This window comes from Micromonospora sp. WMMA1996 (genome assembly GCF_002573675.1).
Taxonomy (GTDB): Bacteria; Actinomycetota; Actinomycetes; order Mycobacteriales; family Micromonosporaceae; genus Micromonospora; species Micromonospora sediminicola.
Genome location: NZ_PDHU01000003.1, coordinates 564178 through 677144, shown reverse-complemented (window position 1 = coordinate 677144; position 112967 = coordinate 564178). Strand labels below are relative to the sequence as shown.

Below are 112967 nucleotides of genomic sequence, written 5' to 3'. Positions count from 1 at the left end.
TGACCGAGCGGGTCGGCGCGGACCGGGTGGTCGAGATGGCCGAGCGGCTGGGCATCGTGTTCCGCGCCCCCGAGGACGCACGGATGGCCCGCGACGGGGCGAAGAACTGGGGGCCGTTCACGCTCGGCGTCTCCGCCACCACGCCGCTGGACCTGGCCAACGCGTACGCCACCGTGGCCGCCGAGGGCACCTGGTGCCGGCCCACCCCGGTCACCTCCATCACCGACCCGTCCGGCCGTAAGGTGGCCGCCGGGGACACCGACTGCCGGCAGGTGCTGGACACCGAGGTGGCCCGCGCGGCCGCCGACGCCAGCCGCTGCCCGGTCGGCGACCAGTCGATGTATCGCAAGTGCGACGGCGGCACGGCCGAGGAACTGGCCCCCGGCCTGCGCCGCCCGCTCGCCGGCAAGACCGGCAGTTCGGAGCGGAACGCCACCGAGACGGTCGTCGCGTTCACCCCGCAGCTCTCCGTGGCGACCATCGCCGCCAACCCGGACGACCCCCGGGACGCGGTCGGCGGCGGCGTGCAGAAGCGGCAGATCGCCGCCGTCGGCCGCATCCTCGCCTGGGCCCTGCGCGACCAGCCGGTCGAGGACTTCGTCCCTCCGGGCCAGCCCGTCGCGTTCGAACACACCAGCCCCCGCACCGGCAACTGACCCGACCCGACCTCGTTGATCTTGCAGTTGCTGCCCGGGCGAAAGCGGCACAAGCCGCGAAACGCGGGCCGCAACTGCAAGATCGCGGGGGTGGGGTTACGGGGGGGTCTGTTCGGCGCCTTGGGCTATGTTGCGGGCCATGCCGCCGAAGACGACGGCGTGGAACGGGGCGACCGAGGCCCAGTAGAGGTGGCCGGGGAGGCCGTGCGGGAGGAAGACCGCACGCTGGACGTAGCGGCTGCGGCCTTCGCCGGTCGACTCGGCGCGCATCTCCAGCCACGCCCGGCCGGGCAGTCGCATCTCGGCCCGCAGCCGCAGCAGCTCACCCGGGACGATCTCCTCGACCCGCCAGAAGTCGAGCGCCTCGCCGACCTGGAGGCGGTGCGGGTCGCGCCGTCCCCGGCGCAGCCCGACGCCGCCGACCAGCCGGTCCAGCCAGCCCCGCACCGACCAGGCCAGCGGGAACGAGTACCAGCCGTGCTCGCCGCCGACGCCCTCGATGACCCGCCACAGCGCCGCCGGCGGCGCGTCCACGGCCCGCTCCCGCAGGTCGGTGTAGGTCGTGCCGCCGGACCAGTGCGGGTCCGAGGGCAGCGGCTCGGCCGGCGCGTCCGGCCCACTCGCGTTCGACCAGCGCGTCTCCACCTGCGCGTCGCGCACCTTCGCCAGCGCCAGCGCGACCGCCTGGTCGAAGCCGGTCAACCCCTCCGGCGGGTCCGGCACGTAGCGGGCGATGTCGTGCTCGTGCGCCACCGCCTCGTGGACCAGGCTCTCCACCAGCGGCCGGGCGATCGCGTTCGGCACCGGCGTGATCAGGCCGACCCAGTGCGAGGAGAGCGACGGGGTGAGCGGCCGCACCGGCAGGATGAGCCGGCGTCGCAGCCCGGCCACCCGGGCGTAGCGCTGCATCATCTGCGCGAACGTCAGCACGTCCGGGCCGCCGATGTCGAAGCCCCGGTTCACGTCCGGCGGCAGGGAGGCGCAGCCGACCAGGTAGCGCAGCACGTCCCGGACCGCGATCGGCTGGATCCGGTTGCGCACCCAGCGCGGGGTGACCATCGCCGGCAGCCGCTCGGTCAGGTGGCGCAGCATCTCGAACGAGGCCGAGCCGGACCCGATGATCACCGCCGCGCGCAGCACCACGGTGGGCACGCCGCTGTCCAGCAGGATCCGGCCGACCTCCGCCCGGGACCGCAGGTGCGCCGAGGGCAGCCCCTCCCGTTCCGCCGGCTCCGGCCCGCCGAGGTAGACGATCCGCCGTACGCCGGCGGCGCGCGCCGCCTCGGCGAAGTTCGTCGCCGCCTCCCGGTCGGCCGCCTCGAAGCCGCGCTGGCCCAGCGAGTGGACCAGGTAGTACGCGACGTCCACGCCCTCGAACGCGGCCGGCAGCGTCTCCGGCCGGCTCAGGTCGCCCTCGGCGATCTCCGCCTCGGCCGCCCAGGGCACGTCGCGCAGCCGCCCCGCCTTGCGGGCCAGGCAGCGCACGGTGTGCCCCTCGGCCAGCAGCCGGGGCGCCAGGCGCCCGCCGATGTAGCCGGTCGCACCGGTGACGAGGCATCTCACGGCATCCAGTGTGCGGCTCCGTAGACTCCTTCGCTGTGGAGAACGCGAGGGACACCTTCTGGGGACCGGACTTCCAGCAGCTCAGCGCCGTCGACCCGGAGATCGCCGAGGTGGTGTTGGGTGAGCTGGACCGGCTGCGTGGCGGCCTGCAACTGATCGCCAGCGAGAACCTCACCTCGCCGGCGGTGCTGGCCGCGCTCGGCTCCACGCTCACCAACAAGTACGCCGAGGGCTACCCCGGCCGGCGCTACTACGGCGGCTGCGCCGAGGTGGACCGCGCCGAGGAGCTCGCCGTCTCCCGGGCGAAGGAGCTGTTCGGCGCCGAGCACGCCAACGTCCAGCCGCACTCCGGGGCGAGCGCCAACCTGGCCGCGTACGCCGCCCTGGTGCAGCCGGGCGACACGGTGCTCGCCATGGACCTGCCGCACGGCGGTCACCTGACCCACGGCAGCCGGGTGAACTTCTCCGGCAAGTGGTTCCACCCGGTCGGCTACCCGGTGCGGCCGGACACCGAGACCATCGACTACGACGAGGTGCGCGACCTGGCCCGGGCGCACCGGCCGAAGCTGATCATCTGCGGCGCGACCGCGTACCCCCGCCTGATCGACTTCGCCCGCTTCCGCGAGATCGCCGACGAGGTCGACGCGTACCTGATGGTGGACGCCGCCCACTTCATCGGCCTGGTGGCCGGCGGCGCGGTCCCGTCGCCGGTGCCGCACGCCGACGTGGTCACCGCGACCACCCACAAGGTGCTGCGCGGCCCGCGCGGCGGCATGATCCTGTGCCGGGAGTCGCTGGCCGCCCGGATCGACAAGGCGGTCTTCCCGTTCACCCAGGGCGGCCCGCTGATGCACGCGGTCGCCGCCAAGGCGGTCGCGCTGCGCGAGGCCGCGCAGCCGGAGTTCCGCACGTACGCCGCCCAGGTGGTCGGCAACGCCCGCGCGCTGGCCGACGGGCTGGCCGCCGAGGGCCTGCGCCCGGTCTCCGGCGGTACCGACACCCACCTGGCCCTGCTCGACCTGCGCGAGGCCGGCGTGACCGGCGCCCAGGCCGAGGCGCGCTGCGACGCCGCCGGCGTCACGCTCAACAAGAACGCGATCCCGTACGACCCGCAGCCGCCGATGGTCGCCTCCGGCATCCGGGTGGGCACCCCGAGCGTCACCACGCAGGGCATGCGCGAGGGGGAGATGCGGCGGATAGCGGCGTTGGTCGGCCGGGCGGTGCGGACCGATCCGGAGGCGCCCGGTGGCGCCGACGAGCTGGCCCGGATCGCCGCCGACGTGACCGAGCTGGTCACCGCGTTCCCGGCGTACCCCCGTGGCTGAGCCGGGGACGCGCGCGGCGGAGGCGGTCGCGGACCGGGGCTGGCGACTGCGTCATCTGCCCGTGCTGCTGGCCGCGGTGGCGGTCGTGGCCGCGGTGGCGGCGGTGGCCGGCGGGGTGTGGCGCGGCGCGGACGGCGCGCTCGGCGCGGCGGCCGGGGTGGCCGTCACGGCGGCCAGTTACACGCTGACGACGGTCGTGCTGGCCTGGGCGGACGCCCGGGACCCGCAGCTCGTGCTGCCGTTCGGGCTGGGCCTCTACGTGGCCAAGATGACCGCGCTGGGCGGGGTGATGGTGCTCGTCGCCTCGACCGGCTGGCCCGGGCTGATCCCGTTCTGCGTCGGCGTCGCGGCGGGTGTCGTGGTCTGGACCGGAGTGCACATCTGGTGGTTGGCCACCGTCCACGCGCGACGGCACGCGCGCTGACTCGTCCCACCCTTCGGGCGACGCGCCGGTGTGTCCGCGATCGGTCATTCTCTCAGTGGCGGGGGAGGAGTACGGTGCCTCCAGACGACTTCGCCCGCCCGTGTCCCACACAACCAGGTTGTGCGGGGGGTGAGGCACAACCTCTTCTGCTCGACTGATATCGTTCGCCCCGTCATGGCCGGTGACCAGAAACCCCCCAACACTGGCGGCCCGGGCGACGTTCCGTCCGGTGCCGGTCAGGGTTGGACCGCGCTCTCATACCTCATCGGAGGCATGCTCGTCTGGGGTTTCATCGGCTGGTTGGTCGACCGTTGGCTCGATACCGGCGGCATCGCCACCGGCATCGGGGTCGTGCTCGGCATGGCCGGGGGCATCATCCTGGTCGTCCGCCGGCTGGGCACGCCTACATAGGAAGGGACGCGGTGTTCGGACAGGCGAACGTCCTGGCTCAGGGCCAGGCGGAATTCCCACCGAGCGTGGGGGACTTCTACCTGCCCAGCATCCTGCCCTGGGGTGCGGAGAACTCGTACTGGTTCACCAAGATCACGGCGATGGTGTGGGTCGCCGTCGGTATCTTGATCATCTTCTTCCTGGTCAGCTACCGGAACCCGCAGCTGGTTCCCACCAAGAAGCAGTGGTTCGCCGAATCCATCTACGGCTTCGTGCGCAACAACATCGCGGTGGACATGATCGGGCACGCGGGGGTGCGGTTCGCGCCGTACTTCACCACGCTCTTCTGCTTCATCCTGCTGACGAACTTCTTCGCGATCGTGCCGTTCTTCCAGATCTCGCCGAACTCGCACATCGCCTTCCCGGCCTTCCTCGCCGTGATCAGCTACGTGATGTTCAACTACGTCGGCATCCGGCACCACGGCTTCGTGAAGTACTTCAAGAACTCTCTGGTTCCGCCGGCGCCCTGGTTCATCCTGCCGCTGCTGATCCCGATCGAGCTCTTCTCGACCTTCATCGTCCGGCCGTTCTCGCTGGCCGTCCGTCTCTTCGCGAACATGTTCGCCGGCCACATGCTCCTGCTGGTCTTCACGCTCGGCGGGTTCGCCATGATCAGCGCCAACGCCTGGCTGGCGCCGGTCTCGGTGCTGTCCTGGACGATGACGATCGCGCTGACCTTCCTCGAGTTCCTGGTGATCTGTCTGCAGGCGTACGTCTTCACGGTGCTGACCGCCAGCTACGTGCAGGGCGCCCTCGCCGACGAGCACTGATCCGATCTTCCGCACCAACCGTTGTCGTCCCGCGTGAGAGTCACGCGTGATAACCAGGAGGAACCAACCAATGGACATCTACGCCGCGGTAGAGGGCAGCACCGCCGCCATCGGCTACGGTCTCGCGGCCATCGGCCCGGGCATCGGCGTGGGCCTGGTCTTCTCGGCCTACATCCAGTCGACCGCCCGTCAGCCGGAGTCGTCCCGGATGACCCTGCCGTACGTCTGGATCGGCTTCGCCGTCATCGAGGCCCTGGCGCTGCTGGGCATCGCGTTCGGCTTCATCTGGCAGGGCCAGCTCTAATCCAGCCCCCCTTCGACCGGGAGGTCTTCCATGTTCTTCCTCGCCGCTGAGGGTGGTGAGACGACCCACAACCCGATCATCCCTGTCTGGGAGGAGATCGTGGTCGGCGGGATCGCCTTCATCGTGCTCTGCTTCGTGCTGATGAAGTTCGTCTTCCCGCGCATGGAGCAGACGTTCCAGGCCCGGGTCGACGCGATCGAGGGTGGCATCAAGCGCGCCGAGGCCGCCCAGGCCGAGGCCAACCAGCTGCTCGAGCAGTACCGGGCGCAGCTCGCGGAGGCGCGTACCGACGCCGCCAAGATCCGTGACGACGCGCGGGCCGACGCCGAGGGCATCCGTCAGGACATCCTCGCCAAGGCGCGTGAGGAGTCCGACCGGGTCATCGCGGCCGGCAAGGAGCAGCTCGCCGCCGAGCGGGCCACCATCGTGCGCGAGCTGCGCACCGAGGTCGGCACCATCGCGGTGGACCTGGCCAGCAAGATCGTCGGTGAGTCGCTGGCCGACGAGGCGCGTCGCAAGGGCACCGTCGACCGGTTCCTGAGCGGTCTCGAGAGCACGGGGGCCCGCTGATGCAGGCCGCCAGCCGGGAGTCGTACTCCGCCGGGGCCGAGCGCCTCGACGCGTACGTCCGCGGCGCGGAGCCGTCGGCGGTGGCCTCCACCGCCGACGACATCCTCTCCGTCGCCGCTCTGCTGCGGCGCGAGCCGCGGCTGCGCCGGGCGCTGTCCGACCCGGCCCGTCCGGGCGCGGACCGTGCCGGGCTGCTCGGCGACATGCTGCGCGGCCGGATCGGCGCGGAGGCGCTCGACCTGGTCGCCGCGCTGGTCTCCGGTCGTTGGTCGGCCCCGTCCGAGCTGCTCGACGGCGTCGAGCGGCTCGGCGTGGAGGCGCTCCTGGCGAGCGCCGACTCCGCCGGCGAGCTGGGCGAGGTCGAGGACGAGCTGTTCCGCTTCGGGCAGGTCGTCTCCGGCTCCACCGAGCTGTCCAACGCGCTCTCCGACCCGATGGCCCCGGCCGAGCGGCGGGCCGGCCTGACCGGCCAGCTGCTCGACGGCAAGGCCCGCCCGGTCACCGTCCGCCTCGTCGAGGCCGCGCTCGCCGGCTTCGGGGGACGCTCCTTCATCGGGGCGCTCACCCGGCTGGTCGAGCTGGCCGCCGACCGGCGGGACCGGCAGGTCGCGTACGTGACCGTGGCGGCCCCGCTGACCGACGAGGAGGAGCGACGCCTCGGTGCCCGCCTCTCCGAGATGTACGGTCGGGAGGTGTCCGTCAAGCAGACGGTCGACCCCGACGTGCTCGGCGGGGTGCGCGTACGGGTCGGCTCCGACCTGTACGACGGCACCGTCCTGCGCCGCCTCAACGAGACCCGCAACGCGCTCGCGAAGCGCTGACCAGCGTCTTAGCAGCCCTGATTCGACGCCATCGGACCGGTCGGTACTAGGTATCCCGGGCCCCTGAACTTTAAGGAAGCAGAGGATGGCCGAGCTGACCATCTCGACGGAGGAGATCCGCGGCGCCCTGGAGCGCTACGTCTCCTCCTACACGGCCGACGTCTCCCGTGAGGAGGTCGGCACCGTCGCCGACGCCGGCGACGGCATCGCCCACGTCGAGGGTCTGCCCTCGACCATGACCAACGAGCTCCTGGAGTTCGAGGACGGCACGCTCGGCGTGGCCCTGAACCTCGACGTCCGGGAGATCGGTGTCGTCGTCCTCGGTGACTTCGGCGGGATCGAAGAGGGCCAGCGCGTCAAGCGCACCGGCCGGGTGCTCTCCGTGCCGGTCGGTGACGCGTTCCTCGGCCGCGTGGTCAACGCGCTCGGCGAGCCGATCGACGCCCTCGGCGACATCGCCAACGAGGGCTACCGCGAGCTGGAGCTGCAGGCCCCGAACGTGATGGCCCGGCAGTCCGTCTTCGAGCCGCTGCAGACCGGCATCAAGGCCATCGACGCGATGACCCCGGTCGGCCGTGGCCAGCGTCAGCTGATCATCGGTGACCGGAAGACCGGCAAGACCACGGTCGCGCTGGACGCCATCCTGAACCAGCGGGACAACTGGCGCTCGGGCGACCCGACGAAGCAGGTCCGCTGCATCTACGTCGCGATCGGCCAGAAGGCCTCCACCATCGCCTCCATCAAGGGGACGCTGGAGGAGGCCGGCGCGATGGAATACACCACCATCGTCGCCTCCCCGGCCTCCGACCCGGCCGGCTTCAAGTACCTCGCGCCCTACACCGGCTCGTCCATCGGACAGCACTGGATGTACGGCGGCAAGCACGTCCTGATCGTCTTCGACGACCTGAGCAAGCAGGCCGAGGCGTACCGGGCCGTGTCGCTGCTGCTGCGCCGCCCGCCGGGCCGCGAGGCCTACCCGGGTGACGTCTTCTACCTGCACTCCCGCCTGCTGGAGCGTTGCGCCAAGCTCTCCGACGAGCTGGGTGGCGGCTCGATGACCGGCCTGCCGATCATCGAAACCAAGGCGAACGACATCTCGGCGTTCATCCCGACCAACGTCATCTCGATCACCGACGGTCAGATCTTCCTCGAGACCGACCTGTTCAACCAGGGCGTCCGGCCGGCCATCAACGTCGGTACCTCGGTCTCCCGGGTCGGCGGCGCCGCGCAGGTGAAGCCGATGAAGAAGGTCGCCGGCTCGCTGCGGCTGAACCTGGCCCAGTTCCGTGAGCTGGAGGCGTTCGCCGCCTTCGCCTCCGACCTGGACCGCGCCTCGCAGAACCAGCTCGCCCGTGGTTCCCGCCTGGTCGAGTTGCTCAAGCAGCCGAACTACTCGCCGTACCCGGTCAACGAGCAGGTCGTCTCCGTCTGGGCCGGCACCGAGGGCAAGCTGGACGACGTCCCGGTCGGCGAGGTCCGCCGCTTCGAGTCGGAGTTCCTCCAGTACCTCCGGCACAAGCACGAGGGCGTGCTGGCCGCGATCGCGGACAACAAGTGGGGCGACGACATCATCGCTTCGCTGGACTCGGCCATCAGCGAGTTCAAGCAGGTCTTCCTGGGCAAGGAGGACGAGGTCCGGGTCAACGACGCGCCGGCGCAGCCGCTGGAGGGCGAGCAGACCCGCGAGACGGTCACCCGCTTCCGCGACGGCAGCACCGACCGCCCGGCCGAGAGCTGATCCGATGGCCGCCCAGGTACGCGTTCTCCGGCAGCGGATCCGTTCCGCCAAGGGGATGAAGAAGATCACCAAGGCGATGGAGCTCGTCGCGACGAGCCGCATCGCCAAGGCCCAGGCCAAGGTGGCGGCCTCGCTGCCGTACGCCGAGGCGATCACCGGCGTGCTGACGGCGCTGGCCTCGAACGCGCGGATCGACCACCCGCTGCTCACCCCGCGCGAGCGGGTGCGGCGGGCGGGCGTCCTGCTGGTCACGTCCGACCGGGGTCTGGCCGGCGGGTACAGCTCGAACGCGATCCGGACCGCCGAGTCGCTGATCGCCCGCCTCCGCGCCGACGGCAAGGAGCCGGTGCTCTACGTCATCGGTCGCAAGGGGGTGGCGTTCTACCGGTTCCGCAACCGGGAGATCGCCGCCAGCTGGACCGGTTTCTCGGAGCAGCCGTCGTTCGAGGACGCCCGCGAGGTCGGTGAGACGCTGATCAAGGCGTTCACCGCCGGCGCGGACGACACCGACGGCGACGCGGGCGCGGACGGGATCCTCGGGGTCGACGAGCTGCACATCGTCTACACCGAGTTCAAGTCCCTGATGACCCAGAACCCGGTGACCCGGATCGTCGGCCCGATGCAGGTCGAGGACCGCCCGCGGTCCGAGGGCCTGCTGCCGGCGTACGAGTTCGAGCCGGAGCCGGAGTCGCTGCTCGACGCCCTGCTGCCGAAGTACATCAACACGCGGATCTACGCGGCGTTGCTGGAGTCGGCGGCGAGCGAGTCGGCCGCCCGTCGGCGGGCGATGAAGAGCGCCACGGACAACGCCGAAGAGATGATCGAGAAGTACACGCGCGAGATGAACTCGGCCCGTCAGGCCGGGATCACCCAGGAGATCAGTGAGATCGTCGGCGGCGCGAACGCGCTGGCCGCGTCGGGAAGTGAAGTGTGATGACTGTATCCGCAGTTGAGACCAAGACGGCCACGGGTCGCGTGGTCCGGGTCATCGGCCCGGTCGTCGACGCCGAGTTCCCGCGTGACGCCATGCCGGAGCTGTTCAACGCCCTGCACGTCGACGTGACGCTCTCCGGTGGTGAGAAGACGCTGACCCTGGAGGTCGCCCAGCACCTGGGTGACAACCTGGTCCGCGCCATCTCGATGCAGCCGACCGACGGACTGGTTCGCGGCACCGACGTGCGGGACACCGGCGCCCCGATCAGCGTGCCGGTCGGCGACGCGGTCAAGGGCCACGTGTTCAACGCGATCGGCGAGTGCCTCAACCTCACCGAGGGCGAGACGATCAACGCCGACGACCGGTGGGGCATCCACCGCAAGGCCCCGGCCTTCGCGGACCTGGAGCCGAAGACCGAGATGCTGGAGACCGGCATCAAGGTCATCGACCTGCTCGCCCCGTACGTCAAGGGCGGCAAGATCGGCCTGTTCGGCGGCGCCGGCGTGGGCAAGACGGTGCTCATCCAGGAGATGATCACCCGGGTGGCCCGGAACTTCGGTGGTACCTCGGTCTTCGCCGGCGTGGGTGAGCGCACCCGCGAGGGCAACGACCTCATCGCCGAGATGACCGAGTCCGGCGTCATCGACAAGACCGCGCTGGTCTACGGCCAGATGGACGAGCCGCCGGGCACCCGGCTGCGGGTCGCGCTCTCCGCGCTCACCATGGCGGAGTACTTCCGTGACGTGAAGAAGCAGGAGGTGCTGCTCTTCATCGACAACATCTTCCGCTTCACCCAGGCCGGTTCCGAGGTCTCCACGCTGCTCGGCCGCATGCCGAGCGCCGTGGGTTACCAGCCGACCCTGGCCGACGAGATGGGCGAGCTCCAGGAGCGGATCACCTCCGTCCGGGGCCAGGCCATCACCTCGATGCAGGCGATCTACGTGCCCGCCGACGACTACACCGACCCGGCGCCGGCCACCACGTTCGCCCACCTCGACGCGACCACCAACCTGGAGCGGTCGATCTCCGACAAGGGCATCTACCCGGCCGTGGACCCGCTGGCGTCCTCGTCCCGGATCCTCGCCCCGGAGTTCGTCGGCGAGGAGCACTTCGCGGTCGCCACCGAGGTGAAGCGGATCCTGCAGCGCTACAAGGACCTGCAGGACATCATCGCCATCCTCGGCATCGAGGAGCTCTCCGAGGAGGACAAGCTCACCGTCGGCCGCGCCCGCCGGATCGAGCGGTTCCTCTCGCAGAACACCTACGCCGCCGAGCAGTTCACCGGCGTACCCGGCTCGACGGTTCCGATCGCGGAGACCATCGACGCCTTCCGCCGGATCAGCGAGGGGGAGTTCGACCACTTCCCGGAGCAGGCGTTCTTCATGTGCGGCGGCCTGGAGGACCTCAAGGCCAAGGCCAAGGAGCTGATGGGTGAGGAGGGCTGAGAGCCCGATCACATCCACGAAGGCCGCCCCGACGATTGTCGGGGCGGCCTTCGCCTGTTCAGGGCGCCTCTCTACCAGATGCCCGGTTCACCGGCAAGCGGTTCGCCGACGCGCGCGGTACCGTTCCTGACACGACTTCACATCCCGACCGTCGATCTCTGCAACGAAACGGACCCCCGCGCCCGTCTCCTCTTCGTGGCGCGACGATTGGAGATGCTCGTGGGTAAGGGCGACACGGATCGCGGCAAGCGGTCCATGTGGCGTGGCGTGCCCCGGTGGGCCCGCGTCAGCACCATCCTCGGCATCGTCATGATGGTGCTCAGCGGCTCGGTGCTGGTGGGCTACCACGCCCTGGTCGCCCGCTACGAGGGCTCGGTCGGCAAGGGCGACCTCTTCGGCGACCAGGCGGCCGGCGCGACGGAGAAGAAGAGCGACATCAAGGGGCCGCTCAACATCCTCCTGGTCGGCGTGGACCCCCGGACCGCGACAGCCCGCCCGCTCTCCGACTCGATCATGATCCTGCACGTACCGGCCGGCATGGACCGCGGCTACCTCTTCTCGCTCCCGCGCGACCTGCGGGTGGAGATCCCGGCCTTCCCCAAGGCCGACTACGCCGGCGGCACCGACCGGATCAACGCCGCCATGTCCCACGGCAGCAACGTGCCGGGCAAGAACCCGAGCGCGGCGCAGGGCTTCGAACTGCTCGCGAAGACCGTCCAGCAGGTCACCGGCATCAAGCGCTTCGACGCCGGCGCCATCATCAACTTCAGCGGGTTCAAGAAGATCGTCGACGCCATGGGCGGCGTCGACATGTACATCGAGCGGGACGTCAAATCCGAGCACCTCAAGCCGGACGGCTCGGCCCGCCAGCTCAAGCCCGGCGGCGGGGGCTACCTCGGCCCGCAGGCCCGGTACGAGAAGGGCAACGCCCACCTGAACGGCTGGCAGGCCCTGGACTACGTGCGGCAGCGCTACCCGAAGAACGGTGTGCCGGACGCGGACTACGGCCGGCAGCGGCACCAGCAGCAGTTCGTCAAGGCGATGGTGAGCCAGGCGTTCAGCGCCGACGTGGTGGCCAACCCGATCAAGCTGGACCGGGTGCTGCGCGCGGCCGGGCAGTCGCTGATCTTCAACGGCCGGGGCAACAGCGTGGTCGACTTCGGTGTGGCGCTGAAGGGCATCCGCCCCGACGCGATCGAGACGATCAAGCTGCCGGGCGGCCCGATCGGCAGCGGCAGCGCCTACCGCGGTGAGCAACTGCTGCCCCCGGCCGACGACTTCTTCGCGGCCCTGCGGGCCGAGCAGTTGGACGCGTTCCTGCTGGAGCACCCCGACTTCAAGCAGAAGACCAAGTAGCCTGAGCGGGTGCGGGGCCGTCGTGGCCCGGCTCTCACCACCCGCGTTGGGTGGGCGGCGGAGGCGCGACTAGACTTTCGGCAATCCGCCGCCGCAGCAAGGAGACAGCGTGGCACAGCAGCTTCACGTCGAGCTCGTAGCCGTCGAGGAGAAGGTCTGGACCGGCGAGGCCGAGATGGTCGTCGCCCGGACGACCGAGGGTGAGCTTGGTGTGCTGCCGGGGCACGCGCCCCTGCTCGGCCAGCTCGCGGAGCCCAGCCAGGTGCGCATCAAGCAGGCCGGTGGCCAGCAGGTCGCGTACGACGTCGCCGGCGGCTTCCTGTCGGTGACCGGCGAGGGCGTGACCGTCCTGGCCGAGAGCGCCACCCCGGCCACCCCGGCCCGCTGAGCCGACCCGCCGATGGAGATCGTCGAAGGGATCGGAATCGGCGTCGCGGTCGTCGTCGTCGCGCTTCTGGTTCTCTTCGTCCGGCGGGCTCTGTTCACCCGTAGCGGGGGCATCATCCGGCTGAGCGTCCGGGTCACCACGGTGCTCGACGGTCGTGGATGGTCCCCCGGCTTCGGTCGCTTCGTCGGCGACGAACTCCGCTGGTACCGCATGTTCAGCTTCGCGCTCCGCCCGAAGCGGGTGCTCTCCCGCAAGGGGCTCGCGGTGGAGCGGCGCCGGTTGCCCGAAGGGCAGGAGCGCTTCTCCATGCCGTCCGACTGGGTGATCCTCCGCTGTACCAGTCACCACGCTCCGGTCGAGATCGCCATGGCGCGCTCCACGGTCACCGGATTCCTCTCCTGGCTCGAGGCCGCCCCTCCGGGGGCGGTCTCGCCGCGTCTGGCCTCCCAGGACTGGCCCGCCGCCTGACCCTGGCCACCGTCCGAGCGGTCCGAGCGACTCCACCGCGGCGAGGTGGCGGCATCACCACCGACCGGACACGACCGCCTCCCCGTCGTGGCGCTCCGCCTCCGCACGCGGGCGCCGCTTCCGTCCCGGCAGGCACGGCTTCCGTCCCGGTCTCGGCACCGAGCGAGTCATCGCGAGATCTTGGAAGCTGAGCGCCCTCCTGAGGGCCCTTACCTTCCAAGATCTCGCCCTGTCGCCACGCGCCCGCGTCTCACCCCCGCCCCCGCCCTCCCTCCTCGACCGACTGGTTGATCAAGGAGTGTGCGTAGTGCCTCCGGGCGATCGTCGACACAAACTCCTTGATCGACGTGCCGTGGGGGTGGTGGGTGGAACGTGGCGGGGGTCGGGAGGCACCCGTGTTGATCCACTCGCGGGGTTGGCTTGCGCCGGGGGGAACGGTGTGGGTGTCTGCGGGGGCGGGACACCCCATGGCGTTCCACCCAACCCGTGGGGCTGCCGGCGTTGGACGGAACGCCGTGGGTGTCTCCACGGCCGGGACACACACCCACAGCGCTCCACCGATGGGGCTGGCGGGCGCTGGGTGGAACGCCATGGGTGTCTCCGCGGCCGGGATGCACCCATGGCGTTCCACTGACGGGGTTGGCGGCCGCTGGGTGGAACGTCATGGGTGTCTCGGCGGCCGGGATGCACCCATGGGGTTCCACTGGTCGGGTTGGCGGCCGCTGGGTGGATCGTCATGGGTGTCTCCGCGGCCGGGATGCCCCCATGGTGTTCCACTGGCCGGGTTGGCGGGCGCTGGGTGGAACGTCACGGGTGTCTGCGGGTGTCTGCGGGTGTCCGGATGCACCCGTGGGCTTTCACCCGGGCGCGTGGGGTGCGGGTGGTTGTCCGGTTCGGTGGTGGTGGGCGGCACCCCGGGCGCGGAATCGGCGGCGGGTCGGCGGCGTTGTAGACGGGTGAACGACCGAGCAGGCGAACACCCCCGAGCCGCCCCCGCCCCCGGGGAATGACGGCAGGCCGCCGGTCGTTACACATCATCCCGGCGCCGCGTGCAGGCCCCCCGCCCCGCGAGCCAGCCGGACATCCCCGGCCCCCGTGAGCCGGCCCCCAGCCCTCACGAGCCAGCCGGATCCCCCTTCAAGACTTCTCGCGCGCCTGACGGTGCCCACACCCCCCCGGTGTGTTGACCCCCGAATGGAGCCCCCTCATGAACACGATCCTGCGCAAGAGCATTCTCGGTATCGCTGGTCTGGCCTTCACCGGTGGCGTGTTCGCCGGTCCGGTCGCCGCCCACGCCGACACCCCCGCCCACGCCGCCGCCAAGCCCGTCGCGGTCGCGTCCGTGCAGGGCGAGCAGTCCCGCATCGACCTGAACGACGAGCAGCTGGCCAACGCGAAGGCGATCATCGCCGCGACGAAGAAGGCCGGTCTGCCCGAGCGGGCCGCGGTCATCTCGATCGCCACCGCCCTGCAGGAGTCGAAGCTGGAAAACCTCGGCCACCTCGGCGACCGCAACGACCACGACTCGCTGGGCCTGTTCCAGCAGCGCCCCTCCTCCGGTTGGGGCACGCCGGAGCAGATCACCGACCCCGAGTACTCCACCCTGGCCTTCCTCAAGGGCCTGAAGCAGGTCGACGGCTGGGACAAGATGCCCCTGACCGAGGCCGCCCAGACCGTGCAGGTGTCGGCTTACCCGGATGCCTACGCGCAGTGGGAGAAGCAGGCCACCGACATCGTGGCCGAGCACTGGACCAAGTAAGACCGAAGGCCGGCACCCCGAACCCGGGGTGCCGGCCTTTCGCACGTCAGCGCGCCACGGGTCGGCGGCAGTGGTAGACCAGGGCCGGTGGCAGGTTCGACCAGACCGTCCGGCCGACGGTCACCTCCTCGAAGGCCCCGGTCAGCAGTCGCCGGAAGCGACGGGCCGGCCGGGTCGCGAGCGCGTGCCGGTAGGCGAACGTGGTGAACGCGCCGCTCGGCCGGAGCGTCCGCAGCACCGCGTCGAGGACGGCGAGTTGACGCCCCGCGCCGAACGCCGCCCACGGTAGCCCGCTGACCACCACGTCGGCGGCGGGCAGGTGCCGGTCGGACAGCACCCGGTCGAGGGTGGCGGCGTCCGCGCGGATGACCCGTACGGCCGGGTGACGTCGGGAGAGCGCGGCGGCGAAGCTGGGGTTCAGCTCGACCGCCAGGTGCTGGCCGCGTCCGGCCAGCCGCTGCTGGATGGTGCGGGTGAAGGCGCCGGTGCCGGGGCCGAGTTCGACCACCAGCGGCTGTCCGGTGCGGGGGACGGCGGCGGTGATGTCCCGGGCCAGCGCCGATCCGCTGGGCAGCACCGCGCCGGTGGCGAGCGGGTGCCGGGCGAACTGGCCGAGGAAGGCGGGGGCGTCGCTGATCACGGTCACCGACGCTAGGCGGGCGTACGCGGTCCGGGTCTCGTGCGGTGGGCCGGCACACCGGCCAGTCGGAGGAGGGGCACCGGCCGGTGGAAGGGCCGACCTGCCCTTCCCGCTCCGTATCGTGGCCGCATGAGGGGCGGGCGGTGGACCGGGTGGCCCGAGCTGCTGCTCGGGCTCGGCACGGCCGCCCTGGGTCTGATCAGCACCCGGATCGTGATACCCGGCATCCCGCGCGAGGCGTGGGCCGGCGTCTTCGCGGTGCTCGCCGGGCTCATCCTGATCGGGGTACGCCGCTGGCCGTGGCCGGTGCTGCTCGCCACGTCGGCGCTGCTGCTCGTCGCCGACACGGTGACGGTGACCGGTGCGGACACCGCCCAGTTCGCCGCCTCGGTGGCGTTGGGCTACGTCGCGTACCGCTCGGGATGGCCGGGCACCGCCGTCGCGTACGGGCTCTTCGTGGCGGTGACGCTGGTCAACGTGATCGACCCGGGGAACGCGGAGGTGCTCCGTGGTGGTGTCGGCGTGCTCCGGGTGCTGATGCTGGCCGGGTTCGCCGCCGCGCCGGTGGCGTTCGGCCGCTATCTGCGCGGGGTACGGCAGGCGGCGGAGGCGGCCGAGGAGCGGGCCCGGGAGGCCGAGGAGCGGCGGGCGACCGAGGCGCGGATGGTCCGGCTGACCGAGCGGACGGCCATCGCCCGCGATCTGCACGACATCGTCGCCCACCACGTCGCGGCGATCGCGCTGCGGGCCGGGTCGGCGCGGTACGCCGTGCAGCACACCGGCCGGCCGGAGGAGGCGGTGACGGCGCTCGGCGAGTTGCGCGACACCGCCGGGCAGGTGCTGGACGAGTTGCGGGAACTGCTGGAGGTGCTCCGCGACCCGGACGCGGTGGAACCGGCGGAGTCGCAGGTCGAGCCGGTCCAGGTGATCCGCGACGCGGCCCGGCGGGTACGCGAGGCCGGCCTGGCGGTGCAGGTGCGGATGCCGGAGGTGCTGCACCGGGTGCCGTTGGTGGTCGGGACGACCGCGGCCCGGGTCGTGCAGGAGGCGTTGACCAACAGCCTGAAGCACGCCGGGCCGGGCGCGGTCGTCTCGGTCGACGTCCGGGTGACCGATGGGGCGCTCCTCCTGGAGGTGCTGGACAGCGGCCCGGCGCGCCCGCGTACCCGGCTGCCCGTGTCGGGCCACGGCCTGCGCGGCATGCGCGAGCGGGTCGGCCTGCTCGGTGGGACGCTCGTCGCGGGCGGCACCGACGGCGGCGGCTGGCGGCTACGGGTCCGACTGCCGATCAGGGAGAACGAATGATCAGAGTGCTGGTGGTCGACGACCAGGCCCTCGTCCGCGCCGGCGTGGGCCTGGTGCTGCGGACGGCCGGCGGCTTCGAGGTGGTCGGCGAGGCGGGGGACGGGCACGAGGCGGTCCGGCTCGCCGAGCGGCTGCGGCCGGACGTCATCCTGATGGACCTGCGGATGCCCCGGCTCGACGGCATCGAGGCGACGCGACGGATCCTGCGGCAGCAGCCGGCGGCCCGGGTGCTGGTGCTGACCACGTTCGCCGACGACGCGAACGTCTACGGTGCGCTCGGCGCCGGGGCGCAGGGCTACCTGGTGAAGGACGGCGCCCCCGAGGATCTGGTCGACGCGGTGCGGCGGGCGGCATCCGGTGAGCCGCTGCTCGCCGCGCCGGTGTTGGCCCGGGTGCTGCGCCGGGCGCTCGCCGCGCACGACCGCGACCGCGCCCCGGACCCGGCCGCCGCCGGGCTCGGCCTGCTCACCACCCGGGAGCGGGAGGTGCTGGCGCTGGTCGGCGCGGGGCTGTCCAACGCCGAGATCGGGGCGCGGCTGCACCTGGGGGTGACCACGGTGAAGACCCACGTCTCGGCCGCGATGGAGAAGCTGGAGCTGCGCAACCGGGTCCAGGCCGCGGTGGTGGCGCACCGGCTCGGCCTGGTCGACGACGGCTTCAACCCGGTGCCGGATCCGGGTGGACCCTAGGGCGACGACCGGCCACCCGGAGGACCCGGCCCGGCCGTGGGCAGGACGTCGTCGCCCGTCCCGGGCGCGACGCTGGGAGGCATGACCTTCCTGGATTCCCTGGTGGACCGGCTCGACGCGCTGCCGCCGGGCCTCCTGCTGCTGGTCGCGGCGGCGGTGCTCGCCGGCGAGGTGGGGCTGCTGGCCGGTGTGGTGCTGCCGGCCGCGACCACCATGCTGACGGTCGGGTTGCTGGCCCGCGCCGGTCGCGTCGACCTGGGCGTCGCGCTGGCGGTGACCACCGCCGCCGCGTTCGCCGGGGACCAGCTCGGCTATCTGGAGGGGCGGCTGCTCGGCCCGAGGCTGCGGCGCGGACCGCTGGGCCGTCGGGTGGGGGAGGAGCGGTGGCGGCGCGCCGAGGCGCTGGTCGCCGCCAAGGGTGGGAGCGCCGTGCTGCTCGGCCGTTGGACCGCGTTCGTCCGGACGCTGGTGCCCCGGGTGGCGGGGGCCGCCGGCCTGCCGTACCGCCGGTTCGTGCTCGCCGACGGCCTGGCGGTGGTCGTCTGGGTGCCCGGCACGGTGCTCGTCGGTTGGACGGCCGGCGGCCTGCCGGCCGGTGTGCCGGCCGCCGCCGGGGTGGCGGTGGTCGCGGCGGTCGCGCTCGCGCTGGGGCTCCGGCACCTGCGGGTACGCCGGCGGCGCGCCGTCCGTCGTGCCTGCTCCGGGCCGGTCCGTGGCCGGCGCGGCGCCACCCGCCTCCGGCCGGGCTCGCGGCGGCCGGGGGCCGGTCGCACCGCGCCCGTCCGCCGGGGCGCGATCGACCGGTGCTGAGGCCGGGCGGGGGCGCGGGTCCGTGTCGCCCGCGCCCGCCCCCGGATCAGCTCGTCTCGCCGACCAACTCGACCTCGTAGCCCTGACCGTCGGTCAGGTAGGCGGCATAGTTCTCCGGACCGCCCGCGTGCGGGTGCCGGTCCGGGAAGAGCAGCGTCCAGCCGTGCTCGGGCGCGCCGGCGACCAGGCGGTCGACGGCCGCCGGCGGGCCGGCGTGGAAGGCCAGGTGGTTGAGGCCCGGCGCGAGCCGGTCGTGGGTCCGGCCGGTGAGCGCCGGGGACTCCTCCAGCACCAGGTAGGTGGGCCCGTGCCGCCAGGAGCGGCCGACCGGCCAGTTCTGGTACGGGGTCCAGCCCAGCTCGTCGAGAAGCCAGCCCCACGAACGACTGGCCGCCTCCAGGTCGGGTACCCAGACCTCCACGTGGTGCAGGCCGCCGACGGTCAGCGCTTCCCGCCCGGCACCCATAGCACGTCTCCGTCCGGATTCGCCGTTCTTGACAGGATAAAGAGCAGATCGGAGAGCCGGTTGAGATACTTTGCCGGGAGGGGGCTGGTCCGATCGGGGTCGTGTGCGACCAGCGCCCATGCCGCACGCTCGGCGCGCCGGGCGGTCGTCCGTGCCACGTGCAGCAGTGCCGCGCCCGCGGTGCCGCCGGGGAGGATGAAGGAGTCGAGCTTGCTCAGGCGCGCGTTGTACTCGTCGCACCAGCCTTCGAGGCGCTCGACGTACTCCTCGGTGACCCGCAGCGGCGGGTACTTCGGGTCCGGCTCCACCGGCGTGGCCAGGTCCGCGCCGACGTCGAACATGTCGTTCTGCACGGACTCCAGCATCGCCCGCAGCTCGTCCGGGAGCTGCCCCAGGGCGAGCGCGACGCCGATCGAGGCGTTGCACTCGTCCACGTCGGCGTACGCGGCGATCCGCGGATCGGTCTTCGGCACCTGCTCGTTGTTGCTCAGCCTGGTCATGCCGGCGTCGCCGGCCTTGGTGTAGATGCGCGTGAGGTGGACGGCCATGACGCACAGCCTACGGATACCGGACCTGACGATCCCGGTGCGCCCGGACCGGTCGACCGCGGTGGGGCCGGGTGACGCCGGCGACCCGGCGATCAGCGACGTCGACGTCATCCGGGTACGGGGGGACGCCCGGCTGGCCGGCACCGTGCACGTGGTGGGCGCGAAGAACTCGGCGTTGAAGCTGATGGCCGCCGCGCTGCTCGCGCCCGGCCGCAGCGTGATCACCAACGTGCCCCGGATCACCGACATCGCGATCATGGGCGAGGTGCTGCGCCGGCTCGGCTGCGGCGTACGCTTCGGCCCGGACGACCCGGTCGACCCGATGGTGGCCCGCGGCGGTGTGGAACGGTCCCGCTCGGTCGTCATCGACGTGCCGGAGCGACCCGGCGCGGAGGCCGACTACGACCTGGTCCGCCGGCTGCGCGCGTCGATCTGCGTGCTCGGCCCGCTGCTCGCCCGGCGGGGCTACGTCCGGGTGGCCCACCCCGGCGGCGACGCCATCGGCTCGCGCGGCCTGGACATGCACATCGCCGGCCTGGCCCGGATGGGCGCGGAGATCTCCGGCGAGCACGGCTTCGTCATCGCCGAGGCCCCGGACGGCCTGCACGGCGCGGACATCGTGCTGGACTTCCCGAGCGTGGGCGCCACCGAGAACCTGGTGATGGCGGCGGTGCTGGCCCGGGGCGGCACGACGATCGACAACGCGGCCCGGGAGCCGGAGATCGTCGACATCTGCACCATGCTCAACCGGATGGGCGCGCGGATCTCCGGCGCCGGCAGCTCGACGCTGCACATCGTCGGCGTACCCGAGCTGCGTCCGGTCCGGCACGCCACGGTGGGGGACCGGATCGTCGCCGGCACCTGGGCGTTCGCGGCCGCGATGACCCGGGGGGACGTCACCGTGACCGGCGTCGACCCGGCCTACCTGGAGGTCGCGCTGGACAAGCTGGTCACGGCCGGCGGCCTCGTGGAGACCCGGGGCGACGGCTTCCGGGTACGGATGGACGACCGCCCCAGGGCGGTCGACGTGGTCACGCTGCCGTACCCGGGCTTCGCCACCGACCTGCTGCCGATGGCGATCGGCCTGGCCGCGGTCAGCGACGGCGGCTCGCTGATCACCGAGAACATCTTCGACGGCCGGTTCATGTTCGCCAACGAGATGATGCGGCTCGGCGCGGAGATCCGGACCGACGGGCACCACGCCCTGGTCTGCGGCCGGGAGCGGCTCTCCGGCGCCCCGGTACGCGCCACCGACATCCGGGCCGGCGCCGGCCTGATCATCGCCGGGCTGTGCGCCGACGGGACGACCGAGGTCTCGCACGTGCACCACGTGGACCGGGGCTACCCGGACTTCGTGGCGGATCTGCGGGCGCTCGGCGTCGAGGTGGAGCGCGGCACCGCGCCGGAGGAACCCGACCTGGCCATCTGACGGCCCTTATCCCTCGTTAAGTAGGGTTCTGGAGGACATTCCAGAACACGGCGAGGGAGAAGCAGATGGCGGGTCGACTCGCGGTCGTCGGTGCCGGGCTGATGGGCTCGGGCATCGCCCAGGTGGCGGCGCAGGCGGGCTGGCAGGTGACGCTGCGCGACGTGGACGACGCGGCCACGAAGCGGGGCGTCGACGGCATCCGGAAGTCGCTGACGAAGTTCGCCGAGAAGGGCAGGATCGAGGCGTCCGACGTCGAGGCGACGCTGGGCCGGATCACCCCGACCACCGAGCTGGAGGCGGCGGCCGACGCGGACATCGTGGTCGAGGCGGTCTTCGAGAAGATCGAGATCAAGCACGAGGTGTTCCGCGCGCTGGACAAGATCTGCAAGGCGGACGCGGTGCTGGCCACCAACACCTCGGCCATCCCGGTCACCCAGATCGCCACCGCCACCGAGCGCCCGGAGTCGGTGGTGGGCACCCACTTCTTCTCGCCGGTGCCGATGATGAAGCTCTGTGAGCTGGTCCGGGGCTACAAGACCAGCGACGCGACCATGGACACCGCCCGGTCGTTCGCCGAGGAGATCGGCAAGACCGTGGTGGTGGTCAACCGGGACATCGCCGGCTTCGTCACCACCCGCCTGATCTGCGCGCTGGCGATGGAGGCGGTCAAGCTGGTCGAGTCCGGCGTGATCTCCGCCGAGGACCTGGACACCGCCTGCAAGCTGGGCTTCGGGCACGCGATGGGCCCGCTGGCCACCGTCGACCTGACCGGTGTGGACGTGCTCCTGAACGCCACCCGCAACATCTACACGGACACCGCGGACGAGAAGTTCTTCCCGCCGGAGCTGCTCCAGCGCATGGCCACCGCCGGCGACCTGGGCCGCAAGACCGGCCAGGGCTTCTACTCGTACTGACCGGCTGGTCCCGCCCCCGGCCCGTGCGGCCGGGGGCGGTTCACGTCCGCGGCCGGTTCACGTCCGCGGCCGGTTCACGGCCGGGGCGGGCTGAGCGCGGCGCCGATCAGCGCGAACGCGTCCGGGAGGACGGTGCCCCAGTAGCCGAAGTTGTGCCGCCCGTCGGCCCAGGCGGCGCGTACCGGCTTCTCGGGCAGCGCCCGGGCCAGCGCGCGGACGTCGGGGAGGAAGTTGTCCTGCCGGCCGCACCAGAGCCCGACCGGGGTGCCGCGCAGCTTGTCGACGCCGGTGAAGACCGCGTCGCCGGGGCGCACCGCCGGGGAGAAGGCCGCCGCCATCCTCAGCCAGCCCGGGTACGTCTCGGCCAGCAGCAGCGCCCCGAAGCCTCCCATCGACCAGCCCCAGACGGCCGTCCGGCTGATGTCGAAGCCGCGCCGGGCGCACCAGGCCGGCACCTCCTCGCGCACCATCCGTCGCGGGTCGTCGTCGCCGGCGGGACGCCAGGAGAGCCGGCCGCCGGTCGCTCCGGCGAGCGCGAACGGCGGGGCGCCGCGCCGCACCGCGTCGGTGAGGAAGCGGGCCAGCCCGAACCGGCCGTAGTCGCGCGGGGTGGCCGAGGCGCCGTGCAGGACCAGGCAGACGGGCAGGCCGCGGCCGTCGCCGTACCCCTCGGGCACGGCGGTCCAGAAGTCCACCTCGCGCCCGCGGGCGCCGGAGGCGATCCGGATCAGCCGCTCGTCCCCGGCCGGGGCGTCCGGCACTGTGGGTTCCGGTCCGGGCCGGGGAGTGGAGAGCTGCCGGGCGGCCAGGCCGCCGACCAGGCCGGCGCCGGCGATCCCTCCGGCGGCGGTCAGCAGTGTCCGCCGGCTCAGCGTGCGTGCCATGCCGGGCAGTGTGCCACCTCGGGCGAGGCGAGTGCGGTCGTGTGCGTGGTTAAGAAGGGGCCCCTCCTCTACCGCAGGCGTTAAGAAGGGGCCCTTCCTTACACCTCAGCCGTCGCGGCGGGTGGTCCACCGGAAGGTGCTCAGGCAGAGCACCAGGCCGATCACGCACCAGGCTGCCAGCACCAGCGCCACCTTGCCCAGCTCGAACGACCCGCCCGGCTCCTGGCCGCCGAAGCTGTCCGGGAGGAAGACCGACCGCAGCCCCTGGCACATCCACTTGAGCGGGAAGATCGCGGCGACCTGCTGCATCCAGGTGGGCAGGCTGGTGAAGACGAAGAACACGCCCGAGATGAACTGGAGGACCAGCGCGACCGGGGTGACCACCGCGGAGCCGCTGCGGGCGGTGCGGGCCAGCGACGAGATGGCGATGCCGCAGAGCGTGCAGGCGGTGACGCCGAGGACGGCGACCCAGCCGAAGGTGAGCCACTTGGCGGCGGTCTGCGGCAGGTCCAGGTCGAACAGTGCGACCGAGACGGCGAGCAGGAGCGCGGTCTCGGCGATGCCGATGACCACCACCATGAGCACCTTGCCGGCGAACCAGACCCACTTCGGCATCGGCGTGCCCCGGTAGCGCTTGAGCACGCCCCGGTCCCGCTCGATCGGGATCCAGATGCCGAGGTTCTGGAAACTGACGGTCATCAGGCCGGTCGCGATCATGCCGGTGATGAAGTACTGCGTGTAGCTGACGCCCGGGGCGATCTCGTCGCTGAAGATCGCCGCGAAGATCAGGATCATGATGATCGGGAAGCCCATCGTGAACACGACGGACTCCCGGCTGCGCAGGAACTGGGTGATCTCCAGCCGGCCCTGGCGCAGCGCCAGCGTGCCCGCGCCGAGCCGCCGGGCCGGTGCCGCGGCGACCGGGGCCGTCGGCTTCGTCGTGGTGGTCATGAGTGTCCGATCATCCGCAGGTAGACGTCTTCCAGGGTCGGCCGGGTCACGGTCAGGCCGGGCACCTCGCCGCCGAAGCGCGCGGCCAGCTCGGCCACCAGCGCCGTCGGCGTCGCGGTCTCCGCCGAGCCCGGCGTTCCCTCGGGCGTACGCCAGGAGACGGTCGCCAGCGACTCCTGCCGGTTGCCCAGCGCGTTCGGCGGCGCGACCTCGATCACCCGCCCGGCGGCGATCACGCCGACCCGGTCGGCGAGGGCCTCGGCCTCGTCCAGGTAGTGGGTGGTGAGCACGATCGTGGTGCCGGCGGCGGAGAGGTCCCGGATCAGCTCCCAGAACTCGCGCCGGGCCTCCGGGTCGAACCCGGTGGTCGGCTCGTCGAGGAAGAGCAGCTCGGGCCGGCCGATGATGCCCAGCGCCACGTCGAGGCGGCGCTTCTGCCCGCCGGAGAGCGTGTGCGTACGCGCCCTGGCCTTGGCACCCAGCCCCACCCGCTCGACCACCTTGTCCGGGTCGTCGGCGTCGGGGTAGAACCCGGAGAAGTGCCGGACCACCTCGCCGACGGTCAGCTCGTCGAACTCGCCGGTGCCCTGGAGCACGATGCCCACCCGGGAACGCCAGCCGGCGTCGGGCCTGGCCGGGTCGACGCCGAGCACCCGCACCTCGCCGGCGTCGCGGTGCCGGTAGCCCTCCAGGATCTCCACCGTGGTGGTCTTGCCCGCGCCGTTCGGGCCGAGCAGGGCGAACACCTCGCCCCGGTGGACGTCCAGGTCCACCCCCGCCACCGCGACGTTGTCGCCGTACGTCTTGCGCAGTCCCCGTACGGAGATCGCGAGCTCGTCTTCCATGACGTCCAGTGTGCGACTGCCGCGTGCCCGGCCGCGGGCCGGGGTGTGGTGGTGTCGCCCATCTGTCGCCGTCCGTGCCCGTCGGTCCGCTCCATGGACCTGTGTGGTTTTCCACAGCCCGTTTTACTGAACGGTAACTTAAACTCCGGCCATGGATGACGCGACGCCGGGACGCCTGCCGGAGCGGGACCGCCCGTGGGTGATGCGCACGTACGCCGGGCACTCCTCCGCCGCGGCCTCCAACGCGCTCTACCGCCGCAACCTGGCCAAGGGGCAGACCGGGCTCTCGGTCGCGTTCGACCTGCCCACCCAGACCGGGTACGACCCCGACCACGAGCTGGCCGCCGGCGAGGTGGGCCGGGTCGGCGTGCCGGTGGCGCACCTCGGCGACATGCGCGCGCTCGTCGACGGCATTCCGCTGGCCGACATGAACACCTCGATGACCATCAACGCGCCGGCCATGTGGATGCTCGCGCTCTACGGCACCGCCGCCGCCGAGCAGGGCGCCGACCTGCGCCGCTGCGCCGGCACCACGCAGAACGACATCATCAAGGAGTACCTGTCCCGGGGGACGTACATCTTCCCGCCGGCCGCGTCGCTGCGGCTGACCGCCGACGTCGTCGCGTACACGCTGCGGGAGATGCCGCGGTGGAACCCGGTCAACATCTGCTCGTACCACCTCCAGGAGGCCGGCGCGACGCCGGTGCAGGAGGTCGGTTTCGCGCTCGCCACCGCCGTCGCCGTGCTGGACACCGTGCGCGACTCCGGCCAGGTGCCGGCCGAGCGGATGGGCGACGTGGTCCAGCGGATCTCGTTCTTCGTCAACGCCGGCGTGCGCTTCGTCGAGGAGATCGCCAAGATGCGCGCGTTCGGCGCGCTCTGGGACGAGATCACCCGGGACCGCTACGGCGTGACCGAGGCGAAGCAGCGCCGGTTCCGCTACGGCGTGCAGGTCAACTCGCTGGGCCTGACCGAGGCGCAGCCGGAGAACAACATCCAGCGGATCGTGCTGGAGATGCTCGGCGTGACCTTCTCCCGGGACGCGCGGGCCCGGGCGGTGCAGCTGCCCGCCTGGAACGAGGCGCTCGGCCTGCCCCGTCCCTGGGACCAGCAGTGGTCGCTGCGCATGCAGCAGGTGCTGGCGTACGAGTCGGACCTGCTGGAGTACCCGGACCTGTTCGAGGGCTCGCACGTGATGACCGCGCTGGTCGACGACATCGTGACCGGCGCGCGGGTCGAGCTGGAGAAGGTGCTGGAGATGGGCGGCGTGGTGACCGCCGTCGAGTCCGGCTATCTCAAGAGCGCGCTGGTCGCCTCGCTGGCCGACCGGCGTCGGCGGATGGAGTCCGGCGCGGACGTGGTGGTCGGCGTCAACCGGTTCACCGAGACCGAGCCGTCCCCGCTGACCGCAGCCGGCGCCGAGGCGGTCGAGCAGGTCGACCCGGCGGTCGAGGCGGCCGCCGCGGACGGCGTACGCCAGTGGCGGGCCGGCCGGGACGCGGCGGCCGTGGACGCCGCGCTGGACCGGCTGCGGGCGGACGCCGCGACCACCACGAACCTGATGGACGCGACGCTGGCGTGCGTGCGGGCCGGGGTGACCACCGGCGAGTGGGCGGGCGCGCTGCGGCAGGTCTTCGGCGAGTACCGGGCACCGACCGGGCTCTCCGGCGCGGCCGGGGTCGGCGGCGACGCCGGGCTCGCGTCGGTCCGCGAGCGGGTCGCCGCCACGGCCCGGGAGCTGGGCAGCGGCCGGCTGCGGCTGCTGGTCGGCAAGCCGGGGCTGGACGGGCACTCCAACGGCGCCGAGCAGATCGCGGTACGCGCCCGCGACGCCGGCTTCGAGGTGGTCTACCAGGGCATCCGGCTGACCGCCGGGCAGATCGTGGCCGCCGCCGTGGAGGAGGACGTCGACCTGGTCGGTCTCTCCGTGCTCTCCGGCTCGCACCTGGCGGCCGTGCCGGCCGTGCTGGACGGGCTGCGCGCGGCCGGGCGGGGCGACCTGCCGGTGGTGGTGGGCGGCATCATCCCGGCCGGTGACGCCGACGCGCTGCGGGCCGCCGGCGTGGCCCGCGTGTTCACGCCGAAGGACTTCGCGCTCACCGGCATCATCGACCAGCTGGTCACCGTCATCCGCGAGGCCAACGGGTTGAGCTGACGCGGGAGGCGCAAAAGCCTAAAATCGGGGCAAGACACCCACGGAAGGGCGGGAATGATGACCGCGTCGATGGAGATGCCCCGGGTCCAGGAGTGCGCCGTCCGGTCCTGCGCCTACAACCACACGAATGACTGCCACGCGTTCGCCATCACGATCGGCAGCAGCGACCACGCCCACTGCCACACCTTCGTGGAGCTGCCGGTGCGCGGCGGCATCGACCAGTTGGTCGCCCAGGTCGGCGCCTGCTCACGCTCCGACTGCCAGCACAACTCCGACCTGGAGTGCCACGCCCCGGCCATCACGGTGGGCCCGGACATGGACATGGCCGACTGCATGACCTACCGGAGTCGCTGACCGGCCCAGCCGGCTAGACGCGGAAGCCGGCCGCGCGCGCGGCGGCGCGTTCCCGGCGTCGGTGCCGCCGGCGGCGGACCAGCCAGACCGCGAACACCACCAGGCCGACCGCGAACACCAGCACCAGCACCGGCAGCAGGATCGCCACCACCGACATGACCACGCTCGTCGCGTCCTCGGCGGTGCTGGCCACCGGCGCGCCGAAGCCGGCCGTGGTCGCGTTGACCACCGGCCGGGCGGCGGCCTTGAGCAGGTGCACCCCGAGCGCGATCAGCACGCCGACCACCACCGGCACCCACTGGTGGGTGGAGAAGAACGTGTCCGGGTCGCTGACCGTGACCGTCTCCGAGCCGGAACCGGCGCCGAAGGCCAGGCCGCCCGCGGTCGGCCGGACCACCGTCTGCACCATGTCGTTGACGTGGTCGACCACCGGCACCTTGTCGGCCACCACCTCGACCGCGAGCAGCACGGCGAGGATCGCCAGCACCCAGCCGTTGCCGAGCCACTGCCAACCGCTGGGCAGCTCGATCAGGTCGGTGTAGCGGGCCAGCAGGCCCATCAGCATCAGCGGGATGTACGCGTTCAGACCCGCCGAGGCGGCGAGTCCGGAACCGGTGAGGACTTCGAGCACGATCTCAATATGGCACCGGTGCGCCAGTGGCGCTCGTCGGCGGCGGCCGGGGGCTCCGCTACCCTCGTCGGGTGCGGTTGGTCATTGCGAAGTGCTCGGTGGACTATGTCGGACGGCTCTCGGCCCACCTGCCGCCGGCCACCCGGTTGCTCATGGTGAAGGCGGACGGCTCGGTGTCGATCCACGCGGACGACCGGGCGTACAAGCCGTTGAACTGGATGAGCCCGCCGTGCCGCCTGGAGGAGGCGCCCGGCGTGTGGCGGGTGGTCAACAAGGCCGGCGAGGAGCTGCGGATCACCCTGGAGGAGATCTTCCAGGACACCTCGTACGAGCTGGGGGTCGACCCCGGCCTGCGCAAGGACGGCGTCGAGGCGCACCTGCAGGAGCTGCTCGCCGCCAACCCGGAGACGCTGGGGGAGGGCTTCACGCTGGTCCGCCGGGAGTACATGACCGCGATCGGCCCGGTCGACCTGCTCTGCCGGGACGCGAACGCCCGCGCGGTGGCGGTCGAGGTGAAGCGGCGCGGCGAGATCGACGGGGTGGAACAGCTCACCCGCTACCTGGAGCTGATGAACCGCGACCCGCTGCTCGCGCCGGTGACCGGCGTGTTCGCCGCGCAGGAGATCAAGCCGCAGGCCCGGGTGCTCGCCACCGACCGGGGCATCCGGTGCGTGGTGGTCGACTACGACAAGCTGCGCGGCATCGAGCGCGACGAGCTGACGCTGTTCTGAGGCTCAGCGCCCCCGGCCGTACATCAGCTTGGCGACCTTGACCAGGCGGGCGACGTCGGCCGGGGTGCGCTCGAACGTCATGGCCGGCAGCAGCGAGCGGGCCCGGCGGCGGGTGACCGCCTTGGGGCGGCCGAACTCGCGCAGCCCGTCCTCGCCGTGGATCCGGCCGAAGCCGGACTCGCCGGTGCCGCCGAACGGCAGCGTGGACATGCCGGCGAAGGTCAGCGCCGAGTTGACCGAGGCCATCCCGGAGCGCAGCCGCCGCGCCACGGCCACCGCCCGCGCCCGGCCGAAGACCGAACCCCCGAGGCCGTACGGGAGGGCGTTCGCGCGCTCCACGGCCTCGTCGACGTCGCGGACCCGGTTGACGGTGAGCGTCGGGCCGAACGTCTCCTCGCGGACGGCCGCCGAGTCCTCCGGCACGTCGACCAGCACGGTCGGGTGCACGTACGGCGGCTGGACCGCCTCCGGGCCACCGAGCACCGCACGACCACCCCGGGCGACCGCGTCGTCGATGTGGCGGCGGATGACGTCGATCTGGGACGGCATGGTGATCGGGCCGAGGTCGGTGCCGTCCGCGCCCACGGTGAGCCGGCCGGCCCTCGTCACCACCTTGTCGACGAACGCGTCGAAGACCTGGTCGACCGCGTAGACCCGTTCGATGCCGATGCAGGTCTGGCCGGCGTTGGTGAGCCCGCCCCAGACGGCGGCCTCGGCCGCGGCGTCCAGGTCGGCGTCGGCGTCCACGATCATCGCGTCCTTGCCGCCGGCCTCCAGGAGCACCGGGGTGAGCGTCTCGGCACAGGCGGCCATCACCTTCTTCGCGGTGGCGGTCGAGCCGGTGAAGGCCAGCTTCGCCACCCCGGAGCGGCACAGCGCCGCGCCGACGTCGCCGAGCCCGTGCACCGCCTGGAACACCGGCTGCTCCGGCACCACCTCGGCGAAGCGGTCGACCAGCCACTGGCCCACGGCCGGGGTGTACTCGCTGGGCTTGAACACCACCGCGTTGCCGGCGGCCAGCGCGTACGCGGCGGAGCCGATCGGGGTGAAGACCGGATAGTTCCACGGGCCGATCACGCCGACCACGCCGTAGGGCTGGTATTCCAGGTGACCGGTGAACTCGGCCAGGATCAGCCGGGAGCGGACCCGCCGGGGGCCGAGCACCCGGCGGGCGTTGCGGGCCGCCCAGTCGATGTGCTCCAACGCGGTGAGGATCTCCACCACGGCGTCGCCGACCGGCTTGCCGCCCTCGGTGTGCATCAGCTCGGCCAGCTCCTCGATCCGCCGGGCGAGCACGCCGCGCCAGCGCTGGAGCCGGTCCCGCCGGCCGGCGAAGCCGAGCCCGGCCCACCAGTCGGCCGCCGGGCGGGCCCGGTCGACGGCGGCGCGCACGTCCGCCTCGGTCGCCACCGGGAGTCGCCCGGCCTCCGCGCCGGTCGCCGGGCTCGTCGACACCAGTCGACCGGCCTCGATGAGCGGGGTTCCGGGGACATGCACAGCGGTCATGGCCGCAGTCTAGACCCGAACATTACTCACCGGTAGGTGTCACGGACCCCGTACGCTGCCCGGACCGGCCCGCGTCGCATCGACGCCGGTGCCGCCCGATCGCGCCGCGGCCGACTGCCCGAACGGCGAACGGGAGATGGCCGGCCGGGGTCACGGGGGTGACCGCGCGGTGGTGGGAGCCACTACGGTGAGGTGGCAGGCTGACGCCGCGGGGCGATGTGGGGTGGAGGTCGACGGTCCATGGAGGATCATCCGGAGCTGATGCCGCTGCTGACGGTGTCCGGTGGGGCGATGCGCGGGCTCAGTTTCCGGGTCGGACGGGGTGTCCAGGTGATCGGTCGGGCGCCGAGCGCCGACATCGTGCTCGCCGACCCCCACCTGAGCCGGCGGCACGCCACCGTCCAGGCCACCACCGACGGGGTGCTGCTCACCGACCTCGGCTCGACCAACGGCACCTGGCTCAACGACCGGCGGATCAGCGGAAGCGTGCCGCTCGCCGACGGCGACGTGGTCCGCCTCGGCCGCACCGACCTGCGCCTCTACGACCCGGGCGTGGCCCGCACCGACCCGGTCGGGATGAGCTTCGGCGCGCCGCGGCGCGACCAGCGCCCGACCCTGCCGCTGCCGGTCCCGGCGCCGCGCCAGCCGATCGAGTCGCGCGAGGCGCTGCCGATCGACGCCCGCTGACCGCCCGCGCCGCCCCCGGCGGCGACAGGCCCGGGCCGACCGGTGTGGAGGTCGGCCACATGGCTGCGGGCAGGCTGATGTGCCAGCATGCGCTGATGCGGAGCGCACGGCACACGGTCCAGGCCAACGGCATCACCCAGGCGGTCCGGGTGGCCGGCCCGCCGGACGGCGTGCCGGTGCTGCTGGTGCACGGCAACGTCTCCTCCTCCGCGTTCTGGGAGCCACTGCTGCCCCGGCTGCCGGAGACGCTCCGGGTGGTCGCCCCCGACCTGCGCGGCTACGGCGAGACCGACACCGCGCCGGTCGACGCCACCCGGGGCCTCGGCGACTTCGCCGACGACGTGGCCGCCCTGCTGGACGCGCCCGGGCTGTTCGCGCCCGGGGCCCGGCCGGTGGTGGTCGGGCACTCGCTCGGCGGCGGCGTGGCGATGCGGCTGCTGGTCGACCACCCGGAACGGGTGGCCGGGCTGCTGCTGGAGGCGCCGGTCTCCCCGTACGGCTTCGGCGGCACCCGGGACCTCGACGGCACCCCCACCACGCCCGACTTCGCCGGCACCGGCGCGGGCGGCGCGAACCCCGACTTCGTGGCCCGGCTCGCCGCCGGCGACCGGGGCGCGGACGGCCCGACCAGCCCGCGCAACGTGCTGCGCGCCGCGTACGTGGCCGACCCGGCGTCGCTCGGCGACGACGAGGACCTGCTGCTGGAGAGCATGCTCACCACCGCCACCGGGGACGACAACTACCCGGGCACCGCGGTCGCCTCGGCCCACTGGCCGGGGACCGCCGCCGGGCGGCGCGGCGTGCTCAACACGCTGGCCCCGGCCCACTTCCGGCTCGCCGACGAGTTGGTCGCCGTGCCGGTCAAGCCGCCGGTGACCTGGGTACGCGGCGACGCCGACGTGATCGTCTCGGACACCTCGCTGTTCGACCTGGCCTACCTCGGTCAGCTCGGCATGGTGCCCGGCTGGCCCGGCGCCGAGCAGTGCCCGCCGCAGCCGATGCTCGGGCAGACCCGGGCGGTGCTGGAGCGGTACGTGGCGGCCGGCGGGACGTGCCGGGAGGTGGCGTTGCCCGGCTGCGGGCACAGCCCGCACCTGGAGCGGCCGGCCGAGTTCGTGGCCGAGCTGCTGGCGCTCGCCGGGGTGGCCGCGCCCGCCTGAGGCGCGGTGCGTGAAATATCCCACGGCGTCTCGACAACGCAGCGTCACGTGGCAGACTCCGGCGCATAACCTTAGCGGCCGTTCATGTCGGCAACGGCGGAGTCAACCAAGGGGAGGCCGGTCGTGGCGCGCGAGTTCACCAGGGTGGGTGTGGTGGGTCTGGGCACCATGGGTGCCGGCATCGTCGAGGTGTTCGCCCGCAACGGCCTCGACGTGACCGCCGTGGAGATCTCCGACGCCGCGCTGGAGCGGGGTCGGGTGACGCTGACCGGCTCCACCGACCGGGCCGTCGCCAAGGGCAAGCTGGCCGAGGCCGACCGGGACGCCCTGATGGCGCGGGTCGACTTCCGGGTCGGGCTGGACGCGCTGCACGACGTGGACCTGGTGATCGAGGCGGTGCCCGAGCACCTGGACCTCAAGCAGCGGATCTTCGCCGAGCTGGACCGGGTGTGCAAGCCGGAGGCCATCCTGGCCACCAACACGTCGTCGCTGAGCGTCACCGAGATCTCCGTCGCCACGACCCGGCCCAACCAGGTCATCGGCATCCACTTCTTCAACCCGGCCCCGGTGATGAAGCTGGTCGAGGTGGTTCGCACGGTGGTCACCTCGGCCGACGTGGTGGCCGACGTGGAGGCGCTCTGTGAGCGGCTCGGCAAGGTCGACGTGACGATCAGCGACCGGGCCGGCTTCATCGCCAACGCGCTGCTGTTCGGCTACCTGAACCACGCGGTCGGCATGTTCGAGGCCCGCTACGCCACCCGCGAGGACATCGACGCCGCCATGAAGCTCGGCTGCGGTCTGCCGATGGGGCCGCTGGCGCTGATGGACCTGATCGGCCTGGACACCGCGTACGAGATCCTCGACACGATGTACCGGCGCGGCGGCCGGGACCGTCGGCACGCCCCGGCCCCGCTGCTCAAGCAGATGGTCACCGCCGGGCTGCTCGGTCGGAAGTCCGGCCGCGGCTTCTACACCTACGAGCGGCCGGGCTCGCCGAGGGTGGTCGCCGACGAGCACACGCCGCCGGCCGGCGACGCCGCGCTCGCCGACGGCGCCCGGGTGGTCGCCAAGGTCGGCGTGGTCGGCTCCGGGACCATGGCCACCGGCATCATCGAGGTCTTCGCGAAGGCGGGCTACGAGGTCATCTCGGTGACCCGGGGCGCGGAGAAGTCGGCCAAGGTCTGCGAGGCGGTCAAGACCTCGCTCAACAAGGGCGTGGTTCGGGGCAAGCTCAGCGAGACCGACCGGGACGCCGCGCTGGGCCGGATCACCTGGTCCGCCACGCTGGAGCACCTCGCCGACGTCGACCTGGTGGTCGAGGCCGTGGTCGAGGAGCTGAGCGTCAAGAAGGCGCTGTTCGCCAGCCTCGACGAGATCTGCAAGCCGGGCGTCGTGCTCGCCACCACCACCTCGTCGCTGCCGGTGATCGACGTGGCGATGGCCACCCAGCGGCCGGCCGACGTGGTCGGCCTGCACTTCTTCAACCCGGCGCCGATCATGCCGCTGGTGGAGATCGTGCAGACCATCCGCACCTCCACCGAGACGTCGGCCACCGCGCGCGCGGTCTGCGCGAAGTTGGGCAAGACCGGCGTGGTCTGCGGCGACCGCTCCGGCTTCATCGTCAACGCGTTGCTCTTCCCGTACCTGAACGACGCGGTGAAGATGCTGGAGGCCAGCTACTCCACCGCGGACGACATCGACTACGCGATGAAGCTGGGCTGCGGCTACCCGATGGGCCCGTTCGAGCTGCTCGACGTGGTCGGCCTGGACGTCTCGCTGGCCATCCAGCGGGAGCTGTACCTGGAGCTGCGTGAGCCCGGATTCGCCCCGGCGCCGCTGCTGGAGCACCTGGTCACCGCCGGCTACCTGGGCCGCAAGAGCGGCCGGGGCTTCCGCGACCACACCCGGCGCTGAGCCGGGTCAACAACCGGCGCCGGTGACGGCGTCATGAGGGTGTGACCTTCGAGGAGTACGTCGGCAGTCGCGGCCCGGCCCTGTTGCGCCTGGCCCGGCTGCTGACCGGCGACGCGCACCGCGCCGAGGACCTGACCCAGGACGTGCTGGCCCGCGCGTACGTGCACTGGCGGCGGATCGCCCGCGCCGACCGGCCCGACGTGTACGTGCGCCGGATGCTGGTCAACGCCCACAACTCCTGGTGGCGCCGGCGGGTCAACCGGGAGCTGGCGGTGGACACCTTCGCCGAGCGGCCCGAGCGGGGCGACCTCGACGGCGAGGCGGCCGACCGGGACGCGATGTGGCGACTGATCCGCGCCCTGCCCGACCGCCAGCGCGCCGTGCTGGTGCTGCGCTACTACGAGGACCTGGACGACGCGACGATCGCCCAGATCCTCGACTGCTCGCCGGTCACCGTCCGCACCCACGCGATGCGGGCGCTCGCCCACCTCCGGGAGCGCTGCGGCGTCCCGACGACCAAGGGGAGCCGGCAGTGACCGACCTCGACCAGCGGATCACCTCGGCGCTGCGGGAGCGCGCCGAGGGGGAGATCGACACCGGCCGCCTGCTGCGGGACGCCCGCACGCTCGGCCGACGCCGGCAGGTGCGCCGCCGGCTCGCCACCGGGACCGCGCTCGCCCTGGTCGGCGTGCTCGGCCTCGCCGGCGCGGTACGGACGGACGCCGGCGGGCTGGCCGGACGGATGCCCTGGGCCGCCACGACACCGACGGCGGTCGCGCCGGTCCCGCCGAGGGCCGACGCGGAGCCGGGTGCCGCCTGGCACCCCGACCTGGTCGGCGGCGACCCACGTGTGCTGCACCTGGGGCTGGACACCCGCCGGGCCCGCTACCTGGGATGGGCGGTCTACACCGCGAACCGGACCGAGTCGATCCGGTACCGCGTCGGCGACGGGCGACCGGTGCTGGTCGAGGTGAGCCCGGACCGCCGGGCGGTGAACGAACTTCTGCTCAACGGCCTCCCCGGCGCCGAGGGCGCGATCCCGGTGACCTTCGACGGCAGGGTCCGCGAGTTCCGTGTCGGAGGCGGCGGCGTGGTCCGGGCCTGGCAGCCGGTCCCCGGCCTGTACGCCCGGGCGAGCATGCTCGGCGGCGACCGGAGTGCCCTGACCGAGGCGGTGGGCGCCATCCGCTGGAACGAGGCACGCCGGTGCGACGCGCCGTTGCGGCTGGGCGCCGTGCCGCCGGACGCCCAGGTGGCCACCTGCGCGGTCGACGTCGACGCCTTCCCGGGTGGCCTCACCGTCGAGCTGACCATCGTCCGGTCGCCGACGGCGACGATGAGTGTGCAACTGGTGCACGGGGCGCAGATCGCCCAGGACGTCACCAGCGGCAACCGGACGGTGGACGGGCGCCCCGCCCGCCTCTCCGCGGACGGGCACCAGCTCGAACTGCTCGGCATACCGAAGGCGCACCTGACCGCCACGTTCGGCTGGCTGTGGCCGAACGAGCCGCCCGCGGGACAGGTCGACTTCACCGAGGCCGAGGCCACGAGCGTGCTCGCCGGGACCCGGGTGGCGCCGGACCTGACCGATCCGGAGACCTGGGACTGAGCCCTGCCGGCCGGGCCGCCCGACCCGGGCCGGTCCGGCCGGCGGCCCGTACGCTTGGTGACCGTGAGCCCCCGTCGCAACCGCCCCCGTCGGGACGAGACCACCGGCCTGGACGCCGAGCGCGCGCGCCACGGCGTGCCGACCGTGCAGCAGTGGCGCGACGGCGACTGGCAGGTGCGCGCGATCAGCGGTGGGGCGTCCGTCAAGACGTACCGCTGTCCCGGCTGTGACCAGGAGATCCGCCCGGGCGTGGCGCACCTGGTGGCCTGGCCGGCCGACGACCGGGGTGACCTCACCGACCGCCGGCACTGGCACAGCGGCTGCTGGCGGGCCCGGGACCGGCGCGGTCCCAACCTCCAGCGTGGCCGCGGCGCCCCCCGCTACGGCTGAGCGATCTGGATCACCAGGTTCCCGCCCCGGCGGGCGGCGGGGCCGGTGGCGCGGGAGACTGGCACGGTGAGCACTCCGATTCGCGCGTCGTCGATCCTGCCCGGCCGCCGGGAGGACGTCGAGCTGCACACCGCCGACGGCCTCACGCTGGTCGGCGAGCTGGCCCGGCCGCTGGAGCGCGAGCCGGTCGCCACCCTGGTCTGCCTGCACCCGCTGCCCACCCACGGCGGAATGATGGACAGCCACGTGTTCCGCAAGGCGGCCTGGCGGCTGCCCGCGCTGGCCGACCTGGCCGTGCTCCGGTTCAACACCCGGGGCACCAGCAGCGTCCGCGGCACCAGCGAGGGGGCGTTCGACGGCGCCGTCGGCGAGCGGTTCGACGTGGCCGCCGCGATCGAGTACGCCGAGTTCCACGAACTGCCGAACATCTGGCTGGTCGGCTGGTCGTTCGGCACCGACCTGGCGCTCAAGTACGGCTGCGACCCGGCGGTGACCGGCGCGATCCTGCTCTCCCCGCCGCTGCGCTTCTCCGCACCGGAGGACCTCGCGGCGTGGGCCGAGTCCGGCCGGCCGCTCACCGCGGTGGTGCCGGAGTTCGACGACTACCTGCGCCCGGAGGAGGCGCGGCAGCGCTTCGCCGCGATCCCGCAGGCCGAGGTCGTCGGCGTGGACGGCGCCAAGCACCTCTGGGTCGGTGACGCGGAGAGGGTGCTCGACGAGATCGTCCGGCGGGTCGCCCCCGACGTGCCCCTGCCGCTGCCGACCACCTGGGACGGGCCGATGGAGACCGGCGACGTCAGCGCGTACGCGGACCGCACCGTGGCCGCCTTCGCCGACACCCCGGTCCCCGGGCCGGCCCAGCGGCGCGCGGAGTAACGGCTCAGCGGGCGTCCTGCCGGGGCAGCACCACCTCGCGCAGGATCAGCTGCAACGCGGCCACCGTGGGAATCGCGATGAGCGCGCCCACCACGCCCAGCAGCGACACCCCGAGCAGCGCGGCGAGCAGGGCGGCCACCTCGTTCACCGACACCGCCCGGCGCATGATCTTCGGATAGATCAGGTAGTTCTCCACCTGCTGGTAGACCAGGAAGAACACCAGGCAGGCGATGCCCACCGGCAGGTTGGTGGCGAGCCCGACCAGGGTCACCACCACCGCGCCGAGGGTCGCCCCGATCTGCGGGATCAGGTCGGTCACGGCGACTACCACGGCCAGCGCGAACGGGTACGGCAGACCGACCACCAGCGCGAACACGAACGTGCTCGCTCCGGCCAGCACCGCGATGGCCAACGCGCCGACCATGTACGCCCCGACCCGGGTCAGGATCTCGTCGCCGATCAACCGGACCCGCTCCCGGCGCGAGCGCGGCACCAGCGCGTACCCGAGGTCGCGCAGCCGGTCGAAGTAGGCCAGAAAGTAGATCGTCAGCACCAGCACGGTCAGCACGCGGAAGATCGTGCCGAAGATCAGCTGCGCGCCGCCCAGCACGCCGCCGAGCGCCCGGCCGATCGTGCCGGCGTCCGCCGCCGACCGGACCCGCTCCATCACGTCGTAGCGGACCACGAGGTCGTTGACGGTGGGATTGCGGCGCAGGTCCTCGACATAGCCGGGAAGCTGCTGCACGAACTGCCCGGACTGGGTCACCACCGGCGGCACCAGCGCCAGCAGCCCGCCGATGATCAGCAGCAGGACGGTCAGCGTCACCACCGCCACGGCCAGCCCGTGCGGCAGCCCCCACCGACGCAGCCGCACCACCGCCGGGTGCAGGCCGACCGCGAGGAAGAGCGCGATCACCACCAGCACCAGGATGCCGGCCGCGTTGCGCACGCCCAGGAAGACCGCGTACGCCAGCAGCACCCCGAGCGCCCCGGTGAACCCGACCAGGAAGCTGCTGCGCCGCAGCGGCCGGCCGGGAACGCCGAACCGCCCGCTCGGCTCGAACTCGCCCGCTTCGACGAGCACGTCGGTGTCGCCCGCTTCCGTTGCGGTGTCCGCGGCTCGGCTCGGCCGACCCCGGTTGACCGGGCCCGTGCGGTGCCCGGGCTGGCCGGCGTCAGGCACGGTCTCGGTGCTGCCGTCCTCGGGGCGGCCGATGTCGTTCTGGACCGGCCCGCTGTCGTCCCCGGTTGGGGTGGTGTCGTTCTGGTCCGGGGTGGCCGATCCCTCCTGCGACACCCGTGCCTCCCGGCTCCCGCTGCTCCGGCCGACACGCGGAGCGACCTCCTGGCAAGCCGCGCTACGGACGCCGCGACCCCTGCCCGCAGGTTAGCCGCCACCGCCCGGGCGGACCATCCTTCCGAGGCTTCCCGCCGCATCGAGGCAGACCCCTGTTGCCGATTCGAGACGGTGGGAACGCTATGGGTGTGTCACAGCCGCCCCCTCGCCGGACACCGGCGCCCGTCCGCCCCGGGCACGTCAGTTTCGAGCGACATACCGCTGAGTCATAAATATGACCCGGCGGTATATCGCCTTCGACGGGTGCCATGGGCCGACGGCGTCACCATCCGTCACGCACGGACGACGCAGGTTGGCGACTGACCTGAGGCGGTGGCGGGCGGAACGTGGTAGGTGCCGACGTGGTGCGCACGGGAGACGGGGATGCCGCCATCGGGGCGACCGACCTGGTGTGGATCTTGCCGGGTCGGAGCGCGAGCGGGGGCTCGGGGAGGTCGAGCGACGGCGGGTCCGGCGAGCGGCCGAACCCGCCAGAACGCGGGTCGGGTCAGTCCTTGTCGACGGTGACGGTGCTCGGCTTGGCGCTGCGCTCGTCGGTGGTGGGCTTCGTCGGGCGCTTGCCGTTCTCCCCGGTGCTGGTGATCTTCGTCGGGGTGGCGCCGCGGCCGCCCTCGCCCGGCACGGCGGCCACGGTGGGCTCGCCGTCGACGCCAGCGCCGCCGGGGGAGTCCATCGTGGTCACCGGCTCGGCGACCGGCTTGGTCTTCCCCGCCTCAGCCGGCTCACCTGCCGACGTCACCGGCGCGGACCCGTTGACCGGAGCTGGGCCGGCCCCCTTGCCCACCGCCGGCGCGCCACTGCCCACCGGCGTGCCGTCACCCGCCGGGCGGCCGGTGTCGCCGCCCGCGGCGGCCGCGAGGTCGCCCGGGTCGACCGGGGTGGCGGCTATGCCGGCCGAGTCGGCGTCGCGCCGCAGCTCGGTGAGCCGGTGCTGCAGGTCGTCGGACTCCTGCCGCGACTTCCACGTCTCGGTGCGCAGGTCGGCCAGCTCCTGCTGCGCCTTGGCGATCTCCAGCATCACCTGGGCGAGCTGCTGCCGGCCCGCGGCCACCTCCTGCTGGGTGGCGGCCAGGTGCTGCTGGGTGGTGGCGAGGTGCTGCTGGGTCGTGGCCGCGTACTCCTCGAACTGCCGCCGCGAGGCCGCGACGTGCTCGTCGGCCTTGCGGCGCTGGGCGGTGGCGTCCGCCTCGGCCCGGCGCAGCAGCTCGGCGGCCTCCAGCTCGGCCTGCTGCCGCATGCCGAGCGCGTCTTCCTCGGCGGCCTGCCGGACGCTCGCGGCGGTCCGTTCGATCTCGTCGCGCCGGGTGGCGTACGCCTTCTCCAGCTCCTCGTGCCGCTTGGTGTGCTGGTTGTCCAGCTCGTCGCGGCGCTTGGCGAACTCCTGCTCGGCGGTGGCCCGGCGCTGGGCCAGCTCCTTCTCCGCCTTCTCCCGCCGCTCGGCGACCTCCTTCTCCACCCCGGCCCGCCAGGCGCCCAGCTCCTGCTGGGTCTGCGCGCGGGCCTGCTGCACGTACGCCTCGGTCTCGGTGCGCATGCGCTGCACGTACGCCTCGACCTCGGAGCGGTTGCGCTTGCCCGCCTCGACGGCCTCGGTGGTCAGCCGATTGGCCTCGGTCCGGGCGCGGCCGCGGGTGACCTTGGCGGCCTCCTCCGCGTCGTCCACGATCTTCTTGGCCTCGGCCAGCGCCTTGGCGTGGGTGGCCCGCCCGGCCTCGGCGGCGGCATCGGTGAGCCGCTTGGCCTCCTGCTGGCCCTTGGCGTGCACCTCCTTGGCCGCCTCGCGGAGCTGGTTGGCCTCCTGCTGGGCCTTGGCCAGCGCCTCCTTGGCCGACTCGCGCAGCCGGGCGGCCTCCTGCTGGGCCCGGGAGTGGATCTCCTTGGCGGTGTCCCGCAGCTGGGTGGCCTCCTGCTGGGCCTTGGCCAGCGCGTCCTGGGCGGTCCGGCGCAGCTTCTCGGCCTCGTCCCGGGCGGCCGTGCGCAGCCGGTCCGACTCGTCCTTGGCGGTGGTCCGCAGCTTCGCCGACTCGTCCTTGGCTGCCTTCAGCGTGGCCTCGGCCTCGGCCTTACGGGCGGCGGTGTGCCGCTCCTCCTCGGCCCGGCGGGCGGCGAGCGCGATCTCGAAGTCCTTGAGCGCCTGGGCGGCCTGCTCCCGGGCCTCCTCGACGATGTGCTCGGCGGCGGCCCGGCGGGCCTCGATCTCCTCGTTGGCGGCGGCGAGGATGTCGTCGGCCTGCTCCTCGGCCATGGTGAGGATCTGCTCGACCCGCGGACCGAGGTGGCGGAACGAGGCCCGGTCCACCACACCTATCTGCTTGCGCACCTGGGCGAGGTCGCGTTGCAGCACCTCGACCTGGCCGGCCAGCTTGTGGATCTGGGTGTACGCCTGTTCCCGCTCGGTGGTCAGCGCCGCGATCTCGTGTTCCGCGCGGGCGACGTAGCGGTCGACCTGTCGTTTCTCGTATCCCCGCAGCGCGGACTCGAAGCTGGGCTCCGTGGTCACGTCCCCGCCGAGCGCGAACAGTTCCTCGCCGTGCGACATGCCCCCATCCTCACACGCATCCGGCTCTGCTGGGGCGATACGGACGCCCCTTCTGGGACCTACTTCACCCTCGTGGCGAAACGGGCCGGACAGCATGACGGCGCGGGGCGGCACCGGTCACCCGGTGTCACCCCGCGCCGTGGCTCATGCCCCGTCAGCGGGTGGTCGATCAGCTGGCCGACTCGGCCGTCACCTTCTGCCCGGAGGCGTCGGCCTTCGGCGCCTCGGCCTTGTTGGCGCCGCCGGCCGGCACGCCCGGCACGATGCCGGCCAGGCCGGAGAGCATCTGCCCGAGCTGCGAGGTGACCGCGTCCTTCTGGCGGGTGAGGTCCTCGACCTCGCGGCGGGCGGCCTGCGTGGTCAGCTCGGCCTCGGTGCGGGCCTCGTTGAGCACGCGCTGCGCCTCGGCGCGCGCCTCGTTGAGCGTCTTGTCGGCCAGCGCCTTGGCCTTGTCGACCGTGTCGTTGGCGGTGCGCTCGGACTCGACCCGGCGGGCCTCGGCCCGCTGCTCGATCTCCTTCGCCCGCTCCTGGGCGGCGCGGGCCCGCTGCTCGGCCTCGTTCACCAGCTTCTGGGTCTGCGCGACCTGGGCGGCGTGCCGGTCCGACTCCTGGCGCTCGGCCTTCTCGCGCCGCTCGGCGAGCTGGAGCTCCAGGGCCTGGAGGTCCTTGTCGCGCTTGTCGCGCGCGTCGGTGAGCAGCTTGGTCGCCTCGGCCCGCTTCTCCTCGGCCTCCCGCGCGGCCTTGGCCCGCTGCTGGGTGATCTCCCGCTCGGCGGTCGCGCGCAGGGTGGCGACCTCGCGCTCGACGGTCGACTTCAGCTCGGCCACCTCGTGCGCGGTGACCGTACGCAGCTGCTTGGTCTCCCGGTCGGCGTCGGCGCGAAGGGTGTCCGCCTCGCGGCGGGCCTGCACGCGCACCTCGGCGGCCTCCCGCTCGGCGGCGGTGCGCACGCTGCCGGCCTCGCGCTCGGCGGTGGCCTTCATGGCGGCCGCCTCGGCGCGGGCCTTGTCGGTGATCTCCCGTGCCTCGAGGCGGGCGGCGGAGAGGATGCCCTCCGACTCGCGCTTGGCCTCGTTGCGGTGGTCGTTGGCCTGCTCCTCGGCCAACCGGAGGATCTGCTCGACGCGAGTGCCCAGGCCGCTGAGCGTCGGCCGGCTGTTCTCCTCGAGCTGCTTGTTGGTCTCGGTCAGCTTCTGCTCGAGCGCGCCCTGGCGCTGCTCGGCCTGGCGGAGGCGGCGCTGCGCGTCGTTCATCCGCTGCTCGGCCTCGGCGCGGGCCTGCTCGGACTGGCTCAGTGCGGCGCTCAGCCGGCCGATGAAGTCGTCGACCTGGTTGGTGTTGTAACCGCGCAGGCCAACGGTGAAATCGGGCTGTGAGTTCGCGTTATCGAAGAACGCAAGAGGGGAGGACTGCTGCTGGGGCATTGGGACATACTCGCAGACGCCCCAGGGTGGTTCGCAAGAGTGGTCGGCAGCTTTCGCGTCCTGTTTACATGGTCAACTCCGCCCGGCGGCGGGACCGGACCAACCGGCGATCTTGGCAGGTCCCGGGCGGGTCGGACCGGGCCCGGACCGGGGCGTGAAAAGGGCCGCGGGGCGGTGCCCGCGGCCCTTTGTCATCACGACAGTCGAATGGTGTCCCGGTCGTCCGGAAAGGCAATCCGGGACAACCGTACGGTCAGTGCCCGCGGAACCGGTTGATCGCGCTTTCGTGGCGGGACCGCAGCTCGGTGTCGCGGACGCCGAGCCCGTCGGTGGGGGCCAGGCAGCGCACGCCGACCTTGCCCTGGTGCGCGTTGCGGTGCACCTCGTACGCGGCCTGGCCGGTCTGCTCCAACGCGTAGGTCTTCGACACGGTCGGGTGCACCTTGCCGAGCGCGACCAGGCGGTTGGCCTGCCACGCCTCGTGGTAGTTGGCGAAGTGGCTGCCGACGATGCGCTTGAGGTGCATCCAGAGGTAGCGGTTGTCGTACTGGTGCAGGAAGCCGCTGGTGGACGCGCAGGTGACGATCGTGCCGCCCTTCTTGGCGACGTAGACGCTGGCGCCGAACGTCTCCCGGCCCGGGTGCTCGAAGACGATGTCCGGGTCCTCGCCGCCGGTCAGCTCGCGGATGCGCTCGCCGAAGCGACGCCACTCGTCCTGGTCCTGGGTCTCCTCGTCCTTCCAGAACCGGAAGCCCTCGGCGCTGCGGTCGATGACCAGCTCGGCGCCCATCTTCCGGCACAGCTCGGCCTTCTCCGGCGAGGAGACCACGCAGACCGGGATCGCGCCGCCGTTGAGCGCCATCTGGGTGGCGTAGCCGCCGAGGCCGCCGGAGGCGCCCCAGATCAGCACCACGTCACCCTGCTTCATGTTCGCGCCGTGGTGCGAGACGAGCTGCCGGTAGGCGGTGGAGTTGACCAGCCCGGGGCTGGCCGCCTCCTCCCAGCTCAGGTGGCGCGGCTTCGGCATCAGCTGGTTGGCCTTGACCACGCACAGCTCGGCCAGGCCGCCGAAGTTGGTCTCGAAGCCCCAGATCCGCTGCTGCGGGTCGAGCATCGTGTCGTCGTGGCCGGCGGCGTCCTCCAGCTCGACCGACAGGCAGTGCGCGACCACCTCGTCGCCGGCCTTCCACCGGGTCACCCCGGGCCCGGTGCGCAGCACCACGCCGGCCGCGTCCGACCCGACCACGTGGTACGGCAGGTCGTGGCGGCGGGTCAGCTCGGAGAGCCGGCCGTAGCGCTGGAGGAACTTGAAGGTGGGCAGCGGCTCGAAGATGCTGGTCCACACGGTGTTGTAGTTGATCGCGCTGGCCATCACCGCGACCAGCGCCTCGCCCGGGCCCAGCTCGGGGGTGGGCACCTCCTGGACGTGCAAGGCCTTGCGCGGGTCCTTGTCGCGGGTGGCCATGCCGTCGAACATCCGGGTGTCCTCGGCGCGGACCACCACGCCCCGGTAGCTCTCCGGCACCGGCAGGCCGGCGAGGCCGGCAAGGTCCCGCTCCGGCTGCGCCGAGCCCTCCGCCGCCATGATCGCTTCGAGGATGTCCTGCACGGTGACCTCCCGTTCGTCCGCACCCACACCGGGGGCAGGGGTGCTGCCATCGTCGGCGCCGGTGCGACGGGACCGCCATGTCGGCAATCGACACATCCGGCACCGGTCGCGTTCCTGTGGGGCCGGACGTTACTGAACGGTAGCTAGGGCGGGAACCCCTCTGTGAAAAACTGCATCGACCGATGCGTGGAGGTGTCCGTGGGAAGGTTCAACCGCGCAGGGCCGCGCGTGTTCCCACGTGTTAGGACGCAAGGAAGGGCCCCTTGTTAACAGACGTCTGTTAACAAGGGGCCCTTCCTTGCGTCTCAGGCGGGCTGGACCAGTTCGATCAGCACGCCGCCGGCGTCCTTCGGGTGCACGAAGTTGACCCGCGAGTTCGACGTGCCCCGCCGCGGGGCCTCGTAGAGCAGCCGGACGCCGCGCTCACGCAGCGCCGCGCAGGCCGCGTCGATGTCCGCCACCGTGTACGCGACCTGCTGGATGCCCGGCCCGCGCTTGTCCAGGAACTTGCCGATCGTGGTGTCCGGCGAGAGCGGGGCGAGCAGTTGCACCATGCCGCCGGAGGCGTCCGGCCCGACCGCCAGCATCGCCTCGCGTACGCCCTGCTCGGTGTTCGTCTCGGTGTGCACGCAGCGCATCCCGAACGTGCGCTGGTAGAAGTCGATCGCGGCGTCCAGGTCGGCCACGGCGATCCCGACGTGGTCGATGCGGCGCAGGCCGATGTCTGTGACAAACTCGGCAGCGGGCTCGACGGGGGAGTTCTCAGCCATGACGCTAGTCTGACCGAACAATCGTTAAGGCGTACAGGTCGGCACCCCCTCGGAGGCAGGCATGGCTTCGGTGATCGTCAGCGGCGCGCGAACCCCGATGGGGCGCCTGCTGGGCAACCTCAAGGACCTCCCCGCGACCAGACTCGGTGGCATCGCGATCAAGGCCGCGCTGGAGCGCGCCGGCGTGGCGCCCGAGCAGGTGCAATACGTGATCATGGGGCAGGTGCTCCAGGCCGGCGCCGGTCAGATCCCGGCCCGGCAGGCGGCCGTCGAGGCCGGCATCCCGATGTCCACCCCCGCGCTGACCATCAACAAGGTCTGCCTCTCCGGGCTGGACGCGATCGCACTGGCCGACCAGCTCATCCGGGCCGGTGAGTTCGACGTCGTGGTGGCCGGCGGCATGGAGTCCATGACCAACGCCCCGCACCTGCTGCTCGGGCAGCGCTCCGGCTACAAGTACGGCGACGTGACGGTCAAGGACCACATGGCCCTGGACGGCCTCACCGACGCCTGGGACTGCTGCTCGATGGGTGAGTCCACCGAGCGGCACGGCGCGAAGCACGGCATCAGCCGGGAGGAGCAGGACGCCTTCTCGGCGGCCAGCCACCAGCGCGCCGCCGCCGCGCAGAAGAACGGCCACTTCGCCGACGAGATCACCCCCGTGATCATCCCGCAGCGCAAGGGTGACCCGCTGGTGATCAGCGAGGACGAGGGCATCCGGCCGGACACCACCGCCGAGTCGCTGGGCAAGCTGCGTCCCGCCTTCACCAAGGACGGGACCATCACCGCCGGCAGCTCCTCGCCGATCTCCGACGGCGCCGCCGCGGTGGTCGTGATGAGCAAGGCCAAGGCCAAGGAGCTGGGGCTCACCTGGCTGGCCGAGATCGGCGCGCACGGCAACGTTGCCGGGCCGGACAACTCCCTGCACTCGCAGCCGTCCAACGCCATCAACCACGCCCTGAAGAAGGGCGGCCTGAGCATCGACGACCTCGACCTGATCGAGATCAACGAGGCGTTCGCGGCGGTCGGCATCCAGTCCACCCGTGACCTGGGGATCGACGCGGACAGGGTGAACGTCAACGGCGGCGCGATCGCGCTCGGCCACCCGATCGGCATGTCCGGCGCCCGCCTCGTCCTCACGCTCGCGATGGAGCTGAAGCGGCGCGGCGGCGGCACCGGCGCGGCCGCGCTCTGCGGCGGTGGCGGGCAGGGCGACGCGCTGATCATCCACGTGCCGACGGGTGGCGAGACCCAGGCGTGAGCGACGTGAACAGCCGGGCCTCCGGTCCGGTGCGCCGCAGCCGGGACGTACCCCTGCTGGTGGAACGGGCCCGCGCGGGTGACCCCCGCGCGGTGGCCCGGCTGATCACCCTGGTCGAGTCCGGCGACGAGGTGCTGCCGCAGGTCGCGGCCGCGTTGGCGCCGTACGCCGGGCAGGCCCAGGTGGTCGGTCTCACCGGCTCGCCCGGGGTGGGCAAGTCGACCACCACCAACGAGCTGGTGCGGGCGCTGCGGGCGCGCGGTCACCGGGTCGGGGTGCTGGCCATCGACCCGTCCAGCCCGTTCACCGGCGGGGCGATCCTCGGCGACCGGGTGCGGATGCAGGACCACGCCACCGACCCCGGCGTCTACATCCGCTCGATGTCCAGCCGGGGCCACCTGGGCGGGCTCTCCGCGGCCACACCCCAGGCGGTACGGGTGCTGGAGGGCGCCGGCTGCGACGTGGTGCTGGTCGAGACGGTCGGGGTCGGGCAGGCCGAGGTGGAGGTGGCCTCGCTGGCCGACACCACGCTGGTGCTGCTCGCCCCGGGCATGGGTGACGCGATCCAGGCGGTCAAGGCCGGCATCCTGGAGATCGCCGACGTCTTCGTGGTCAACAAGGCCGACCGGGACGGCGCCGACGCCACCGTCCGCGACATCCAGGGCATGATCGCGCTGGGTGAGCGCGGCCCGGGGGAGTGGCGCCCGCAGGTGGTACGCGCGATTGCCGCCCGGGCCGAGGGCATCGACGACATCGCCGCCGCGATCGACAAGCACCGCGACTGGCTGGAGCGGCACGGCGAGCTGCGCCGCCGGCGGGAGGCGCGGGCCGCCGCCGAGATCGAGGCGATCGCGCTGGGCGCGCTCCGCGCCCGGATCGGTTCACTGCGCGACGGTACGCAACTGCCGACGCTCGCGGCGAAGGTGGCCGAGGGCGCGATCGACCCGTACGCGGCGGCCGACGACCTGCTGACCCAGCTCGCCACCTGACGCGCCGGCCGTCCGGCGACCCGGCGTTCCTGGCCCGGTGGCTGGACGGACGGCCAGGGATTGACCGGGGTCGAGGTCGGGTATCGCTGTCGACACCGATCGACGGGGGTGACGGCGTGCAACCGGGCGCGACATCCGCGACACCCGGTGACCGGGCGGCGCGATGGCGGGGCGACGGGGTCGGTCCCCGCTGGTCGCTGCCGCGTGCCGTGGCGCTGGCGTTCGTGGCGTTCCTCGTGGCGTGCGCGCTCTGGATCGTGGTGCAGGCGGCCGGCGACCGTGACGGGTACGGGATCCTGCTGGGCGGCTGCGGAGCCGTCCTCCTCGCGCACCTGCTGGGCTTCCTCGTCGTGGCGTGGTTGCCCCGCCGGCGCTCGCCGCGGCAGGTCACGTCGGTGCGGACGCCGGACGGTCTGCTCGGGGTTCGGTTCGCGTACTCCCGCTGGGCCTACTACTGGCTGACCGCGTTGCTGCTGCTCAGCATCCTGAGCGGTGGCTCGATGGTCCTTCTCCTGGCGGCCACGGGCGGGAGCGTCGACCGGCTGGTGGCGGCCGGCGTCGGTGCGCTGTTGCTGCTGACCGGTTGGTTCCTGGTCACCGTGCTGCGGCTGGGCGTGGGCGCGGTGACCATCTCGCCCGGCGGGATCACCCACCGTGGCCTGGTCCACCTGCACGTCGTCCCGTGGCACGCCGTGCGCGAGGTGGCGGCCGGCGTGCGGGCGGGCAGCGCGGCCGTGGTGGTCGAGGCCGACCCGTCGCCGGACACCGTGGTCCGCCACTACACCGGATGGTTCGGCACGGGCGACGGGCGGGAGGTGCCCCGACTGGTGGTCCGCACCGTCTGGCTGGCCACCGATCCGGTCGCGGTGCTGGACGCGCTGGCGTTCTTCCACCAACACCCGCGGGCGCGCGACGAGCTGGCCGACTCGCGGGGGCTCCGACGGATCACCGAGGGGCGGACCCGGCCGCCGGGCCGGGAGGGGCATTCCCACAGTGGAGCGCACTAGTACGCTCGCAGCGCCCCGTCGCGCGGGTGGGGCGGGGACGAATCCGGTGGGAGAACATGGCTGACGAGGCGACCCAGGAGCTGTCGATGCTGCCGAACGCGACCGTGGGCGGGACGACGCACGTCTCCGACGAGGTGGTGGAGAAGATCGCGGTGGCCGCCGCGAAGTCGGTGCCCGGCGTGGCCGAGCTGGGCGGCGACGTGGCCCGGTTCTTCAACTCCGTGCTCGACCGGATCGGGCTGGACCAGGTCGGCGACGCCCGGCGCGGCTGCTCGGCGCACGTGACGAACGGCGCGGCGGTGGTCAACCTGGTCATCGTGATCGACGGCGGCCGGCCGGTGCCCGAGGTGACCGAGGCGGTCCGCGCGGCCGTGACCTCGGCCGTCGAGGCGTACGGGCTGCGGGTCGACGAGATCAACATCAAGGTCGACGACGTGGCGCTGGGTGGCCCGGTGGCACCCTCCGCCTGACGTCGGGTTACCGGCCGGTACGCACATCCTTAGCGATCGTTCAGGACGGCGTTCTACACTCGGTCTTCACGAGGACTCGAGGAGGAGCTCCGCGCATGGACGCTGACGAGATCGCCGCCGGCCGGGCCCGCTGGCAGGCCCGCTACGACGCCGCCCGCAAGCGCGACGCGGACTTCACCACGCTGTCCGGGCTGCCCGTGGAGCCGGTCTACGGCCCGCCCGAGGGCACCGCCTACCCGGGCTTCGAGCGGATCGGCTGGCCGGGCGAGTTCCCGTACACCCGGGGTCTGCATCCGACCGGTTACCGCGGGCGGACCTGGACCATCCGGCAGTTCGCCGGGTTCGGCAACGCCCGGCAGACCAACGAGCGCTACAAGATGATCCTCGGCGCCGGTGGCGGCGGGCTCTCCGTGGCCTTCGACATGCCGACGCTGATGGGCCGCGACTCGGACGACCCGCAGTCGCTCGGCGAGGTCGGCCACTGCGGCGTCGCGGTCGACACGGCCGCCGACATGGAGGTGCTCTTCGACGGCATCGACCTGGCCGCCGTGACCACCTCGATGACCATCTCCGGCCCGGCCGTGCCGGTCTTCTGCATGTACCTCGTCGCCGCCGAGCGGCAGGGCGCCGACCTGTCCACGCTGGACGGGACGCTCCAGACGGACATCTTCAAGGAGTACATCGCGCAGAAGGAGTGGCTCTTCGACCCCGAGCCGCACCTGCGCCTGATCGGCGACCTGATGGAGTACTGCGCCCGGGAGATCCCGCGCTACAAGCCGCTGTCGGTGTCCGGCTACCACATCCGTGAGGCCGGCTCGACCGCCGCGCAGGAGCTGGCGTACACCCTGGCCGACGGCTTCGGCTACGTCGAACTGGGCCTCTCGCGCGGGCTGGACGTCAACGTGTTCGCCCCCGGTCTGAGCTTCTTCTTCGACTCCCACGTGGACTTCTTCGAGGAGATCGCCAAGTTCCGGGCCGCCCGCCGGATCTGGGCCCGGTGGCTGCGCGACGTCTACGGCGCGACCAGCGAGAAGGCGCTCTGGCTGCGGTTCCACACGCAGACCGCCGGGGTGTCGCTGACCGCCCAGCAGCCGGTCAACAACGTGGTCCGGACCGCCGTGGAGGCGCTCGCCGCGGTGCTCGGCGGCACCAACTCGCTGCACACCAACGCGCTGGACGAGACGCTCGCCCTGCCCACCGACGAGTCGGCCGAGATCGCCCTGCGGACCCAGCAGGTGCTGATGGAGGAGACCGGGGTGGTCAACGTGGCCGACCCGCTCGGCGGCTCCTGGTACGTCGAGGCGCTCACCGACCGGATCGAGGCCGAGGCGGAGGAGATCTTCGCCCGGATCCGTCAGCTCGGCGGCGAGGGCCCGCACACCATCGGCCCGATGACCTCCGGCATCCTGCGGGGCATCGAGGACGGCTGGTTCACCGGGCACATCGCCGAGTCGGCGTTCGTCTACCAGCAGGCGCTGGAGAAGGGTGACAAGAAGATCGTCGGCGTCAACTGCCACACCGGCACGGTCGCCAAGGACCTGGAGATCCTGCGTATCTCGCACGAGGTGGAGCTGGAGCAGCGCCGGGTGCTCGCCGAGCGCAAGTCGGCCCGCGACGAGGCGGCGGTCACCGCCGCCGTCCGCCGGATGGTGGAGGTCTCCCGGACCGGGGAGAACATGATCCCGGCGATGCTGGACGCGGTCCGCGCCGAGGCCACCCTGGGCGAGATCTGCGACGCGCTGCGCGCCGAGTGGGGCGTCTACCGCGAGCCCGCCCGCTTCTAGTGCAAGGAGGGGCCCCTTCTTAACAGACGTCTGTTAAGAAGGGGCCCCTCCTTGCACCTCTGAGCAGGGGTGAGAGTCGCAACGTCGCCGTTGCGGGTGAGCGGCGTTCCGTGTGACACGTGCGAGACTAGACAACCATGAGCGACCCACGGATCACCTCGTCGATCTTCACCCGCGGCGCGGTCGACCTCAGCGCGCTGCGCACCCCCGCACCGGCCGACACCCCCTCCGCCACACCGTCACCGGGCGGTCCGCCCGCCGGGCTGCCGGGCAGCCCCGCCGGCACGGCCGCCGTGATCGACGTGACCGAGGCGAACATCCAGTCCGAGGTGCTCGAACGCTCGCTCTCCACACCGGTCGTGGTCTTCTTCGGCGCCGCCGGCTACCCGGAGAGCGACCAGTTCGCCCCGGTGCTGGAGCGGCTGGCCGCCGAGGGCGGGGGAGCGTGGCTCCTGGCCCGGGTCGACGTGCAGCAGCAGCCGCGGCTCGCGCAGATGTTCCAGCTCCAGACGTTGCCGACCACGTACGCCATCGTCGGCGGTCGCCCGGTCGACGCCTTCCCCGGCGTGGTGCCCGAGTCCCAGCTGCGCCAGTGGCTCCAGGCCGTGCTCAAGGCCGCCGGGGTCACCGTGGCCGAGCCCGAGGACCCGCGGCTCGACGCGGCCGACGACGCGCTCATGAGCGGTGACCTCGACGCCGCCGAGGCGGCGTACCGGAAGATCCTGGCCGAGTCCCCGGCGGACGCGGCGGCGGAGGCGGGCCTGGCGCAGGTCGGTCTGGCCCGCCGGGTGGCCGGCGCGGACCCGCAGGGCGCGCTCGACGCGGCCGCCGCCGCCCCCGACGACGTGGCGGCGCAGCTGCTGGCCGCGGACATCGAGGTGCTCAGCGGCCTGGCCGACCAGGCCTACCAGCGGCTGGTCGGCCTGGTCCGCCGGACCGCCGGCGACGAGCGGGACACGGTACGCCAGCACCTGCTCAGCCTGTTCACGATCGCCGGCCCGGACGATCCCGCCGTGGCCTCCGCCCGACGCGCCCTGGCCAGCGCGCTGTTCTGAGTTCGTCGCACACGTGCGGGCCGGCGCACCGCCGGCCCGCCCGACCACCGAGGACGGGAGCCCATGATGCGCCGGATCGCCGTCCTCGACGCGCCGACCAACCTCGGCCTGCGGCCGCCCACGCCCAGCTCCGTCCCGGGCTGCGGCAAGGCCCCCGGGGCGTTGCGCGACCACGGTCTGCTCGCCCGGTTGCGGGCCCGCGACGCCGGCTGCCTGACCCCGCCCCGCTACGACCCCGGCGACTGGCGGCCCGGCGACGGCGTCTGCCACGCGCCGGAGATCTCCGGATACTCCGTGGCGCTGGCCGACCGGATCGGCGCGATCATCGACCGCGGCGAGTTCCCGCTGGTGCTCGGCGGGGACTGCTCGGTGCTGCTCGGCTCGGCGCTGGCCATGCACCGGCTCGGTGAGGCGGTCGGCGGACGGATCGGGCTGGTCTTCGTCGACGGCCACTCCGACTTCCGGCACCCCGGCAACGCCTCGTACGTGGGCGCCGCCGCCGGGGAGGACCTGGCGCTGGTCACCGGGCGGGGGCAGCCCGACCTGGCGGCCATCGAGGGGCGACGCCCCTACTTCCGCGACATCGACGTGGTGGTGCTCGGCATCCGCGCGCAGGACGAGTACCGCCTCGACCTCCAGGCCGCCGGCATCACCACCCGTCCGGTGCCGGCGCTGCGCGCCGAGGGCGCGGCCCGGACCGCCCAGTGGGCGCACGAGCAGCTCGTCGACTGCGCCGGCTACTGGGTGCACATCGACGTGGACGTGCTCGACCCGGCCGTGATGCCGGCCGTGGACGCGCCCGACCCCGGCGGCATCGCCTTCGCCGAGCTGGAGATCCTGCTCGCCGGGCTGGTCGACACCCCGCACTGCCTCGGCGTCGAGCTGACCGTCTTCGACCCCGACTACGACCAGGACGGCGCGTACGCGGCGGAGATCGTGAACACGGTGGTGGCCGGGCTCGCCCCGGTGGTGGCCCCGGGCGCGGTACCGCCCCGGCTGCTGCCGGCCACCCCGCCGGCGCCGGCGCCCCGGGCGGGCAACGGCCGGCCGGAACGGGACCGGCTGTCCGCCCCCGTTGCCGTACCGGCCCCCGCCGTGGCCGTGGAGCCGATCGGCCCGGTTCCCACCGCCGACGGCCGCGGGCCGGACGACGTCGACGGCCGTCCGCCGGGCGAGCCCGTCGGTGACGACCGGTTGGGGCCGGGCCGCCTCCGGCGTCCGCCCGTCGAGGACGACGAACCGGCCGTGGACCGGCCGGGCATCGACGTCACCTGAGGACGCCGGCGCGCTGCTCAGCGGGCGAGGCCGCGCAGGAAGCGCTCGGCGATCGGCACCGCGCTCGTCGTGCTCGACCCGCCCTGCTCGACGAAGACGGCGAACGCCACGTCGCCCTGCCAGCCGACGAACCACGCGTGGGTGTGCGCCGGGTTGTTGTCGTACTCGGCGGTGCCGGTCTTGCCGTGCACCGGCTCGCCGGGCACCTTCGCCAGCGCCGTGCCGGTGCCGGACGTGACCACGCCGCGCATCATCGTCTTCAGCGCCGCGACGGACTCCGGCTTGAGCGCCGGTCCGGCCGGTGCGGGCTTCGCCGGCGCCGGGTCCAGCAGCAGCTTCGGCTGCTCCCAGCGGCCCCGCGCCACCGCCGCGGTGGCGCCGGCCATCGCCAGCGGACTCACCACGGTGGTGCCCTGGCCGATCGCGGCGGCGGCCTGCTCGGTGGGCCCACCGTTCGCGGAGACCTTGCCGGTGAACACGTCCGCGCCGAGGTCCCAGCCGGCCTCCAGACCGAGCGTACGGCCCGCCTGCGCGAGTCCGTCCGGGCCGAGCTTAGGCGCGAGCGCGGTGAAGGCGGTGTTGCAGGACTTGGCGAAGTCGGTGGCGAAGGGCACCGGGCCCAGCTCGAAGTTGTCGGAGTTCTTGAAGATCCGGCCGTCGACCTCGGAGGTCTTCGGGCAGTCCACCGTCGTCTGCGGGGTCACCGCGCCCCGGTCGAGCAGGCCGAGCGCGCTGACCATCTTGAACGTCGAGCCGGGCGGCACCTGGGCGGTGAAGGCGAGGTTCTCGCCGGCCGCGCCGGGCCCGTTCGCGGCGGCCAGCACGGCGCCGTCGCTGATCCGCACGGCGACCAGCGCCGAGCGCCGGGTCTGGCCGCGCAACGCGGCGTCGGCGGCGTTCTGGGTGGCCACGTCGAGCGTGGTCCTCACCGGCTGCCCGGCCTTCGGGTCGCTGCGGAACAGTTCGGCGCCGGTCGGTTCGGTGGCACCCTCCGGGGTGAGCCGCTCGGTGATCACGGTGATCCCGGGGACGCCGCGCAGGCGCTCGTCGTACCGGCCCTGCAGGCCGCCGTGGCCGACCAGGTCGCCGCGGGCGTACCGGTCGGGGTGGGCCTGGAGGTCGTCGGCCTGGGCCGGGTCGACCGAGCCGAGCAGCGCCCGGGCGAACTCGCGGGTCGGGGCGAGCATCAACTTGTCGGTGGGGAACCGGGTGCCGGGCAGCTCGTAGATCCGGGGCTTGATCTGCCGGTAGGCCTCCTCGCGGAGGGTCACCACCTCGACCTGCGCGTCCCGGTCCGCCTCCTTGAGGCGTCTGGGCAGGTCGCTCAGGTCGACCGGCGGGGTGAGCGCGGGCCGCACCGCCTTGAACGCGGCGTCCAGCCGGCGCACCAGGCCCGGCACGTCGGTGACCTCGCCGGGGGCGATCTGCACCCGGACCACCGGGCGCGGTGTGACGATCGGCTGGCCGGCGGCGTCCAGCACGCCGGCCCGCTGCGCCGCCTCCCGGCGCAGGGCGAGGCGGTCGCCCTCCTCCAGCTTCTCGTGCACCACGGCCGGCTCCCAGATCACCTGCCACCGGTCGTCGCCGCCGCGCTTGAGGCGCAGCGGGTTGTCGTAGGACCAGCGGACGCCACCGGGCAGCGGCCAGGTCAGCCGGACCCGGGCGGTCGCGATGTCGCCCTTGGTGGTGATCTCGCCGGTGCGCTCCAGGGCCGGTGGGTCGGCGGCCAGCTCGCCGGAGAGCGTCTTGAGTCGTTTCGTCACCTCGGCGGCCGGCACCCGCGCGCCGGTCGGCTCGACGAAGCCGACCGGTTGCAGGTCGCCGGAGCGCCAGCCGGTCAGGAACGCGTCGACGGCCTGCTCCGGCCCGTCCTCGCCGGAGCAGGCGGTCACCGCCCCGGCCGCCATCAGGACGGCGGCCGCCGTCGCGACCAGGCGGTGACGGGTGTGACGGCGGGGGCGGACGGGGTACGACACGGGCATGAAGCGGTCCCTCCGGTGCTCAACTGCCCTGCACGCTAGTACGACCCGCGGCTCCCCACCGTCCCGCCGCCTCGTCCGCCGGGGTGACACGCGGCGCTTGGCAGTGTGATGAACATCGCCAGTCGGGGTACTCCGCGACCGGCCGACCACGAACCCGCAACGGGTGAAAGGACAGAGTCCCGATCCGGACGTCCGGCCGGTGGTCCGCCGACGAAGGCACACAGCGGCAGGGCCTAGGCTGGGCGGCAGAGTGACCCACAACGCGGTGGGTCGAGGGGAGTGGCACCGATGGACCGGCGTCCGGCGATCAAACCGGGACCCGACCTCCGGCAGGCTGACACCAGCCGGGACGATGACAGCTTCGATTCGGCGACCGACGGGGACGGTTACGGCCGTCTCGACACAGGAGTGACCGGGATGACCGGTTCCAGCATCGACACCCTCTACGACCTGGGTCTGCCCGCGCAGGCGCTGGCCGACGAGTCCGAGGACGCCGAGCTGGACGAGCCCGTACCCAACGCGGAGCGCCTGGTCGCCCAGGCGGTGGCGCTGGCCGGCGACGACCACGACGCGGCCACCCTGGTGGACCGGTTCTGGCGGTTCGCGCCGGACGAGGAGTTGATCGGCTTCACCGCCGAGGAGATGTTGGAGGCGGCCCGGGCCCACCGGGACCTGGCCCAGCAGCGGGTGCCGGGCGAGCTGAAGCTGCGCATCCACGAGCCGGACGCCGAGCAGCACCACACGGTCGTCGAGATCGTCACCGACGACATGCCGTTCCTGGTCGACTCGGTCACCGCGCTGCTGAACTCCCGTCACCTCGACGTGCACCTGCTGGTGCACCCGCTGGTCGTGGTCCGGCGCGAGCCGCTGGGTCGGCTCACCGAGGTCTCCGCCGACGTGGAGCCGGACGACGCGATCGCCGGTGACCTGGTCGAGAGCTGGATGCGGATCGAGATCGACCCGGTGCGCGACCCGGCCGAGCGGGAGGCGCTGCGCCGCGAGTTGCAGCGGGTGCTGACCGACGTGCGGGAGGCCGTCGAGGACTGGCCCAAGATGCGGCAGCGGGCGCTGGCGCTCGCCGACGAGCTGGCCGCCGCCCGGACGTCGGACAACCGGCCGCCGGTGCCGGAGAAGGACATCACCGACTCGGTGGAGCTGCTGCGGTGGCTCGCCCACGACCACTTCACGTTCCTCGGCTACCGGGAGTACCGGCTGGTCGACACCGACGGGACGGGCGGCGGCGGGCAGGCCCTCGAAGCCGTCCTCGGCACCGGGCTGGGCATCCTGCGCTCGGACTCGCCGGAGGCCCGGTCGCTCAACTCGATGACGCCCGAGGCGCACGAGAAGGTGCTGGAGAAGCGCCTGCTCATCATCACCAAGGCCAACTCGCGGGCCACCGTGCACCGGTCGGCCTACCTGGACTACATCGGCTTCAAGATCTTCAACGAGGCCGGCGAGGTGGTCGGGGAGCGTCGGTTCCTCGGCCTGTTCTCCACCGCCGCGTACCGGACCAGCGTGCAGGAACTGCCGGTGGTGCGCCGCAAGGTCGCCGAGGTGCTGGACCGCTCGGGCCTGAGCCTGCGCAGCCACTCCGGCAAGGACCTGCTCCAGATCCTGGAGACCTACCCGCGCGACGAGCTGTTCCAGATCAAGACCGACGACCTCTACCACGCGGTGATCGGCGTGCTGCGGATGGCCGGCCGCCGGCAGCTGCGGGTCTTCCTGCGCCGCGACGCGTACGGGCGGTTCATCTCCTGCCTGATCTACCTGCCGCGGGACCGGTTCACCACGCAGAACCGGTTGCGCATGCAGGACATCCTGCTGCGCGAGCTGAACGGCGTCGGCGTCGACTACACCACCCGGGTGACCGAGTCGATGCTGGCCCGGGTGCACTTCATCGTCCGCACCGACCCGAACAACCCGCCCGGCGAGATCGACGCCGACCTGCTGGCCGAGGAGCTGGCGGACGCCACCCGGCTCTGGGACGACGACTACCGGCTGGTGCTGGAGCGCAAGCTCGGCGACGAGCAGGCCAAGCACCTGTTCAGCCGGTACGCCGACGCGTTCCCGGAGGGCTACAAGGACGGGCACACGCCGTACGAGGCGATGAAGGACCTGGCCAAGCTGGAGCTGCTGGAGGAGCCCGGCCAGCTGGAGATGCACCTGTTCCGCAAGCAGCTGGCGCCCCGCCCGTACGCCGCCGGTCGCGCCGCCGAGGCCGACGAGGCCATGGACGTGCGGTTCAAGGTCTACCGGTACGGCGAGCCGATGATGCTCTCCGCCGTGCTGCCGGTGCTGCACTCGCTCGGCGTGAAGGTGGTCGACGAGCACCCGTACGAGGTGGAGCGCGTCGACGGCCGGATCTGGCTCTACGACTTCGGTCTGGAGCTGCCCGAGCGGCACCAGGACCTGGCCGAGGTGCGGCCGCACGTGGAGAACGCGTTCGCCGCCGCGTGGCGGGGTGAGGCCGAGGTGGACGGCTTCAACGAGCTGGTGCTGCGGGCCGGGCTCACCTGGCGGCAGGTGGTCGTGCTGCGGGCGTACGCGAAGTACCTGCGGCAGGCCGGCACCGTGTTCTCCCAGGAGTACATGGAGCAGACGTTCATCGCGTACCCGCGGATCGCCGGGCTGCTGGTGGAGCTGTTCGAGACCCGGTTCGCGCCCGGCGCGACCACGCTGGACGAGCGCCGGCAGCGCAGCGGCGAGCTGGTCGAGGCGATCGGCGAGGCGCTGGACGAGGTGGCCAGCCTGGACCAGGACCGGATCCTGCGCGCCTACCTGACGCTGATGCAGGCCACGCTGCGCACCAGCTTCTACCAGAAGCCGGTGGGCGGGCGGCCGAAGGCGTACGTGGCGTTCAAGCTGGACCCGCAGGCGATCCCGGATCTGCCGGCGCCGCGACCCAAGTTCGAGATCTTCGTCTACTCGCCCCGGTTCGAGGGCGTGCACCTGCGGTTCGGGCCGGTGGCCCGGGGCGGCCTGCGCTGGTCCGACCGGCGCGAGGACTTCCGCACCGAGGTGCTCGGCCTGGTCAAGGCGCAGATGGTCAAGAACGCGGTGATCGTGCCGGTGGGCGCCAAGGGCGGCTTCGTGCTCAAGCAGAAGCCGGGCGACCGGGACGAGGCGGTGGTCTGCTACAAGGAGTTCATCTCCGCGCTGCTCGACGTCACGGACAACATCGTCAGCGGCGAGATCGTGCCGCCGGTCGACGTGGTCCGGCACGACGGCGACGACCCCTACCTCGTGGTGGCGGCGGACAAGGGCACGGCCACGTTCTCCGACATCGCCAACGAGATCTCCACCGCGCACAACTTCTGGCTGGGCGACGCGTTCGCCTCCGGCGGCTCCGCCGGCTACGACCACAAGAAGATGGGCATCACCGCCCGGGGCGCCTGGGAGTCGGTGAAGCGGCACTTCCGCGAGCTGGGCCACGACACCCAGACCCAGGACTTCACCGTGGTCGGCGTCGGCGACATGTCCGGCGACGTGTTCGGCAACGGCATGCTGCTGTCGAAGCACATCCGGCTGCTCGCCGCCTTCGACCACCGGCACATCTTCCTGGACCCGGACCCGGACGCGGCCCGCTCCTGGGACGAGCGCAAGCGGTTGTTCGACCTGCCCCGGTCGTCGTGGGAGGACTACGACGCCGAGCTGATCTCGGCCGGCGGCGGCATCTACCCGCGTACCGCGAAGTCGGTGCCGATCACGCCGCAGGTGCGCGCGGTGCTCGGCCTCGACGACGACGTCACGCAGCTCAGCCCGCAGGAGCTGATGAAGGCGATCGTCACCGCGCCGGTGGACCTGTTCTGGAACGGCGGCATCGGCACCTACGTGAAGGCGTCGACGCAGACCAACGCCGAGGTCGGGGACAAGTCCAACGACGCCATCCGGGTGGACGGCCGTGCCCTGCGCTGCCGGGTGGTCGGCGAGGGCGGCAACCTGGGCTTCACCCAGCAGGGCCGGATCGAGTACGCCTCCGGCGGTGGCCGCATCTACACCGACTTCATCGACAACGCGGCCGGGGTCGACTGCTCCGACCACGAGGTGAACATCAAGATCCTGCTCAACACCGCGGTCGCCGACGGTGAGCTGGACCGGCCGGAGCGCGACGAGCTGCTGGCCCAGATGACCGACGAGGTCGCCGAGCTGGTGCTGCGGGACAACTACGACCAGGCCCGGGCCGTCAACAACGCCCAGGCGCAGGCCGCCTCGCTGCTCCCGGTGCACCGACGCATGATCAACGAGCTGGAGCGCTCCGGCGCGCTGGACCGGGCGTTGGAGGCGCTGCCGCCGGACGAGGAGCTGGCGGTCCGCGCCGAGAACGGGCTGACCGCGCCGGAGTTCGCGGTGCTGCTCGCGTACGTGAAGATCGTGCTGGAGCGCGAGATCGTCGGCGAGGGACTGGCGGACGAGGAGTGGACGACCGACGTCCTGGTCAACTACTTCCCGACCCCGCTGCGGCAGCGCTTCGCCGACCGGATGGGCCGGCACCGGCTGCGTCGGGACATCGTCACCACGGTCCTGGTCAACGAGGCGATCAACCGGGGCGGCATCTCGTTCGTCTTCCGGGTGGTCGAGGAGACGGCGGCCTCCGCGGCCGACGTGCTGCGGGCGTACGTGGTGGTCCGCGAGGTGTTCGGGCTGGGCGAGCTGTGGAACGCGGTCGAGGCGTTGGACAACAAGGTCTCGCCCGAGTTGCAGACCGCCGTCTACCTGGACACCCGGCGGCTGCTCGACCGCGCGGTGCGCTGGCTGGTGACCAACCGGCGCTCGCCGATCGACGTGCCGGCGGAGATCGCCCGGTTGCGCGACGGGGTGACCCGGCTCCTGCCGGACCTGGAGCACCTGTTCTGGGGCACCGAGCGGGAGGCGATCGCGGCGCACATCGAGTCGCTGGTCGGCAAGGGGCTGCCGCGTGACCTGGCCGAGCAGGCGACCCGCCTGATGTACAGCTTCGGCCTGCTCGACATCGTCGAGACCGCGCAGACGACCGGGCGGGACGTGAGCGAGGTGGCCTCGGTCTACTTCGTGCTCAGCGACCGGTTCCGGGTGGACGCCCTGCTGTCGAAGATCTCCCTGCTGCCCCGGGAGGACCGGTGGCAGACCCTGGCCCGGATGGCGCTGCGCTACGACCTGTACGCCGCGCTGGCCGCGCTCACCGCGGAGGTGCTCGGGTCCACCCCGGACAGCCTCCCGCCGGCGGAACGGGTGCAGGAGTGGGAGCAGGCGAACGCGACCTCGATCCACCGGGCCCACCGGGCGATGGGGGAGTTCGACGAGTCCCGCGCCGACCTGTCCGCGCTGTCCGTGCTGCTGCGTCAGATCCGTACCCTGGTCCGGACCTCGGCGGCGGCCTGACCGCTTCCGTCCGCGCGTGGCCCGGTGGTCGGGGAACCGACCGCCGGGCCACGGCCGTTCGCGCTACGCGGTCATCCGGGCGTAGACGACGATGTTGTTCAGGTAGCTGCCGGCGGTCCGGTCGAACACCCCGCCGCAGGTGACCACCCGCAGGCCGGGCACGTCGGACGGGCCGTAGACCTGCTCCGCCGGGAACGCGGTCTTCGGGTACGACCGGACCTCGTCCACGGTGAACGTGGCGGTCGAGCCGTCCTGCCGGACGACGGCGATGGCGTCGCCCGGCACCAGCGCGCCCAGGTTGAAGAAGACCGCCGGGCCGAGCTGGGCGGAGTCGACGTGCCCGACGACCACGGCGTTGCCGACCTCGCCGGGACTGGCGCCGGGTGAGTACCAGCCGGCCTTCATCGCCTGGTCCAACGGAGGCACCTGGACTGTGCCGTCCGGGTTGGTGCCGAGCGTCATGATCTCGGCCCGCACCCCGATCCGGGGGATCGAGATGGTGGTCGGCGCCGACCGGGGCAGCGCGACCGGCGCGGCGACCGGCGCGGCCGGTGAACCCGGAACGGCCGGTGTGCCGGAGACGGCCGGTGCCGGCGGGGTGGCGGCCGCCGGGGTGGGGGAGCCGACGGCGGCGTCGGGCGGCGTGACCGGCACGTCGGGGGAGGACGTCTCCTCCGCTGTCGGGTCGAGGTCGGCGTCGGGGACCGGGTCGGTGGCGACCGGCCCGGCCTGCGCGATCGGTTGCGGCGGGGTGGGAGGCGGGACGGTCCGCACGGACGCGCCGATCAGCCCGGCGCCCACCATGGCGAGCAGGACGACGACGGCCGCGCCGGCGGCACGCCACGGTCTCCCGTGACGGCCGCCGGCCCGGGTCGTCGTCCGATCAGACGAGGCCACCGGCCCGCCGCCGGCGCAGCAGCACCAGGCCGCCCAGCGCCGCGGCGCCGATCATGCCCGCGCCACCGGTGGCGAGACCGCGGTCCACGCCGGTGGTGGCCATCCCGCCGTCACCGCCGTCGACGCCACCGCGGGGCAGGACCACCAGCTCACCCTCGCCGCAGGAGCCCCTGAGCTCGTAGCGGCCCGGGCGGGCGTGCTCGGAGACGGTGGCCTCGCCGTAGTAGACGAAGTCCTTCCCGTGCTCCCAGCCGGCCTCGTCGTCCCCGCGGCCGTACTCGTCCCCGCCACGGCCGTACTCGCCGCCGGACTGCCAGTCCTTGCCGTGCTCGTCCTTGGCGTAGTCGTCCTTGCCGTGGTCGTCCTTGCCGTCCTGCCAGGCGCCGTGCTCGTCCTTGGCGTCCCGGCCGTGGCCGTCCTTGCCGTCCTTGCCGTGCTCGTCCATCGCCCAGTCGGCGGCGTCCCGGCCCGGCTGTTCCTTCTCCCAGCCCGGTTCGGCGTCCTGGCCGTACTCCTCGTGGCCCTGCCAGTCGGCCTGGTCGCCGTGGTCGGCGGCCACTCCGCCGCCCATGCCACCGGGCTGGCCGCCCGGCTGCGGCACGTCGGCCGGCGGCTGCGGCATGCCGTTGCCACCCGGGCCGTGCTCGTCCTTGCCCTGGTCGCCCTTGCCCTGCTCGCCCTTGCCGTGGTCGTCCTTGCCCTGCTCGCCCTTGCCGTGGTCGTCCTTGCCCTCGGGGCCCTTGCCGTGGTCGTCGCGACCGTGCCCGTCCTTGCCGTCGGGGCCCTGGTCGGCGTCCCAGCCCCCGTCGGACCAGTCGCCGCCCTTGTCGGACCAGTCACCACCCTTGTCCGACCAGTCGCCGTGCTCGCCGTCACGGGCCGGGTGGAGGTCGACCTTGCCGGTCACCTTCGACCAGACGGAGGCGTGCTCCTGGGGCTCGGAGCAGATCTCGAGCAGTTCGACGGTGTCACCCGCCTTGACCACGTGCGGCTTGGCGATGACCTTCCCCTCGTCGTGTCCGCCCGCGTAGGCCATCCCCGGGGTGAACACGAGAAGGCCCGCGCCGCCCAGAGCGGCACCCGCGACGACCTTCCCGAGCATCTTCTTAGCCATGACCAGCGTCACTCCATCCCTGTTCGTCCTGAGCCCGACGTCAGTCGAGCTACCGCCGACGTTAGACCTTTTCGCGACTTATTCGGGGAAAGATTCGTTTTTAGGAGTTTGCCGATGATGTACCGATGCTGGTGCTAAGCCGCCTGAGGTCCGATGTGCGTGCGTCCGGGCCCGCCCCGCCCTGCTGCCCCGTTCGCGCTGCTTCTCCAACCACCCCCTGCGTCCTGCTCGCTGGGACGGTCGTTCCGCATTGCGGACAAGCTGGAGATCTTGGTACGGCGAAGCCCCCCTGGGGGCCGTTTCGTACCAGGATCTCGCCGCGCGGGCCGCGCGAGCCGCGCGGGCCGCGCGAGCCCGCGTAGGGCATGCCGGGAGATAGGGTCGGAGAGGCGTATCGAGGCATTGCCATGGAAGCGCTCCCATGCAAGAATCGCTGCACGCGGTTCGGGGAGCCACACCGCGAGCTGAGGCGTCGAGGGCAACCGGTCTCACCGGGCGACGTCGGGCTCCCATCGGCCGGTCCTGCGGACCGGTCGGCACCACCACCACCTCACGCCCGTCCGGGTCGGGCGTCCCCCGAAGAAACCCGTGGCGCGCACGGCCGTTCCCGCAGGACGACCGCCGCCGCCATTCCGCCGGGCCGTACGCGGATCCGGTCTCGCCCAAGGAGATCAGTGGCATGAATCTGTGGAGAAGGCTGTCCGGCCGGAGCCGGACGCTCGCGCTCACCGGCGCCGGCGTCCTCGTGGCCGGCGGGCTGGTGACCCTCCCGGTCACCGCGGCTCAGGCCGCGACCCAGTGCAGCGTGGACTACACCACCAACGACTGGAGCGGTGGCTTCACCGCCAACGTGGTCATCAAGAACCTCGGTGACCCGCTGAGCTCGTGGACCCTCGGCTTCACCTTCCCGAACAGCTCGCAGCGCGTGCAGCAGGGCTGGTCGGCGAAGTGGTCGCAGACCGGTCAGAACGTGACCGCGCAGAACGAGTCCTACAACGGCTCGCTGGCCACCGGCGCCAGCACCAACATCGGGTTCAACGGCGCGTGGAGCGGCAGCAACCCGAAGCCGACCCAGTTCACCCTGAACGGCACGGTCTGCAACGGCGGCACGCCGCCCACCACGACCCCGCCGACCACCACCCCGCCGACGACGACGCCGCCCACCACGACGCCGCCGACCACCACCCCGCCCACCACGACCCCGCCGACCACGACCCCGCCGGGGCAGAAGGTCGACAACCCGTACGCCGGGGTGAAGGGGTACGTGAACCCGGAGTGGAAGGCCAAGGCCGAGTCGGTCGCCGGTGGCAACCGGGTGTCGAACAACCCGACCGCGGTCTGGCTCGACCGGATCGCCGCCATCAACGGCACCACCGGCAGCAGCTCCAACGGCGCGATGGGGGTCCGTGACCACCTGGACGCCGCGCTCGCCCAGGGCGCCGGCTACATCCAGTTCGTCATCTACAACCTGCCCGGCCGGGACTGCTCCGCGCTGGCCTCCAACGGCGAGCTGGGCCCGGACGAGCTGCCGCGCTACAAGTCCGAGTACATCGACCCGATCGCCGCGATCCAGGGCGACGCGAAGTACAAGAACCTGCGCATCGTCAACATCATCGAGATCGACTCGCTGCCCAACCTGGTGACCAACACCTCGGGCAACCCGGGCGGCACCGCGATGTGCGACACGGTCAAGGCCAACGGCGCCTACGTCAACGGCGTCGGCTACGCGCTGGCGAAGCTCGGCGCGATCGGCAACGTCTACAACTACATCGACGCCGCGCACCACGGCTGGATCGGCTGGGACAGCAACTTCGGCCCGGTCGCCGACCAGCTCAAGGCCGCCGCCGTCGCGTCCGGCAGCACGGTGCGCAACGTGCACGGCTTCATCGTCAACACCGCCAACTACTCGGCGCTCAAGGAGCCGTACGTCAAGGTCACCGACTCGGTGAACGGCCAGACCGTGCGGCAGTCCAAGTGGATCGACTGGAACCAGTACGTCGACGAGCTGTCGTTCGCCCAGGCGTTCCGGCAGAAGCTGGTCTCGGTCGGCTTCGACAGCACCATCGGCATGCTGATCGACACCTCCCGCAACGGCTGGGGCGGCTCCGCCCGGCCCACCGGTGCCGGCCCGCTGACCAGCGTGGACGCGTACGTCGACGGGGGTCGGGTCGACCGCCGCTACCACACCGGCAACTGGTGCAACCAGGCCGGCGCGGGCCTCGGCGAGCGGCCGAAGGCCAACCCGGAGCCGGGCATCGACGCCTACGTGTGGGTGAAGCCGCCGGGTGAGTCGGACGGCTCCAGCAAGGAGATCCCGAACAACGAGGGCAAGGGCTTCGACCGGATGTGCGACCCGACGTACACCGGTAACGCCCGCAACGGGAACAACCTCTCCGGCGCCCTGCCGGACGCGCCGATCTCCGGCGCGTGGTTCCCGGCCCAGTTCGCGCAGCTGATGCAGAACGCCTACCCGGCGCTCTGAGTCACCGCCGGACCACCCGCGGCGGCGGGAGTGAGGCACCGCCGCGCGGGTTCCCCGGGCCCCTGGTCGACGCCCACGTCGGCCAGGGGCCCCCGGCCGTCCGGGGTCAGGGGACCGTACGCTCGATCGCCGCCCGGCCCAGCTCGGCCAGGTCCTGGCGGGCCCGTTCCAGGTTCTCCGGGGTCATGTCCTGACCCCGGGCCCGCACCAGGTCCTCCGGTTCCCACGGCTGCTCCGCGCCGGTGCGGATGTTGTCCCCGCCGGCGCCCGTGCCGGTGCCGGTCGCACCGGTGCCGGCCGCGTAGGGGTCGCCGATGATGTCCGGCGCGCCGGTGTCGGCCACCGCGCCGTCCGGCTCGGTGAAGGTCGGGTTGTCCGGGTCGGTGCCGCCGGTACGCAGCTGCGGCACCGTGCTGTCGTCGTCCACCGCCGCCGCCACCTCGGGGGTCTCCTCCAGCGGCCGCTCGCCACCGCGGTCACGATCGGTCATGCTGCTGCCCTCCTGTCCCACTGCGTGATCCCCGGCGTACCCCGTGCGGGCCCGGCCATGCCGACCGGGCGCGACAGCCCGCCGGATCAGGACTCGTCCGGCCCGGGCTCCGGCGCCTCGGTCGGGCTCAGTCGCTGCCACAGCAGCATGAGCAGCCCGAAGACCAGCATCACCGCGCCGGCCCACAGGTTGATCCGGACGCCCTGCGCCTTGTCGATCTCGGCCGAGGAGTCGAAGAGTCCCATCAGCCCGACGATCAGGCCGTACACGACGAACAGCCCGCCGATCACCCGGCGGATGTCGAACAGCCGGGCCGCCGCCGAACGCGCCTCCCGGGCGTCCTCGGTCTCGTCCACCAGCGGGTCGTGGGCCTCGCCGCCCTGGTAGTGGCGGTCCTCGTTGTCTGCCATGGCGTGGGTCCCTTCCTCAGAAGACCGGGATGTAGAAGAGGGCGGCCAGGATCACGGCGACGACGCCGAGCAGCACCGGCGAGCGGTACCAGGCCGCGTCGCCGGCCAGCGAGTCGTCGGCCAGCGTGGTGTCGCTGCGGCCGTACACCAGCCCGGTCAGCTCGCTGTCGGTCTTCGGCCGGGTCAGCGGCGTGACGATCGCGGCCACCACCGCGACGGTCACGAAGGCCAGGCCCGCGCCCCAGAAGCTCTCCTCCAGGTCCGAGTTGAAGCTGATCACGCCGGTCTTGTAGAGCACGTAGGTGGCGATCGCCACCACCGTGCCGGACAGCAGCGACCAGAAGCCGGCCAGCGCGCTCATCCGCCGCCAGAACATGCCGATGATGAACGTGCCGAAGAGCGGGGCGTTGAAGACCGAGAAGAGCGCCTGGATGTAGTTCATGATGTTGCTGAAGCCGGCCGCGATGAACGCGGTGCCGATGCCGACCACCACGGCCACGACCGTGGCGATCCGGCCCACCTTCACGTAGTACCCGTCCGGCCGGTCCCGCCGGAAGTACGCCTGCCAGATGTCGTACGTGAAGACGGTGTTGAAGCCGCTGACGTTGGCCGCCATGCCGGCCATGAACGAGGCCACCAGGCCGGTGACCGCGATGCCGAGCACGCCGTTGGGCAGCAGATCACGCATGAGCAGCGGGATGGCGTTGTTGTAGACCAGGTCGCCCTGGTCGGCGCCGAGCCCCTTGACCGTGATCAGGGCGATCAGGCCGGGGATCACGGTGACCACCGGGATCAGCAGCTTCGGGTACGCCGCGATGATCGGGGTCCGCCGGGCGGCGCTCATGTTGCGTGCCGACAGCGCGCGCTGCACCTCGGCGAAGTTGGTGGTCCAGTAGCCGAAGGAGAGCACGAAACCGAGGCCGAAGACGATGCCCAGCCAGTGCGCGCCGAGGGGATTGTCGGTGCTGCCGGTGCCCTGCCAGGCGTGCAGGCCGGCCTCGCCGAGCTTGGACTCCCGTACCGCGTCCATCAGCCCGTTCACGCCGCCGACCTTGACCAGGCCGATCACCGTGATCGGCACCAGGCCGGCGATGATCACGAAGAACTGGAGCACCTCGTTGTAGATCGCGCCGGAGAGGCCGCCGACCGTGATGTACGCCAGCACGATCACCGCGCCGACCACGATCGCGACCCAGAGCGGCCAGCCCAGCAGCGCCTGCATGATCAGCGCCAACGCGTAGAGGTTCACGCCCGCGATCAGCACCTGGGCGACCGCGAAGCTGATCGCGTTGAGCAGGTGGGTCGGGCGGTTGAAGCGCAGCCGCAGGTACTCCGGGACGCTGCGGACCTTCGAGCCGTAGTAGAAGGGCATCATCACGATGCCGAGGAAGACCATCGCCGGCACGGCGCCGATCCAGTAGTAGTGGACCGTCATGATGCCGTACTGGGCGCCGTTGGCGGCCATGCCGATGATCTCCAGCGCGCCCAGGTTCGCCGAGACGAACGCCAGGCCGGTGACCCAGGCGGGCAACGACCGCCCGGAGAGGAAGAAGTCCACGCTGGTCTTGATGGCGCGGCGGGCGGCGAAGCCGACACCCAGCACCGTGACGAAGTAGAGCGCCAGGATCAGGTAGTCCAGGGCGTTCATGTTCAACCGTAGGCCGCTACCCATGCCTGTAGCTCCCCTCGTGTGGGTGCGTGCTGCGCCCGCAGGTACCCCGATTGCGCAATTTCATGCCTCCTGCGTGGTCCGCCGGGCACGACGGAGCCCCGGCCGTCGGCGGCCGGGGCTCCGGGGCAGGTCGGGCGCCTCAGCGGCCCAGCACGCGGTCCAGGAAGTCGCGGTAGCCGCGCACGGCCACCCGGAGCTGCTCGGTGTCGGTCGAGCCGGACTCCTGCCAGGCGCCGAGCCGGGTGCGCTGCTCCCGCAACGCCGTGGCCAGCGCCTCGATCGCCTCCTCGACCAACGACTCGGCCTCGCCGACCGCGGCGCGCGGGTCGTCCACGAAGCGCAGCTGGACATCGCGCCAGCGGTCCCGGAAGCCCTGCGCGGCCTCCGGGGCGAACAGCGTCGCCGCGTCCGCCGGCACCGCGCCCGGGGTGGGCCGGTCCGCGCCGGCCAGCGCCGTGCCCGAGCCGGCCGCGCCGACCGCCGCCGCGCCCGCCGCCGCCGTGGCGGTGTCCGGGTCGACGGTGTGGTGCCGGCCGCCGTCCGCGTCCGCGGGCACCGGCTCGCTGTCCGGATCGACCAGACCGGGCTCGGCGCTGCCGTACCCGACCGCGCCGTCCGCCGGCGCGCCGTCCCGGACCACCGCGTCGGTGGACCTGTCGTCACGGACCGCGTCGGCGCCCGGGCCGGCGTCGGAGTGCTCCGCCTCCCAGCGGTCCCGGTCGTGCAGCCGGTCCCCGGCGGTCGGGTCGGCCCGCTCGTCGTCCAGCGGCTCGGTGCGGCCGGGCGCGCCGTCACCCGGAACGGCGGTGTCCTCGTCGCGCGCGTCCCGCTCGTCCTGCGGCCGGCCGCTCGCCAGCGCCGACGCGGCCACCGCGTCGCCCACCGTGGCCGCCCCGAACGTGGTCGGCAGCGGCGCCGGCTCGTGGAACTCCGGCCGGCCGTCGTCGTCGCGCGTGGTGTCGGTGTCGTCCGTCCGGTCGGCCGCGTCCCGCAGCTCCCCGGCGTCGTACCCGCGGGTCTCGTCGAGGTCCGCGTCCCGCCGGTCGGTCACGGCCGGGTCGTCGAAGGTGCCCCGGTCGTCCAGCGCGTCCTCGGGCACGTCGGCCCGGTCCGCGCGGTCGGCCCCCGGCCGGTCGGCGTCGGTGTGGTCACCCGGCGGGGGGACCGGCACCGGCGCGGACCGTACGGCCTCGGGGTGGTCCTGTGTGACCTGCTGCTCTTCCTGGCGCATGGCGGCGGCCTCCTCAGCGGCTCGTGGCGTCGTGCTCGTGGTCGGGGTGGCGCTGCTCCGGCGGCTGCTGGCCGACCGGGTCCTCGCCGAGCAGGTCGGCGAAGAGGGCCCGGTAGTGCACCAGCGCCTGCCGGAGGTCCTCGGTGCCGGCCTCGCCGCGCTCGTTGCGCTGCCGGATCTCGTGGGCGTCGCGGTAGTGGGTCAGGGTGCGGGCGTGCTCGACGGAGAGGTGGGCGATCTGGTCCGAGAAGTCCCCGGTGGGGTATCCGCGCTCGGCGATCAGGTGGCCGACCAGTTCGTCGGCGTCGCCGACGGTCTCCGCCGGCGAGTCGACGAAGCGCACCTGGATCTCCTCCCAGGCGGCGGCGTACCGGGCCCGGGACTCCGGGCTCAGCGGGGTCAGCTCCAGCTCGGCGTGCCGGCGCTCGCGCTCGCGCAGCTCACGCTCGGCGGCGCCCCGGCTGTCCTGCTCGGCGACGACCCGGTCGTACTCCGGGCCGAAGCGCTGCTTGAGGGCCCGCCGGCGGTTGGCGACCACGGCGAGCGCGACCAGCGCGGCGATGACGGCGACGACGATGACTATGACGACTACCTGGGTGGGCGACATGGCTCCTCCTTCGCCCGCAGGTATTCCCTCCTGCGGGTGATCGCCAATCCCGTTCCGGAGCACTTTCCGCCGCGGTCCGTGGGAGCCGGCGGCTCGGCGACGCCCTAACGGCGCGCGGCCGGAGTCCATCGGTGTCCGGCGTGACCGTTCCGGACCGTAGTGAGCGGCGAGACGGCCGGTAGTGCATCCGTCCGGGATTACGTATCCTGCCCAAGGCGTCCGGGTCGGGGCCCGGCGTCGTGGCCGGCGATCTGGCGGCCGCTGCCGGCGCCACCCAGCGACACCTTCCCGGGCGAGGTCTGATTGAACACCCGCGACTGGCCGATCCGCGCCAAGCTGACCGCGCTGGTCATCGGCCCGGTGACCGGGCTGCTGGCGCTGTGGATCTTCGCCACCACGCTCACCTTCGGCCCCGCCCTCGACCTGCTCGCCGCGCGTACCCTCCTCTACGACCTCGGCCGCCCGGGCGAGACCGTGGTCGCCGAGCTGCAACGGGAACGGCGGCTCTCGGTGGTCCAGCTCGCCGGTGACGCCGCCCTGCCGGAGCTGGGCGAGCAGCGGGAGCGCACCGACCGGGCAGTGGCCGAGCTGCGCCGCCGGATCGACGGCGAGGACCTGCGCGACGCGGCCGACGACCAGCTCGACGCCCGGCTCGACCAGCTGGGCTCGGCGCTGGAGGCGCTGCCCGCGGGGCGGGCCTTCATCGACGACCGGAAGGTGGACCGGGCCGGCGCGGTCGGCCTCTACAGCGGGATGGTCGGTTCCGCCTTCCAGGCGTTCTCCGCCATGGCCGCGCTGCCCGACGTGCAGCTCAACCGGGAGGCGTCGGCGCTCACCGCGCTGGGCCGCTCCCGCGAGCTGCTGGGCCAGGCCGACGCGCTGCTCGCCGGCGCGGTCACGGCCGGCCGGTACGCCGAGGGCGAGCACGAGCAGCTCGTGCGCACCGTCGAGAACCAGCGCTTCCTGGCCGAGAACGCGGTCGCCGACCTGCCGCCCGACGAGCGCACCGGCTACCAGCGGCTGACCGAGGGCCCGGGCTTCCTCCGGCTGCGCGCCCTGCAGGACACCCTGATCCGCTCCGCCGAGCTGCCCGCCCGGTTCGACGTCCGGGCCTGGGAGAGCAGCCACACCGAGGTCTGGCAGGGACTGCGGGACTTCGAGCTGCGCGGCGCGGACAGCCTGGCCGAACGGTCGGTGCCGATGGCCGTGCGCATCCTGGTCCAGCTCGCCGCCGCCGGGGTGCTGGGCCTGGTGGCCGTCGTGGTCTGCGTCCTGGTGGTGCTGCGGGTCGGTCGGTCGCTGGCGCACCGGCTGACCGGCGTGCGGGGCGCCGCGACCGACATGGCCGAGCGGCGGCTGCCCGACGTGGTCGCCCGACTGCGCCGGGGCGAGGAGGTCGACGTCGACCGGGAGGCCCCCGAACTCGACCACGGCGGCGACGAGATCGGCCAGGTGGCGCGCGCCTTCAACGAGGTGCGGCGGACCGCGGTGCGGGCCGCGGTGGACGAGGTCACCCTGCGCCGCGGGTTCAACGAGGTCATCCTCAACCTGGCCCGCCGCAGCCAGGGCCTGGTGCACCGGCAGTTGGCGCTGCTGGACCGGCTGGAGCGCCGCACCGAGGACCCGGACGAGCTGGCCGGGCTGTTCCAGGTCGACCACCTGGCCACCCGGCTGCGCCGGCACGCCGAGGACCTGGTCATCCTCGCCGGCGCCGCGCCGGGGCGCGGCTGGCGCCGCCCGGTCGCCGCGGTGGACGTGATGCGCGGGGCGATCTCCGAGGTCGAGGCGTACGACCGGGTCGACGTGGGCGAGGTGCAGTCCGCCGGGGTCCTCGGCCGGGCCGTCGGTGACGTGATCCACCTGCTCGCTGAGCTGATCGAGAACGCCACCGCGTTCTCCCCGCCGGGCACCCGGGTGGACGTCACCGGCCGGACCGTCCCGGGCGGTTACGCCATCGACATCACCGACCGGGGCCTGGGCATGTCACCCCCGGCACTGGCGGCGGCCAACCGCAAGCTGGCCGCGCCACCGGAGTTCGACCCGGCCGACAGCGCCCGGCTGGGCCTGTTCGTGGTGGCCCGGCTGGCCGCCCGGCACGGGGTCCGGGTGGAGCTGCGACCGGCCGGGCCGGCCGGCACGACCGCCTCGGTGCTCGTCCCCTCCGATCTGATCACCGACGAGCCGCCGGTCGGCGCGGACGCCACGCCGGCCGGGCCGGAGCGGCGGCGGATGGCGAAGGTGACCCGGCTGACCACGGTCCCGCGGGGGCGGCCGGGCCGGCCGAACCGGGACCGCTCCGAGCCGACCGTGGTGCCGTTGCCGACGGCCCGCGCGTCGACCGTGGAACCGCCGGCCGACGGTGACGGGCTGCCCCGCCGGGTGCGTCGGCGCGGGCCGACGGCGCGTCCCCGGGCGGCCGTCACCGACGTGCCGGCCCACCGGACGCCGGAGGAGGCCCGGCGGGCCATGTCCGCGTTGCAGGCGGGCACCGCCCGGGGGCGTCGGGACGGCTCCCGCACCGTCGGCGGCCCGTCCGCCGCCCGGCTGCGGGACGCCTCCGCCGCCGAGCCGGCCGAGACCGGTACGCCGTCCACCGCGCCGGAGCCGGCGACGGAGCCCTCTTCGCCGGCGCCGGACCATCGAACCGCGACTGAGAGGGACGCCTAGTGGTGCACACGACGCGGCAGAACGCCGATCTCGACTGGCTGCTCGACGACCTGGTGGAACGGGTCCCCGCCGCCCGCCAGGCGGTGGTCCTCTCCGCGGACGGGCTCCTGCTCGGCGCCTCCGCCGACCAGGACCGTGCCGACGCGGAGCACCTCTGCGCGCTGGCGTCCGGCTTCTCCGGCCTGGCCAAGGGGGCCACCCGGCACCTGGGCGGCGGCGCGGTCCGCCAGACGGTGGTGGAGATGGAGTCGGCGTACCTGTTCGTCACGGCCGCCGGGCAGGGCGCCTGCCTCGCCGTGGCCAGCGACGCCGACGCCGACATCGGCCTGGTGGCGTACGAGATGGCGATGCTGGTGATCCGCGTCGGGGAGAATCTGGCCGCACCGGCCCGGGCCGTGGGGGAGCCGACCGATGCGCGCTGAGTCCCCGGGCCCCCAGCACGAGTGGCTGGACGCCGACGCGGGCCCGGTGGTCCGCCCGTACACGCTCACCGGTGGGCGGGTGCGCCCCCCGGTCGACGGCTTCGACCTGCTGGCCTTCGTGCTGACCACGCCGGCGGCCGAGCCGGCCGGCGCGCCCGGTCTGCAGCCGGAGCACCGCCGCCTGGTCGAGCTGGCCCGGCGGCCGAAGGCCGTCGCCGACCTCGCCGCCGACCTGGACCTCGCCGTCGGCGTGGTCCGGGTGCTGCTCGGCGACCTCCTCGCCCACGGGTTCGTCGCGGTGCACCGTCCCCCGGCCACCGCGTACCTGCCCGACGACAACATCCTCAAGGCGGTGGTCAGTGGACTCCGTGCGCTTTGACCGGGAGCCGGCCGCGTCGCGGTTGCCGCTGGCCCTGAAGATCCTCATCGCCGGCGGTTTCGGCGCCGGCAAGACGACGCTGGTCAGCGCGTTGAGCGAGGTGCGGCCGCTGCAGACCGAGGAGGTGCTGACCGGGGCGGGTCTCGGCACCGACGACGTCTCCGGGGTGGAGCAGAAGTCGACCACCACCGTGGCCATGGACTTCGGCCGGATCACCATCAACGACGACCTCCAGGTCTATCTGTTCGGCACCCCGGGCCAGGACCGGTTCTGGTTCCTCTGGGACGAGCTGGCCTTCGGGGCGCTGGGCGCGGTGGTGCTCGCCGACACCCGCCGGCTGGCCGACTGCTTTCCCTCGATCGACTACTTCGAGCAGCGGGGCGTCCCCTTCGTGGTGGGGGTGAACTGCTTCGAGGGCTCCCGGCGGTTCGGGCTGGAGGCGGTGCGGGACGCCCTGGACCTCGATCCGGACGTTCCGCTGGTGCTCTGCGACGCCCGGGACCGGCAGTCCGGCAAGCTGGTGCTGATCTCGCTGGTCGAGCACGTCGCGCGGCAGCGCGGCGAGCCGGTGCCGGTGGGCTGAGCGCCGCCCCGTCCTGGATCCGGTCCGCGAATCACGAGTGACCGGGCGGTTCTCCGGGAAGCCTCTGGTGGGATCGCGGCAGGATCGGCGGAAGGTGGGAGCGGTGACCGGCACGGGCGAGGTCGTCCACATCGGCGGCTACACGGCGGAGGCGGGGGGACGGGCGGAGGGGATCGTCGCGGCGCGGCGGGACCCGGCGACCGGGGCGCTGACCCCGCTCGGCACGGCGGCGGTCACCCCGTCGCCGTCGTTCCTCGTCCGGCATCCGGGGCTTCCGGTGCTCTACGCGGTCAACGAGTTGTCCGAGGGGCGGCTGAGCGCCTTCCGGGTGGCGCCGGACGGCGACCTCGCGCCGCTGGGCGTCCTTCCGACCGGCGGTGCCGAGCCGTGCCACCTCGCGGTGGCGCCGAACGGCCGGCACGTGTTCGTGGCCAACTACGGCGGCGGCAGTGTGGCGGTGTTCCCGGTGGACGCCGAGGGCGTGCCGGGGGAGCGCACCGACCTGGTCCGGCACGAGGGGCACGGCGCCGACCCGGAGCGGCAGGAGAAGGCCCACTGCCACATGGTCTCGCCCGACCCGGGGGGTGGGCCCCTGCTCGCCGTCGACCTGGGCACCGACTCGGTCTACCGGTACGACCTCGACGTCGCCTCCGGGCGGCTGGTGCCCCGGGCGCCCCGGCTGCGGACGCCGGCCGGCACCGGCCCCCGGCACCTGGCCCGGCACCCGGACGGCCGGCGGGCCTGGCTGGTCGGTGAGCTGGACGCCACGGTGACCGCGTACGACCTGACGGCGGAGGGGTTGCACCAGCGGGTCCGGGTCGACGCCAGCGGCCGGACCGGGCACGTGCAGCCCTCGGAGGTGGCCGTCGGACCGGACGGTCGCTTCCTCTACGTGGGCAACCGCGGTGTGGGCACGGTCTCCGTCTTCGCGCTGGACGGCGCCGCGCCGGAGCTGGTGGCCGAGGTCGACACCGGCGGTGGGTGGCCCCGGCACTTCGCGCTGGCCGGGGAGCACCTCTACGTCGCCGACGAGCGGGCCGACCTGATCGGGGTCTTCCGGGTGGACCCGGGCAGCGGCGTGCCGGAGCGGGTCGGCGAGCCGGTTCCGGTGGCGAGTCCGACGTGCGTGCTGGTGTGACGGGGCGGTGACGGACAGCACTGTCCGGAGTGGACCGGAATCACCTGGGATCACTGGCTCGTGACTCAGTGTATCGATTAGGTGATCAACTGTTTCTCCTGCGTAACTTTCGTCCGAACGGTTGTGGCAGTAACCCCACGAGATACGCAAGATGGTCACCGTGTCTGGCCGCCATCGCATGCGTACTAACCTTCGTGGGGCAGGTGCCGCCGCGGCGGCGACCGCTCTCGTCGCCGTCGTAGCCGGTTCCTGGTTCGGATACCAGCAGCTGGCCGGCCCGAACTGCTCGGGTCGGATCGAGCTGTCGGTGTCGGCCGCCCCGGAGATCGCCCCGGCGGTGCGCGGCGCCGCCGACGACTGGGTCGCCAACGGCGCCCGGGTCGGTGACACCTGCATCGCCGTCAACGTCACCTCGGCCGAGCCGGTCGACGTGGCCGCCGCCGTGGCGAGCAAGCACGGAGCCACCCTGGCCGGCGTCGGGCAGGCCAGTGGCACCGCGGTGACGCCCGACGTCTGGGTGCCCGACTCCTCCACCTGGCTGGTCCGGCTCAAGGCCGGCGGGGCCAGCGCCTTCGCCCCGGGCAACGGCGCCTCGATCGCGCGCAGCCCGGTGGTGGTCGCGCTGCCCGAGCCGGTGGCCTCGCGGATCGGCTGGCCGGACAAGGACCTCCGCTGGTCCGACCTGCTCAAGCAGGTGACGTCCAGCAAGCCGCTGCGGGCCGGGATCGTCGAGCCGACGCAGGACGCGGCCGGCCTGTCCGGCCTGCTGTCGCTGACCGCCGCCGCCAGCTCCACCGGTGAGGCCGGTTCCCCGCAGGCCCAGGAGGCCATGGTCGGGGCGCTGCGGGCGCTGGCCACCAACCGGTCCTCGCTGCGGCAGGACCTCCTCGCGCGGTTCCCGCGCTCGTCCGACCCCACGGCCATCGCCAACGGGCTGGGCGCGGCGGCGCTGTCCGAAGAGGACGTGATCGCCTACAACAACACCAAGCCGCCGCTCAAGCTGGCCGCGCTCTACCTCGATCCGCCGCCGATCTCGCTGGACTACCCGTTCGCGGTGCTGCCGGGGATCGAGCCGAGCAAGGCGTCGGCCGCGCGGGTGCTCTACGAGGCGCTGCGCTCCGGCGACTTCAAGGACCGGCTCGCGGCCCAGTCGCTGCGCGCGCCGGACGGCAACTGGGGTCGCGGTTTCCAGGCGCCGACGGGCGCGCCGAGCCCGGCCAACGGTGGGGAGAAGCAGGTTCCGCCGTCCGGTCAGGGCGGCGCGGCCGAGCTGGACCCGGTCGCCATCGCGACGGCGACCACCACGTGGTCGGTCGCCACCCAGTCCGGTCGGATGCTCTGCGTCGTGGACGTCTCCGGCTCGATGAAGAAGCCGGTGGCCACGGCGAACGGCGCCAGCCGGGAGCAGGTCACGGTGGCGGCCGCGAGTCAGGGCCTGGGGCTGTTCGACGACTCCTGGTCGATCGGCCTGTGGACGTTCTCCACCAACCTGCGGGGCACGCAGGACTGGAACGAGCTGGTCGGGATCGGCCCGCTGTCGGGCAACCGGGGCACGCTGCAGCGCGGTCTGGCCTCCATCCGCCCCTCCAGCGGCGACACCGGCCTGTACGACACGATGCTCGCGGCCTACCAGAAGGTCCAGCAGGACTGGGAGCCCGGCAAGGTCAACTCGATCGTGCTCTTCACCGACGGCCAGAACGAGGACGACAACGGCATCTCGCAGAAGGACCTGCTCGACAAGCTGAAGAAGCTGCGGGACGACGAGCAGCCGGTGCAGGTGATCATCATCGGCATCGGCACCGACGTGAACCGCAAGGAGCTGAAGTCGATCACGGACGTCACCGGCGGCGGCGCGTTCGTGACCACCGACCCGAGCAAGATCGGCGAGATCTTCCTGCAGGCGATCGCGTTGCGGCCGCCCGCTCCGCGTTGACTCGACACTCAGCGATAACCTTCCGCCGTACCGGATTTCCGGTACGGCGGAAGGCTTCCCGGGTCAAGCACGGGAAAGTGAACTGACGGTAATGTGTCCGAATCAATCGGTAACCATAATTGTCTTGGCATGATGACCGGGTGCCCCGACCGCAGGCTCCCTCCGGAGCCGGGCGGGGGCGGGGCGGTCCTGAGCAGAGTGGGGAGGACCCGTGACCTCGGCGACGCTGTTGACCCCCGCCAGGACGTCGCGACCCGGTGGTGACCGCCCCGGTGCGACGACGCGAGCCGCGGAGCGGGCCTACATCCGGGTCCTGGTGGTGCTCGACACCGCCGTGCTCGCCGTGGCCATCCTGGTGGGTTACCTGGCCCGGTTCGGTGACGAGCAGCCGACCGGCTCGGAGATCCCCTACGTGGTGGTCGCCCCGGTGCTCCTGCTGGTCTGGCTGGTCTCGCTCAAGGCCATGCGCTGCTACGACGACCAGGTGCTCGGCTACGGCGCGGACGAGTACCGACGGGTCAGCGCGGCGAGCCTGCGGCTCGCCGGCGGCATCGCCATCGCCGGCTACATCGCCGACGTCGGCGTGTCCCGCGGCTTCCTGGCGATCTCCTTCGCGGTCGGCACGCTCGGGCTGGAGGCGGCCCGGTTCGCGGCCCGCAAGCGGCTGCACAAGGCCCGCTACCGGGGCGGCGGCTGGTCGCGCAAGGTGCTCGTGGTCGGCGACACCGCACACGTGCTGGAGTTGGTGCACACGCTGCGCCGGGAGCCGTACGCCGGCTACCAGGTGGTCGGCGCCTGCATTCCGGACGCCCTGCTCGCGCCGGTGCCGCAGCGGCTGGGCGACGTGCCGGTGGTCGGGTCGTTCCGGGGCATCCCGGAGGCGGCCACCGCGATCGGCGCGGACACCGTGGCGGTCACCGCCTCCGGCGAGCTGACCGCCACCCGGTTGCGCCGCCTCGGCTGGCAGCTGGAGGGCACCGGGGTGGACCTGGTGGTGGCCCCGGCGCTGACCGACGTGGCCGGCCCCCGCATCCACACCCGCCCGGTGGCCGGCCTCCCGCTGATCCACGTCGAGGCGCCCGAGTTCCGCGGCGCCCGCAAGCTGGTCAAGGGCTTCGTCGACCGGTCGATCTCGCTGATCGCCCTGCTCCTGCTCTCGCCGCTGCTGGCGGTGATCGCGCTGGCGATCAAGGTCGACAGCCGGGGCCCGGTGCTGTTCCGCCAGACCCGGGTCGGCCAGGGCGGCGAGGAGTTCGGCGTCTTCAAGTTCCGCACCATGGTGGTCAACGCCGACGCCCTGCTCGCCGAGCTGGCCGCGCGCAACGAGACCGACGGCCTGATGTTCAAGATGCGCGACGACCCGCGGGTCACCCGGATGGGCCGGCTGCTGCGCAAGTGGTCGCTGGACGAACTGCCCCAGCTCGCCAACGTCCTGCTCGGCCAGATGAGCCTGGTCGGCCCGCGCCCGCCGCTGCCCTCCGAGGTGGCCCGCTACGACGGCGACGTGGCCCGCCGGCTGCTGGTCAAGCCCGGCATGACCGGCCTCTGGCAGGTCAGCGGCCGGTCCGACCTGAGCTGGGAGGACGGCATCCGGCTCGACCTCTACTACGTGGAGAACTGGTCGCTCGCGGCCGACCTGACCATCCTCTGGAAGACGTTCGGCGCGGTGCTCAACAGCCGCGGCGCGTACTGAGGCGGACCGTCAGGGCTGCGGGCCCAGCCAGTCCAGGCAGACCACCACCGCGTCGTCGACCAGGTCGCCGGCCACGAACGCGCGCAGGTCGCCGATCAGCGACCGGACGGCGTCCAGCGCCTCCATCGGTCCGGTGCGGCGCAGGAACCGGTCCAGCGCCGCCTCGCCGTACCGGACCTGCTCGGCGGTCGCGTCGATCACCCCGTCGCTGACCACGAAGAGCCGGTCGCCGCGCTCCAGCTGGAACCGCTGCTCCCGGTAGTCGGTGGCCTCGAACATGCCGAGCGGGAACTGCTTGTCCAGCACCTGCTCGGCCACCACGCCGTCGCGCAGCCGGATCAGGCGGGGCGAGCCGGCGTCGACCGCGGTCAGCGCGCCGGTGGCCAGGTCCAGCTCCAGCAGGAGCACGGAGAGGTGCTGCGCACCCCGATGCTGCGCGAAGATCGCCTGGTCGGCCAGGGCGGCCTGGTCGGCGAGGGAGATACCGGCCCGGCGGGCGTTGCGCAGCGCGTACGTGGCCAGCGAGGTGAGCAGCGCCGCCGCCACGCCCTCGCCGAAGCCGTTGAGTACCGCGAGCCACAGCCGGTGGCCGTCGTCGGACCAGTCGAAACTGTCCCCGCGCACCGCGTACGCCGGCTCCAGCTGCCCGGCGAGGCTGAACGAGGGCCGGATCCGGCTGCGCCCGGGCAGCAGCTCCCACTGCATCTCGGCGGCCAGGGTGAGCCGTCGGCTGCGGCGGGCGCCCAGGTAGATGTCGGTGGTCGAGGTGACGGCGGCCAGCTCGTGCCCGACCACGGTGGCGATGGTGTCCAGCTGCCGGAGGGCGTCCGGGTCGTCGGGCGCCGGTGAGATCCGCAGCACGCCCCGGCGCTCACCCCGCATCCCCACCGGGAACCACCCGGTCCCGTCGACGACCACCGGCTCCTGGTGGTCGAAGGCGCGCCAGGCCGGGTGACCGGGGCCGGTGATCGGCTCTCCGCCGCCCAACGGCAGCAGTTCGGCGAGCCGGTAGTCGACCTGGTAGAGCTCGGTGCGGGTGATTCCGTACCGGCGGGCCAGCTCGTCGGCGAGCCGGTCCACGATGAGATCTGTCGGCGCATCCGTCACGATCTGGCGCGCGCGAACCTCCGCTCCGCTCATCTTTGCTCCTTTGCACAGGTCGCCGGGCTGGTCCGGGGAGTAGTCTCGGGCCCACCATGACCGAAGAGCGCGGTCCCCGGGGACCTGAAGCGAGTATGTCCGCCGCCCTGGACGAGGCGGCGGGCACCCTGCTGGCCGTCTGGGAGGCGGCGCGGGAGCGCACCACCAGCCGGCTCTCCGGAGCCCAGCTCCGCGCGGTCATGGTCATCGAGCAGTATGACGGGATCAACCTCCGCCGGCTCGCCACCCTGACCGACATGCTGCTCTCCTCCGCCAGCCGACTCTGTGACCGATTGGTGGCGGCCGGAATGCTGGAGCGCGAGCCGGGCCGCTACGACCGCCGGGAGATCTCGCTGCACCTCACCCCGGCGGCCCGACGGCTCCTCGCCGAGCTGCGCACCGACCGGCGACACCGGCTGGCGCGGATCCTGGCCGGGATGAGCGTTGACGGCCGGGCGGCCCTCCTGCGCGGGATGCGCGAGTTCGACGAGGTCGGCCGGCGCGGTGAGGCCACCGTGGCCGAGGGCTGGCCGGTCCTGCAACCCTCCGGGGAGCGCATCGGGGACCCGTTGGCCGAGCCGACGCCCCCGGCGCCGGCCGCCGAACCCACCCCGCCCCACCCGGCCGGCGAACCGCACCCGCCCGGTGAACCCCCGGTGGCCCGCACCGCCTGACCCGGCCCGGCCGACCACCGGGACGGCGCCCTCAGGCGAGGGCGACCGCGGCCCGGGCCGTACGCAGCCGCTCGACCACCCGGGGATGCTCGGTCAGAGCCCGTTCCAGGGCGGCGAGGACGTCGTCGAGCACCCCCCGCCCGCCCCGGGCGGTGAGCGCCTCCCCCTGCCACCGGACGAAGTCCAGCAACAGCTGGTCGTCGTCCACCCGGACGGCCGCGACCAGCGCGTCCACCAGGTGCGCGAGGCCCGAGGCGACGTCCTCGGCGGTTTCCTCCGGCGGATCGACCACGCTCAGCGCGAGCCGGACCAGATCGCGCCTGCGGTGCAGCACCGCCACGTACGCGTCGTCCGGCGGGGGCGGCGGGGAGCCGGTGTGCGCGCCGGCCGACAGCGGCCCGGACAGCAGCCGGACCGCGTCCCGGGCGCTGGCGCCCCAGGCCGCCGCGCCGATCGCCGTCGCCCACCGGCCCTCCGGACCGAAGCCGGGACCGCCGGCCAGCACCGGCACCCCGGCCGTCCGGCTCGCCTCCACCATCCGCGCCGCCCGGACCAGCCGGTTGGGCTGCACACAGCTCAGCAGCACCGCGTCCGGCCCGGTCTGGTGCAGGTAGGAAACCAGGTGCCGGGCCGGCACGCTGGCGCCCAGGAAGGTGACCCGCCACCCGGCCGCCCGGACCACCTCGCTGACGATCCGCGCGGCCAGCGCGTGCCACTCGCCCTCGACGCAGGCCACCACCACGTGCCCGTGGCGTGACGGGCCGACGGCCGCGCCCAGCGCGTCGACCACCAGTTCGCTGACGTGGGTCGCGGCGTGCTCCTGGGCGACGCTCCAGGAACCGGTGAGCCACCGCCGGCCGATCTCCCGCTGGGCGACCGCGACCAGGTCGACCAGGACGTCCGCGACCGAGCAGCCCTCGGCCAGCAGGCCCTGGGCGAGCGCCACCGCGCCGGCCCGGTCGGCCCGCTCCAGGTGGTCGAGGTACGCGGCGAGCGACTCCGGCCCGATCCGGCAATCCGAACTCACGCGGCGGCCACGGCCAGCATGGCGATGTCGTCGTGCGGCTGCCCGTCGAGCCACTCGTCGACGAGCTGGAGGACCCGGTCGACCAGGGCCGCCGGCGGCAGCCCGGCGCCGGAGGCCAGCGCCTGGCGCAGCCGGGCCTCGCCGAACATGGCCAACTCGGTGGGGCCGCCCCGGGCCTCGGTCACCCCGTCGGTGTACGTCAGGAGCAGGTCGCCCGGGGCCAGCCGGATCTCCGCCTCGACGAACCGCGCGTCGGTCAGCGCCCCCACCGGCATGCCGCCGACGGGGACCGCCTCGATCCCGCCGCCGGCCCGGACGACCAACGGCGCCGGATGCCCGCCGCCGGCCACCCGGACCAGCAGCCCGCCGTCCGGCTCCCGGGTCAGCGTGCCCAACAGGAGCGTGGTGAACTGGGCCCGGCGGGCCGCGCCCGGCGCGTCCAGCAGGGCCCGGTTGAGCAGCTCCATCAGCTCCCGGGGCCGCTGTTCGACCAGGCGCAGCGTCTGCAACGACTGGCGGACCCGGCCGGTCAGCACGGCCGCGCCGACGCCCTTGCCGCAGACGTCGCCGAGCGCGAACAGGCCACCCGCCGGGGTGGGGAACAGGTCGTAGAAGTCGCCGCCGATGCGCAGGCTGTCCCCGGCCGCCCGGTAACCGCCGGCCAGTGCCGTCCCGGCCAGTCGGGGCAGCTCCGGCGGAAGCAGGCTGCTCTGCAGCACGCGGGCCAGGTGGGCCTGCTCGCCGTAGAGTTCGGCGGCGGCCAGCGCGGCGCCCGCCCGGGCGGCGAACTCCCGGGCCAGCGAGATCTCCCGCTGGTCGAAGCCGGGCCGCTCGCGGCGCCGGGCCAGGACGAGCGCGCCGGCCGGACCGCCGGCGCTGGGCATCGGGCTGATCAGCACGGTGCCCGGCCGTCCGAAGCCCGCCGGCAGCACCTCGGCCAGGTCGGCCAGCTCCGCGTCCAGCCAGGGGCTGGGCTCGGTGAGGTCACCCTCCAGCGCCTCGACCAGCCCGGGGACCGACTCCACCGTCCGCCAGCCGGCCACGCCGGTGACCGGGCCGGGGTCGCCGGTCGCGTACCGGATCCAGTGCGGCTCGTCCTCGGCGGGGGGCGGCGGACGGTGCACCACCACGGCGACGTCGGCCAGGTAGGGCACCGGCAGGTCGACGGCGGCGCGTAGCGTCTGGTCACGGTGCAGGGAGAGCCCGAGGCGGCTGCCGGCCTGGGCGAGAAAGGCGGTCCGGGACCGCTCGGTGAGCAGCGCGTCGGTGCGCGCCTGCTCCTCGGTGACGTCCCGCACATACCAGGCGCGGCGTTCCCCGGCGAGCCCGCGTCGCACGCCCCGTAGCCGCCGGCCGTGGTGCTCGGTCTCGAACGATTCGGCGCCGTCGCGGGTCGCCTCGGCCAGCCCGGGCACCGCGCAGCCGGCCAGGTCCACGCCCGGCGTCAGCTCGGGGAGGAGTTCCGCCGCCATGGCGTTGACCAGGGTCACCTCGCCGGCGGCGTCGACGGTCACGACGGCCTCGGCCAGCCCGTCCAGCAGTTCCCGGGCGAGCTGGTCGTCGGCCGGCAGCGCGGCGCCGACCCCGGCCACCCGCCGGGGTCGCTTCCTCCGGGCGTGTCCACCGCCGCTGACCGGCCCGGCGACACCGCCCCGGCGCGCGGCGGTCACCGCCGGTGGCCGGGCGCTTCGGTCGGTCGACCCGTGCGCATGCTGTCGGTGCACCCCTCACTCGCCGGACAGGTTGCCTTGCGGCAAGCGTACCCAGCGGGCACGACGAATGCTTGTCGAGGACGGCCCCGGTCAGCTGCCCCGGGCCAGCCAGCCGACAGGTCGGTCGACGATCCGGCGGACCACCGAGGTGGCTCCGCCGACCGCGGCGGACTGGGCGCCGAGCACCGCGGGTCGCACCGTGACCGGGGACCAGGCGGCCGTGAGCACCCGACGGGAGACCTCCGCCGCCACCGGGGGACGCAGCCAGGGGGAGAGCGGGGCGTATCCGCCCCCGAGCACCACGGTGTCCAGGTCCAGCAGGTTCACCACGCCCGCCACCGCCACCCCGAGGGCGGTGCCGGCGTCGGCCAGGGCGGCCAGCGTGGCCGCGTCACCGGCCTCGGCCAGGTCGGCGAGGCGGGTGGCGGCGGTGTCCGCCGGCAGTTCGGCGCCGGGCAGCCCGGCGGCGGCCAGGATCGCCTCCTGGCCGGCGTACCGCTCCAGGCAGCCCCGGCCACCGCAGCGGCAGGGCCGCCCCTGAGGCTGCACCGGGAAGTGACCGATCTCTCCGCTCCAGCCGCGCGCCCCCCGGTAGAGCGCCCCGTCCAGCACGATGCCGGCGCCGATGCCGATCTCACCGGTGACGTGCAGGAAGCTGCGCGGGCCGGCGGGGCCGGCGTACAGCTCGCCGAGCGCGGCGAGGTTGGCCTCGTTGTCGACCACCAGCGGCGGGACGCCGTCGACCGGCTCGGCGAGGGGCTGCCCGGCGAGCAGCGCCGGCACGTCCACGTCCCGCCAGCCCAGGTTCGGCGCCAGCCGGACCAGGCCGCCGTCGCCCACCAGACCCGGCACGGCGAGCGCCGCGCCGGCCAGGGTCAACCCGTCGCGTACGGCGGCGGCACGCGCCTCGGCGGCCAGCGCGGCCAGCCGGGCGAGCGCGTCGGCGGGGGAGACCGGGCGCAGGTCGGCGCGGCGGACCAGGTGGTGCCGGACCGTGCCGGTCAGGTCGACCACGCAGGCCGCCAGGTAGTCGACGTTCACCTCCAGGCCCAGGCCGGCCGGGCCGTCGGCGGCGAGCACCAGGCCCCGGGCCGGCCGGCCGGCACCGGTGCGCGGGGGTGGCTCGGCCTCGGCGACCAGCCGTCCGGCGATCAGGTCGTCGACGACGGCGGAGACGGTGGCCCGGGTCAGCCCGGTCCCGGCGGCGAGGCCGGCCCGCGAGGGCGGTCGGTCGGCGGCGGCGATCCGCCGGAGCACCACCGCGAGATTCAGCTCACGCAGACTGCCCTGCCGGACCGCTCCGGCGGTGCTGGCGCTGGTCACCACTTGACACTGCCACATCCCCGCCATTTAATTCAACCGCTGAACAAATCGCGGACGCCACCACCACCCGGAGGTTCCCATGGCACCCCGTCCCACCCCCGCGGACAAGTTCTCCTTCGGCCTCTGGACCGTGGGCTGGCCCGCCCGCGACCCGTTCGGCGACGCCACCCGGCCCGAGCTGGACGCCGTCGAGGCCGTGCACAAGCTCGCCGAGCTCGGCGCGTACGGGATCACGTTCCACGACGACGACCTGGTCCCGTTCGGCGCGGACGCGGCCACCCGCGACGCCCGTCTGAGCCGGTTCCGCAAGGCGCTCGACGAGACCGGCCTGGTCGTGCCGATGGTCACCACCAACCTGTTCAACCACCCGGTGTTCAAGGACGGCGGCTTCACCAGCAACGACCGCGACGTGCGCCGCTACGCGCTGCGCAAGGTGCTGCGCAACGTCGACCTCGCCGCCGAGCTGGGCGCGAAGACGTTCGTCATGTGGGGCGGCCGGGAAGGCGCCGAGTACGACGTGGCCAAGGACGTCCAGGCCGCGCTCGAGCGCTACCGGGAGGCCGTCGACCTGCTCTGCCAGTACGTCGTCGACAACGGCTACGACCTGCGCTTCGCGCTGGAGCCCAAGCCGAACGAGCCGCGGGGCGACATCCTGCTCCCCACCGTCGGCCACGCGCTCGGCTTCATCTCCACCCTGGCCCGCCCGGAGATGGTCGGGCTCAACCCGGAGGTCGGCCACGAGCAGATGGCCGGGCTCAACTTCGCGCACGGCATCGCCCAGGCGCTCTGGCAGGGCAAGCTGTTCCACATCGACCTCAACGGCCAGCGCGGCATCAAGTACGACCAGGACCTGGTCTTCGGCCACGGCGACCTGCTCAACGCGTTCGCCCTGGTCGACCTGCTGGAGCACGGCGGCCCGAACGGCGGCCCGGCCTACGACGGCCCGCGCCACTTCGACTACAAGCCCTCCCGCACCGAGGACATGACCGGCGTGTGGGCCTCCGCCGAGGCGAACATGCGGACCTACCTCCTCCTCAAGGAGCGGGCCGCGGCGTTCCGCGCCGACCCGGAGGTGGCCGAGGCGCTCGCCGCCGCCCGGGTGGCCGAGCTGGCCACCCCGACGCTGAACCCGGGTGAGGGCTACGCCGAACTGCTCGCCGACCGGACCGCGTTCGAGGAGTTCGACCCGGAGGCCGCCGGTGCCAAGGGCTTCGGCTTCGTCCGGCTCAACCAGCTCGCCGTCGAGCACGTGCTCGGCGCGCGCTGAGGCGGGCCGCCATGCCGCTCGTCGCGGGGGTCGACTCGTCGACCCAGTCCTGCAAGGTGGTGGTCCGGGACGCGGAGACCGGGGCGCTGGTCCGGCAGGGCCGGGCGCCCCACCCGGCCGGCACCGAGGTCGACCCCGCCGCCTGGTGGGACGCCCTGCGGGCGGCCGTCGCCGAGGCCGGCGGCCTGGCCGACGTGGCGGCCGTCTCGGTCGGCGGCCAGCAGCACGGCATGGTCTGCCTGGACGAGGCGGGCGAGGTGGTCCGCCCGGCGCTGCTGTGGAACGACACCCGCTCCGCCGACGCCGCCCGGGACCTCGTCGAGGAGGCCGGCGGCGGGGAGACCGGCCGCCGGTTCTGGGCCGAGGCCACCGGCGCGGTGCCGGTGGCCAGCTTCACCGCCACCAAGCTGCGCTGGCTGGCCCGGCACGAGCCGGCGAACGCCGACCGGGTGGCCGCGGTCTGCCTGCCGCACGACTGGCTCACCTGGCGGCTGGCCGGCGCTGCCGGCCTGGACGCGCTGCGCACCGACCGGGGCGACGCCAGCGGCACCGGCTACTGGTCGCCGCGCACCGGCGAATACCGGCTCGACCTGTTGGAGCAGGCCTTCGGCCGGCGCCCGCGGGTCCCGGTCGTGCTCGGTCCGGCCGAGGCTGCCGGACAGCTCGACCCGGCGGCGCTCGGCGACGGGCCGACCGCCGCCGGTCCGGTCGGCGGCGCAGGGTCCGGCGCCGCCGGCCGGGTCCTCCTCGGGCCGGGCACCGGGGACAACGCGGCGGCGGCGCTCGGCGTCGGCGCCGACCCGGGCGACGTGGTCGTCTCGATCGGCACCTCCGGCACGGTCTTCGCGGTGGCCGACGCGCCGGCCGCCGACGCCGCCGGCGCGGTGGCCGGGTTCGCCGACGCCACCGGGCGATTCCTGCCGCTGGTCTGCACGTTGAACGCGGCCCGGGTGCTCGACGCCGCCGCGACGCTGCTCGGCGTCGACCTCGACACGCTCGGCGAGTTGGCGCTGGCCGCCCCGCCGGGCGCGGACGGCCTGGTCCTGGTGCCGTACCTGGAGGGGGAACGGACGCCGGACCGCCCGCACGCCACCGGTGAACTGCGCGGCCTGACGCTGGGCACGTCGACCCCGGCGCACCTGGCCCGGGCCGCCGTCGAGGGCATGCTCTGCGGGCTCGCCGACGGCCTCGACGCGCTGCTCGCCCAGGGCGCCCGCGCCGACCGGATCATCCTGGTCGGCGGTGGCGCCCGGTCCGCCGCGGTCCGCGCGATCGCGCCGCAGGTCTTCGGCCGCCCGGTGGTGGTCCCACCGCCCGGTGAGTACGTGGCCGACGGCGCGGCCCGCCAGGCCGCGTGGGTCGCGCTCGGCGGCGACGCCCCGCCGGCCTGGTCGATCGGCGACACCGAGGAGTACACGGCCGAGCCGGTGCCCGCCATCCGCGAGCGCTACGCCCGCGCCCGGGGGTAAGGAAGGGCCCCTTCTTAACGCCTCCGGTAGAGGAGGGGCCCCTTCTTAACACGCGCGTCAGGCCGGGGGCGGTGTCCCGGATCCGGCCCGCACCTGGTTGGCTGCCCTGCATGAGTTCCACCAGGATCTCCCGGCGCGGGAACGCGGCGCACCGGTACTACAGCGTTGTCGTCTTCGTGGTGCTCGCCTCGCTGGACAACGTGGCGATCGGCCTCGTGCCGCCGCTGTACGGGCCGATCTCCGAGGCGTTCGACGTACCCCAGCGGATGCTCGGCCTGGTCACCGCGGTCAGCTTCCTGGTCAGCGCGGTGGCCGCGGTGGGCTGGGCGTACGTCGGCGACCGGAGCAACCGCAAGCCGTTGCTGATGGTCGGCACGCTGGTCTGGGCGGCCGGCACCGGCGGCAGCGCGCTGGCCGGGCAGTACCCGACGTTCCTGGCCGCCCAGCTCGTCGCCGCGGTCGGGCTGGGCGCGGTCGGCTCGGTCGGCTTCTCCGTGGTCACCGACCTGATCTCGCCGCGCCGCCGCGGCCTGGTGATGAGCTTCTGGGGCCTGTCCCAGGGCGTCGGCACGCTGGCCGGCACGCTCACCGGCGGCCTGCTCGGCGCGACCGACTGGCGGCGGCCGTTCCTGCTGCTGACCGTCGTCGGCCTGGCCGCCACCGCGGCGTACCTGTTCACCTACGACATCCGGCGCGGGCAGAGCGAGCCGGAACTGGCCGAGGCGCTCGACGCCGGCGGCGAGTATGACTACCGGATCAGCCGCGCCGACCTGCCCCGGATCCTGGCCCGGCGGACCAACCGGTGGCTGATCCTGCAGGGGCTGACCGCCCAGGCCGCGTTCGGCTCGCTGGTCTGGCTTCCGGTGCTGTTCAGCCAGCGCGCCGAGGCGCAGGGCTACTCGCCGGCCACGGCGGTGGTGGTGGGCAGCGTCTTCGCCACCCTGTTCCAGCTCGGCGGCGCGCTGTCGATCGTGGGCGGGTTGGTCGGCGACGCGCTGCAACGGCGTACGCCGAGCGGCCGGGCCCTGGTCGCGGCCGTGGGCATCCTCGCGGCCGTGCCGTTCTACCTGGTGCTGTTCTTCGTGCCGATCGAGATCGACGTGCCCGACGGCGGCGGCTCCGGCGCGGTGGTGGCGGCGGTGCTGTCCAGTGTGCTGACCGAGCCGACGGTCGGGCTGAGCCTGCTCACCGCCGTGGTGGCGCTGGCGCTCACCTCGGCCAACTCGCCCAACTGGTTCGCGCTGATCGCCGACGTCAACCCGCCCGAGCACCGGGGCACGGTCTACAGCCTGGGCAACCTGGTCAACGGCGTGGGACGGGCGGCCGGCAACGGGGTGGTCGGGCTGGTGTTCGGCGGGCTGCGGCTGGTGTTCCCGCCGCCGCTGAACTACGCCGTCGGGCTGGCCGCGTTCCAGCTCTTCTTCATCCCCACCGGGATCATGTACTGGCTGGCCGCCCGCACCTCGCCCCGGGACATCGCGCAGGTCAACGCGCTCCTGCACACCCGTGCCGACCGCCTGGAAGGAAGGGCCCCTTCTTAACGGGTGAGTGTTAAGAAGGGGCCCTTCCTATACCGGAGGCGTTAACAGGGGGCCCTTCCTTACACCCACCACACGGTGACGTCGGTGGGGACCGCGTCGCCGTCCAGCGGGGCGCTGGACACCAGCACCGAGGCGCCGGCCGGCAGCGGCACCGCTGTCGCGCCGAAGTTGGTCAGCACGGTGAGGTCACCGTTGGTGAACGTCAGCACCTCGTCGCCGGAGGACAGGAACCGCAGCGGGCCCCGCGCCAGCGCGTGCTCGCGGCGCAACCGCAGCGCCGTGCGGTACAGCTCGTACGTCGAGCCGGGCACCCCGCGCTGCCGGTCCAGCGCGTACTCGGCCCACATCGGCGGCTGGGGCAGCCAGCTCGCGTCCGTCGGCCCGAAGCCGTACGACGGGGCGTCGGCCTCCCACGGGATCGGCACCCGGCAGCCGTCGCGGCCGCGCTGGGTGTGCCCGCTGCGGGCCCAGGTGGGGTCCTGCCGGGCCTCGTCGGGCAGCGTGGTGTGCTCCGGCAGCCCCAGCTCCTCGCCCTGGTAGAGGTAGGCCGAGCCGGGCAGCGCGAGCATGAGCAGGCTGGCCGCCCGGGCCCGGCGCAGGCCGAGCGCCACGTCGGGCTGCGGGTCGTCGACGCCGATGCCGTTCATCCGGCCGCCGGCGGTGGTCAGCCCGAGCCGGGAGGCGTGCCGGACCACGTCGTGGTTGGACAGCACCCACGTGGTCGGCGCGCCCACCGAGTCGGTGGCCTCCAGGGAGCGGGTGATCACCGCGTACTGGGCCGGGGCGGTCCAGGCGGCCATCAGGTACTCGAAGTTGAACGCCTGGTGCATCTCGTCCGGCCGGACGTAACGGGCCAGCCGCTCGGCCGGCTCCACCCACGCCTCGGCGACCAGGACCCGCTCCCCGGCGTACGAGTCGAGCAGCCGCCGCCACTCCCGGTAGATCTCGTGCACGCCGTCCTGGTCCCACATCGGCGGCCGGGGCTTGTCCACCTCGCTGCCGGAGAGGATCTCCTGCGGTTCCTGCCAGTCGGCCAGGTCGGCCTGCTTGATCAGGCCGTGCGCGACGTCCACCCGGAACCCGTCCACGCCCCGGTCGAGCCAGAAGCGCAGGACGCCGAGGAACTCCTCGCGCACCTCCGGGTTGTCCCAGTTGAGGTCGGGCTGGCCGGGGTCGAACAGGTGCAGGTACCACTGCCCGTCCGGCAGCCGGGTCCAGGCCGGTCCGCCGAACACGCTCTCCCAGTCGTTCGGGGCCTCGGCGCCGTCCGGGCCCTTGCCGTCCCGGATGACGTAGCGCTGCCGCTCCGGGCTGCCCGGCGCCGCCGCCACCGCGGCGGTGAACCAGCGGTGCGCGGAGGAGGTGTGGTTGGGCACCAGGTCGACGATCACCCGCAGGCCGCGTGCCTTCGCCTCGGTGATCAGCTTGTCAGCGTCGGCGAGCGTGCCGAAGAGCGGGTCGACGTCCCGGTAGTCGGCCACGTCGTAGCCGGCGTCGGCCTGCGGGGACGGATAGAACGGGGACAGCCAGAGCGCGTCGACGCCCAGCTCGGCGAGGTGGTCGAGGCGGGCCGTGATGCCCGGCAGGTCGCCGATGCCGTCGCCGTCGGAGTCGGCGAACGAGCGCGGGTAGACCTGGTAGATGACCGCCTCGGTCCACCAGCCGGTGGCCGGGCTCTGCTGCGTCGCGTCGGTGTTCAGCGCCTTCTCCCTGTCGTGCGTGCGGGGCGAACGGGTCCGTTCAGTGTGCCCGGGGCGGCGCGGTCGAGTCCCGCACCACCAGGCGAGTGGGGAGGATCACCGACGACGGCGTCCCGGTGTCGGTGTCGGCGTCGCGCGGGGCCGGCACCAGACCGGCGTACGGCTCGGCGACCCGGGCGCCCAGCGGGTCGAGCAGGATGCGCGCGGCGAGCAGCCCCTGCTCGGCGGCGGGCTGGGCGATCGTACTCAGCCCGAGCACCCCGGCCAGGTCGTGGTCGTCGATGCCGATCACGCTGACGTCCTGCGGGACCCGGAGTCCGGCGTCGCGCAGCGCGGTGACCGCGCCCATCGCCATCTCGTCGCAGGCGGCGAAGATGGCGGTCGGCGGTTCGCCCCGGGCGAGCAGCTCGGCGGTGGCCCGGGTGCCGCCGTCGATGGTGAACCGGGACTCGACGTCGAGGCTCGGGTCGGGGCGGATGCCGGCCCCGCGCAGCGCCTCCTGGTAGCCGCGCCGCCGGTCGAGGTGGGTGGTGAAGGCCAGCTCGTCGTCGGGGTCGCCGGAGATGTGCGCGATCCGGGTGTGGCCGAGGTCGAGCAGGTGGCGGGTGGCGGTCCGGGCGGCGGCCACGTCGTCGATGCGGACGCAGGGCCAGCCGGGCACACCGCTGCCGGAGCTGATCGTCACCCCGGGCAGGTCCAGCTTGGTCAGCGCGTGCACGTCGGCCGCGCGCAGCGGGGTGGCAACCAGCATGATCGCGTCCACCCGCTTGTGCAGGCCGGCCGGGCGGAGCACCCGCTGGCGGGTCTGCTCCCGGCCGCCGAGGTTGTAGAGCAGCAGGTCGTAGCCGTTCTGCTGGAGGTAGTCCTCGACCGCCTCGACCACGGTGCCGAAGAACCAGCGGGTGATCCGGGGGACCACCACCGCGACGGTGCCGGTCCGGCCGCCGGCCAGTCGGGAGGCGCTCGGCGAGACCGCGTACTGGAGCTGCTCGGCGGCGGCGAGCACCCGGCGGCGGGTGGCGGCGGAGACCGTCGGCAGCCCGCGCAGCGCCCGGGAGACGGTGGCCGTGGAGACCCCGGCCAGGCGGGCGACGTCGTCAATCTTGGTCATCGTGGCTCCCCGCTGCGACCCGTGTCCCACCGCCGCCGGCAGGCCGGCGGCGGTGGGACGACGGATCAACCCTTGACGCTGCCGGCGAGCAGGCCCCGCACGAAGTAGCGCTGGAGGGACAGGAACACCAGCAGCGGTACGACGATCGAGACGAACGCGCCGGCGGTGAGCCGTTGCCACTCGTTGCCCCGCGTGCCGGCCAGCTCGGCGAGCCGGACCGTCAGCGGGGCGGTCTCGTCGCCGCCGCCGGCGAAGATCAGCGCGACCAGCAGGTCGTTCCAGACCCAGAGGAACTGGAAGATGCCGATCGCCGCGAGCGCGGGCGTGATCAGCGGCAGCACGATGGTGCGGAAGATCTTCGGGTGGGTGGCGCCGTCGACCCGGGCCGCCTCCATCAGGTCGCCGGGGAGCTGCGAGATGAAGTTGTGCAGCAGGTAGACGGCGAACGGGAGCGCGAAGCAGGTGTGTGCGAACCACACCTGCGCGAACTTCTGCTCGTCGACCAGGTCCCACGCGGGGAGGATCTGGACCCCGCCGAGGGTGACGCCGGTGGAGAAGAACCTCAGCAGCGGCACGAGGGCCATCTGCAGCGGCACGATCTGCAGCGCGAAGATCCCGATGTAGAGCCAGTCCCGGCCCTTGAAGTTGATCCAGGCCAGCGCGTACGCGGCCAGCGAGGCGAACGCGATCGGGAAGAGCACCGACGGGATGGTGATCGCCAGTGAGTTGATGAAGTAGCTGGCGAGCTGCCCCGACGAGCCGGTGCTGAACAGCACGTCCTGGTAGTTCTGCAGGGTGAACTGCGGGTCGCGGAAGAACGTCCACCAGCCGGTGGTCTTGATCTGGTCCTCCGGCCGGAACGAGGAGATGAACAGGCCGAAGGTCGGGATCGTCCAGAGCAGCGCGAGCACGATCGAGACCAGCGTGGCGGTGCGGCTGTTGAGCCGCTTGCGGACCCGGGCGGCCCGGGTGAGCGGCGCCGGGGGTTGGACGCCGGCTCCGACGGTGGGCGTGGCGGTGGTCATCTCAGCCCTCCCGCTGCTTGCGCAGGTTGCGGATCTGGTAGATCACGAGCGGCAGGACCAGGACGAACAGGAAGACCGCGAGCGCCGAGCCCTGCCCGTTCTCGCCGTACCGGAACGCCTGGTTGTACATCTCGGTCGCGATCACGTTGGTGTCGTAGTTGCCGTTGGTGGCGGTCCGGACGATGTCGAAGACCTTGAGCGTGGCGATGGAGATCGTCACCACCACCACGATCAGCGCCGGCCGGATGCTCGGCATGGTGATCCGCCAGAACATCTGCCAGGCGGTGGTGCCGTCCAGCCGGGCCGCCTCGATGATGTCCGCCGGGATGGCCTTGATGGCCGCGGAGAGCACCACCATGGCGAAGCCGGCCTGGATCCACACCATAATCACGATCAGCAGGAGCGTGTTCAGCGGCGAGTCGAGCAGCCACTGCTTCGGCTCGCCGCCGAGGCTGACCACGATCTGGTTGAGCAGGCCGATCTGCTCCTGCCCGTCGCCCCGGAAGGCGTAGATGAACCGCCAGATGATGGCGGCGCCGACGAACGAGATCGCCATCGGCAGGAAGATCAGCGACTTGGCCGCCGACTCGAACCGGGCCTTGTCCACCAGGACGGCGTAGACCAGGCCGAACGCGCTGGCCACCAGCGGGACCAGCAGCACCCAGACCAGGGTGTTGAGCAGGACCCGGAAGATCGAGTCCTCGGAGAACATCCAGCCGTAGTTGTCCAGCCCCACCCAGTCGGTGCTGCGCGCGTCCATGAAGGAGAGCAGCGTGGTGCGGATGGCCGGCACCACCAGACCGATGGTCAGGAACAGCAGCGTCGGCAGCAGGAAGAAGAACGCGAACAGGCCCTCACGCTGCTTGCGCCGGCGCGGCGGCGGACCGCCGGCCGTCACGGCCGCGACCAGCTGCGCCTCCCGGCGCCGGGCGAACCAGGCCGGCACCACGTCGAGGAGCAGGAGCAGGCCGCCCACCACCGCGACGAAAGCGATCAGCCCGTACATCAGCATGAGGAACTTCGGCTGTTCCGCCGCGAAGTCGAACTCCATCAACCCTCCCTCAAGGGTTCGGATGCTTCGAGGGTGGCCCGGTCCGCGTCGCGGACCGGGCCACCCTCTCAGATCACTTCCAGCTGCCCTCGATGTCGTTCAGGACGCTCGTGGTGTCCTTGCCGTTGATCCAGGCGACCATGCCCTTCCAGAAGGTGCCCGCGCCGACCGCTGCCGGCATCAGGTCCGAGCCGTCGAAGCGGAAGACGGTCTTGGAGTCCTGCAGGATGCCCACGGAGAGCTTGTCCACCGGGTTCGGGACGTTGTTGAGGTCCAGCTTCTTGTTCGCGGACACCCAGTCACCGATCTTGGCCCGGCTGTTGGCGTACTCGCCGGAGGCCAGGTAGGTCTGCACCGCCTGGACCTCGGGACGGTCGGCGAAGGCCGCGACGAACTCGCCGCCACCCAGCACCGGCTTGCCCTTGGCCGGGTCGATCGCCGGGAAGTAGAACGCGAAGACGTCGCCGTCCTCGGCCACCTTGGTGCCCTGCGGCCACTGGTTGGCGTAGAAGGACGCCTGGCGGTGCAGCGCGCACTTGCCGGAGGTGATCGGCGTGCCGGCCTCCTGGAACGCGGTGGTGGCGATGCTCTTCACGCCGCCGAAGCCGCCGTTGACGTACTTCTCGTTCTTCAGGATGGTGCCGGCCTGGTTGACGGCCGTGGCGACCTGCGGGTCGTTGAACGGGATGCCGTGGGTGGTCCACTGGTCGTAGACCTCGGGGCCCGCGGTACGCAGCAGGACGTCCTCGATCCAGTCGGTGGCCGGCCAGCCGGTGGCGTCACCGGACTCGATGCCGGCGCACCACGGCTTGGTGCCGCTCGCCGCGATCTTGTCGCTGAGGTCGATCAGCTCCTGCCAGGTGGTCGGGACCGACCAGCCCTTCTCCTTGAAGGTCTTCGGCGAGTACCACACGAAGGACTTCACGTTGGAGCCCAGCGGGGCGCCGTAGAACTGGCCGTTGACGGTGCTGTACTTCAGCCAGTCGGGGGAGTAGTTCTGCTCGGCCATGGCCTTGGTGTCGGCGCCGGCCGGCTTGAGCTTGCCCGAGTCGACGAAGCGCTTCAGCAGACCCGGCTGCGGGATGAAGGCGATGTCGGGGGCGTTGCCGCCGTCCACCCGGACGGGGAGCTGAGCCTCGAACTCGCCCGAGCCCTCGTGGTCGATCTCGATGCCGGTGCAGTCCTCGAACTGCTTCCAGGACTGGTCCAGCCGGTCGGCCTCGATGTCACGGATCGAGGAGTAGATCGTGACCTTCTTGCCGTCGTTGCCCTGGTACTTCTCGTATGCCGCGCACTCGGGCGAGCTCGCGTTGTCGCTCTTCTTGTCGTTGCCGGTGCCGCAGGCGGCGACGCCGAGCGCCAGCCCCAGCACGCCGGTGACCGCGAGAGCCTGGCGTGATCTGGCAAACGCCATGCCGATCTCCTTCCTTGCCGGCGCGTGGGGGGAAATCGAACCCGCGCCGGTCCGATGGTCGTCCCCACATGTAAGCGCTTGCATCCCGCCCGGTCCACCCCCTGCCGGACACGGCCCGGTAACAATCCCGAAACCCTCGCCAGCGGCCGTGGGTGCGCTCCCACGAATCTTCCGTTCGATGGAACTTTCTGTCACGCTGTCCGCATCGGATTGAAGACTTTCAACATAGGAGGCAGTGGATGCGTAAGCGGTGGCTCAGTCTCGCGTCCGGGGTGGCGGTCCTGGCGGCGGCGGTCCTGGTCCCGGCGGCGCCCGCCCTGGCCGCGCCGACCTTCAAGGTCCCGTTCCCGTGCAATCAGTCCTGGTCCGGCCAGACGCGGACCAACCACAGTCCGGCGAACGCGATCGACTTCAACCGCACCGACGACCTCGGCGACCCGGTGGTGGCCAGCGCGCCCGGCACGGTCGACGTGGTGACGAACCTCGGCGACACGAGCTACGGCAAGTACGTCCGGATCAACCACGGCGGTGGCTGGACGACCTACTACGCGCACCTGAACGCCTTCAACGTCTCGGTCGGGCAGACCGTCGGATACGGCCGGGTGATCGGGTACGTCGGCACCACCGGCGGGTCCACCGGCCCGCACCTGCACTACGAGCAGCGCTCGAGCGGCAGCGCCGTAAAGATCAAGTTCAACGGCGCCCAGGCCCTCTACTGGGGCACGAAGACCTACACCAGCGACAACGGCTGCGCCGGGGCGGACACCGGTGCGGGCACGGTCAACACCGCGGGCGCCGCGCTGACGGTCCGGTCCGGTCCGGGCACCGGCTACAGCGCGGTCGGCACGGTGGCCGACGGCGCCGGGGTGACGATCTACTGCCAGACCAGCGGCACCAGCGTCACCGGCACCTACGGCACCAGCTCGATCTGGGACCGGATCGGCTCCGGGCGGTTCATCTCCGACGCCTACGTCTACACCGGCTACGACGGCTACATCCCCGGCGTGCCCCGCTGCTGACCCCGGCGGGCGCGGGGACGACCGGTCCCCGCGCCCGCACCGGTCAGGAGTTCAGCCGCCAGATGGCGAAGTTGAGCGCGGCGGCGAACGTGACCCAGGCCCAGTAGGGCAGCATCAGCAGCGTCGCGGGCCGGGAGACGCGCCGGAACAGCGCCACGGTCACGCCGATGGCCAGCCACATCACCACGATCTCGGCGAAGGCCAGCCCGTACCGGCCGGCGCCGAAGAACAGCGGCGTCCAGATCGCGTTGAGCACGAGCTGCGCGACCCAGGCCCCGAGCGCGGGGCCGAACCCGACCCGGCGCCAGACCAGCCAGCCGGCGATCGCGATCAACGCGTACAGCACCGTCCAGACCGGGCCGAACAGCCAGGAGGGCGGCGCCCAGGCGGGCTGCTCCAGGCTCTGGTATTCCGCGGAGGTGCCCCGGACGCCCAGCCCGCCGATGGCGGCGGCGGCGAACGTGGCGGCGCCGAAGCCGAGCAGGGCCCACCACTTCCGGACCCCGGCGGTACGCCGACCCGCGCTCTGCGTTGTCTCCATGGTCGAGATGTTTCCGCTCGACGGGGGTCACAAACGCCCGGCCGGGGCCGGACGTGGAAACGCCGGGATCGCCGGGTCCGGACGCTCCGGTCTGGGAGGACAGAGCGCCGGACCCGACGACCCCGGCGGGTCAGGGGTGAAGGAAGGGTTCGCTAATTGAAGATGCTGACGCCACCCGGGCCGACCAGCAGGCCGACGACGATGAGGACGATGCCCCAGAGGATCTGCCGGCGGAACAGCGCGAGAATTCCGGCGACCACGAGTACGACTGCGAGAATCCAGAGAATCAGCTCCATGGCGGCTGGATACCCGGCTCGCCGATCCCGGAAACCTCCCGGTCAGTCGACCTGGTCGCCCAGGTGGAACACGCTGTAGGCCTGCTTGATCACGGGGTGCGCGACGTTGCGGACGCGGACCCCGCCCGGCGTGGTTCCACGCTCGGTGCCGTGGTGGGCGTGGCCGTGCAACGCCAGCGCGGTCGGCGCCGAGTCGATCGCCTGCCCGAGCTGGTAACAGCCCAGGAACGGGTAGATCTCCAGCGGCTCGCCGGCCAGCGTGTCCGGCACGGGGGAGTAGTGGGTGAGCGCGACCAGCGAGTCGCACTCCAGCGACAGCAGCGCGGCGGCCAGCGCGTCGGCGCTCTCCCGGGTGGTCCGCACGAAGGCCTTCATCTCCGGCTCGCCGAAGTCGCTGGCGCACCGCCCGGCGAACCCGCCGCCGAACCCCTTGACCCCGGCCACCCCGAGCCGCCCGCCGGCGCACTCCAGCACGGTGCCGGTGCCCTCCAGCACGGTGATCCCCGCGTCCTCCAGCACCTTGACCACCTGCGGCACCTGGTCGCACTGGTGGTCGTGGTTGCCGAGCACGGTGATCACCGGTACGCCGAGGTCGCCGAACTCCCGCGCCACGCACCGGGCCTCGGCCTCGGTGCCGTGGCGGGTCAGGTCGCCGGCGAGCAGCAGCACGTCGGCGCAGTCGGGCAGCTCCTCCAACGCGGGACGGAACCGGCCCACCACGTCCTCGTCCACGTGCACGTCGCCGACGGCGGCGATCCGGATCACCATCGAACCTCCCTCACGGCAGCTCCTCGACCTGGGTGGGCGCCTGGGTGCGGATCACCCCGATGTCGCTCGTCACCGGCGTGTCCGGGAAGCGCTCGGCCACCCGGCGGAGGATCTCCTCCCGTCGGTGCGGGCTCTCCACCTCGCCGTAGAGCACCAGCCCGCGCTCGCGGCGCACCACCGTGATGCCCTGCTCGGCCACGGACGGGTCCTCGGCCAGCATGTTCTGGATCTCCGCCTCCACGTACTCGTCGGGGGGCACGTCGCCGGACCGTCCGGTCACGGGGTCTCCCTTCCGCCGGGCGCGCCGCCGGGCAGCACGTCCAGCCGGTCGAGCAGCACCAGGAACGCCTCCGCGTACGGCGAGTGCTGCGTTTCCTTCCGTACCCGTTCCCAGTCGATCTGTTCCCGCAGCGAACGGGCGAGCGGCAGGGCGCGGGCGAAGTCGCAGTAGTGCTGGGAGAAGCTGAGCAGCTTGTGCACCATCAGCTGGCTGGCCGAGAGCACCGGCATGTGGATCGCGTCGACCGGCCGCACGATGGTGTCGGCGAACGTCTCCTCGGTCACCGGGGTCTCGATCGGCCGGTGGATGAGGTCCACCATGCGTCCCTCGTCGTAGACCTTGACCAGCCAGTCCTCCGGCGGGCGCTCGGCGGTGAAGCCGGCCTCGACCAGCGCCTCCAGGGCCCGGTCGACGTCGGCCTCGCGGAGCAGGAAGTCCACGTCGTGGTCGCTGGAGTGGCCGCCGTGCGCGTACACGGCGAAGCTGCCGCCCAGGGCGAACGGGATCTCGGACTGCTTGAGCACGGCGGCGACCTTCTTCAGCGTGTGCACCAGGGTCTCGTCCCCGCGCTCGGCCATCTGGGTCTCCCGTCGTCGTCATGGGCGGTGGGATCAACAGGCGTACCCGGCGGAAGCTCCGGTCACACCTGTTCCGGCGCGGTCCGTCCGCTCGGGGAGGAAAGCGACAAATCGCCGAGGATGAGCGTCGGTCGGATAACCTCGGCAGGGTGGCCAGCTCACTGCGGACGCGGCGCGGCAGGGCCCGACTGCGCGCCGTCGCCCTGATCGGCATCGACGGCTCGGGCAAGACCACTCAGGCCCACCGGCTCGCCGAGGCGCTCACCGCCGCCGGCCACCCCGCCACCTACCACCGCAACGCCGGCGGTCGCCGCTGGCTCGGCCGCCTCGCCCAGCGGGTCGGCCGGCCGGACGCGCAACGACTCGTCGGCCGCGACGGACTGCTCGCGGTGGAGTCCGCGCTGCGCTGGCTCGCGATCGCGCTGGCCCTGGTCAGTTGCCTGGTGACCGGCCGGACGGCGGTGATGGACCGCTGGTCGGCCTGTCAGTACGCCAGCATCCGGGCGCACGGCGGGCAGCGCTGGGAACGGCTGGCCCGGGCCGGGTACCGGATCTTCCCGTCGCCCCGGGTCACGTTCCTGCTCACCCTCGACCCCGCCGAGGCGTACCGGCGGATCGAGCGGCGCGGCACCGACCACGAGAGCATGCGGTGGCTCACCGCGGCGGACGCCGCCTACCGGTCGCTGCCGGAGTACGCCGGGTTCGTGGTGGTGGACGGCAGCGGCACGCCGGAGGAGGTGTCCCGCCGGATCCGGGCGCACCTGAGCGAGTGGCTGCCGGACGACCCGCCGGCCCTGGCCGCGCCGGGCCCGGAGGGCACGCCTCGGCCCTCCGGCGGCGCGGGGCGGGACGGACCGGTGCCGGCTCAGGCCCGGCCGTAGACCGGGACGCTCGCGCCGCTGGTCGGCGCGGACTCGTCGGAGGCGAGGAAGCGGATCACGGCGGCGATCTCGGCCGGCGGCACCCACCGCCGGTGGTCGGCCTCGGGCTGGGCGGCCCGGTTGGCCGGGGTGTCGATGACGCTCGGCAGCACCGTGTTGCACCGCACTCCGTGCGGCCGGTACTCGACCGCGACCGCGTCGGCGAACGCCCGCACCGCGGCCTTGGCGGTGACGTAGCCGGCCGCGCCGGGGAACGGCGCCACCGCCGCCCGGGCCGACACGCAGACCACCGCGCCGCCGCCGGCCTCGACCAGGTGCGGCAACGCCGCCTGGGTGACCAGGTAGGTCGGGCGCAGGTTGATCCGCAGCATCCGCTCGAACTCCTCGACCGGGGTCTCGTGCACGAGCCCGCCGCTGGCGTACCCGCCGACGAGGTTGACCACCGCGCGCAACGGCGCGGCCGGCTCGTCGGTCGCCGCCTCGACCGCCCGCGCCGCCCCCTCGGGGGTCAGCAGGTCGGCCACGACCCGGACCGGACCGTCGTCCGTCCCGGGCTCCCGCTGGGGTACGACCACCCGCCAGCCGCTCCGCAGGAAGACCGCGGTGACCGCGCCCCCCAGCCCGCCCGTGCCTCCGGTCACCAGCACCGTGCGATCCGCCATGCCCACACGCTAACCGGCCGCCCGGAGGGCCGACCGGTGACCCGGCGACGGCCGTCCGGCCGGCCCGGGAGCGCATGACGGCGGACGGTCCGGTCGGCCGGCGGCACCGACTCGACCGGACCGGATGAGGCGGCCGGGCTGCGACGATGGGACCCTGGGCGAGGGGGCCGGGCGCGGAAGGCGGTAAATTTCCCGATACGCGGCGTCATGGTTGACGCTCACGGCCTGTGAAAGTAAGTTTCATCCGTGGCGAAGAGTCCGAAGATTTCTGCGAGTCACGAGCCCGGTGGACTGATCGTCCACATCAGCGGCCTCCTTCCCTCGCTGTCCCCGGCCGAGCAGCGGGTGGCCCGGCTGGTCGTCGCCGATCCGGCCGACGCGGCCCGGCGCACCATCACCGATCTCGCCACCGCCGCCGAGACATCCGAGGCGACCGTGATCCGGTTCTGCCGGTCGGTCGGCATGGACGGCTATCCCCAGCTGCGGATCCGGCTCGCCGCCGAGGCCGCGCGCCGGATCGAGCCGCCGGACGCCCGGGTGGTCGGCGGCGACATCCCGCCGGGCGCGGACCTGGCGCAGATCATCGCCACCATCGCGTTCAACGACGCGCGAGCCGTCGAGGAGACCGCCGAGCAGCTCGACCCGGCGGTCTGCGAGCAGGTCGTCGAGGCGATCGGCGCGGCCGGCCGGATCGACGTCTACGGCGCGGGCGCCAGCGGCTTCGTCGCCTCCGACTTCCAGCAGAAGCTGCACCGCATCGGCCGCATCGCGTTCTACTTCCCGGACGTGCACACCGCGCTCACCTCGGCCGCGCTGCTCGGCCGGGGCGACGTCGCGGTCGGCATCTCGCACACCGGCACCACCTCCGACGTGATCGAGGTGCTGGAGCAGGCCCGGGCGCGCGGGGCCACCACGGTGGCGCTGACCAACTTCCCCCGCTCGCCGATCTCCGACGTCGCGGACCACGTGCTCACCACCGCCGCCCGGGAGACGACCTACCGGTCCGGCGCGACGGCCAGCCGGCTGGCCCAGCTCACCGTGGTCGACTGCCTCTTCGTCGGGGTGGCCGCCCGCAGCCGGGCCCGGACCAAGAAGGCCCTGGAGGCCACCGCCGAGGCCGTCCAGTCGCACCGGGTGGGTCCCGGGCGGAGGCGGGGATGACGGCGGGCCGGGTGGAGCGGGACGAGGTGGCCGTGGTGCGTCCGGTGGTGCGCGTCGGCGCGCCGACCGAGCGGCGCAACCCGCAGAGCGTCGACCTCGACCTGATGTCGACCCGGGACGTGCTCACCGTCATCAACGAGGCCGACCGGCGGGTGCCGGCCGCGGTGGCCGCCGTGCTCGACGAGATCGCCGAGACCGTCGACCTGGCCGTCGCCGCGCTGCGCGGCGGGCACCGGGTGCACTACTTCGGCGCCGGCACCTCCGGCCGTCTCGGCGTGCTGGACGCGGCCGAGCTGGCCCCCACGTTCAACTCGCCCCGGCACTGGTTCTGCGCGCACCTCGCCGGGGGCCCGGAGGCCATGTGGCGCGCCGTCGAGGACGCCGAGGACGACGAACGGGGCGGCGCCGCCGAGGCGGGCGAGTGCGTGCACCCCGGCGACCTGGTGGTCGGCCTGGCGGCCAGCGGGCGCACCCCGTACGTCCTCGGGGCGCTCGCCGCGTCCCGGGCCCAGGGGGCCGGGACCGTGCTGCTGTGCGCCAACCCGGAGGCCGAGGCCGCCCCGTCGGTGGACGTGTTCATCGGGGTGGACACCGGACCCGAGGTGGTCACCGGGTCGACCCGGATGAAGGCGGGCACCGCGCAGAAGCTGGTGCTGAACACGTTCTCCACGGCCGTCATGGTGCGCCTGGGCCGGGTCTACTCGAATCTGATGATCGACATGGTGGCCACCAACGCCAAGTTGCGCGGCCGGATGATCTCGATCCTGGTGGAGGCGACCGGGTGCGCCGAGGAGGTCTGCCGGGTCGCCCTGCGGGAGGCCGACGGCGACCTCAAGACCGCCCTGGTGGCGCTGGTCTCCGGCGCGGAGGTGCCCGCCGCCCGGGCCGCGCTGGCCCGCTCCGCCGACCAGGTACGCGGCGCCCTGGCCCTGCTCGCCTCCTGACCCCGAGCGCGAAACCACCCGCCCGGCGCATCCGCCCGGCGGGTGCGACGCGTATCACGTGGCGGGAGGGGACGTCTCTCCCCGAGCGGATTGTTCAACGAGGCGGAGGGTAATCCTCACCGTGGCTGAACCGGTGGGTCCACGGGCGCGTATCAGGCAGTGACCAGGATCGCAATGACGCGGTGACGCGGCTCGCTGTGTTCATGGAACAGGCAATGGTGCCATTCCATGGGCGGACGGCGATTCCGCTGCTCCCGCGCCCACCACCAGGGCGGCCACGAGTCGCCCGAGCAGGGGTCCTGACAGGAAACATGGACCGGGCTCTCAGCTACTACTCAGGCATTCGTGACAGTTTCGACTCACGACATGGAATCCCCGACGCGTCACATCTGTTGTGTAGGTGTCAGCACCTACGGGCACAGCGGAGGTTACGGGGAGGGCTGATGAACGTGGGGATGGCAAGGAACCGGGCAACCGGCGCGAGCGAGGGGACCGTGGCAATCGTGGACAAGAACATCGGCATGCGTACCGACGAGGTCGCCGAGGAGCGGGACCTGGTCGGCGTCTACCTGCACGAGATCTCCCGGACGCCGCTGCTGGACGCCGCCCGCGAGGTGGATCTCTCCAAGGCGATCGAGGCGGGTCTCTACGCCGAGCACCTGCTCGACACCGACCGGCTCCCCGACGGGGCCACCCGGGAGGAACTGGAGCGCGTGGTGGCCGAGGGGGAGCGGGCGAAGGACCTGTTCATCCGCGCCAACCTGCGGCTGGTCGTCTCCATCGCCCGGCGCTACGTGCGCTCCGGCATGCCCATGCTGGACCTGATCCAGGAGGGCAACACCGGCCTGGTCCGCGCGGTCGAGAAGTTCGACTACGAGCGTGGCTTCAAGTTCTCCACCTATGCGACCTGGTGGATCCGGCAGGCGATCAGCCGGGCCATCGCCCAGCAGGAGCGCACCGTCCGGCTGCCCGTGCACCTGGTGGAGGACGTCAACCGGATGCGCAACGTGGCCCGGCAGCTCACCCGCGAGCTGGGCAGCGACCCGGAGCCGGAGCAGATCGCGACCGCGCTCGGCGTCACCGTCGAGCGGGTCAACGAGCTGCGCCGCTGGTCGCAGGACACCGTCTCGCTGGACACCCCGGTGGGCGACGACGGCGACACCAACCTCGGTGACCTGGTCGCCGACAGCGACGCGCCGTCGCCGGAGGAGATCGTGCTGACCGGCCTGGAGCGGCAGCGGATCGAGGGTCTGCTCAACCACCTCGACGACCGGTCGGCCGGCATCATGCGGGCCCGCTACGGCCTGGAGGACGGGCGTGAGCACTCGCTGACCGAGGTCGCGTCGCGGTTCTCGCTCTCCCGGGAGCGGATCCGCCAGCTGGAGATCCAGGCCCTCGGCCGGCTGCGTGAGCTGGCCCGCGCCGAAGGGCTGCAGGCGGCCTGACCTGGTAGTAATGGAAACGACGAACGGCCGGCGTCCGACAGGGGGACGCCGGCCGTTCGTCGTTGCGGGTCAGACCCGGCCGTAGCCGGCGATGCTCATGATGTTCATGCCCCGCTTGCTGACGTTGCGGCCCGCGCTCGGCGCGTCGATGATCTGACCGCCGCCGACGTAGAGCGCCACGTGTCCGAGGCCGGAGTAGAACACCAGGTCGCCCGGTTGCAGTTGGCTGCGACTGATCCGCGTCACCGCGTCCCACTGTTGCGCCGCGCTGTGCGGCAGCGACTTCCCGGCGGCCCGCCAGGCGGCCAGCGTGAGCCCGGAGCAGTCGTAGCTGCCGGGGCCGTCGTCGCCGTAGCCGTAGGGCTTGCCGACCGCGCCGTAGGCGTACCGCACCGCGACGCCGGCCTTGCCGGAGACGGCCGGGGGCGTGCCCGCCGAACTCGCCTTGACCGGGGCCTCGGTGGCCCGACCGTACGCCTTGCGACGCATCTCGTAGAGGCCGGACAGGTCCGCCTCGATCCGCTTCTTGGCGGCGGCCAGCTGCTTGGCCTGCGCCGCCTCCTTCGCCAGCGTGACGTCCAGCCGGGTCTTCTGGTCGATCAGCCGGCGCTGGTCACCGGTGAAGCTGTCGATGGTGCGCTGCCGCTGGCGGGTGAGCTGGTCGAGCGTGCCCAGCCGGTCCGGCAACGACGCCGGACCGCCCGGCTCCAGCAGGGCCGCCGCGGTGCGCATGCCGCCGGTCTTGTACGCCGTCGCGGCGATCGCGCCCACGTCGGCGCGACTCCGCTCGGCCTGGTCCTGCAACGGGCCGATCCGGGCCTCCAACGTGGCCGCGGTGGCCTTGTTGGCCTTGATCTCCTCGTTGAGCTTGTTGTACGACTCGACGATTCGCTCCAGCTCAGTCGAGGACTTCTCGATCTGCTTCGTCAGCTCGGCGGGGGTGGGCTCGGCCCGAGCCACCGACGCCGGAGCGAGCAGCGCGGCCGAGAGGCCGGCCACCGCCAGCGAGCGGAGCAGCATCCGTAAGGACGACAAGAGCGGAAAGCTCCTCTCCACGGTCGACGGGAGGCGTTCCACGCCCCGTCGACACCGACCCGGCGCCGTCCGGGCGGACGGCGGTCGACCGGACCGACCTGGACAACCTAACCCGTGATCGGAGTGGACGGGAGTTCAAGCAGGGGCGAAAGTTGGCAAAGTGTCGGAAAGTGACAATGGGGCAGCTGACCGTCCGTGACCGTTTCGCGGACCTCGCGTCGCGTGCTTCGGCGCTCCTGGGCGGAAGGCGCGACTCGCCCGATTCGTCGTTCTGGACGGATGTCGCCAGCCCACGCCAGGCAAAGTCACGACAAAGACGGAAATCGTTCTCTGTTTCCGGCGGGCCGGTCCGGCGACGTGCCGGCCGGGCGGGCGAAAACCCGAGGTCGGGTGGCGTGTCCGCCACACAATGAAGCGCGGAACCGGGAATCCCCACCACGGGATCCGCGACCCCGGGAGGCCGCCGTGCAGACCGATCGCTCCTCCGCCCGCCCGCCCCGGTCGCCGCACGCGACCGCGCCCACGCTGCTCTACGCCCGACCCGGCATCGTCGTCACCGCCGAGCGTTTCACCGTCGGCCGCAACAGCTGGGCGGTGACCGAGATCACCCAGCTCTGGACCACCCGCGGCCCGCACGACCGGCTCGCCGTGCGGGCGGTCGCCGTCTCCGCCGCGCTGATCGCCGCGGTCGGTCTGCTGCTCGGCTTCACCGGCGGCCTGGAGCGGCTCACCGCCGGGGCGTACCTGACGCTCGGCGCGGTGGGACTGCTGCCGCTGCTGCTGGTGCTGCTCGGCGACCGCTGGCGCCCGCCCGCACACGAGCTGTGGGGGCGGATCCGGGGTGCCGAGGTGCTGCTGTTCAGCAGCGACGACGAGCGGCAGTTCGGCCAGGTGACCCGCGCGCTGCGCCGGGCCCGCGAGGGCGCGCGCCTCGGTGGCTGGACCGACCCGCCCGCCGCCGCGCCGTGGCGGCCGGCACGCTGAGCCCGGCCCGCGGCGGTCCGGGGTCAGCCGGCGACCGGCTCCGGGGTGCGGGGCCGGTTCCCGGCGGCCACCCAGTGGCTCACCCGCCGTTCCGCGTAGAACGAGACGAACGGCACGGTGCCGGCGAGCATCACCAGCAGCATCCGCTTCAACGGCCAGTCGGCCCGGCGGGACAGGTCGAAGGTGAGCGCCAGGTAGAGCATGTAGAGCCAGCCGTGCGCGACGCCGACCACGGCCACCACGCTCGGGTTGTCGAAGCCGTACTTCAGCGGCATGCCGATCAGGACCAGCACCACCAGCGCCACGCCCACGATCCAGGCGATCACGCGGTACCGGGTAAGGGCTCCGCCCACCGTCGTCCGTCCTTCCGCACCGGCCTCAGCCGGGATAGTCGCCGGGCCGGGAGCCCGGATTCGCGTTCAACCAGGAAAGGTAGCGGTTGTAGGCGGCCAGCTCGCCGTCGTCCGCCCCGTCGAGCGGCGCCGCCGGCACCCGGACGGCGCGCACCGGCCGGCGTACCGCCGGGGTGGTGGTGACCGGCTCCGGGTCGGCGGCCGCCGACGGTGGCGGCGCGGTCGACGGCCCGGGCGCGGCGCGCAGCGCGTGCCGCACCTCACGCCACCAGACGAAGACCACGAAACCGGCGAAGACCGGCCACTCGATCGCGTAGCCGAAGCTCAGCGCGTTGCCCTGGGCGGCCCGGGTCACCTGCCACCAGCCCAGCCCGAGGAAGCCCACCACCAGCACGACCATGGCCACGTGGCGGACGATCCACGCCGGTGTCCAGAGCCGCTGCATGCCATCGAGGGTACCGGGGCCGCCGGCCGTCTCCGACGCGGCGTCGTAGGTGCCCCGGGTTTGGTGGCAGCCGCGCTGGGCATCCGTCTAGTCGCCAGCCCGAACGAGACGAGGGGGCGACGATGACCGAATCGGTACGCCGGGACGCCAGCCCGGAGCAGCGGGTCACCGAGTGGGACGGCGACCACGCCCGCACCACCGGGGCCGGCGACGGTGAGCTGCTCGGGGTGGACCCCGCCGAGCTGGGCGACGAGGACCTGATCCGGGAGATGCAGAGCCTGCACCGCACCCGGCTGGACACGCTGCGGCACGCCACCGACTCCGCGCTCGCCAACCACCTGCGTCGGACCGCCGAGCTGGAGACCGAGTACCTGGCCCGCCACCCGGGCCGGGAGGTCGACCCGAGCCGGCTGCGGGACGCCTGATGGCCAGCCACGCCGAGCGCGGCATGTCCGCGCCGCCCGAGGTGGTGTTCAACACCGCGACCGACCCGGACCGCTCCTCCGCGTGGTTGCCGGAGGAGCTGCGCCGCTCCGGCGACTGCCAGGTGGAGGTGGTCGACGCCGAGGACATGCGGGCCCGGTGGAGCGCCGCCGACTGGTCCGCGGAGATCGACGTGGAGCCGGCCGACGCCGGAGGCGCCCGGGTACGCCTGGACCTGGCCGGTCCGGACCACGCCCTGGCCGACGAGATCCTGGCCAACCTCGACCGCGAGGTGGCCGACAACCTGACCGCCGGCTGAGCCCGGCCCGCCACGACGCACGAGAGGGAGGCCGGGTTGACCGGGAGTGGCCTGAAGCAGAAGGTGGCGCGCCTGCGCCAGGCGTACGCGCCGCACGAGCACCGACCGCTGGAGGGCTACCTGAAGGCGATGGGCACCTACGCCGGGGTGACCGCGGCGCTGGTCGGGCTGGTCCGGGCGACCGGCCGGCCGGTGCCGGAGCGGCCCTCGCCCGGCGACGTGGTGCTGCTCTCGGTCGCCACGCACAAACTGAGCCGGCTGCTGTCCAAGGACGCGATCACCAGCCCGCTGCGGGCGCCGTTCACCCGCTACGACCACCCGATCGGCAGCGGCGAGGTGATGGAGCAGGTCCGGGACGAGGGCAGCCCCACCCGGCACGCGCTCGGCGAGCTGGTCAGCTGCCCGTTCTGCCTGGCGGTCTGGGTGGCCACCGGGCTCACCGGCGGCCTGGTGCTGGCGCCCCGGCTGACCCGGCTGGTCGCCACCGCGCTGACCGCGGTGGCCGCCTCCGACTTCCTCCAGATGGGCTACGCGGTGGCCCAGCAGGCCGCCGAGGGTGGGCACCACGAGAAGTGAGCACGACTCGACGGGGCCGGCGCGAGTGCGCCGGCCCCGTCGTCGTCGCGCCGGAGATCAGGTGGGGGTGGTGCCGTGGTCCTCGCCGGCCCAGCCGCGCGAGGTCTCCGGCTCGCGCTCGTCCTCGTCCGCCCCGGTGATGATGTCCCGGTCCACCGCCGTGCGGTCGTGCTCGTTGGCGAAGTCCGGCTCCGGCAGCGTGTCCATGCCCTCCGGGGGCTGGCCGAGCGCCGCCAGGTGCTCGTGCTCGGGCTCGCGGTCGGTCATGTCGGGTCCTCTCGGTCGGGCGGGTGTTCAGGCGACCGTGCCGCCCAGCAGTTCGGCCGCCTCGTCGACCGCGTACTCGCCCTGGGGGAGCGCGGCGATCCGGGTGAGCAGCTCGGCCGGGAGCTCGGCGGCCACCGCGCGGCGGTAGATGTCGGCCTGGGTGATCCGTTCCTGACCGCGGTAGAGGTCGTCGAGCAGGTCGTCGAGCGGCCTGGTGTCCGGCTGCTCGGTCACGGGCGCGTCATCGGTCACGCCGACCACCTACCCGGCCCCGAACCGGTCAAACTCCCCCCAACCCCGCTCAGGCGGGGGTCGGGAGCGTGGCGCGACGCGCCCGGACGGCCTGGGCCAGGTGGTCCAGGACCTCGCCGGTGGTGTCCCAGCCGATGCAGGCGTCGGTGATCGACCGGCCGTACTCCAGCTCCCGCGTCGGGTCCAGGTCCTGCCGGCCGGGGAGCAGGAAGCTCTCCAGCATGATGCCCACGATCCCGCGCTGCCCGGCGGCGAGCTGCGCCGCCACGTCGGCGGCCACCACCGGCTGGTTGCGGTGGTCCTTGCCGCTGTTGGCGTGGCTGGCGTCGACCACGACCCGCTCGGGCAGGCCGGCCGCGCGCAGCAGGTCCAGCGCCCCGGCCACCGACTCCGCGTCGTAGTTGGGCCGGCCGCCCCCGCCGCGCAGCACCAGGTGACCGTCGGCGTTGCCCCGGGTGTGCATGATCGCCGGGGTGCCGGAGACGTCGATGCCGGGGAAGACGTGCGGCACGCCGGCGGCGCGGATCGCGTCGACCGCGGTGGCGATGCTGCCGTCGGGCCGGTTCTTCATGCCGATCGGCATGGACAGGCCGGAGGCGAGCTGCCGGTGGACCTGGCTCTCCACGGTCCGGGCGCCGATCGCCCCCCAGGCGACGGTGTCGGCGATGTACTGCGGGGTGATCGGGTCGAGGAACTCGCACCCCACCGGCAGGCCCAGCCGGAGCACGTCGAGCAGGAGCGCCCGCGCGGTCCGCAGACCCGTGTTCACGTCGCCCGAGCCGTCCAGCGCCGGGTCGTTGATCAGTCCCTTCCAGCCCACCGTCGAGCGCGGCTTCTCGAAGTAGACCCGCATCACCACCAGCAGGTCGTCGGCGACCCGGTCGGCGACCTCGCGCAGCCGTCCCGCGTACTCCAGGGCGGCGGCCGGGTCGTGCACGGAACAGGGGCCGACGACGACGAGCAACCGGTCGTCGTCGCGGTCCAGCACCCGGCCGACCGCACGCCGGCCGGCCACGACGGCCTCGGCCAGCGGGGTGTCCAGCGGCAGGTCGTGGTGCAGCAGGGCCGGGGTGGTCAGCGGCACCACACGGTCGATGCGCTGGTCGATGACCCGATGGGCGTCCTGGGACGTGGTCACGGTGGGGATTCCTTCCGCCGACCGTGCCCCCGTGCCGGGTCCGGGGGATCGAGCCGGCTGCTCGCATACGAAAGGGCAGGGAAAAGAATCCCTGCCCGGCCGGCTCGAAGAGGTGGTGACGTCAGCTCATGGTCGAGTCACCGGCTCCTCCAGCCGGCTGCCTAAACCATCGATACGACCGCGTCACGTCGGCCAGCCTACCCGACGCGACCGGGAAGTCCCGCTCCGTTCCGCAGAGCGGAACGCGGGGTATGGAACGACCATGAGCCACGACCAGAGCGACCAGGACCGGATCTCCTCCCGCGCCCACCTGCTGCCGGAGGAGGCGGCGGTGGGCAGCGACGACGCGGAGGCCCAGGCCGACGCGATCCTCGCCGAGTCGGACCTGCGTGAGGAGGACCGCAACGCCGCCCCCGACACGGTGCTGGAGCACCGCACGTCCGAGGAGACCGTCACCCCGATCGAGCCCCCCGACTGAGCCCGACGCCCCGGCCCCGACGCGAGCCCCGGTAGCCGGCGTCCCGCAGCCGGGCCAGCGGACCGGCCAGGCGCAGGCCGGGCGGCACGTTGCCGACCGGGTCGAAGGCGAGCGCGGCGTCTTCCGGGGCGCCGCGCCGCCCGTCGAGGCGTACCTCGCCGAACGGTCGCCACGGGCCCACCGCCGAGGCCACCGCGAGCACCAGCCGGGGCTCGTCCGCGGCCACCGCCGCGTCGACCCCGGCCAGGGAGCGACCCAGGTCGGGCGAGTCCGGGTCGGCCAGCGCGGCGAGGAACAGCCGCCGCGCCCCGGCGCGGAACGGCATGATCGACGTGTACGTCCCGGTGAAGCGCCGCCGGGGCAGCGGCAGGTTCCGCAGCACCGGCGCGGCGCCGCTGGAGCTGACCAGCAGGTCCACCGGCGGCTCCGGGTCCCGGTGCAGGCGGACCGCCACGCCCAGCACGTCCGGCCAGCCGCCCGGCGTGGGCACCCCCTTGGAGAGGCGCACCGTGGCCGGCCACCGGCCCGGCCGGTCCAGCAGCGGCACCCCGGTCGGCGGTCCCGACGTACCCCAGATCAGCACCTCGGCGGCGAAGGTGCGGCCGGCGGGATGCAGCAGCCGGGCGTGCCGCAGGCGGGCCAGCGCGGCGGCGGCCCGCTCGACGGCGGACGGTACGGGGGTGGCCATGGCGCTCGGGTACCCCGACCCGCGGCGACGATGCTCCCCGCGCGTCACCTTTCCGCCCCCGGGATCGGATAGCGTCGTGCCATGCCCGACAGCGGTTACCCCTGGCCGATCGAGACGACCCGACTGGACAACGGCCTGCGTGTGGTGGTGAGCGAGGACCGCACCGCCCCGGCCGTGGCCGTCAACCTCTGGTACGACGTCGGTTCGCGCCACGAACCGGCGGGCCAGACCGGCTTCGCCCACCTCTTCGAGCACCTGATGTTCGAGGGCTCGGTGAACGTGGCCAAGACCGAGCACATGAAGCTGATCCAGGGCGCGGGCGGATCGCTGAACGCGACCACCAACCCGGACCGGACCAACTACTTCGAGACCGTCCCCGCCGAGCACCTGGAGCTGGCGCTCTGGCTGGAGGCCGACCGGATGGGCGGCCTGGTGCCGGCGCTGACCCAGGAGACGCTGGACAACCAGCGCGACGTGGTCAAGAACGAGCGGCGGCAACGCTACGAGAACGTCCCCTACGGCGACGCCTGGCTGCGGCTGCTGCCGCTGCTCTATCCGCCCGGCCACCCCTACCACCACGCCACCATCGGGTCGATGGCCGACCTGAACGCCGCCGACCTGGCCACGTTCCAGGCGTTCCACAGCACCTACTACGCGCCGAACAACGCGGTGCTGACGGTGGTCGGCGACACCACCGCGGCCGAGGTGTTCGCGCTGGCCGACAAATACTTCGGCGGCCTCGCCGCGCGCTCCGACATCCCGGCCGCCCCGGACGGGCGCACCGTGCCCGCCGCCGGCACGCCGGCGGTGGAGACGGTCACCGCCGACGTGCCCGCCCCCCGCGTCTACCTCGCGCACCGCACCCACCCGTTCGGTGACCCGGGGTACGACGTGACCACCGTGCTCGCCACCGTGCTGGGCAGCGGCCGGGGCAGCCGGCTCTACCAGCGGCTCGCCGACGGCGAGCGGATCGCCCAGCCGGACCTGGTCGGCGCGTACGGGGTGGACCTGGCGCACGCCCCGGCGCCGCTGATCGCCACCGCCACCGCCCGGCCCGGCGTGACCGCCGAGCGTTTGCGCGACGGGCTCGCCGAGGTGGTGGACGAGCTGGCCACCGTGCCGGTGACCGCCGCCGAGCTGGACCGGGCCAAGGCCCTGCTGAGCACCATGTGGTGGCGGCAGATGTCCACCGTCGACGGTCGCGCCGACACGCTCGGCCGGTACGCCACCCAGTTCGGCGACCCGGCCCGGGCCGCCGACCGGCTGCCCGGCTGGCTCGCCGTCACCGCCGAGCAGATCGCCGAGCAGGCCGCCGCGCTGCTCGGCGCCGACGACCGGGTGATCCTGACCTACCTGCCCGAGGAGACCTCATGACGCTGATCGCCACCCGTCCCGGCCCCGGCGCCGCCCGCGCCTACCGGTTCCCGCAGGTGGTCCGGCGGACGGTGGCCGGCGGTCAGGTGGTCGCCGCGCACCTGCCCGGGCAGACGCTCGCGGTCGCGCTGCTGCTGCTCGACGGCGGCGCGGGCCGCGAGCCGGTCGGCAAGGAGGGGCTCGGCGCGGTGCTGGCCAAGGCCCTGGAGGAGGGCACCGCGCAGCGGGACGCCACCGCGTACGCGCTGGCCATCGAGGCGCTCGGCACCGAGCTGGTGGCCGGGCTCGACTGGGACTCGTTCCAGGTGAGCGTGCAGGTGCCGGTCGACCGGCTGAGCGCCGCGGTGGAGCTGCTCGCCGAGGCGGTCCGCACGCCCCGGCTCGACCCGGCCGACGTGCTGCGGGTCCGCGACGACGAGGCGACCGCGCTGCGGATGGACTGGGCCAACCCGGGCCCGCGCGCCGACGCGGTGCTGCGCGCCGACCTCTTCGGCGCCGACAACCGGTGGGGGCGCCCGCTCTACGGCGACCCGGAGAGCGTCGCCGCGCTGGAGGTGGACGACGTGACCGTCTTCCACTCCGAGTGGTTCATCCGTCCCGGCACCCTGATCGTCGCCGGCGACCTGGAGCGGATCGACCTGGACGCGCTGGGCGCGACCGCGTTCGCCGGCACCGGCGGCGGTCCGGTCGACCGGGGCGGCCCGATCGAGACGACGCTCGCCGGCCGGCGGCGGGTCATCCTGGTCGACCGGCCCGGCTCGGTGCAGTCCACGCTGCGGCTCGGTCACCCGTCCCCGCACCGCGCCCACCCCGACCACGTGCCGATGACGCTGGCCGGCACCGTGCTCGGCGGCGCGTTCACCTCCCGGCTCAACCACCTGATCCGCGAGGTACGCGGCTACACGTACGGGATCCGGGGCGACTTCGCCTCGTCCCGGCGGTTCGGCCGCTTCGCGGTCACCTCCGGCGTGCAGACCGCGGTGACCGCGCCGGCCCTGGTCGAGTCGGTGGGCGAGGTCTCGCGCACCCAGCTGACCGGGGTGAGCGAGGAGGAGCTGGAGGTGGCCCGCTCGTGGCGGGCCGGCCAGCTCTCGGTCGAGTTGCAGAGCCCGCGGGCCATCGCCTCGGCGCTGACCACACTGGTGGTGCACGACCTGCCGGACGACTACCACGCGCGGCTGCGCGAGGCGCTGCTCGCGGCGACCGTCGAGGAGGTGTCCGCGGCGGCCGCCGCGCACCTGCACCCGGAGTCGCTGACGCTGGTGGTGGAGGGGGACGCGGCGGTGATCAGGGACGAGCTGGTGGCCGCCGGCCTCGGCGACGTGGTCGACCACGGCTGACCGGGCGGGGCGACGGGTGTGATTCCCGTCGCCCCGGCCCGCGCGCTGGGAAAGGCTTCCCGCCCGCCCCGCCCGGCTGGGTAGCCTCGCGGGCATGAGGATCGGCATTGTGGGAGCCACCGGCCAGGTCGGTGGCGTCATGCGGCAGGTGCTGGCGGAGCGCGAGTTCCCGGCGGAGCAGGTGCGGCTGTTCGCCTCGGCCCGGTCGGCCGGGCGCACCCTGCCCTGGCGCGACGGCGAGGTGACCGTCGAGGACGCGGCCACCGCGGACTACCGCGGGCTGGACATCGTGCTCTTCTCGGCGGGCAAGGGCACGGCGAAGGAGCTGGCCCCCCGGGTCGCCGAGGCCGGCGCGGTGGTCATCGACAACTCCTCCGCGTTCCGGATGGACCCCGAGGTGCCGCTGGTGGTCGCCGAGGTCAACCCGCACGCTCTCGCCGACCGGCCCAGGGGCATCGTGGCGAACCCGAACTGCACCACGATGGCCGCGATGCCGGTGCTGCGCCCGCTGCACGCCGAGTCCGAGCTGGTCAGCCTGGTCGTCGCCACCTACCAGGCGGTCTCCGGCGCCGGCCTGGCCGGGGTGGCCGAGCTGGACGAGCAGGTCCGCAAGGTGGCCGAGGACGCGAGCGCGCTCGCCTTCGACGGTTCGGCGGTGTCGTTCCCGACGCCCCGGTCGTTCGCCGCCCCGATCGCGTTCAACGTGCTCCCGCTCGCCGGCTCGATCGTCGACGACGGCTCCGACGAGACCGACGAGGAGCAGAAGCTGCGCAACGAGAGCCGCAAGATCCTGGAGATCCCCGGCCTGAAGGTCTCCGGCACCTGCGTGCGGGTGCCCGTCTTCACCGGTCACTCGTTGCAGATCAACGCCCGGTTCGCCCGGCCGATCGACCCGGCCCGCGCCCGGGAGCTGCTCGACGGCGCGCCGGGGGTGGCGCTGCGCGACGTGCCCACGCCGCTGGAGGCGGCCGGCCAGGACCCGACGTACGTCGGCCGGATCCGGGTCGACGAGACCGTCGCGCACGGGCTCGCGCTGTTCTGCGCCAACGACAACCTGCGCAAGGGCGCGGCGCTCAACGCCGTGCAGCTCGCCGAACTGGTCGCCGCCGAGCGCTGAGCCGGCTCGGCGCCGGGGCGTGGAATCGTCGCGGGGGCGTCCGTGACCGCACGGACGCCCCCGCAGCGGGTATGCGGGCCCGGT

At 73.1% G+C, this 112967-nt stretch carries 106 protein-coding genes and 1 pseudogene (1 of these 107 running past the window's edge); 63 read left to right on the top strand and 44 right to left on the bottom strand.

The features are described from left to right. A protein-coding gene (locus COO58_RS22845) for a transglycosylase domain-containing protein (RefSeq protein WP_091571214.1) crosses the window boundary here: on the top strand, nt 1-656 show its 3' end. 1456 nt of this gene lie to the left of the window's left edge; the window shows 656 of its 2112 coding nt (coding positions 1457-2112); the start codon falls outside the window, past its left edge; the stop codon is at nt 654-656. Nucleotides 657-752: 96 nt separating this feature from the next. Here COO58_RS22845 and COO58_RS22840 read toward each other — a convergent pair whose 3' ends face one another. Then, nucleotides 753-2219, bottom strand: coding sequence for an SDR family oxidoreductase (locus COO58_RS22840; protein ID WP_098747115.1), 1467 nt, complete (start codon nt 2217-2219; stop codon nt 753-755). A 35-nt stretch (nt 2220-2254) separates the two neighbouring features. On the opposite strand from COO58_RS22840, the gene glyA reads away from it, so the two are divergent. The 14 genes from glyA to COO58_RS22770 all read left to right on the top strand — a co-directional run bounded on the left by glyA (nt 2255) and on the right by COO58_RS22770 (nt 14971). Continuing rightward, entirely contained in the window at nt 2255-3544 is a 1290-nt protein-coding gene (gene glyA / locus COO58_RS22835; protein WP_176558941.1) for a serine hydroxymethyltransferase, read from the top strand. Further along, nucleotides 3537-3968, top strand: a complete 432-nt coding sequence (locus tag COO58_RS22830) for a hypothetical protein (RefSeq protein WP_091571225.1) — start codon at nt 3537-3539, stop codon at nt 3966-3968. Before glyA ends, COO58_RS22830 begins: the two co-directional genes overlap by 8 nt. A 174-nt stretch (nt 3969-4142) precedes the next feature. Then, the gene (locus COO58_RS22825; RefSeq protein WP_091577014.1) at nt 4143-4379 is read left to right on the top strand and encodes an AtpZ/AtpI family protein; all 237 of its coding nucleotides are present in this window, start codon (nt 4143-4145) and stop codon (nt 4377-4379) included. Between the two features lie 11 nt (nt 4380-4390). Continuing rightward, entirely contained in the window at nt 4391-5188 is a 798-nt protein-coding gene (atpB, locus tag COO58_RS22820) for a F0F1 ATP synthase subunit A (RefSeq protein ID WP_091571229.1), read from the top strand. A 70-nt stretch (nt 5189-5258) separates the two neighbouring features. Further along, complete coding sequence (locus COO58_RS22815; protein WP_091571232.1) at nt 5259-5492, top strand: ATP synthase F0 subunit C; 234 nt, start codon at nt 5259-5261, stop codon at nt 5490-5492. Nucleotides 5493-5522: 30 nt separating this feature from the next. Continuing rightward, nucleotides 5523-6062 carry a F0F1 ATP synthase subunit B gene (locus COO58_RS22810; RefSeq protein WP_091571235.1) on the top strand — a complete coding sequence of 180 codons (540 nt, stop codon included), beginning with the start codon at nt 5523-5525 and terminating at the stop codon, nt 6060-6062. Further along, nucleotides 6062-6883 (top strand): F0F1 ATP synthase subunit delta, encoded by an 822-nt coding sequence (locus COO58_RS22805; protein ID WP_091571239.1) that lies wholly within the window; start codon nt 6062-6064, stop codon nt 6881-6883. Before COO58_RS22810 ends, COO58_RS22805 begins: the two co-directional genes overlap by 1 nt. Before the next feature lie 85 nt (nt 6884-6968). Next, nucleotides 6969-8621: a F0F1 ATP synthase subunit alpha gene (gene atpA / locus COO58_RS22800; protein WP_091571243.1), complete on the top strand. Its 1653-nt coding sequence runs from the start codon at nt 6969-6971 to the stop codon at nt 8619-8621. Between the two features lie 4 nt (nt 8622-8625). After that, on the top strand, nt 8626-9555 hold the full coding sequence (locus tag COO58_RS22795; RefSeq protein ID WP_091571246.1) for a F0F1 ATP synthase subunit gamma: 930 nt from the start codon (nt 8626-8628) through the stop codon (nt 9553-9555). Beyond that, the gene (gene atpD, locus COO58_RS22790; protein ID WP_091571250.1) at nt 9555-11000 is read left to right on the top strand and encodes a F0F1 ATP synthase subunit beta; all 1446 of its coding nucleotides are present in this window, start codon (nt 9555-9557) and stop codon (nt 10998-11000) included. The genes COO58_RS22795 and atpD overlap by 1 nt, the downstream gene beginning before the upstream one ends. Nucleotides 11001-11213: 213 nt before the next feature. Then, a complete protein-coding gene (locus COO58_RS22785) occupies nt 11214-12356 on the top strand; it encodes an LCP family protein (RefSeq protein ID WP_091571254.1) in 1143 nt (380 codons plus the stop codon). 109 nt (nt 12357-12465) lie between these two features. Continuing rightward, complete coding sequence (locus COO58_RS22780; RefSeq protein WP_047893558.1) at nt 12466-12744, top strand: F0F1 ATP synthase subunit epsilon; 279 nt, start codon at nt 12466-12468, stop codon at nt 12742-12744. A gap of 12 nt (nt 12745-12756) precedes the next feature. Then, nucleotides 12757-13212: a DUF2550 domain-containing protein gene (locus COO58_RS22775; RefSeq protein WP_091571258.1), complete on the top strand. Its 456-nt coding sequence runs from the start codon at nt 12757-12759 to the stop codon at nt 13210-13212. 1207 nt (nt 13213-14419) lie between these two features. Further along, complete coding sequence (locus COO58_RS22770) at nt 14420-14971, top strand: hypothetical protein (RefSeq protein WP_098747112.1); 552 nt, start codon at nt 14420-14422, stop codon at nt 14969-14971. 46 nt (nt 14972-15017) lie between these two features. Here the strand turns inward: COO58_RS22770 and COO58_RS22765 are convergent, their stop codons facing one another. Next, nucleotides 15018-15611: a class I SAM-dependent methyltransferase gene (locus COO58_RS22765; RefSeq protein WP_218012412.1), complete on the bottom strand. Its 594-nt coding sequence runs from the start codon at nt 15609-15611 to the stop codon at nt 15018-15020. Between the two features lie 129 nt (nt 15612-15740). Here COO58_RS22765 and COO58_RS22760 point away from each other — a divergent pair, with 129 nt between their 5' ends. The 3 genes from COO58_RS22760 (at nt 15741) to COO58_RS22750 (ending at nt 18415) form a co-directional block, all read left to right on the top strand. Continuing rightward, nucleotides 15741-16916 (top strand): sensor histidine kinase, encoded by a 1176-nt coding sequence (locus COO58_RS22760; RefSeq protein WP_091571268.1) that lies wholly within the window; start codon nt 15741-15743, stop codon nt 16914-16916. Further along, nucleotides 16913-17605, top strand: coding sequence for a response regulator transcription factor (locus COO58_RS22755; RefSeq protein ID WP_091571273.1), 693 nt, complete (start codon nt 16913-16915; stop codon nt 17603-17605). Before COO58_RS22760 ends, COO58_RS22755 begins: the two co-directional genes overlap by 4 nt. Nucleotides 17606-17686: 81 nt before the next feature. Further along, on the top strand, nt 17687-18415 hold the full coding sequence (locus tag COO58_RS22750; protein WP_098747110.1) for a DedA family protein: 729 nt from the start codon (nt 17687-17689) through the stop codon (nt 18413-18415). Between the two features lie 46 nt (nt 18416-18461). On the opposite strand, the gene COO58_RS22745 is transcribed toward COO58_RS22750, so the two are convergent. Then, entirely contained in the window at nt 18462-18881 is a 420-nt protein-coding gene (locus COO58_RS22745) for a VOC family protein (protein ID WP_091571281.1), read from the bottom strand. Then, a complete protein-coding gene (locus tag COO58_RS22740) occupies nt 18857-19429 on the bottom strand; it encodes a cob(I)yrinic acid a,c-diamide adenosyltransferase (protein WP_098747108.1) in 573 nt (190 codons plus the stop codon). Before COO58_RS22740 ends, COO58_RS22745 begins: the two co-directional genes overlap by 25 nt. Here COO58_RS22740 and murA point away from each other — a divergent pair. Then, nucleotides 19428-20858 (top strand): UDP-N-acetylglucosamine 1-carboxyvinyltransferase, encoded by a 1431-nt coding sequence (gene murA, locus COO58_RS22735; protein WP_091571286.1) that lies wholly within the window; start codon nt 19428-19430, stop codon nt 20856-20858. The genes COO58_RS22740 and murA overlap by 2 nt on opposite strands. A gap of 65 nt (nt 20859-20923) precedes the next feature. Further along, complete coding sequence (locus COO58_RS22730) at nt 20924-21772, top strand: 3-hydroxyacyl-CoA dehydrogenase family protein (RefSeq protein WP_091571292.1); 849 nt, start codon at nt 20924-20926, stop codon at nt 21770-21772. Nucleotides 21773-21846: 74 nt separating this feature from the next. On the opposite strand, the gene COO58_RS22725 is transcribed toward COO58_RS22730, so the two are convergent. The 3 genes from COO58_RS22725 to COO58_RS22715 form a co-directional block, all read right to left on the bottom strand. After that, nucleotides 21847-22656 (bottom strand): alpha/beta hydrolase family protein, encoded by an 810-nt coding sequence (locus COO58_RS22725; protein WP_091571296.1) that lies wholly within the window; start codon nt 22654-22656, stop codon nt 21847-21849. Between the two features lie 105 nt (nt 22657-22761). Continuing rightward, nucleotides 22762-23607: an ABC transporter permease gene (locus tag COO58_RS22720; protein ID WP_098747106.1), complete on the bottom strand. Its 846-nt coding sequence runs from the start codon at nt 23605-23607 to the stop codon at nt 22762-22764. Continuing rightward, nucleotides 23604-24452 (bottom strand): ABC transporter ATP-binding protein, encoded by an 849-nt coding sequence (locus tag COO58_RS22715; protein WP_091571304.1) that lies wholly within the window; start codon nt 24450-24452, stop codon nt 23604-23606. Before COO58_RS22715 ends, COO58_RS22720 begins: the two co-directional genes overlap by 4 nt. A 151-nt stretch (nt 24453-24603) precedes the next feature. Here COO58_RS22715 and COO58_RS22710 point away from each other — a divergent pair, with 151 nt between their 5' ends. Beyond that, nucleotides 24604-26607 (top strand): protein meaA, encoded by a 2004-nt coding sequence (locus tag COO58_RS22710; protein WP_098747104.1) that lies wholly within the window; start codon nt 24604-24606, stop codon nt 26605-26607. Nucleotides 26608-26664: 57 nt separating this feature from the next. Then, nucleotides 26665-26961 (top strand): DUF1540 domain-containing protein, encoded by a 297-nt coding sequence (locus COO58_RS22705; RefSeq protein WP_091577020.1) that lies wholly within the window; start codon nt 26665-26667, stop codon nt 26959-26961. 13 nt (nt 26962-26974) lie between these two features. Here the strand turns inward: COO58_RS22705 and COO58_RS22700 are convergent, their stop codons facing one another. Continuing rightward, nucleotides 26975-27592, bottom strand: a complete 618-nt coding sequence (locus COO58_RS22700) for a DUF4126 domain-containing protein (protein ID WP_091571311.1) — start codon at nt 27590-27592, stop codon at nt 26975-26977. 71 nt (nt 27593-27663) lie between these two features. Between COO58_RS22700 and nucS the strand changes: the two genes are divergently transcribed. Then, the gene (nucS, locus tag COO58_RS22695) at nt 27664-28323 is read left to right on the top strand and encodes an endonuclease NucS (RefSeq protein ID WP_091577023.1); all 660 of its coding nucleotides are present in this window, start codon (nt 27664-27666) and stop codon (nt 28321-28323) included. A gap of 3 nt (nt 28324-28326) precedes the next feature. Here nucS and COO58_RS22690 read toward each other — a convergent pair whose 3' ends face one another. After that, entirely contained in the window at nt 28327-29829 is a 1503-nt protein-coding gene (locus tag COO58_RS22690) for an aldehyde dehydrogenase family protein (protein ID WP_091571316.1), read from the bottom strand. 240 nt (nt 29830-30069) lie between these two features. On the opposite strand from COO58_RS22690, the gene COO58_RS22685 reads away from it, so the two are divergent. The 7 genes from COO58_RS22685 (at nt 30070) to COO58_RS22655 (ending at nt 36465) form a co-directional block, all read left to right on the top strand. Continuing rightward, nucleotides 30070-30516 (top strand): FHA domain-containing protein, encoded by a 447-nt coding sequence (locus COO58_RS22685; protein WP_091571320.1) that lies wholly within the window; start codon nt 30070-30072, stop codon nt 30514-30516. A gap of 95 nt (nt 30517-30611) precedes the next feature. Then, entirely contained in the window at nt 30612-31676 is a 1065-nt protein-coding gene (locus tag COO58_RS22680) for an alpha/beta fold hydrolase (RefSeq protein ID WP_098747103.1), read from the top strand. A 123-nt stretch (nt 31677-31799) separates the two neighbouring features. Next, a complete protein-coding gene (locus COO58_RS22675; protein WP_091571329.1) occupies nt 31800-33590 on the top strand; it encodes a 3-hydroxyacyl-CoA dehydrogenase family protein in 1791 nt (596 codons plus the stop codon). A 41-nt stretch (nt 33591-33631) separates the two neighbouring features. After that, on the top strand, nt 33632-34126 hold the full coding sequence (locus tag COO58_RS22670) for a SigE family RNA polymerase sigma factor (protein WP_091571332.1): 495 nt from the start codon (nt 33632-33634) through the stop codon (nt 34124-34126). Then, nucleotides 34123-35199: a hypothetical protein gene (locus tag COO58_RS22665; RefSeq protein WP_098747101.1), complete on the top strand. Its 1077-nt coding sequence runs from the start codon at nt 34123-34125 to the stop codon at nt 35197-35199. The genes COO58_RS22670 and COO58_RS22665 overlap by 4 nt, the downstream gene beginning before the upstream one ends. Nucleotides 35200-35256: 57 nt before the next feature. Next, the gene (locus COO58_RS22660; protein ID WP_098747099.1) at nt 35257-35589 is read left to right on the top strand and encodes a hypothetical protein; all 333 of its coding nucleotides are present in this window, start codon (nt 35257-35259) and stop codon (nt 35587-35589) included. 66 nt (nt 35590-35655) lie between these two features. Then, the gene (locus COO58_RS22655; RefSeq protein ID WP_098747383.1) at nt 35656-36465 is read left to right on the top strand and encodes an alpha/beta hydrolase; all 810 of its coding nucleotides are present in this window, start codon (nt 35656-35658) and stop codon (nt 36463-36465) included. Between the two features lie 4 nt (nt 36466-36469). Here the strand turns inward: COO58_RS22655 and COO58_RS22650 are convergent, their stop codons facing one another. The 5 genes from COO58_RS22650 to mce all read right to left on the bottom strand — a co-directional run bounded on the left by COO58_RS22650 (nt 36470) and on the right by mce (nt 44166). Beyond that, nucleotides 36470-37549, bottom strand: a complete 1080-nt coding sequence (locus COO58_RS22650) for an AI-2E family transporter (RefSeq protein WP_098747382.1) — start codon at nt 37547-37549, stop codon at nt 36470-36472. A 760-nt stretch (nt 37550-38309) separates the two neighbouring features. Then, nucleotides 38310-40361, bottom strand: a complete 2052-nt coding sequence (locus COO58_RS22645; protein WP_098747098.1) for a hypothetical protein — start codon at nt 40359-40361, stop codon at nt 38310-38312. A gap of 169 nt (nt 40362-40530) precedes the next feature. After that, entirely contained in the window at nt 40531-41787 is a 1257-nt protein-coding gene (locus tag COO58_RS22640) for a DivIVA domain-containing protein (protein WP_091571347.1), read from the bottom strand. 253 nt (nt 41788-42040) lie between these two features. Further along, nucleotides 42041-43396, bottom strand: a complete 1356-nt coding sequence (gene ccrA / locus COO58_RS22635; protein WP_098747380.1) for a crotonyl-CoA carboxylase/reductase — start codon at nt 43394-43396, stop codon at nt 42041-42043. Nucleotides 43397-43701: 305 nt separating this feature from the next. Further along, nucleotides 43702-44166, bottom strand: a complete 465-nt coding sequence (gene mce / locus COO58_RS22630) for a methylmalonyl-CoA epimerase (RefSeq protein WP_091571352.1) — start codon at nt 44164-44166, stop codon at nt 43702-43704. A 61-nt stretch (nt 44167-44227) separates the two neighbouring features. On the opposite strand from mce, the gene COO58_RS22625 reads away from it, so the two are divergent. The 7 genes from COO58_RS22625 to COO58_RS22595 all read left to right on the top strand — a co-directional run bounded on the left by COO58_RS22625 (nt 44228) and on the right by COO58_RS22595 (nt 52007). Then, nucleotides 44228-45427 carry an acetyl-CoA C-acetyltransferase gene (locus tag COO58_RS22625; protein WP_098747096.1) on the top strand — a complete coding sequence of 400 codons (1200 nt, stop codon included), beginning with the start codon at nt 44228-44230 and terminating at the stop codon, nt 45425-45427. A 5-nt stretch (nt 45428-45432) separates the two neighbouring features. Further along, nucleotides 45433-46416: a methylmalonyl Co-A mutase-associated GTPase MeaB gene (gene meaB, locus COO58_RS22620; protein WP_369700218.1), complete on the top strand. Its 984-nt coding sequence runs from the start codon at nt 45433-45435 to the stop codon at nt 46414-46416. A gap of 116 nt (nt 46417-46532) precedes the next feature. Beyond that, entirely contained in the window at nt 46533-47423 is an 891-nt protein-coding gene (locus COO58_RS22615; protein ID WP_141561943.1) for a hypothetical protein, read from the top strand. Between the two features lie 56 nt (nt 47424-47479). Then, on the top strand, nt 47480-47893 hold the full coding sequence (locus tag COO58_RS22610) for an Asp23/Gls24 family envelope stress response protein (RefSeq protein WP_091571367.1): 414 nt from the start codon (nt 47480-47482) through the stop codon (nt 47891-47893). 95 nt (nt 47894-47988) lie between these two features. Then, nucleotides 47989-49677 (top strand): methylmalonyl-CoA mutase, encoded by a 1689-nt coding sequence (locus tag COO58_RS22605; protein ID WP_091571372.1) that lies wholly within the window; start codon nt 47989-47991, stop codon nt 49675-49677. Between the two features lie 137 nt (nt 49678-49814). Further along, the gene (locus COO58_RS22600) at nt 49815-50732 is read left to right on the top strand and encodes a tetratricopeptide repeat protein (protein WP_098747092.1); all 918 of its coding nucleotides are present in this window, start codon (nt 49815-49817) and stop codon (nt 50730-50732) included. Nucleotides 50733-50795: 63 nt separating this feature from the next. Further along, nucleotides 50796-52007, top strand: coding sequence for an arginase family protein (locus COO58_RS22595; RefSeq protein WP_098747090.1), 1212 nt, complete (start codon nt 50796-50798; stop codon nt 52005-52007). 17 nt (nt 52008-52024) lie between these two features. On the opposite strand, the gene COO58_RS22590 is transcribed toward COO58_RS22595, so the two are convergent. Continuing rightward, nucleotides 52025-53989 carry a penicillin-binding transpeptidase domain-containing protein gene (locus COO58_RS22590; protein ID WP_091571382.1) on the bottom strand — a complete coding sequence of 655 codons (1965 nt, stop codon included), beginning with the start codon at nt 53987-53989 and terminating at the stop codon, nt 52025-52027. A 288-nt stretch (nt 53990-54277) separates the two neighbouring features. On the opposite strand from COO58_RS22590, the gene COO58_RS22585 reads away from it, so the two are divergent. Beyond that, on the top strand, nt 54278-59347 hold the full coding sequence (locus COO58_RS22585; RefSeq protein WP_098747088.1) for an NAD-glutamate dehydrogenase: 5070 nt from the start codon (nt 54278-54280) through the stop codon (nt 59345-59347). Between the two features lie 63 nt (nt 59348-59410). Here COO58_RS22585 and COO58_RS22580 read toward each other — a convergent pair whose 3' ends face one another. Both COO58_RS22580 and COO58_RS22575 read right to left on the bottom strand, forming a co-directional pair. Beyond that, nucleotides 59411-60244: a class F sortase gene (locus tag COO58_RS22580; RefSeq protein WP_176558940.1), complete on the bottom strand. Its 834-nt coding sequence runs from the start codon at nt 60242-60244 to the stop codon at nt 59411-59413. Then, nucleotides 60231-61358 (bottom strand): hypothetical protein, encoded by a 1128-nt coding sequence (locus COO58_RS22575; RefSeq protein WP_098747378.1) that lies wholly within the window; start codon nt 61356-61358, stop codon nt 60231-60233. Before COO58_RS22575 ends, COO58_RS22580 begins: the two co-directional genes overlap by 14 nt. A 679-nt stretch (nt 61359-62037) precedes the next feature. Between COO58_RS22575 and COO58_RS22570 the strand changes: the two genes are divergently transcribed. Beyond that, nucleotides 62038-63840: a glycoside hydrolase family 6 protein gene (locus COO58_RS22570; protein ID WP_091571389.1), complete on the top strand. Its 1803-nt coding sequence runs from the start codon at nt 62038-62040 to the stop codon at nt 63838-63840. Nucleotides 63841-63946: 106 nt separating this feature from the next. Here COO58_RS22570 and COO58_RS22565 read toward each other — a convergent pair whose 3' ends face one another. The 5 genes from COO58_RS22565 to COO58_RS22545 all read right to left on the bottom strand — a co-directional run bounded on the left by COO58_RS22565 (nt 63947) and on the right by COO58_RS22545 (nt 68250). After that, on the bottom strand, nt 63947-64330 hold the full coding sequence (locus COO58_RS22565) for a hypothetical protein (protein ID WP_098747086.1): 384 nt from the start codon (nt 64328-64330) through the stop codon (nt 63947-63949). An 86-nt stretch (nt 64331-64416) separates the two neighbouring features. After that, complete coding sequence (locus tag COO58_RS22560) at nt 64417-64740, bottom strand: hypothetical protein (RefSeq protein ID WP_091571396.1); 324 nt, start codon at nt 64738-64740, stop codon at nt 64417-64419. Nucleotides 64741-64756: 16 nt separating this feature from the next. After that, complete coding sequence (locus COO58_RS22555; protein WP_098747084.1) at nt 64757-66412, bottom strand: sodium:solute symporter family protein; 1656 nt, start codon at nt 66410-66412, stop codon at nt 64757-64759. Nucleotides 66413-66551: 139 nt separating this feature from the next. Then, the gene (locus COO58_RS22550; protein WP_098747082.1) at nt 66552-67643 is read right to left on the bottom strand and encodes a hypothetical protein; all 1092 of its coding nucleotides are present in this window, start codon (nt 67641-67643) and stop codon (nt 66552-66554) included. 13 nt (nt 67644-67656) lie between these two features. Beyond that, nucleotides 67657-68250 (bottom strand): hypothetical protein, encoded by a 594-nt coding sequence (locus tag COO58_RS22545; RefSeq protein ID WP_091571408.1) that lies wholly within the window; start codon nt 68248-68250, stop codon nt 67657-67659. Between the two features lie 303 nt (nt 68251-68553). Here COO58_RS22545 and COO58_RS22540 point away from each other — a divergent pair, with 303 nt between their 5' ends. The 7 genes from COO58_RS22540 to COO58_RS22510 all read left to right on the top strand — a co-directional run bounded on the left by COO58_RS22540 (nt 68554) and on the right by COO58_RS22510 (nt 77065). Then, nucleotides 68554-70917, top strand: coding sequence for a nitrate- and nitrite sensing domain-containing protein (locus COO58_RS22540; protein WP_091571412.1), 2364 nt, complete (start codon nt 68554-68556; stop codon nt 70915-70917). Further along, the gene (locus COO58_RS22535) at nt 70917-71339 is read left to right on the top strand and encodes a roadblock/LC7 domain-containing protein (protein WP_091571415.1); all 423 of its coding nucleotides are present in this window, start codon (nt 70917-70919) and stop codon (nt 71337-71339) included. Before COO58_RS22540 ends, COO58_RS22535 begins: the two co-directional genes overlap by 1 nt. Beyond that, nucleotides 71329-71718 (top strand): DUF742 domain-containing protein, encoded by a 390-nt coding sequence (locus COO58_RS22530; RefSeq protein ID WP_091571419.1) that lies wholly within the window; start codon nt 71329-71331, stop codon nt 71716-71718. Before COO58_RS22535 ends, COO58_RS22530 begins: the two co-directional genes overlap by 11 nt. Continuing rightward, nucleotides 71699-72301 (top strand): ATP/GTP-binding protein, encoded by a 603-nt coding sequence (locus COO58_RS22525; RefSeq protein ID WP_091571424.1) that lies wholly within the window; start codon nt 71699-71701, stop codon nt 72299-72301. Before COO58_RS22530 ends, COO58_RS22525 begins: the two co-directional genes overlap by 20 nt. 103 nt (nt 72302-72404) lie before the next feature. Further along, on the top strand, nt 72405-73439 hold the full coding sequence (locus COO58_RS22520; protein ID WP_176558939.1) for a lactonase family protein: 1035 nt from the start codon (nt 72405-72407) through the stop codon (nt 73437-73439). A 178-nt stretch (nt 73440-73617) separates the two neighbouring features. Then, a complete protein-coding gene (locus tag COO58_RS22515; RefSeq protein ID WP_091571433.1) occupies nt 73618-75372 on the top strand; it encodes a substrate-binding domain-containing protein in 1755 nt (584 codons plus the stop codon). 211 nt (nt 75373-75583) lie between these two features. After that, nucleotides 75584-77065: a sugar transferase gene (locus tag COO58_RS22510; protein WP_091571437.1), complete on the top strand. Its 1482-nt coding sequence runs from the start codon at nt 75584-75586 to the stop codon at nt 77063-77065. Between the two features lie 9 nt (nt 77066-77074). Here the strand turns inward: COO58_RS22510 and COO58_RS22505 are convergent, their stop codons facing one another. Beyond that, nucleotides 77075-78205, bottom strand: coding sequence for a PP2C family protein-serine/threonine phosphatase (locus COO58_RS22505; RefSeq protein WP_091571441.1), 1131 nt, complete (start codon nt 78203-78205; stop codon nt 77075-77077). Nucleotides 78206-78300: 95 nt separating this feature from the next. Between COO58_RS22505 and COO58_RS22500 the strand changes: the two genes are divergently transcribed. Then, on the top strand, nt 78301-78879 hold the full coding sequence (locus COO58_RS22500) for a MarR family winged helix-turn-helix transcriptional regulator (RefSeq protein ID WP_245666149.1): 579 nt from the start codon (nt 78301-78303) through the stop codon (nt 78877-78879). Nucleotides 78880-78910: 31 nt separating this feature from the next. Here COO58_RS22500 and COO58_RS22495 read toward each other — a convergent pair whose 3' ends face one another. The 3 genes from COO58_RS22495 to COO58_RS22485 form a co-directional block, all read right to left on the bottom strand. Next, entirely contained in the window at nt 78911-79906 is a 996-nt protein-coding gene (locus COO58_RS22495; RefSeq protein WP_098747080.1) for a B12-binding domain-containing protein, read from the bottom strand. Then, nucleotides 79903-81498, bottom strand: a complete 1596-nt coding sequence (locus COO58_RS22490; RefSeq protein ID WP_245666150.1) for a PP2C family protein-serine/threonine phosphatase — start codon at nt 81496-81498, stop codon at nt 79903-79905. The genes COO58_RS22495 and COO58_RS22490 overlap by 4 nt, the downstream gene beginning before the upstream one ends. A gap of 210 nt (nt 81499-81708) precedes the next feature. After that, nucleotides 81709-82968, bottom strand: a complete 1260-nt coding sequence (locus tag COO58_RS22485) for an ROK family protein (protein WP_091571447.1) — start codon at nt 82966-82968, stop codon at nt 81709-81711. Between the two features lie 52 nt (nt 82969-83020). Between COO58_RS22485 and xylA the strand changes: the two genes are divergently transcribed. The 3 genes from xylA to COO58_RS22470 all read left to right on the top strand — a co-directional run bounded on the left by xylA (nt 83021) and on the right by COO58_RS22470 (nt 87218). Then, nucleotides 83021-84208, top strand: a complete 1188-nt coding sequence (gene xylA / locus COO58_RS22480) for a xylose isomerase (protein WP_091571451.1) — start codon at nt 83021-83023, stop codon at nt 84206-84208. 11 nt (nt 84209-84219) lie between these two features. Continuing rightward, entirely contained in the window at nt 84220-85677 is a 1458-nt protein-coding gene (xylB, locus tag COO58_RS22475; RefSeq protein WP_098747079.1) for a xylulokinase, read from the top strand. Nucleotides 85678-85787: 110 nt separating this feature from the next. After that, nucleotides 85788-87218 (top strand): MFS transporter, encoded by a 1431-nt coding sequence (locus COO58_RS22470; protein WP_091571459.1) that lies wholly within the window; start codon nt 85788-85790, stop codon nt 87216-87218. Nucleotides 87219-87277: 59 nt separating this feature from the next. Here the strand turns inward: COO58_RS22470 and COO58_RS22465 are convergent, their stop codons facing one another. The 5 genes from COO58_RS22465 to COO58_RS22445 all read right to left on the bottom strand — a co-directional run bounded on the left by COO58_RS22465 (nt 87278) and on the right by COO58_RS22445 (nt 93519). Continuing rightward, nucleotides 87278-88918 carry an alpha-amylase family glycosyl hydrolase gene (locus COO58_RS22465; RefSeq protein WP_091571462.1) on the bottom strand — a complete coding sequence of 547 codons (1641 nt, stop codon included), beginning with the start codon at nt 88916-88918 and terminating at the stop codon, nt 87278-87280. Between the two features lie 40 nt (nt 88919-88958). Continuing rightward, complete coding sequence (locus COO58_RS22460) at nt 88959-90029, bottom strand: LacI family DNA-binding transcriptional regulator (RefSeq protein WP_091571467.1); 1071 nt, start codon at nt 90027-90029, stop codon at nt 88959-88961. A gap of 65 nt (nt 90030-90094) precedes the next feature. Then, nucleotides 90095-91054: a carbohydrate ABC transporter permease gene (locus tag COO58_RS22455; RefSeq protein ID WP_091571470.1), complete on the bottom strand. Its 960-nt coding sequence runs from the start codon at nt 91052-91054 to the stop codon at nt 90095-90097. Between the two features lies 1 nt (nt 91055). Continuing rightward, the gene (locus tag COO58_RS22450; RefSeq protein ID WP_091571473.1) at nt 91056-92105 is read right to left on the bottom strand and encodes a carbohydrate ABC transporter permease; all 1050 of its coding nucleotides are present in this window, start codon (nt 92103-92105) and stop codon (nt 91056-91058) included. A gap of 73 nt (nt 92106-92178) precedes the next feature. Then, nucleotides 92179-93519 carry an ABC transporter substrate-binding protein gene (locus COO58_RS22445; protein ID WP_091571476.1) on the bottom strand — a complete coding sequence of 447 codons (1341 nt, stop codon included), beginning with the start codon at nt 93517-93519 and terminating at the stop codon, nt 92179-92181. Nucleotides 93520-93758: 239 nt separating this feature from the next. Here COO58_RS22445 and COO58_RS22440 point away from each other — a divergent pair, with 239 nt between their 5' ends. Next, nucleotides 93759-94538 (top strand): M23 family metallopeptidase, encoded by a 780-nt coding sequence (locus COO58_RS22440; protein ID WP_091571480.1) that lies wholly within the window; start codon nt 93759-93761, stop codon nt 94536-94538. Nucleotides 94539-94581: 43 nt separating this feature from the next. Here COO58_RS22440 and COO58_RS22435 read toward each other — a convergent pair whose 3' ends face one another. The 5 genes and pseudogenes from COO58_RS22435 to COO58_RS22420 form a co-directional block, all read right to left on the bottom strand. Next, on the bottom strand, nt 94582-95079 hold the full coding sequence (locus COO58_RS22435) for a TspO/MBR family protein (protein ID WP_091571483.1): 498 nt from the start codon (nt 95077-95079) through the stop codon (nt 94582-94584). A 152-nt stretch (nt 95080-95231) separates the two neighbouring features. Continuing rightward, nucleotides 95232-95375 carry a GPGG-motif small membrane protein gene (locus COO58_RS30350; RefSeq protein WP_007464364.1) on the bottom strand — a complete coding sequence of 48 codons (144 nt, stop codon included), beginning with the start codon at nt 95373-95375 and terminating at the stop codon, nt 95232-95234. Further along, nucleotides 95366-96143 (bottom strand): annotated as a pseudogene (locus COO58_RS22430) (metallophosphoesterase). Before COO58_RS22430 ends, COO58_RS30350 begins: the two are co-directional and overlap by 10 nt. 10 nt (nt 96144-96153) lie before the next feature. After that, complete coding sequence (locus tag COO58_RS22425) at nt 96154-96363, bottom strand: hypothetical protein (protein ID WP_245666557.1); 210 nt, start codon at nt 96361-96363, stop codon at nt 96154-96156. A gap of 56 nt (nt 96364-96419) precedes the next feature. After that, nucleotides 96420-97001 (bottom strand): nucleotidyltransferase, encoded by a 582-nt coding sequence (locus tag COO58_RS22420; RefSeq protein ID WP_091571492.1) that lies wholly within the window; start codon nt 96999-97001, stop codon nt 96420-96422. Nucleotides 97002-97150: 149 nt separating this feature from the next. On the opposite strand from COO58_RS22420, the gene COO58_RS22415 reads away from it, so the two are divergent. Then, entirely contained in the window at nt 97151-97882 is a 732-nt protein-coding gene (locus tag COO58_RS22415; RefSeq protein ID WP_091571494.1) for a dTMP kinase, read from the top strand. Here the strand turns inward: COO58_RS22415 and COO58_RS22410 are convergent. After that, nucleotides 97867-98544: an SDR family NAD(P)-dependent oxidoreductase gene (locus COO58_RS22410; RefSeq protein ID WP_091577041.1), complete on the bottom strand. Its 678-nt coding sequence runs from the start codon at nt 98542-98544 to the stop codon at nt 97867-97869. The two genes, COO58_RS22415 and COO58_RS22410, sit on opposite strands and share 16 nt — an antisense overlap. A gap of 246 nt (nt 98545-98790) precedes the next feature. Here COO58_RS22410 and COO58_RS22405 point away from each other — a divergent pair, with 246 nt between their 5' ends. The 3 genes from COO58_RS22405 (at nt 98791) to COO58_RS22395 (ending at nt 102094) form a co-directional block, all read left to right on the top strand. Further along, nucleotides 98791-99705 carry a MurR/RpiR family transcriptional regulator gene (locus tag COO58_RS22405; protein WP_091571497.1) on the top strand — a complete coding sequence of 305 codons (915 nt, stop codon included), beginning with the start codon at nt 98791-98793 and terminating at the stop codon, nt 99703-99705. After that, nucleotides 99702-100649: an N-acetylmuramic acid 6-phosphate etherase gene (locus COO58_RS22400; protein WP_091571499.1), complete on the top strand. Its 948-nt coding sequence runs from the start codon at nt 99702-99704 to the stop codon at nt 100647-100649. Before COO58_RS22405 ends, COO58_RS22400 begins: the two co-directional genes overlap by 4 nt. A gap of 455 nt (nt 100650-101104) precedes the next feature. Then, nucleotides 101105-102094, top strand: coding sequence for an RNA polymerase sigma factor RpoD/SigA (locus COO58_RS22395; RefSeq protein WP_176558955.1), 990 nt, complete (start codon nt 101105-101107; stop codon nt 102092-102094). Between the two features lie 69 nt (nt 102095-102163). Here the strand turns inward: COO58_RS22395 and COO58_RS22390 are convergent, their stop codons facing one another. Further along, nucleotides 102164-103129, bottom strand: a complete 966-nt coding sequence (locus tag COO58_RS22390) for a C40 family peptidase (protein ID WP_091571504.1) — start codon at nt 103127-103129, stop codon at nt 102164-102166. Nucleotides 103130-103594: 465 nt separating this feature from the next. Here COO58_RS22390 and COO58_RS22385 point away from each other — a divergent pair, with 465 nt between their 5' ends. Continuing rightward, entirely contained in the window at nt 103595-104113 is a 519-nt protein-coding gene (locus tag COO58_RS22385; RefSeq protein WP_091571507.1) for a DUF6232 family protein, read from the top strand. 23 nt (nt 104114-104136) lie between these two features. On the opposite strand, the gene COO58_RS22380 is transcribed toward COO58_RS22385, so the two are convergent. Together COO58_RS22380 and COO58_RS22375 are read right to left on the bottom strand one after the other, a co-directional pair. Continuing rightward, nucleotides 104137-104466 (bottom strand): DUF3817 domain-containing protein, encoded by a 330-nt coding sequence (locus COO58_RS22380; RefSeq protein WP_091571510.1) that lies wholly within the window; start codon nt 104464-104466, stop codon nt 104137-104139. A 25-nt stretch (nt 104467-104491) separates the two neighbouring features. Further along, complete coding sequence (locus COO58_RS22375; RefSeq protein ID WP_091571513.1) at nt 104492-104911, bottom strand: hypothetical protein; 420 nt, start codon at nt 104909-104911, stop codon at nt 104492-104494. 122 nt (nt 104912-105033) lie between these two features. Between COO58_RS22375 and COO58_RS22370 the strand changes: the two genes are divergently transcribed. From COO58_RS22370 to COO58_RS22360, 3 genes are read left to right on the top strand one after another with little or no spacing between them, the layout of a single operon-like run. After that, on the top strand, nt 105034-105336 hold the full coding sequence (locus COO58_RS22370) for a DUF6158 family protein (protein ID WP_098747077.1): 303 nt from the start codon (nt 105034-105036) through the stop codon (nt 105334-105336). Further along, nucleotides 105336-105653 (top strand): hypothetical protein, encoded by a 318-nt coding sequence (locus COO58_RS22365; protein ID WP_091571520.1) that lies wholly within the window; start codon nt 105336-105338, stop codon nt 105651-105653. Before COO58_RS22370 ends, COO58_RS22365 begins: the two co-directional genes overlap by 1 nt. 36 nt (nt 105654-105689) lie before the next feature. After that, nucleotides 105690-106229 carry a DUF1360 domain-containing protein gene (locus tag COO58_RS22360; protein WP_091571524.1) on the top strand — a complete coding sequence of 180 codons (540 nt, stop codon included), beginning with the start codon at nt 105690-105692 and terminating at the stop codon, nt 106227-106229. 57 nt (nt 106230-106286) lie between these two features. Here the strand turns inward: COO58_RS22360 and COO58_RS22355 are convergent, their stop codons facing one another. From COO58_RS22355 to COO58_RS22345, 3 genes are read right to left on the bottom strand one after another with little or no spacing between them, the layout of a single operon-like run. Beyond that, on the bottom strand, nt 106287-106496 hold the full coding sequence (locus COO58_RS22355) for a hypothetical protein (protein WP_091571527.1): 210 nt from the start codon (nt 106494-106496) through the stop codon (nt 106287-106289). 27 nt (nt 106497-106523) lie between these two features. After that, nucleotides 106524-106757, bottom strand: coding sequence for a hypothetical protein (locus COO58_RS22350; protein ID WP_369700212.1), 234 nt, complete (start codon nt 106755-106757; stop codon nt 106524-106526). A 40-nt stretch (nt 106758-106797) separates the two neighbouring features. Next, nucleotides 106798-107895 (bottom strand): 3-deoxy-7-phosphoheptulonate synthase, encoded by a 1098-nt coding sequence (locus COO58_RS22345; RefSeq protein ID WP_098747075.1) that lies wholly within the window; start codon nt 107893-107895, stop codon nt 106798-106800. Between the two features lie 253 nt (nt 107896-108148). Between COO58_RS22345 and COO58_RS22340 the strand changes: the two genes are divergently transcribed. After that, a complete protein-coding gene (locus COO58_RS22340; protein WP_091571535.1) occupies nt 108149-108364 on the top strand; it encodes a hypothetical protein in 216 nt (71 codons plus the stop codon). Here COO58_RS22340 and COO58_RS22335 read toward each other — a convergent pair. Further along, nucleotides 108339-109052 (bottom strand): phosphodiesterase, encoded by a 714-nt coding sequence (locus COO58_RS22335; RefSeq protein ID WP_098747073.1) that lies wholly within the window; start codon nt 109050-109052, stop codon nt 108339-108341. The two genes, COO58_RS22340 and COO58_RS22335, sit on opposite strands and share 26 nt — an antisense overlap. Nucleotides 109053-109133: 81 nt before the next feature. Here COO58_RS22335 and COO58_RS22330 point away from each other — a divergent pair, with 81 nt between their 5' ends. The 3 genes from COO58_RS22330 to COO58_RS22320 all read left to right on the top strand — a co-directional run bounded on the left by COO58_RS22330 (nt 109134) and on the right by COO58_RS22320 (nt 112883). After that, nucleotides 109134-110426: a pitrilysin family protein gene (locus COO58_RS22330; RefSeq protein WP_091571541.1), complete on the top strand. Its 1293-nt coding sequence runs from the start codon at nt 109134-109136 to the stop codon at nt 110424-110426. Continuing rightward, nucleotides 110423-111766, top strand: coding sequence for a pitrilysin family protein (locus tag COO58_RS22325; protein ID WP_098747071.1), 1344 nt, complete (start codon nt 110423-110425; stop codon nt 111764-111766). The genes COO58_RS22330 and COO58_RS22325 overlap by 4 nt, the downstream gene beginning before the upstream one ends. 94 nt (nt 111767-111860) lie before the next feature. After that, complete coding sequence (locus COO58_RS22320) at nt 111861-112883, top strand: aspartate-semialdehyde dehydrogenase (RefSeq protein ID WP_098747069.1); 1023 nt, start codon at nt 111861-111863, stop codon at nt 112881-112883. Nucleotides 112884-112967: the final 84 nt, after the last annotated feature.

Excerpts from the sequence above, each read along its gene's own strand:
- COO58_RS22825 (WP_091577014.1), top strand. The coding sequence starts at position 4,143 with ATGGCCGGTGACCAGAAACCCCCCAACACTGGCGGCCCGGGCGACGTT.
- COO58_RS22815 (WP_091571232.1), top strand. The coding sequence starts at position 5,259 with ATGGACATCTACGCCGCGGTAGAGGGCAGCACCGCCGCCATCGGCTAC.
- COO58_RS22810 (WP_091571235.1), top strand. The coding sequence starts at position 5,523 with ATGTTCTTCCTCGCCGCTGAGGGTGGTGAGACGACCCACAACCCGATC.
- COO58_RS22805 (WP_091571239.1), top strand. The coding sequence starts at position 6,062 with ATGCAGGCCGCCAGCCGGGAGTCGTACTCCGCCGGGGCCGAGCGCCTC.
- atpA (WP_091571243.1), top strand. The coding sequence starts at position 6,969 with ATGGCCGAGCTGACCATCTCGACGGAGGAGATCCGCGGCGCCCTGGAG.
- COO58_RS22795 (WP_091571246.1), top strand. The coding sequence starts at position 8,626 with ATGGCCGCCCAGGTACGCGTTCTCCGGCAGCGGATCCGTTCCGCCAAG.
- atpD (WP_091571250.1), top strand. The coding sequence starts at position 9,555 with ATGACTGTATCCGCAGTTGAGACCAAGACGGCCACGGGTCGCGTGGTC.
- COO58_RS22785 (WP_091571254.1), top strand. The coding sequence starts at position 11,214 with ATGCTCGTGGGTAAGGGCGACACGGATCGCGGCAAGCGGTCCATGTGG.
- COO58_RS22775 (WP_091571258.1), top strand. The coding sequence starts at position 12,757 with ATGGAGATCGTCGAAGGGATCGGAATCGGCGTCGCGGTCGTCGTCGTC.
- COO58_RS22770 (WP_098747112.1), top strand. The coding sequence starts at position 14,420 with ATGAACACGATCCTGCGCAAGAGCATTCTCGGTATCGCTGGTCTGGCC.
- COO58_RS22760 (WP_091571268.1), top strand. The coding sequence starts at position 15,741 with ATGAGGGGCGGGCGGTGGACCGGGTGGCCCGAGCTGCTGCTCGGGCTC.
- COO58_RS22755 (WP_091571273.1), top strand. The coding sequence starts at position 16,913 with ATGATCAGAGTGCTGGTGGTCGACGACCAGGCCCTCGTCCGCGCCGGC.
- COO58_RS22750 (WP_098747110.1), top strand. The coding sequence starts at position 17,687 with ATGACCTTCCTGGATTCCCTGGTGGACCGGCTCGACGCGCTGCCGCCG.
- COO58_RS22745 (WP_091571281.1), bottom strand. The coding sequence starts at position 18,881 with ATGGGTGCCGGGCGGGAAGCGCTGACCGTCGGCGGCCTGCACCACGTG.
- murA (WP_091571286.1), top strand. The coding sequence starts at position 19,428 with ATGACGCACAGCCTACGGATACCGGACCTGACGATCCCGGTGCGCCCG.
- COO58_RS22740 (WP_098747108.1), bottom strand. The coding sequence starts at position 19,429 with ATGGCCGTCCACCTCACGCGCATCTACACCAAGGCCGGCGACGCCGGC.
- COO58_RS22730 (WP_091571292.1), top strand. The coding sequence starts at position 20,924 with ATGGCGGGTCGACTCGCGGTCGTCGGTGCCGGGCTGATGGGCTCGGGC.
- COO58_RS22725 (WP_091571296.1), bottom strand. The coding sequence starts at position 22,656 with ATGGCACGCACGCTGAGCCGGCGGACACTGCTGACCGCCGCCGGAGGG.
- COO58_RS22720 (WP_098747106.1), bottom strand. The coding sequence starts at position 23,607 with ATGACCACCACGACGAAGCCGACGGCCCCGGTCGCCGCGGCACCGGCC.
- COO58_RS22715 (WP_091571304.1), bottom strand. The coding sequence starts at position 24,452 with ATGGAAGACGAGCTCGCGATCTCCGTACGGGGACTGCGCAAGACGTAC.
- COO58_RS22710 (WP_098747104.1), top strand. The coding sequence starts at position 24,604 with ATGGATGACGCGACGCCGGGACGCCTGCCGGAGCGGGACCGCCCGTGG.
- COO58_RS22705 (WP_091577020.1), top strand. The coding sequence starts at position 26,665 with ATGACCGCGTCGATGGAGATGCCCCGGGTCCAGGAGTGCGCCGTCCGG.
- COO58_RS22690 (WP_091571316.1), bottom strand. The coding sequence starts at position 29,829 with ATGACCGCTGTGCATGTCCCCGGAACCCCGCTCATCGAGGCCGGTCGA.
- COO58_RS22685 (WP_091571320.1), top strand. The coding sequence starts at position 30,070 with ATGGAGGATCATCCGGAGCTGATGCCGCTGCTGACGGTGTCCGGTGGG.
- COO58_RS22680 (WP_098747103.1), top strand. The coding sequence starts at position 30,612 with ATGCGGAGCGCACGGCACACGGTCCAGGCCAACGGCATCACCCAGGCG.
- COO58_RS22645 (WP_098747098.1), bottom strand. The coding sequence starts at position 40,361 with ATGTCGCACGGCGAGGAACTGTTCGCGCTCGGCGGGGACGTGACCACG.
- COO58_RS22640 (WP_091571347.1), bottom strand. The coding sequence starts at position 41,787 with ATGCCCCAGCAGCAGTCCTCCCCTCTTGCGTTCTTCGATAACGCGAAC.
- mce (WP_091571352.1), bottom strand. The coding sequence starts at position 44,166 with ATGGCTGAGAACTCCCCCGTCGAGCCCGCTGCCGAGTTTGTCACAGAC.
- COO58_RS22625 (WP_098747096.1), top strand. The coding sequence starts at position 44,228 with ATGGCTTCGGTGATCGTCAGCGGCGCGCGAACCCCGATGGGGCGCCTG.
- COO58_RS22610 (WP_091571367.1), top strand. The coding sequence starts at position 47,480 with ATGGCTGACGAGGCGACCCAGGAGCTGTCGATGCTGCCGAACGCGACC.
- COO58_RS22605 (WP_091571372.1), top strand. The coding sequence starts at position 47,989 with ATGGACGCTGACGAGATCGCCGCCGGCCGGGCCCGCTGGCAGGCCCGC.
- COO58_RS22600 (WP_098747092.1), top strand. The coding sequence starts at position 49,815 with ATGAGCGACCCACGGATCACCTCGTCGATCTTCACCCGCGGCGCGGTC.
- COO58_RS22595 (WP_098747090.1), top strand. The coding sequence starts at position 50,796 with ATGATGCGCCGGATCGCCGTCCTCGACGCGCCGACCAACCTCGGCCTG.
- COO58_RS22590 (WP_091571382.1), bottom strand. The coding sequence starts at position 53,989 with ATGCCCGTGTCGTACCCCGTCCGCCCCCGCCGTCACACCCGTCACCGC.
- COO58_RS22585 (WP_098747088.1), top strand. The coding sequence starts at position 54,278 with ATGGACCGGCGTCCGGCGATCAAACCGGGACCCGACCTCCGGCAGGCT.
- COO58_RS22575 (WP_098747378.1), bottom strand. The coding sequence starts at position 61,358 with ATGGCTAAGAAGATGCTCGGGAAGGTCGTCGCGGGTGCCGCTCTGGGC.
- COO58_RS22570 (WP_091571389.1), top strand. The coding sequence starts at position 62,038 with ATGAATCTGTGGAGAAGGCTGTCCGGCCGGAGCCGGACGCTCGCGCTC.
- COO58_RS22565 (WP_098747086.1), bottom strand. The coding sequence starts at position 64,330 with ATGACCGATCGTGACCGCGGTGGCGAGCGGCCGCTGGAGGAGACCCCC.
- COO58_RS22560 (WP_091571396.1), bottom strand. The coding sequence starts at position 64,740 with ATGGCAGACAACGAGGACCGCCACTACCAGGGCGGCGAGGCCCACGAC.
- COO58_RS22555 (WP_098747084.1), bottom strand. The coding sequence starts at position 66,412 with ATGGGTAGCGGCCTACGGTTGAACATGAACGCCCTGGACTACCTGATC.
- COO58_RS22550 (WP_098747082.1), bottom strand. The coding sequence starts at position 67,643 with ATGCGCCAGGAAGAGCAGCAGGTCACACAGGACCACCCCGAGGCCGTA.
- COO58_RS22545 (WP_091571408.1), bottom strand. The coding sequence starts at position 68,250 with ATGTCGCCCACCCAGGTAGTCGTCATAGTCATCGTCGTCGCCGTCATC.
- COO58_RS22530 (WP_091571419.1), top strand. The coding sequence starts at position 71,329 with ATGCGCGCTGAGTCCCCGGGCCCCCAGCACGAGTGGCTGGACGCCGAC.
- COO58_RS22515 (WP_091571433.1), top strand. The coding sequence starts at position 73,618 with ATGCGTACTAACCTTCGTGGGGCAGGTGCCGCCGCGGCGGCGACCGCT.
- COO58_RS22505 (WP_091571441.1), bottom strand. The coding sequence starts at position 78,205 with ATGAGCGGAGCGGAGGTTCGCGCGCGCCAGATCGTGACGGATGCGCCG.
- COO58_RS22500 (WP_245666149.1), top strand. The coding sequence starts at position 78,301 with ATGTCCGCCGCCCTGGACGAGGCGGCGGGCACCCTGCTGGCCGTCTGG.
- COO58_RS22485 (WP_091571447.1), bottom strand. The coding sequence starts at position 82,968 with ATGGCGGGGATGTGGCAGTGTCAAGTGGTGACCAGCGCCAGCACCGCC.
- xylA (WP_091571451.1), top strand. The coding sequence starts at position 83,021 with ATGGCACCCCGTCCCACCCCCGCGGACAAGTTCTCCTTCGGCCTCTGG.
- xylB (WP_098747079.1), top strand. The coding sequence starts at position 84,220 with ATGCCGCTCGTCGCGGGGGTCGACTCGTCGACCCAGTCCTGCAAGGTG.
- COO58_RS22470 (WP_091571459.1), top strand. The coding sequence starts at position 85,788 with ATGAGTTCCACCAGGATCTCCCGGCGCGGGAACGCGGCGCACCGGTAC.
- COO58_RS22460 (WP_091571467.1), bottom strand. The coding sequence starts at position 90,029 with ATGACCAAGATTGACGACGTCGCCCGCCTGGCCGGGGTCTCCACGGCC.
- COO58_RS22455 (WP_091571470.1), bottom strand. The coding sequence starts at position 91,054 with ATGACCACCGCCACGCCCACCGTCGGAGCCGGCGTCCAACCCCCGGCG.
- COO58_RS22450 (WP_091571473.1), bottom strand. The coding sequence starts at position 92,105 with ATGGAGTTCGACTTCGCGGCGGAACAGCCGAAGTTCCTCATGCTGATG.
- COO58_RS22445 (WP_091571476.1), bottom strand. The coding sequence starts at position 93,519 with ATGGCGTTTGCCAGATCACGCCAGGCTCTCGCGGTCACCGGCGTGCTG.
- COO58_RS22440 (WP_091571480.1), top strand. The coding sequence starts at position 93,759 with ATGCGTAAGCGGTGGCTCAGTCTCGCGTCCGGGGTGGCGGTCCTGGCG.
- COO58_RS22435 (WP_091571483.1), bottom strand. The coding sequence starts at position 95,079 with ATGGAGACAACGCAGAGCGCGGGTCGGCGTACCGCCGGGGTCCGGAAG.
- COO58_RS30350 (WP_007464364.1), bottom strand. The coding sequence starts at position 95,375 with ATGGAGCTGATTCTCTGGATTCTCGCAGTCGTACTCGTGGTCGCCGGA.
- COO58_RS22425 (WP_245666557.1), bottom strand. The coding sequence starts at position 96,363 with ATGCTGGCCGAGGACCCGTCCGTGGCCGAGCAGGGCATCACGGTGGTG.
- COO58_RS22420 (WP_091571492.1), bottom strand. The coding sequence starts at position 97,001 with ATGGCCGAGCGCGGGGACGAGACCCTGGTGCACACGCTGAAGAAGGTC.
- COO58_RS22410 (WP_091577041.1), bottom strand. The coding sequence starts at position 98,544 with ATGGCGGATCGCACGGTGCTGGTGACCGGAGGCACGGGCGGGCTGGGG.
- COO58_RS22400 (WP_091571499.1), top strand. The coding sequence starts at position 99,702 with ATGACGGCGGGCCGGGTGGAGCGGGACGAGGTGGCCGTGGTGCGTCCG.
- COO58_RS22395 (WP_176558955.1), top strand. The coding sequence starts at position 101,105 with ATGGCAAGGAACCGGGCAACCGGCGCGAGCGAGGGGACCGTGGCAATC.
- COO58_RS22375 (WP_091571513.1), bottom strand. The coding sequence starts at position 104,911 with ATGCAGCGGCTCTGGACACCGGCGTGGATCGTCCGCCACGTGGCCATG.
- COO58_RS22370 (WP_098747077.1), top strand. The coding sequence starts at position 105,034 with ATGACCGAATCGGTACGCCGGGACGCCAGCCCGGAGCAGCGGGTCACC.
- COO58_RS22365 (WP_091571520.1), top strand. The coding sequence starts at position 105,336 with ATGGCCAGCCACGCCGAGCGCGGCATGTCCGCGCCGCCCGAGGTGGTG.
- COO58_RS22355 (WP_091571527.1), bottom strand. The coding sequence starts at position 106,496 with ATGACCGACCGCGAGCCCGAGCACGAGCACCTGGCGGCGCTCGGCCAG.
- COO58_RS22340 (WP_091571535.1), top strand. The coding sequence starts at position 108,149 with ATGAGCCACGACCAGAGCGACCAGGACCGGATCTCCTCCCGCGCCCAC.
- COO58_RS22335 (WP_098747073.1), bottom strand. The coding sequence starts at position 109,052 with ATGGCCACCCCCGTACCGTCCGCCGTCGAGCGGGCCGCCGCCGCGCTG.
- COO58_RS22330 (WP_091571541.1), top strand. The coding sequence starts at position 109,134 with ATGCCCGACAGCGGTTACCCCTGGCCGATCGAGACGACCCGACTGGAC.
- COO58_RS22325 (WP_098747071.1), top strand. The coding sequence starts at position 110,423 with ATGACGCTGATCGCCACCCGTCCCGGCCCCGGCGCCGCCCGCGCCTAC.
- COO58_RS22320 (WP_098747069.1), top strand. The coding sequence starts at position 111,861 with ATGAGGATCGGCATTGTGGGAGCCACCGGCCAGGTCGGTGGCGTCATG.